A 115,343-nucleotide genomic window follows, 5' to 3' on the forward strand; every position below is an offset into this window, starting at 1 on the left:
TATATCGATGACGTCATCGAATTGTGCCGCAGCTACGGCGTGTTGGTCATTCTGGACGAAATTCAAACGGGTCTGGGCCGCACGGGCGACCTTTTTGCCTGCTCCAATGGCCGCGAAGTGCCTGATATGTTGCTCTTGGCCAAGGCGCTTGGCGGCGGCATGATGCCCATCGGGGCCTGCATTGTGCGCCCCGACGTGTGGGACGATCAATTTGGTCGCAACCACAGCTCTACATTCGCAAATAACAACCTTGCCGCCCGCGTGGCCAATGCGACGCTAGATATGCTGCTTGAAGATGATCAGGCGATGATCCGCAACGTGGCAGAAAACGGCGCGTATCTGCATGAACAGCTTGAGGCCTTGCAACAGCGTTACCCCGATGTGATCGCCGAAGTGCGCGGCCGCGGCTATATGGCCGGGCTGAGTTTTCATCCTTTTGATGAACGTGTGGATTCCGCGACAATGGCGTTCGCCAGCCTGAACGGTGGTGTGACGCCTTTGATCAGCTCGTATTTGTTCAACGTCGAAGGTTTACTGACCGCGCCTTTGTTCAATGAAACCCATGTAATGCGCCTGCAGCCGACACTGATCGCAGGGCGCGCCGAGCTGGATCGCGCGCTGGACGCCCTTGAAGAGGTTTGCGACATCATTGACCAGCGTGACTACTATACTTTGGTGCGCCACCTTGTGGCAAAACCACTGCCCGAAAAGCCCGCAGCCCCGCGCCCTGTACCCGGTGCAGATGCCGCAGGTGCTATCCCCAATGTGGACCAAACTGGTAAATTCGCTTTCGTTATCCACTACACCGAAGAAGAAGACATCTTTCGCTCCGATCCGTCCTTTAGCCAGTTTGACGATGCGGAACTGGCCAACTGGCGCGAGTGGGTCAAAGGCTTTGGTCCAGGGTTTGCCCGTAAACTCCCCAAAGTAACGTCAAAATCCGGTGCAACAGCCGAAGGCATGTTGATGTCCGTCCCCATGTTGCCCGCTGACATGCGCGGCGCTGGACGCCATGCCGCTGCTGGCATGATCAAAACAGCAGTCGATATGGCAGGCGATGCAGATGTGTCGCGTGTCGGGCTTGGTGCGTTCACGTCTATCGTGACCCGTGGCGGTGAAACCGCAACCGGACGCGGTGTGCCTATCACAAGCGGCAACACCCTGACGACCATCTCTGCTGTCAAAGGCATCAAAAACATGGCCGCCCGTGCGGACATGCCCCTGAAAGACGCGCATGTCGTTGTCGTTGGTGCATCCGGTGCCATTGGACGTCTTGCGTCCCTGATGCTGAGCCGCGAAGTCGGCCGCGTCAGCCTGGTCGGCAATGCGGCCAACCCGTTTACCCCCCGCCTTCTGGCGCGTGTCGCCAACGAAATGTGCGACACATTGCTTGATCCCGATATGACCTCGCGCCACACGCCTGGCGATTTCGCGACACGCATCCGTGATATGGCCACGTCCCTACAATTGGAACGGGGGTCCAAAGATATTGCCGAACACCTTGCCGCAGGATTCCACGGTACGGGCGATGTTCCTGTGCCTCTTGATTGGAAAACGTCGCTGGACACAGCCCTTGAAAACGCTGACATCGTGTTGGTTGCGACTAGTTCTGAAATGGCGCTGATTGATCCGCTTAAACTACGCCCCGGCACGCTGGTCTGTGATATTGCCCGCCCGCCAAATGTCGCTGACGCTGACATTCCCGGACAGTCCGTCATGGTCTTTGACGGTGGGTTGGTCCAGCCTCCCTTCAAGCTTGATCTTGGCGCGTTCCAGACATTGCCCGCAAACCTGTGCTGGGGATGCCTTGGTGAAACGATGCTTCTGGCGCTGGCGCAGGAAGACAAGGATTACAGCATTGGATCACGCCTGTCGCTGACGGACGCGGATCATCTTGAACGCCTGGCAGAAGAGCACGGGTTCGAGCCCGCAGCGCCGCAATGGTATGGCCGCCACGTCAGCGAGGCTGACATTGACAGCTTTGCCGCAGAAGTTGCCCATGCCCGTCAGATGCGACTGAACCTTGTGCAGTATGACGGTAACGCGCAGCGGCCTGCAGGGGAATAAGCCACAGCCACCCTGCCCTGCCCGTCCCGCGCGTGAGGTAGATCTAGAACATCAAAGACCCTCACCCCAAATGCAAAAAGAGCCGCAAGTTTCAACTTGCGGCTCTTTTCGTATCTGTGTGTCGTCAATTAGACGAAGCTTAAGCAGCTTTCTTGCGGCGGCGCATTGCGCCCAGACCACCAAGACCGGCCAGCAACAGCAAAGAAGACGCTGGCAGTGGAACGGACGTGATGCTCAAAGATGCGAGCGCACCATCGATGTCCTCTGAAAGGCCATCCGTGCTGACGATGAATTCAAGTGACGCAACATCTGCGAAGTTGAAGATGCCGTCACCGCCACCGTTATTGGTGAATTCGGTATAATACAGTTTAGGGCTGAAGGTGCCGCCAGCAACATTTTCCATGAAGGAAACCATAGTACCGTCGCTATCATAACCGTTGACCGTAATATCTACGTTGGCGTCGTTGTCAAAAGAAGCAACGTCAAAGAAGATGAATGCGTTGTCGCCACCAAAGCTCAGATCGCCGAGACCAGCGCCAGCGCCGTCATACGTCAAGGTACCAATACCAGTCGCACCAGTGTCATTTGAGAACTTCAGATCACCGCCGAACGTCTGGAATGACGTCGCATTTTGTGAGCCAGGAGCGATGTTGGTAACAGCCAACTCTCTATATCCACCGAGAACGGCAGCATCAGCCAATTGGCTAGAGTTGGATACGCCAGGGTCGCTCACGTACTGGTCAGTATTAAAATCATCGATCAAAATCGTTGCTGCGGAGGCCTGAACAGCCGAGAAGCCGAGAGCGGCTACGGCGGCAATGCCCATTGTAGTCGTACGCATAATTATTCCCCTTAAGAATTACAAATTTCGTCTATATTAGTTAAATTGTTAACACTTTGAGATTGTTGAGTCACGTAGAAACGTTAACTTTATTGTTTCTTTTTGGGGGACAATGACGGCAACGCGGCACATGTGCAGTTGGCATACTTCGCGGTATAAGAACACGGCTAAAACAGTTTTTAGTTGTTAAACATCAAGTGTTTAATTTTACTCGCATCCTAACTCACCCCACAAAACCACGACTCCGTCACATGCACCAGATTCCCGCGCTTTGAAACAATGACCTGCGTAATGCCTCCCGACACACTGAATCTTGAAGCATCACACACTTTTGTCGGGCAAGAATCACTTAATGCCTCGCGCTTGACATCTTAACGCCACAAAACTGCGTAAAGACTTCAGAACTGTGCCCGCTTGCGGCGCGCAATCGTTGCTATTTCGACCTGGGGGCATCATCCGTTCATCTCTGCGTGTACACAGGATGTTCAGCGTGCTGTTTTGTTGATTGTTTTTGCACTGGGTCTCTAAGTAATGATAACATTAAAGCAGTTTTTTAGAAATTTGAGAGAAATTTGATGGTACGATCTTCGATGTTAAAGCTCCTTTTGGTGTTCGGATTTGTCTTGGGGCTCGCAGCGTGTGACTCATCAGAGGAACGTGCAGAAGCATATTATCAAAGCGGTTTGGAACTGCTTGAAGACGGAGACACCGACCGCGCCATGGTCGAATTCCGAAATGTCTTGCAGTTGAACGCAGAACACCGCGACGCACGCGTCGCGATCGCAAAGATAGCACGCGACAATGGAAACGTACGCGTCGCCTACAATCAGTATTTACGCGTCGCTGAACAAAACGCCGACGACGTGGAAGCCCGCATCGCACTGACCGAAATAGCCATTGGAAATGGCGATTGGGAAGAAGCGCGCCGTCATGGAACACGGGCCGTTGAGCTCGCACCCGAAGAAGACGCCGTTAAAGTTCTGGCCCTCAACCTAGATTATGCCCAAGCTGTCGAAGACGAGAATAACCCCGCGCGGCGCGCTGCGGCGCAAGCCGCACGACTGCGTCTTGAAGGTGATCCTGAAAATAACTTTCTGCGTCAAATTTTGATCGACAACGCAATGCGGGACGGTGAATTGCAAACCGCCTTGGAAGAAGTGGCCGCTGCGCAAGCTATCGAACCCGGTAATCGCAGACTGTACGATATTCAGCTCGGCATTTTGGGGCAGCTAGAACGCCAAGACGATATCGAAATCCTGCTCCGTGATATGTTGGTGAAATTCCCCGAAGATGAAGATTTGCCCAGTGTCCTTTTGCGGTTTTACGTGGCGACGAACGATCCCGAAAATGCTGAGGCTTTCCTACGCGAAATCGCTGATAGTGCCGAGACACCTGAAGCCCGCACCGTGGCCCTGATGACGACTGTGCGTCTCTTGATTGAAGTCCAAGGCAATGACGCTGGTCTGGCCGAACTGGATCATCTGATCGCCACCGAAGAAGAGACGACGACATACCAAGCGCTGCGCGCAAGTATGTTGTTTGATGCCGGTCAACGCGACGAGGGCATCGCCGAAATCGAAGCCCTTATCGACGCGCAGGACGCATCAGAAGATCTGGGCGCGTTGCAGGTCGGCTTGGCGCAAATGTTGATCATCACCGGCGACAGCGTCGGCGCACGTGCACTCGTTGAAGAGATCCTGGAAAACGACCCCACACAGGTCAATGCACTTAAAATCAAAGCGGGTTGGCTGATCGAAAGCGATGAAATCGATGAGGCCGTTTCCATGCTGCGTTCCGTTTTAGCCCAAGACGGGGACGACGCGCAGGCGCTGACTCTGATGGCACGGGCTCATAACCGGAACGGAGACCAAAATCTTACCCGCGAATTTTTGGCCCTCGCAGTAGATGCATCCAATGCAGCGCCGACAGAAACCCTGCGCTACACCGCGCAGCTTATCGAAGAAGAACGTTACTTGCCCGCCGAAGAAGCACTGCTTTCATCCTTGCGACTTGCACCGAACAATCTTGAAGTGCTGCAAACACTGGGGCGTCTTTACATAACAACCGAAGATTGGGGGCGCGCCCAACAGGTCGAAGATACCCTGAACAGACTTGAGGATCCGATTGCGAGCCGGCTTGCGGTTGGCCTGCAGGCGGCACGACTGGCTGCACGGGATCAAATGGGAAATGCCGTCACACTTCTTGAATCATACGCGGCAGAAGCTGGCGAAAATGAAACCGCGGCACGGATCGCCGTCATTCAGGCGCGCTTGCTCAATGGCGACCAAGAACTTGCACTCGCCTCTGCACAAGAGATGGTTGACGCAGCACCCCAAGATTTAACACGGCAGTTTACACTGGCCGCGGTCCAGTCTGCACTTGGTCAGTACGAAGACGCGATCGCAACTTACCGTCTTATCGTCGACAAAGAACCTCGCGCCCAACAGGCTTGGGTCCGCATGGTACAGGCCATGTATGCGACAGGTGACGTCGAAGCGGCACAGGCTGCCGTGCAAGAAGGCTTGTCGGTTTTACCCGAAGGTCTTGACTTGTTGTGGGCGCAGGCCGGCTTCAACGAACAACGCGGCGATATCGATGCTGCCATCGAACTTTACGAACTCATCTATGAACGCGCGCCCAATCAATTGGTCGCGGCCAACAACCTGGCAAGCTTGCTCAGCACGTATCGGTTGGATGATGAAAGTCTGGAACGCGCCTTTACGATCAGCCGCCGCTTGCGCAACACGGACGTCCCACCGTTTCAGGACACCTATGGCTGGATCGCATATCGTCGGGGTGACCTGGACGAAGCGCTCGAATATCTTGAACCGGCCGCGGCCGGGTTACCCTCTGATCCGTTGGTACAATTTCACCTTGGAATGACCTATGTTGGACTGGCGCGCGACACGGATGCTTTGGTCGCCTTGCAACGCGCCCTCGACATCGCTGGCCCGGATGACACGCGGGAGCAATTTGCAACTGCACGCGCCGAAATCGCACGGATCGAGGCCGCCCCACAGGAAGAAACCGACGTCGAGCCCCAGCAATAAGACGACAACCGAGCGTTAGTATGCTCGGGGCCGCGGATCGACGATAAAGGCCATTACCCAACCAACGACAAACCCGCCAAGGTGGGTTTGCCAAGCCAGTTGTCCGTTCATCGCCCACCACAGGATGATGTTCAGCGCGATCAGTAATCCGACAGCGCGGGCAATTGGCCAAAGGCCTTCTTTGTATGTGTAGCGATCCAGATACGCCCAAGCGAGAAGTCCGCCCGCCAGCCCGAATAGCGCGCCAGAGGCCCCGACCATCGGTTGCACGCCAGAGGCCAAAAGCGCGTATCCAAGGCTGCCCCCGATCATGGATCCGCCATAGAGTAAAATGAACCCGATTACCCCGACCCGTTCAAGAATGGGACGCCCCAGCGACCACAGGGTGAACATGTTGACGATCAGGTGAAACGGACCTGCGTGTAAAAACCCGTATGTGATGAACATTGTAACGGGCTGACCCGAGAAATTCGGCGTCCAGTTTCCCAAAATCCCAGGCCAGAAACTGCCATAGGCATAGGTTGTTTGACGCAAACGGGAGGTGCCAAAAAGACCGTAGTCAGACAAAGATAAGATTGCCTCGATCGTGACGCAAATAACGGTAATTGCGATCAAAACCCAAGAAGCGCGGAGGTCTTTTCTGGTTAGGGGCGCCATCCGAAATTGGTTTCCAATCCAACAAAGAGCCGACTGTCTGTGTCACGGGCCTGCCCGTCTTCGTTTTCAACACTATAGGTGTAGCGCGAAGAAACCGACCAGTCCTGCGTCAGTTCATGTGAAATGCCCAGACTGATGTCAAAGCGTGATGTGTCGTCACTGTTTCCCTGATAATCGGTTGCCTGATAATCCAATCCGGTTTGAAACTCCGTCGTCGCTGTCAGCACATGGGTATAGTCTGCCCCGACCCGGGTGTTCAGTGCGTCTTCTCCCAGATCATTGCTTGTGATGTTTTGATTGAGGTAAACCGAATAGGAACTGCGACGCAGACTCTCACTGAAACTGACGGCATATAGCGGGTTCGTGTTGCCGTTGTCATCAACGGTCAGCCCCACACTGCCAGAAAATTCACCGCCTTTGCGGGTTTCGAATGTGTTGGCAACACTGACATCACTGCGACGCCCGGTTTCGGTTACTGTGGAATTCAGATTGAAACTCAACGCGCCGTTGGGGCGATCCTGACTGAGGTTGAATGCAAAGACAAAGCCGTCTTCTTGTTCTGTGGCACCGGTGGAGTCCGTCGATGTCACTGTATCAAATCCGACGGACACTGCCGCATTCAACGTTTCGGACACCGTCAGATCAACCCCTGCCTGCACGTCTGTACTGCGCACATCCAGCCCGTCACCGGTTCGGTTGGTGTCGCTGAAATTATATCCCAATGTCGCGGCAATCCGTGGCGTGATTTCAAACCGCAAATCAAGGCCAGCCCCGATCCGCTCAACGTCCACAAGATCGGTATCCGTCGTGCCGGAATAAGACGTCGTATTATAGCTGGTGCTGAACGCGCCGCCAAAAAGCTTTTCGCGGCCAAAGGTGTAGCCCAACGAAACGCCACTGCTCTCGCGCGTGCCCGTATCCAGAACCAAGACACTGGACAGCGGATCATCGGATTCGGTGAAGCTGTCGACATCCGACCGCGCGTATTTCGCAGAGATATCCAGCGCAGACTGCCTGTTTTCAATGCCGTAAGAAAGGCTAAGTGCGGGATCAACAATCTCGGCGTCAAAACCGCCACTAAGCTGTTCTTCTAAGCCCGTGCTGATTTCAAACTGAAGATCCTGAACCGGCGTTACATTCGAAAGCGTAAAGCCAAGGTTCGTTTGCCCGTAGGTGCCATCCTCACTTGAGCTGACAAGACCTTGCGAGAAGGACAGGTTCGCATTCAAGCCACCACTGTCTTGCGCAAATGCAGGGCCAGACAGTGCGGTCAAAACAACAGCGGCGGGCCCTGACCACAAACATTTTTTGCCCTTGCCTGTCATGATTTATTCAAACAACCGCCGTTCGGGGACAACGATGACATCGCCGTCCACCAAAACAACATTGTCGGTCATTCTGGCACCATCCAGAATTGCACCGTAGTTGATCGTAAACACATGTTGCTGTCCGGTCGTCGCGTCGGTGCGGCGCAGCTGCACCCGTTTTGAAGCAGCAAAGCGGGTCAAACCACCCGATTGTGCCATCGCTTGCAAGAACGTTGTACCGGGGGCGACAGCTTTGGCACCGGGGGTGCTGACTTCTCCCAGAAAATAAATATCGATCGTCGGCGGGGGCGCCGGCACAACAGGGGCACGCGGCACCACTGGGGCGGGCTGCACGGCCACAAACACAGTGGGCGGTGTCGCAAAATTAGAGGCAATTGCCGATCTGATCGAGGCCTGCACTTCACCGACTGTGCGTCCGGAAACGCGCAAGGTGCCCGCGAACGGGAAACTGATTCGCCCGTCACTGAGCACCACAACGGACCGGTTCAGCGTACCGTCCTCAAACACCTCAATCTGAAGAGTGTCTCCCGCGCGAATCTGGTAATTAGACTGGGCTGCGGCGAAGGTTGCCAACACACTCAATGTGAGGCTTACCAGCAGGGTTTTTAAAAATGGCATCATCAGCTTTTCCTCTGTTGTCATGGCTTGTCGTCGAAAAATCCTTTGACGTCACCGTACATTCGGCAATCTAGACATTTTTTTTGCCGTTGTAGCCCTAAGACAACGACAAAAGCCGTCTCCAACCCGATGAAAGGTCAAAAACGGCTTAAGTATAAATCACGGGCCTTTGAATTTTGAAACAGCTGCCTAGCAACCCGTTCCGCGCAGCATCACACCAACGGTACGCAATATCACATTGACGTCCGTACCCAGAGAGAGCTTGCGATTGTAAATTTCGTCAAACCGAACGCGGCCTGAAAATTCGCATGTGTTACGGTCAGAAATCTGCCACAGGCCGGTCATGCCGGGGCGCTGAAGATAATAGGCAGTGCCGGAGTACTGTTCGTTCTGGGACAGCATGATCGGGCGCGGCCCGACCAGTGACATTGAACCGGTCAACACGTTCAACAGCTGAGGCAGTTCATCAAGGGATGTCTTGCGCAGAAACGCGCCAACGGGCGTAATCCGTGGATCATTCATCAACTTTTGCTTGCTGTCCCATTCGGCGCGCGCATCTGGGTTGTTTGCAAGGTGGGTTTCCAAAAGCTGGTCCGCATTGGGCAGCATTGTTTGAACTTTCAACATGCGAAAGGTCTTGCCGTTAAGCCCCACACGTTTCTGCACATAAAAAGGCAGCTGTCCCGAGACAAGCACAGCCAAGGCCATTAGTGCGATGACAGGAATCGTGATCACTAAAGTGCTCAGGACCAACGTTAGATCGAAAATCCGCTTGCCGACTGTACGATACAGCGACGAGTGTTTTTGGGTGATGCTTGTAACAGCAGAAGTGTCTTCTCGAACGACTAAATCGGTAGAAAATACTGACATTTATAATAACACCGATCTAAGCGATCGACGCTCCCCTAATAAAATTTTCGCCTAAAAGTTCAGGCAAAATGATCTGAACTCGGCGTAACACACCTTTGATTTTGCAGAAAAACCATTGGCCTTGTTAGGGTATTGTTAACACACAGGAGCGTTAACCTCAAAGGAGGGAAAACCATAATATTTCCCCATTAACGGAAAATTCATAAAAATCGCTCGTTTTTGCAGCAGGTTACACCTTTAAGTTGCACTTTGTATCAAAGTAGCCCGCAACATTCGCCTAGATGGTGGATGTTTGTGCCAAAAATTGAAACAGTCATACGAAATTTGATCGAAACCTAATGGAAAAATCGCGAATCGGCCCTTAATCTCCGTTAAGGACGGGTTAAAGGAATATTGAAGCCGCCGTACCGCCAAAATAAAGCCCGTATTCTGTGCTTTATGTTATGATAATTAACGCCCTGTACGCATGTCGCGTGCACCAAAGGCTGTGAACTGGAACCACGAATGAGTGCTGATCTTTACTGCGAACACTTCGGCTTCTCCGAGAGGCCCTTTTCGTTGTCACCGGATCCGGATTTTCTGTTCTGGACCCGTGCACATATGCGCGCATTCTCCATTCTTGAATACGGAATCACGACCCGTGCACCGTTGACGGTCGTTACCGGCGAAGTCGGGACCGGAAAAACAACGCTTATTCAGCAAATCCTGCGCCAGATTGATCGTGATTTGCGTGTCGGATTGATTTCGAATGCACGCGGCAATCGTGACGACCTTCTGCGCTGGGTTTTGAATGCGCTTGATGTCAAACACCCCGCAGATGCCGATTACGTCAGCATGTTCCAAACCTTTCAGGACTTTGTCATCGACGCATACAGTGAAGGCCAACGCGTGGTGCTGATCATCGACGAGGCACAGAATCTTGGCGTGGATACCCTCGAAGAGTTGCGGATGCTGACCAATATCAACTCTGGCAAGGACGAGTTGTTGCAGCTGATCCTTGTTGGTCAGCCCGAACTGCGCCAGATGATTGCGCGCCCTGATTTACGCCAGTTTGCGCAGCGCGTTTCCGCGACCTATCACATTGAGCCTCTCGATCTGAAAACGACGCGGCAATATGTTGCGCACCGCCTACAAGCCGTTGGCGGTACAGGGCGGGAGATTTCACCTAGCGCCGTCACATTGATTGCATCACATTCACAAGGGATCCCGCGGGTTATAAACAAGATCTGCGACCTGGCCCTTGTTTATGCGGCCAGCGCTGAACGTAAACTCGTGAGCTTGGCTATTGTGAAAGAACTGATTGACGACGGGGTGATTATTCAAACTTTCACATCGCCCCTATTTCTGACAAACCGCGTGAATGTTTCCCAAAAGGCTGCTGAATGAATTTTGATCTGTATTTTTACTGGAAGCTGTTTTTGCGCCGGCTACCAGTCATGGCATTGCTGTTAACGGTTTGTGGGGCGCTCGGGGCATTTACGGCCATCCGGTTGCCTGCCACGTATTCAACCGCCGCGCGTCTTCTGGTGGAAGACCCCCAAATCCCCGACAGCATGGTAACGTCAACGGTCCGCACGAGCGCAGCGGAACAGCTTAATATCATTCAACAAAGGCTGACAACACGCGCGAATGTAATCGACATCGCCAACCAGTATAACGTCTTTGAAAACATCCGTGAGATTAGCCCGGATGATGTGGTCGCCCAAATGCGCGACGCCACGACCATTCGCCTGACCTCGGGGCGCAATCAGGCCCTCGTCATGACAATCAGCTTTCGGGGCCGTTCGGGCCAAGTGGTGTCCAATGTCGTGAACGAATACGTCTCCCTTGTACTAGAGGCCAATGTGGACTTCCGGGTCAGCCGCGCGGAAAGCACACTTGAATTTTTTGAACAAGAAGTTGACCGACTGAGCGAGCAGCTCGACGAGCAAAGCGTACGCATCACCATATTCAAAAGTGAAAACGCACACGCCCTGCCCGATAACCAGCCCTACAGATTGGCGCGCCAGTCCCTGCTGCAGGAAAGACTAGCTTTATTGGAACGCAACCTTGCCGCTGCGACCACTCAGCGGGCTGATCTTGAACAGATTTTCCAGGAAACCGGCAGCATCTCCCCCAACACCCGCGTGCAGCCGCGCACCGCCGAAGAACAACAGCTATTGGTCGCGCGCACTGACCTCGAACTTGCGTTGCTGACCTATTCTGCCGAAAACCCGCGCGTTATCCGTCTGCAATCTGTGGTCGACCGGTTAGAAGCGATTATCGCAAGTCAATCCGGAACGACCTCAGAGGATGATACCAATGAAGCCCCTTTGACCGCGGCGGAGGCAATGTTTCAGGCAACGATGACCCAAATAGACAGCTCCATGCGGGCCATGCAGACAGACATCGCCCAAGCATCCGAAGAGATCGAAACATTGCAGGTCGCGATTAGCGCCAGCTCGGGCAACGAAATCCAGCTGGGTGCATTGCAGCGTGACTATGACAATATTCAAACCCGTTATAACGCCGCTGTCGCCAACTTGAACGAAGCCCGCGTGAGCGAAAGAATTGAAACCACCGCCCAAGGACGCCGGATCACGGTGATCGAAGATGCCGTCGTTCCAAGCGCGCCCTCCGGTCCCAACAGGGCACGGATTGTGATTATGGGTGCCGGGCTCGGTCTTGGTCTAGCGGGAGGGTTTTTCGTACTGCTAGAAATTCTCAACCGGTCCATTCGCCGCCCTGCCGAATTGGTCGGCCGGTTCAACATTGTTCCGATCATGACCATTCCCTACCTGGAAAGCCGCGGACATCGTTTAAGGCGGCGGTTGGTGTTGATGATCACGACCCTGATTGTCATCATCGGTGCGCCCTTGGCGCTATGGTACATCGATACACATTATATGCCTTTGGACATCTTCGTCCAAAAAGTGCTGTCGCGCTTAGGACTGGGATAGGGAATCCGCACATGGAAAAACTTCAGACGGCGCTCGACAAAGCGCGAAAGGCCCGCGAGGGGCAGGATCCCGACACAGACTCCATCACTGCTTCAGTCAAAACGCCACAACGCACCACAGACGTTGATGACCTCTGGGCGGAACTGACTCCCTTTGATGTCTCCGCAGAGCAACTCGAAGGCCGCCGGGTTCATACGCAAGTGGCAGGCGCAAAGGCCACGTCTTACGATATTTTGCGCACAAAGGTCCTGTTGCAGATGCGCCAACAGGGATGGAAGCGGATTGCGATCACATCGCCAATGCCCTCGTCCGGGAAAACGACGACGGCCTGCAATCTGGCTTTGGGTTTGGGACGGCAAAGCGATTTGCGATCGATTGTTCTGGATCTTGATTTACGCGACCCGTCCATCTCGAAATTTTTTGATGTGACGCCACCCAGTGGCATCGATGACGTGCTGACCGGAAAAGTTGATTTCAAAGATCAGGCAATGCGGTTTGGCGATAACGTCGCTTTTTCGATGGCCACGATACCGGACGCCGATCCGACACGTCTGTTGCTAGCCGAAGAAACGGGCGAGGTTCTCGACAATATCGAAAATCGATACCAACCCGATATCATGATATTCGATCTGCCATCCATGCTGGTCAACGACGATACACGCGCCTTCCTCAAGAACGTCGATTGCGCGCTCATCGTCGTGCGCGCCAGTAAGACCCGCTATGGCCAGTTCGACGCCTGCGAAAAAGAGATTGCGCAACAAACAAATGTTCTGGGCACCGTTTTGAATGCCTATCGCTACGCCGAACCCGGCAAAATGGGCGAGTGACGGGCCACTGAAACCGACGCACTCATGACACTCGGACGGATTATCCGCCGCGGATTGGCGGGGCTCTTGGTCCTGATGATCCTCGCGGGTCTGCTGCGCGCTGTGGTCTGGGCGACGGGCACGTCACTGTCGGGCCCCGCCCTTTTGGACGGGCCGCATGTGACCGTGTGGGACCTACCCGATCCGGCCTTCGAGGATGCGTTTGGTGGGGTGTCGGGCCTCCTGATCGAAGGCGACATTCTGCTGGCCGCAAGCGATCGTGGCACGCTGTTTGACGCCCGTGTCCTGCGCGACCCCGACGGTTGGCTCACTGCCCCGACGCAGGCCCGCATGATCACTGTGCCGTTGTTGCGCAACTGGCCTGCGACCGAAGCCGAGACCGATCTTGAAGGGCTGACGCGACTGCAAGACGGCCGCCTGATATTGGCGTATGAACGCTTCGCGCGCATCGACACGCTGGACGGGCTGGACGCCACCCCGCGCCCGACCCATGTCTGGACCACGTTCCAACCGTATTTCGGCAACACAGCCTTCGAGGCCGTGGCCACCCTGCCCGATGGGCGCGTTCTGGCCATCCTCGAAGGGCCGTCCGGTGCGGCGTCAACACAGTCCTATCTGTGGAACGGCGAACGCGGCCCGCGCGATCAAGCTACCGGATGGTCCGCTGGCGCTGACATGCCGCTGTCGGACGGGTTTGTGATTGTCGGAGCCGATATGGGGGCCGATGGCTGTCTGTATCTGCTGGATCGCAAGTTCACTCTGGCAAGCGGGTTTTCACACCGCCTGCGCCGTGTAGCCAGCCTCGAAAACTCAGGCGAGACGATCTACACAAGCGCCCCAGCGGTTCTGGGCAACGCAGAGGGTTTGTCGATGGAGGCCGCGCCAAATGGCGATCTGATCGCGACACTGATAACAGACAACAACTTCCTGCCCCTCACGCCAACGCAACTGATCCAGTATCGCTTGACACCAAGTGCATCTTGTGACGGGGTGTTCTAGGCCTCAGATGCGCCGTCCTTATCCCTCGCCGATCAAACGTTTCAGGTATTGGCCATACGCGTTCTTGCCAAACAGATCGGCCCGGACACCCAGGTCAGCACCGTCAATCCAGCCCGCCGCATAGGCGATTTCATCGGGGCTTCCGGTTTGCAGGCCCTGACGCTCTTGCAGGGTACGTACGAAGTTCCCTGCATCCAGCAAACTGGCATGGGTCCCTGTGTCTAGCCATGCATACCCGCGGCCCATCTTTTCGACCCTCAAAGCATCATCGGCCAGATACATTTCAAGCAAGGTGGTGATTTCAAGTTCGCCGCGCGTTGAAGGTTCTACTGCGCGTGCGCGCTCAGGTGCCGTTTCATCCAGAAAGTAGAGCCCCGTGACGGCGTAGTCAGACGGTGGAATGGTCGGCTTTTCAATGATCGCTTTGACACGGTCCCCTTCAAAATCAACGACACCATACCGTTCCGGATCAGAGACACGATAGCCAAAGACCGTGCCGCCACTGGTCTGCGCATCTGCGCCAGCCAGCATCTCGGGTAGACCGTGACCGAAAAAGATGTTGTCCCCCAACACCATGGCAGACGGAGCCCCATCCAGAAAATCTTCTGCCAGAATATAGGCCTGTGCCAATCCTTCGGGCGCAGGTTGTTCAATGTAGGTTAGCGACAGCCCCCATTGTGACCCATCCCCGAGCGTGCGGCGGAACTGGTCTGCGTCTTGCGGGGTGGTGATCACGGCAATCTCGCGAAGCCCCGCCAGCATCAAAACCGACAACGGATAATAGATCATCGGTTTGTCATAGATCGGCAAAAGCTGCTTTGAGACACCGATCGTCACAGGATAAAGCCGCGTGCCCGATCCCCCTGCAAGAATAATACCTTTACGTGTCATACTTTTGTGGTCCTTTTCAGTACGGCTGGCGTTCTGTGATCAGTATGTCCTTTAACGCATTGCCATGAAAACGGAAGGGGCCCTCAAAACGTGAACGGATCAGATCATAGCCAGATTGCCGCTAATAACGGCCGTTGCAAAAATCAGCGCATTCGCGACGCTATGGGACAGGATCGCATCGGCGATATTACCGCGCCGTGCCGCGACCCACGAAAACAAAAGACCCGCGACAAAGGCCTCGGCCCAGCGGCCATGAAGGGCTGCGAATAAGGCCGCCGTCATGAGCGCCGCCCCGATACGCCAAGCCAGTCCGGTGCCCAAACGCAGCCGTGTTTCCAGATAGCCGCGAAAGAAGGCTTCTTCGATAATGGGGATCAGAACGATGGTTCCAAACCCGCGGGCGACAAACCACGCCACCAGCATCACACCGCTTAACGTGCCATAAGGTGGGGCCGTGTCGGTGGCCTCTACGGGGATCAAGACCCAGTAGGCCGCGATAAAGGCGCCAACCGCCAGCGCTACAGGGTCAATCCGCCACGCCAGCCCGCGAAAATACGGCCAGACCAGCGCCAGAACCCCACACATCAAAACCACCCGGATCGGATAGACCGCAGAAGGGATCTGGCTCAGGGTCGAGGCGACAAGCGCGCTCAACATAAATACCGCAAAGGGCAGGATCTGAGCGACAATCGGGTCTTGCAAGAACGGGAGGGGTGCCGCGCGGGTGGCATGCGATGTGACGTCGTGCGTTTTACGCAATGCCGGAACGGTCTGGGCCAAGGCGATCACCCCAAGGGCAACCAATGTAAACATCATCCAGCCCGCATGGCTGTGAAAGCCCCCGACAGCCAACTCGGGATTTCCTTCAAGGCCGATGAACAACAAGATGGTGATGCGCAGAATGTTAAAGGCGACCGAGGCTGCAATGCCTATCGGATACAGCAAAAAGGCACGCGGGAACCGCAGGTCTTTGCGAAACAGCCAAAGGTAGAGGCTGACAAAAAGCGTCACCAGTGCGATGCCTTCGATCCCCGAGCAGACGTTCGCTACTTTGATGAAAAAATCATCCGCACCGATCATCTTTTGCACTGGATCAGCATAAAGTTGATCGTACCCCATCAGCCGCATCAGCCATGCCACCGCCCCGAAAGTCTGGTCCGCGATCCATTCGATTGACCAGATCGGTTGCAACCCGACCGACAAAAAGGGGGCAGCAAGCGCACCCGCAACCGCCGGCAAAAGCGCCGACCATTCCGACGCCATGTAATCGCGCCAACGATCCAGAGGGGCAATAAACAGGGCAATACCCGCGAGCATAAGTGCCGCGCCGACGCCCCAAAGCATGAGGGATGGCACAATACCACCCCTGCCGGTTGCCCCGCTCAAAAGGACAAACGGGACCAGCGCCACAAGGACCCCTGCCCCGTTTATCGCAAGCGGCCAAAAGCGGCTCCCTGCATCTTGCGTGAGGGTTTTCAGGGGCGCAGGACGCAGCATGAACAAAAGGGCCGTCACCCCCAGAAGGCAATAGATCGCAACCAAAGACCGGCTGGCATTGCGGCACACGGGTTGCGGCCAGTTCGCAAGGCATTCGAAATCGATGCCATGTTTGAACAGGGTGCCAAGGGCGGTGAGCTCGACAAACAGCAGGACAATGGCCAGCACCAGAAACACACGGGCAGGTCTGGTGGCCTGATTTTGTGCGGTGCTCAGTGTCATTGGCGCGGCATGTCCCGTCGTTTGAGAGAAGTCTAAAGTGAAACAGGCCCGCCTTCCAAACCGGAAAACGGGCCTGCTTTGTTTGTGTAAAGGTTACGCAGCGCGGCGGCTACGCTCCCATACCAGCAAAACTACAGCGGCAACGGCTGCGATCGCAGCAGTGCCTTGCAGAGCACTGATTTCAGGTACGGATACAACACAGCCAGCAATCGGCTGGTTGAATGCGTCCAGGCAGTTGCCAGCAAATGCTGAACCAGCAGATGCAAACAGTGTCCCTGCACCTAGTAGGATCTTCTTCATATCGTTCTCCTTATAGAACAATTGTTAAGTCAGATTACCAATGAGAACCTGTAATACGGCACGGTTTTGGTTCTAACCGACGGGGGCTCCGCCTATGTCAGTCGCCCGAGCCCCGGGCGACCGGCATTTGTAAACTGCTTAGCAAATGCAGTCATAATCTTCAAAGTTGATGGCAACGATGAACGGTTGAACGTTCAAAGGATCTGCATCACCCGGATCGACAATCAACCCGACCGTACCACTGGCTGATGGTGTGAAGCTGTCGACACCCGCGTCAAATGCACCTGCAAGAGCGAGCGCACCGTCCAGAATTTCTTGGACACCAGAAAGGTCGGTGTCGTCGAAGGAATCGTAGCTAACCAACGAAGCGTCAAAGTTGTCAGCCAATTCCCATACAGCGAACTGAACTTCCCAACCCGAGGAGCCCGTGTCTTCGAAGTTCTGGTCAATAACCCAGTTGATCAAATCCAAGTTCTCGGAACCCGCCAAACCGTTCGCGTTGCTAACGGTCAGTGGATCGAAGGCATCCAAAGCTGCGACGCTTTGTGATCCAAAGAGATCACCGATGTTATCAGGCCCGCCATGCCCGACGGTGACTGCGGCAGCAGCAAAGTCGAGACAATAGGCTTCTTCGAACAGAACTCCATCAAGGCGAGCGTCGCCCGTATCGAGGAACCGCAAGTCATAGGCAAACTCGGGGAATGGGTCACCAGCATCACCCGCATATTCCAGTTCGTATGTGCCCGACGTCGGGAAGCTTGCAAAGAAGCTGTCCAGCGTATTCGCATCGCCACAGAACGTCACAGCGACATTTGCGTCCGCTGTATCTGTCCCGTCAGACACCGTATAGCTGATGTCCTCAAGCGCGCTTTCACCGATATCAAGGCCTGCGTAAGCAGCCTCTCCATCAAACACCAACTGACCACCCACGAGGGACACGAGTGTGCCTTCGCTGGTTTCAATCGCCGCGCCGCCTTCAACGATGGCTTGGCCGTCCACAGCAGTGATCGTCAAGGCATCACCGTCTGCGTCTGTATCGTTGGCCAGAACGTTAAGGGTCAGTTCCTCATCAGCGCAGATCATACCTGCGTCGTCGGCTGGCTCTGGAGTGTTATTGGCAACCACGACACCTGCATCAACAGTGAGGTTTTCTTCACCGATTGCGAGGCTATAGGTGCCCGTACGACCCGTAGTGGTATCGGCGTCGCTGTCGCCCGCATCAGCACCTACATCTTGGTCGGTGAACACGAAGGTATCTTCGATGTCGAAGCCGACGGAATAGTCGCCCGCGTCAAGGTTGTCGAAGAGGTAGAGGCCCCCACCAGCTGTTGACGTCGTCGCAATCGCGTTGCCGTCTTCGTCATATAGGGTCACGTCAACGTCGTCCAAACCGACTTCGCCTACGTCCTGCTGGCCGTTACCATTGGCATCGATCCAAACACGATCACCAAGGCTTGCCGTGCCGGGATCTTCGACGCCTGCATCGTTGTCTTCAGATGTTTCACCAATCGTCAGGGTGATGCCTGTGATGACACCAGTGTCGTCAACATCGCTGTCATTGGTGTCATCGCCGTTGCCGTTCGGATCGTCTTGCGCGACGAATTCCTTACCCGAGGCTTCGGTCGCGAACATAACACCGTAAGTACCCGCAAGAAGGCCAGCGAAGGTGTAGTTGCCAGTGCTGTCAGTCGTCGTGGTGATGACGTTGCCACCCGCATCCTGCGCAGGGTTACCGTCTGCATCCAGCAAGGTCACCAAAGCGCCGGCAATGCCGGGTTCGCCGTCATCGACATCATTGTCGTTCTCATCACAGAAGTAGCGACCAGAGAGTGCCGCTGTACCCGGATCTTCGACGCCTGCGTCGTTGTCCTCGGATCGCTCGCCAACACCGAGTGTGATTGTGCCGGTAGACCCGGTTGTCTCGTCCGCATCGCTGTCGATCGTGTCATCCCCACCGACGTTGCTGTCGACCAGAACTTTACCGTCAACGTCCGTCGGGAAGGTAACCGTATAATCACCAGCCTTCAGGCCTGTGAATTCATAGTTGCCATCCGCATCGGTGACCGTTGTGTCACCGTTGGACAAGGTAACTGTGACACCCGCAATGCCCATATCGCCTGCGTCATCAACAGAGTTGTCGTTGTTGTCCATGAACACACGACCCGCGAGGGATGCAGTGCCCGCATCTTCGACACCCGCGTCATTGTCAGGTGTGTCTGCGCCGGACACGACAACAATGCCTTCGATCGTGGACATGCCACCACCAACGTCTGTCGCGTCGCTGTCGATCGTGTCGTCAGCACCGACATTTGCATCCACAAGCGTCAGGCCAGACACGTCATCGGTGAACTTGACGCCGTATGTGCCGGGGGCAAGATCGCCGAAGGAATAGCTGCCGTCGGAAGACGTTGTCGTGGTGATCCCTGTCCCTGTGCCGTCTTCATTCAGCAGTTCAACAGTCACGCCCGCGACACCGGGTTCACCGTCGTCTACGTCGTTGTTGTTTTCATCGATGAAGTAACGACCGGAGAGCGACCCAAGGGGTGGCTCTTCGCCCGGCATAAAGCACAGATCATCCACAGCGCCTGATCCAACCAGATTGATAACCATGCTGTCCACGTCTTGCGCGTCCAGTTTGATCGTCTGAATGGAGTTGTCACCCGCTGCAGGGATATCAACTGTCTTGATCAGGTTGCCGTCTTCGTCGAACAGATCAATCGTGCCACCTGCTTCTTCGATATCCAGCAATTTGATGTCGTGAATGTCGGACGGATTGTCGAAGTCGAACGTGATGGACCCGCCGTGTGCGTTGTCATCCGGATCAGAACTGTCGTTGTCTTCGGAAATGATGATGATGTTGCCGAGGTTGGCAAAGCCAAGATCGTGATCGCCGCCGGTCGGGTTGGCGGAATCAAAGATCATCGCATCGTTTTCGCTGTTTGCATCATCGCCTGCGCGCTGTGCCACAACAGAGAAGCCGTCAAACTGCGTGCCAACAGTGGCGCCCGCTGCCGCACCGCTGAAGTCTTCCAGCTGGAAGCCGTCAGGGCATTTCTCGCCGTCTTTGCACAGTTCGATTTTGTCGATGCGCACGAATTCACCCGCATCACCGTCCGCATGAATGCTGACGACATCACCGGGATTGATCTGAATATTATCAAGCGTGAAGTCGGAGAAGCCGCCGTTGTTGCTGCCGCCCCCATTGTTGTCCTGGTCCAGTTCAATAACGCCGACAACAACACCGTTCACCTTTACGGTCAGTGTAGATTGGCCGTCGCTTTCGTCTTGTGCGCGGATGGTCAGGTCATACTCACCTTCCATACCGTTGAACGTGGTCCAGAGTTTGCCTTCGCCACCCGCACAGTTAAGTTTTACCAGCTTGTTCTCAGAGGCTTGGCTGCCGCAAACTGTTTGGAAACCCCATTCGTGCATGTCTTCGGCTTCGATAACGATGCAGGCCGGATCGGTTTCATCGACATCTTTGACTTTGACCCAAAGAGCCTTTGTATCGGTGCCGCCGTTGCCGTCAGACACTTCGATTGTGACGTCATAGATGTTGTTGCCGTTGCCGTCTGTCGGTGCCTCGTAGTCAGGGCCCGCGATGAAAGAAAGCTCACCAGTCTGCGCATCGATTTCGAACGCCGCCGCATCCGCGCCACCGATGATTTCATATGTCAGTGTGTCGCCATCCGCATCGGTCGCGTTGACGTCGATCACGAATGTTGTGTTTTCGTCGATGCAGATGATGCCGTCAGCGGGAACATCTGTGAAGGTGGGTGGTGTATTGGCGGGCGCATTGGATCCTGCACCAAGGCAGCTGTAATCAACCCAGCACCCTCTGACGTTACATGTTTGTGCGATGGTCAGCTCAACACCTGCGGGTGGAACGTTGCCATAAAATGTGAAGAAGTCATCGCCAAGGCCAGGTGCATTGTAGCCTTCGACCTCGATTTCGATCAGATAATAGGTCTGTCCGTCAGACCCGTGCAGCACATGATAGCTTTCGGCATACATCTGGGAGCCGACCCGCTGGCCGTCTACAGTGGCTTTCTGGCCGGAAGAGTCATTGGCGTTTTCATTATTTCGGCTATCGCCAGACAAGGAACTGTCGTTGTCCCATGTGGACATCGTGACAGATGCAGACCCGGGCATGGTAAATGAATCGCCACGTCCCAAAGAGTTTCCGTTACCGGATCCTGCACCCAGAAGGTCAGCTTCTGTAAATGCGGTCCATTCGTGCTTTGTATATGTAGATGTCATACCGTTCCCGTTCTTCATGCTATCGCCAATGGCAAAGATGCCACTTAAAATTGGTGAAATGCAGGATGACCCGGAATGGTGCGGTCGTTTGTTTCAGGGGGGGGGGGCAGCAATCGCGTATGCGTAATGGCCCTAAATAAGGCCCACACCCCCCCCTGAATTTTTTTGTCAGGCTGTTCTAAATAGAACCCGCCAGACTTTAACAAAGCTATACACGTTAAACCGAGGTCAATTCCTCACTCTTTACCCACTGAAGGACCTTAACACTATTTCGACAAACTTCGGCCATAATTTAATAAAAAGTTAAATTTCCCTAAGGTAAGAGGCAGTTTGAGGTCTGGCTGTTTCCGTATACTTATCAATAACTCACTTGATAAAACATTGTTTCCAAACACCTACGGGCAAGATGTCGTCGAGGGTCAAAATTTTCAATTCAAGAGTTATTTTTGATGCCGTCACTCAACCTTAAGCATCGAATCACATCTTTGACGCCGGCAAATACATTTGCGGTATGCAGATTGTAATTTTTTTCTGGCTGAATGTGCTTTTCTGCCGTGTTTCAATATACAAAAAACCGATGCAGCAGTAGCCGACCTAATGGCAAGATGTCAGTCTAGGTCCTGCAAAACACGGTCCAGTTCCGCCCGCCAGTCTGGTCGCGCTATCCCGAACACATGTTCCAATGACGTGCAATCAAGCCGTGAATTGGCGGGGCGCATTGCAGGTGTCGGATAGGCCGTTGTCGGGATATCATGAACGCTGACAGTTAGATCGCTGGCAGAAAAAATGGCGCGGGCAAAGTCAGCCCAGCTACAATCCGGCGCGCCAGATATGTGATAAATACCTGATTTTTCATTATTTTTTCTAAGCTCTTTTGCGACGGTTATACAGGCTTGCGCGATGGCGCCTGCAGGTGTGGGACCGCCTATTTGATCAGCAACAATACTGAGTTCGTCACGCTCTGCTCCCAGACGTCGCATGGTTTTTACAAAATTCGCCCCGTGGGCCGAAAACACCCAAGACGTGCGCAAAATCGCAAATAAACCCCCTGCCCCGCGCACGGCGTTCTCGCCCGCCAATTTGCTTGCGCCATAAACACTGGCCGGTCCGGTCGCATCATCTGGATGCCAAGGGGCTGTGCCCGATCCATCAAACACGTAATCCGTCGACAGATGCACAAACGGGATGCCCGCGGCGGCGGCGCTTTGCGCCATTTCACCCGGTGCTGTCGCGTTCAGCGCAAAGGCCGCGTCGCGATCGGTTTCAGCGGCATCAACGGCCGTATAGGCGGCGGCATTGATGATCCCATCAACAGACCCTTGGGACAGCGCGGTTTCAATCGCGGCACTCGCCTGTCCTGCTTTCAGCAGATCAACGCGGCTTCGGCCCAAAAGGACACAATCCGCACCCAAAATCGCGCCCAGTTCCTGCGCCACCTGCCCGTTTTCACCAAACACCAACCACGTCATTTTGACACCGCAGCATCTGTTTTGCCCAATCGCACACCGACACCCTGACGCGCCTGCAGGGGGCGCCACCAGTCTTCGTTTTCAAGATACCAATCCACCGTACGCGCCAACCCTTCACCAAGGGTAACAGCGGGCTTCCAGCCCAGTTCGGTATGGATGCGCGTCGCATCAATGGCATAGCGCGCATCATGGCCCGGTCGGTCGGTGACATGGGTGATAAGATCCGCGTGGGGCGCATGATCGGGGCGACGCTGATCCAGCAAAGCGCAAATACGATGCACCAGATCAAGGTTTGTCACTTCGTTCCAGCCGCCCACGTTGTAACTGCGCCCCACTTCGCCTTTGGTCAGAACCGTAAGCAGCGCATCAGCATGATCTTCAACGTACAGCCAATCGCGCACGTTTTGCCCTGCCCCGTAAATCGGGATCGGCTTGCCCGCCAGCGCGTTGAGGATAACAACGGGGATCAGTTTTTCCGGAAAATGGTAGGGGCCGTAGTTGTTGGAACAATTGCTGGTGACAACGGGCAACCCGTAGGTTTCACCCCAAGCGCGTACCAGATGATCTGAGGCTGCTTTTGAGGCGGAATAGGGACTGTTTGGCGCATAAGATGTGTCTTCCGTGAACAGCCCCTCAGCGCCCAATGTGCCAAACACTTCATCCGTCGAAATATGGTGAAACCGGAACGCTTCAGGTTTGCCCTGTGCAACCCAATAGGCACGCGCAGCTTCGAGCAGGGTGTAGGTTCCGGTGATATTGGTGTCGATGAATGTACCCGGACCGTCGATAGAACGATCCACATGGCTTTCGGCCGCCAAATGCATCACCGCGTCTGGCGCATGCTCCGCGAACGCTGTGTCCAAGGCGGCGCGGTCGCAGATGTCCGCCTGCACAAAAGCGTAGTGAGGACTGGTTGCAACGTCGGCCACATTTTCAAGGCAGGCCGCATAGGTCAGTGCGTCCAGATTGACGACATCATAGCCCTGCGACACCGCAAGACGCACAACGGCCGATCCAATAAAACCGGCCCCTCCTGTAATCAGAATTTTCATCCGTTTTGGCCTTTCAAATTACAAACGGGCTGTCGAAATCAGCCAACGTAGGCGCTACCTCGTCTTTGGCACTTAAAACCGGGGTGACGTCCATAGGCCAGTCAATACCGCAACTGTCCCAGCGCACGGCCCCGTCTGCATCCGCATTGTAAAAATCAGTGCACTTATACACGATCTCAGTATCATCGCTCAGGGTCATGAACCCGTGCAGAAAGCCGGCAGGAACCAACAGTTGGCGGCCATTCTCAAAGCTCAACTCCACCCCGACGTGATGCCCGTAGGTCGGGGATCCGACGCGAACATCAACCGCCACGTCAAACAGGGCCCCGCGCCCGCAGCGCACCAATTTTGCTTGGGCATGTGGCGGCGCCTGAAAATGCAACCCGCGCACGGTGCCTGCCGTGGCAGATAATGAATGGTTGTCCTGCACAAAATCGATGTCCAGCCCCGCTTCCGCCATGCGCGTGCGGTTCCAGCTCTCGCTGAAAAACCCGCGCGCGTCGCCATGACGCGCAGGGGTCAGGATAATCACCCCATCAAGGGCGGTCCGTTCCAAATCCATTTGCGAACTCCGTATTTAAAAGATGTGATCCTGCCATATGCGATTAGACGCAGATGACCCACCCCCCTCGCAAAAGTAGGTCACACGTCGAGGGGCGCACCGTCAGGATGCATAGCGATAGGTTTGCGCCAACATAAAGGTCGGCTGCGCTTTTTCAGGCGGGTCAGCCTTAGCGACACTTGGTGCCGCCTGTACGGCTGTTTCGCGCAGGTACACATCCATCGCGAATTCCAGCACAAGGGCAACATCCGTCAGCCCCAATCCTTCAGCCTCATCGCTTAGGGCCTGTAAGTCTTCAAACAACGCGTCTTTCAAATCCATATATCTGCTCAATCATACATTTCTTTTCTTTTTAGATTGGCCGACCTGTGGCTATACGGAAAGTCTTGATTGCTGCATTTCATCAAAAGGCCTCTGTGTGTGGGATGCTTGCACCGCAGGAACGGGAAAATATGCCACGTCTCTCTTGAGAGTCATAGATCACGGTCAACGGTTGCAAAAGCGTCTTCGAACACGTCCGACATAACGTGGGACATTCCATCCGCAAGATGATTGCCGTCCGAGAACATCGGCTGGTCCTGATAAAGCCCACGACAGATCCCGTCATCGCAAAATGGATCGATGATGGAAATCCGCACAGCCCCGTCGTCTTCGGCCGCATCAAAGATCGGGTAGAGACTTTCAAATTCGGCGCGGTGGTCTGCAAGGGACGTGTCCAAGGGGAGGTCGTAACCAAAGGCTCGGTTTTTTGCCAACCGTGTGGGGACATCGCCCGGGGCTGCGAAAAACGGGTCAACAATAACCACCCGTTTGCCCAAGCCAGTGAACAAGCGCACAGTTTCGCGCAATTCAATTGAAAACCCGTCCAGCAATTCATCTCCACTGGTCCAGCGCCCCTGACGACGGTGTCCCTGTGACAAGGGCTGCCGCCAGATTGATACCAAAACAACAGTCTCTATTACTGCGTTATTCTTTAAAAAAGTGGCGGCTGCATCGGATTGTGCAACACAACGAGCGCCCCCCATGTTCAATACCGGCAAGCACCCCGAAGCGAACGAAAAAGCCGCTGAGCGGTGTTCACGCGACAGCCATATATCGATGGAATGCGCAAATGCGTTTGCATGACTGTCCCCGAACACAAGCATGTCAGGCTCAGCTTCAGGTGCGCCCAACAGACAGACAGGCGCGCTGTTTTGCAGACTATTTTCGCAGTGTTTGAATTGCTGGGCAGTGTCTGTGGTGAAAGCAAGGGCTGCGATGCTGTCGGATGGAAAGCGCCGTGGCGCGCCATCCTGCCAGAACACCGTCATGCCGAGTATCACGAGGGCCGCGACACTGCCGCCAGCGGCTGCCAAAAGATATCGGGGGCGGACAAAGACCCGCCCCTTACGGATTGGCTGTTCTATTGCAGCATAGATGCCCCATGCCAGCAAGAAAGACAGCCCAAAGCCGCTCAACCGCCATATCAGCGTGAAGTCAGGGACATGTTGCTTAAACAGGATAAGAACCGGCCAGTGGACCAGATAAAGCGGGTATGAAATTTTCCCGATCCAGACCATCACGGGGATCGACAAAAATCGTGTGACGGGTGCTGTCGTATTCAATCCACCAATCAGTAAGAACGCCGCAGCCAAAGCCGGCAACAGGGAAAACCAACCAGGCACACCAACATAGGGAGCGTGTAAGTACAAACCTACACCCAAGACTATCAAACCCAGATATCCCGCAAACGTGGCGACCCACTGACGGGTCAGCGGATATTTCATCACCCCCAACGCCAATGCACCCCCCAAACCCAGCTCCCATGCTCGAGTCGGTAAAAGATAAAAAGAGGCTTCCGGTTTCCAGGACGTCCCAACCAAACCCAATAGAAAGGACAACACCGTTACAACAACCACGGCCCACAACAGCCAGCGATGATTGATCTTCCAGACCAACAGGCAAAACAAAGGAAAAATGAGGTAAAATTGCTCTTCGACCGCGAGGGACCACATATGGAGCAGCGGTACATCGCCGGTATGCAGCCCAAAGTAGTTCACACTGCGCCAGAAATAGAAATTTACGACGTAAAGCTGGGACAGCACCGTTTCCAAGGCCAACTCGCGAAACATATCGGGAAGCAACAGAAAATAACTGGCCGCAAGATACAGCAGCAATGTCGCCACCATGGCCGGATACAACCGTCGCACACGACGATACAGGAACGTCCCAAACCGGAACGTCCCCGCTTCCAGATCTTTGGCAATAATGGCCGTAATCAAAAAACCTGAGATGACAAAGAAGACATCAACACCGATAAAGCCCGCTTTTCCAACGGACAGAAGATCAAAATGAAAGACCGTAACGAGGAGAACAGCAATCGCACGTAAGCCATCGATATCACGCCGGTAAACCATTTTACGCTCCATTGGAAAACAACATTGGACCCAAAGGACCCCTTTGTCCGATTGGCCGCTCAAGACGATAAGCCCTTTAGTTCGTCGGAATGAACCGAGGGAGCGTGTCCTGCACAGATATCAGGACGTCGCGCAGGCGTGCTTCTGCAACCTCGTCGCCTTCTTCGCGATCAATGAGCGTAGTTAAACGCACTATCGCTCCGTCCGTGCGGCCGGTCGTGATCCCGTCCATCATCAGCCAGTATTTAGCCATGACATCTGATGCGATGCGGCGGTCGCGTTGCTGGAACCAGTAATACACCATCATGCGCGTTTCACCCTTCTGGATGATCGCGCGGTTGATGTTGAACTCCGTATCGGTTCCAACCACTTGGGTAATGTCGGTCCGCTCAAGCCACGCAATTTCCCAGCCCGCACCAGGCAGACAAATCTCGGGACTGTGCACACCGCCTTTGCTTTGATCATCATACCACGCCATGAACAATCCCACGGGGAGTGCCTCACCCGGTTTGGACAGGTTCACCTGATGGTAGTCGTCCGCACCAAGCGTCGAAACCACAGCGGGCTCTAGCGTTTCGCGCAGCCCGATCTGACGCCACTCCCCGATCTGACGGGGGAACTGTTCAAAACGATCCCGGACAAGGGTTCCACCACCCCGTTCAGGCATAAGCTGCACCGCCGTGACGGCCATCAGCATAACCACAGCCGTTGTGATCATTGCGACAGACGGGCGGACATACTGCACCCGCATGGCCTGTTGACCCAGACCGTCTGTGTCCAGATCTAATGCCTCTACCAAGGACATCCGCTTGGGCTGCAAAAACAACAACACCCATGCCAAGCCGAACAGAATAACGATACAGATCAGAAAGATGACCCAGCCTTCAAAGAAGTGCGAAAACCCGTCGAGCCATCCGACACCGTAATGTTGCACGATGATCCCGGCGACTGCGATCCGCACCGAGTTCATAAAGATTGCGATCGGGACAGCCGCCAGAAGCAGCGTCACCTTATGCCAGACAGGACCCCGATACAGCGTCGCGAAAATGTATGAAAAGCTCATGATCGGGAACATGTAGCGCAGACCAGAACAGGCCTCGGCGACATGAAGCTTGAGGATACCCAGATCAATAATGTTGCCATCCAGAAAGACCGGCACACTGGCCAGCTGCAAGAACCAGACACCCAATTCGGATGACACCATCTGCAAGGCTGTGGTGATCTTGTAATAGATCACGCCAGGCAGGGGCAGCATGTAAACCAAATGGACGACACCGGGCCAGAAATGTTTGCCGGTATCCCACCCCCAGCTCACCAATAACACACCACCAACCCATAGGATCAGCGCATAGGCTACGATATCGCCAATGTTCGCCAGTATCCCCAAGGCGCCCATCAGAATTGAAATCACCACCAAAATCACACCGGGCCAGCGATTGCGCGCCACGTCCGGATTGATCGGGTAATCCTTAAGCTGTTTGAGGAACAGAAACGCCGAAAGCACCGGGATCAGGGGGCCGTGGCTGTATTCGGGGAGTTGCCAAGCCTCCAAAAGCGCATCGATACCATTGGCAAAAAAGATGCCGGCCCCGATGACGGCCACCAGGAACCAGAACATTCCCCATGTGGCGATACTGGCAAATCCTCCAGCTAAAGCTGGTCGTTGAATAAATGACATTAATCTACCCTAGAAACAAAAGCATCAAATCCTCGCAAACCTATGACAGATTGGCGCGAATATTGCTATGCAACCATGCCCACCTGACAAAATTATGATGAAAGCTTGTCGCCTATCGGCACAATCAGCACCTGAGGCCGCTATCGTTTCCAGCCGCGGCTTTAATCTTTACACTGACCAGGTCGGACAAACCGTAAAGGTGCGCACGCGAAATTATCCAAAGGGGCGCTACACGGGCTCTCTAGCATCTTGGTCCGAATGTTCGGACCCGATGAAAGGCGGCGACGCTTGAGTAGAGATCAAACACGAGAACGACGACTACTTAATGAACGCCTTTAGGAACGCGCCTGTTGTTTCATAGTGGGACCGCAGAAGGTCTTCGGCGTGGTCGATGTCTCCGGCAATGACGGCGTCTAGGATGATGCGGTGTTCGTCCTCTACTTTGCGGCCCTTATAATCGATTGAGCGGCCAGCGATGAACCGGTAGCGGATGTTGAGGTCGTAGAGTTGATTACAGAACCGCAGCAACAGCGGTGAGTCACAATTGCCGATCAGGGCCATGTGGAAATTTTTGTGTTCACGTTCGAAATCGTCGGATTTGGATTGTTGCAGGCGCGACATGCGGTGATGGATGATGACAAGACTTTCGATCCAGTCGTCTGATTTGTTTTCCATGCTCTGGCGCAGCGCCATACCCTCAAGCGAGCATCGCAGGCGCAGGATTTCAGCAAAGTCTTCGCTGCTAGTGGCCGCCGCGCTAAAACCGCGCTGTTCATGGCGCACGACCAGTTGGTCGGACGTCAAAAGGCTGAGGGCCTCTCGAATAGGAGAGGCCCCCGTGCCAAGGATTTTACGAAGGTGATCGATCTTCAATTTCGTGCCCGGGGCCAGCTCACCGGTCAAGATCAGGTCACGCAGTTTGCTATGGGCAATCTGGGTGGCCGAACTTTGCGACGTCGCAGGGTCTGATAGGGCACTAATATTCATTTGAAGAGTCTAATCTCACTTCGCTCTGAAGGATGCAACGATATTGGCGAATTCTTCGTCTGTCAGAACGTCGCGCTTAGCAATGCCTGTGGACTTCACCTCGGCGAGGACGTCGCCGATCATATCGTCATCCATTTCGCCAAGGCCCATTTCACCCAGCTTGTAGATGATAGACGCTTTGCCGGACTTCTTGCCCAGCACGACTTCACCGATTTTACCCGTAAGGGCGGGGTGCGTTGCGAACATGACCAGTGGGTCGTTCATCACGTAGTTAATGCCGATACCGGATTCACGGATGAAGTTGCCGTGGCCCAGAACAGGTTTGTTGCGTGCAATCGGGATGTTGGATTTTTCAGCAATCATCGCCGCGAGCTCAGGAATTTTGTCGAGCTTGTACTGTGTGTCGTAGCCATACAGCAGGTGCAGGCCCATCATCAGTTCCTCAAGCGCAGCGTTACCTGTGCGTTCGCCCAGACCGTTTGCACAAGAGTGCACACAGACAGCGCCAGCCGTCACAGCGGCCAGTTCAGTCGCAACACCCATACCGAAATCGTTGTGCGTGTGGATTTCGATCGGCAGGCCAGTCATGTCGTCAACCCAGTTGACCATGTGCTTGATGGCTTCAGGCGTCGCACAGCCCATGGTGTCCACGATGCCGATGGAATCCGGCGGGGAGTTGTCCATGATGTATTTGCACAGGTTTTCCATGTCGGACTTGCGCGCGCGCGTCGTGTCATATGGGAAGAACAAGGCGTGCAGCCCGTTTTCGCGGGCGTAGTTGATAATAGGTGCTGTTTTCTTGGCAACGTCTTCCCATGTCCAACCAAACTGTGTGACCAATTTCGGGTAGCCGATTGGTACTTCGATCACGACGCCGTCTGCGCCGCATTCCAGCGCAAGGTCGATGTCTTTTTGCATCGCGCGCGCGAACGTAAAGATCTTGGACTTCAGGCCCAGTTTGGAAATCTCTTTGATGGCCTTTTGATCGTCCGGGGACACGGCTGGCATCCCTGCTTCGATCCGGTCCACGCCAAGTTCGTCCAGCTTGGTCGCGATTTCGATCTTGTCGTCGATGGAGAACACAACGCCTGGTGTCTGTTCACCGTCACGCAATGTCGCGTCGTGGATTTCTACTTTTGGTGGCAACTTCAGGCCTTCGCGAACGGAGGGTTCGAAGTTGTAGGGACTAACCCACCATTTGCCGTCTTCTTTATATGTCTCGCGCATATTCGTTTCCTTACGTGTCAGTTGTTAGGGGGTGTCAGATACAAGGACGAAATCGAAATCAACCTTGAAATATGGGATTGTGACGTTCCGCCCGACTTCCAGATCATCTGGGAGGGCATCAATGTCGGTGGTTTCTACGTAATCCATGATGAGGTCTTCGCGCACACCGAACACCGCGTCCGAATTCAGGTGCGGATCGCCGTTGGAAAAGACTTCTGTGACCAGTGATTTGTACCCGTCAACCTGAACGATGAAGTGCAAGTGGGACGGGCGCCACGGGGTGCGGCCCGTCGCGCGGAACAATTCGCCCACGGGGCCGTCATCAGGGACTTTGTAGGGTGCGGGTTTTACCGTCGTCATGGCATAGCGCCCGTCTGCGCCTGTCGTCATGGAGCAGCACAGGTTGAAATCATCCTGACCGCCGTCTTGCGAATAATAGAGACCGTTTTCAGCGGTCTGCCACAGTTCGATCACAGCGTTCTTGATGGGGTTCCCATCTACGTCTTTGACGAAGCCTTCGATCACGACCGTATTGCCGTCGTTGTCCTTTTTCAGGTCCCCACCCACAGGCAGCATTGGCGCGCCCACGGAGTGGAACGGCCCAAGCACGCTGGACGATGTACCCGCATGCTGGGACCCGATCATGTCGACCAAGGACGACAGCCCTGTCACGTCGGAAATCAGCACGAATTCGTTGCGTTCTTCGTCCGTGATATTGCCTGCATCGGTGGCGAATTTCAGGGCGCGGGCCCATTCGGCGTGGGTCAGCTGGGTTTCTTTAGCAAAGGCATGCAGGTGTTCAACCATGCTTTTGAGCACGAACATGGTGCGTGGGTCGGTGTCATCGCTGCAGTAATCCAGAAAGGCCTGCGTGATGGTGTCGATGGTCACATCTTTCATGTGTGGCTACTCCTGACGTTAAATAAGGGCGGTGGAAAGGATGGGAAACCGGATCAGAACGATAAGAACCAGCAGCATAAGGAACGCGAACGGAAGCGAGCCCAGGAAGACATCCTTTAGGGTGATGGAGGGATCATTCAGTGTGCTTTTGATAACGAAACACGAAATCCCCAGTGGCGGTGTCAGCAGGCCGATTTCAGCCCCGATGACGGTTACAATGCCGAACCACACAAGGCTAAGCCCCATGCTTTCGATCAAGGTGATGAACAGCGGCACGACGATCAGAATGATAGATGCCGTGTCCAGCAACGTGCCCAAGACCAGCATCAAGGCCACATAGATCAGCATGATATGGAAGAACGACAAATCCCAAGTTTGCAGCAGTGCATCCAGTTGGTTTGGAAGACCCGCGTAGCCGAGCATGCGGCTGTAGAACGATGCCATCGTGATCAGCAACAAGATCGCTGCCGTAATGTGGCCCGTTTCAACAAGCGTTTCCCAGAAGTCTGCCCAGCTCATGGAGCGGCGCACAAGGGCGACGATCAGCGCAAGCGACGCGCCAGCGGCGCCCGCTTCTACGGGTGTTAGCCAGCCTGTGTAGATGCCGCCCAAAACAAGGAAGATCAGCGACAGCACGGGCCATGATTTGCGGAACGTTTCGCTGCGCGCCATTGCGGGCAGGCCTTCGGCGCTGATGTTTTCGCCGATATAGGACGGCCATACCCGCGCCATCACGAAGATCGCGGCGATGTAAACGCCCGTCAGGATCAAGCCCGGGATGATGCCCGCAAGGAACATATCGCCCACGGATTGTTCGGCCACAAAGGAATAGATGATGAGCATCGCAGAGGGCGGGATAATCATACCCAGCACCGATGACCCTGCAACAACACCCACAGCAAAGCGTTTGTTGTAGTTGTAACGCAGCATTTCCGGCACGGAGATTTTGGTAAAGACACTCGCCGAGGCAATTGAGGACCCTGTGATCGCGGCAAACACCGCATTTGCCCCAACCGTCGCCATGCCGATCCCTGCCAGCACTTTGCGGCAGGCCGAATTTAGAACGTCGTAGATATCGCGCCCCAGCCCTGCCCTTGAGACAAGAAGCCCCATTAACGTGAACAGTGGAATAGTGGCGAAGTTATATTCGGTGACCCCATCGCCAACGGCGACTTTGAGGAAGTTAAAGGCAAGGATAGATTTGCCAGACATCAGCCAGATCGCCCCAAAGGACACGAGGCCCAAAGCGATCGGGATATAAAGCCCGAGGTAGACCAACACGACGATGGCCAGAACCGAGAGCATACCAATTGTAAGTGGATCCATGATTTAGACCTCGCCGCTTGTTTGGGCGGTGACGTGACGTGGGTCAGCGTCGCCTAGAACGGCTTTGAAAAAGAAGAGAATGCCTGCCCATGCGCAGCCAAAGGCGATCGCAAGGCGAACAGGCCACCAAGGCGCTGTCAGAATGCCGGGCGTGCCGAAGTAGTCACAGCGACCAAGGGCGGTTTTGAAATCGACCCAGAATTCCCCCGTCGGAGGGGTGCCAAATTCGGGCGGCGTGAAGAAGTGACAACTTTCAAAAGCATGTGTGAATTCCGGCCAGACGGTCCAGACGATCAGGCCCATAAAGATACAGGCGACCCCATCCAAGGCGCGCGCCAACGCGTTTCCGAACCGTGGTTTCACCACCCGCATCAACCCCAAGAACCCGTCAGAGCGGGTCAACCGCCCTGTGCGGACAACGTCAGGCAGTTGCAGGAATACGATCAACGCCAACGAGAAGATAACGATCTCGATCACGCCGCGCAGCGGTGCATTGAAGAAGTTGCGCGATATGACATCAACATTCATAATCGCGACCAACGCCAGCAGCACAAATGCGCCGCTGACGTTCGCGAGGATGGCGATCTTGACGACCACTTTCTCAATATTTCGCAAGATTGCGATCATCGTCAGACCCTCCCCTTTTGCTTAGTTAAGCTCTGCGGCCCAATCGCGCAGTGGCTCAGCGCCAGCTGCACGCAGCTTGTCCATGTAAGCGGCAAGCATCTCGGAACCAGGGGCACCCGTCGCATCAAGATCAGCAGCCCATTCGGCAGCGATGTTTGGCATGCCTTCGGCCCAAGCCTGACGCTGCTCTGCGCTCAGCTCGACGACTGTACCGCCTGCTTCGACATAGGCTTCAAGGGCAGCACCTGCGCGGTCCATTGCGATACCAGCGATATGATCGCGGTATTCGATGGCCACAGTTTGCAGCACCTCTTTGACCTCATCAGGCAGACCAGCCCAAACATCGGCGTTGACGGTCACGGTTTTGGAATTCACTGCACCGAAATCCGTTTGCAGCATGTAAGGCGCAACTTCGACAAAGTTGAAGGTTCCCGCAGCTTCCGGCCACGTCATCGCCGCTTCAACAACGCCGGTTTGCAGCATGTTGTAGAAGTTCGGCAGGCCGCCTTGAACGCCAGCAGCACCTTCGATGCCTTCGAGGTAGCGCAGGTTATAACCCGCACCCGCAACCTTCAGACCTTCGACGTCAGCCAAAGAGTTCAACGGAACGGAAGCAAAAAGCTGGTAAGTGTCCAGAACAACGCCCGTCGCGAGGTAAACCTGATTTTCCGCCGCAAGCTCTGCCTGCATCTGTGGGAATTCACGGGCGATTTCATCAACCGCTTGTGCCACGACGCGCGCATCAGAGGACACGAACGGAGTGACCGCAGAAATACCCTGAGATGGCAGCGCGGAGTTGTGGAAAATGGTCGTTACGATGCCGATATCGCCAAGACCCAGCTTGATGCCCTCCAACACCCCGCGTGGTTTCACGATCTGGCCGCCGTAGGCTTCCATCCATTCGATTTCGTAGTTGCCGCCTTCGGCCAGCAGTTCATTCACCCGTGGAATGAAAAAGCCGGAAAATTCAGCAACCCACATGGAACGATCAGGATAGCCATCGATGGCTGTCAGGTTGATCGTTTCCTGAGCCGAGGCGGCTCCTCCCATTGCGCCGGTCAAACCGACCGCAACGCCTGCCGCGAGGGCAACTCTTCTTGTAAAAGTCATAGTCTCTCTCCCTTAGTTTTAGTTAACCGGCTTTTTGCCAGTCCTCGTTAATCACCGTACCGGCGCTTCGATAAAGTTTCGAAAGCGCACAATATTTTGCAGTCTCCAAGGCCACTTGCGCCAGTTCCTCCTCCGACGCGGGGCCATCTGCGATGATGGTTAGTTCAATTTTCTCGAACGGGTTGTCGAGTTCTTCGATCAGCATAACGCCAAGCTTATTGAGCTGGCACTTCACCGTGACGTCGAGGTTCCCTATCTCGATGCCAAGTTTCGCCGCGCATTTTTGACCGATCGTATTTGTGCAACCTGCAAGAGCCGCCAGCGCGGTTTCTGTGGGCGAAAACCCCAGATTGGTGCCGTGGCGTTCCTTTGGTTCGTCAATCAGCATAGACACATCGCGGGTCGTCACCTTGGCCAGCGAATGCGACAGGCAATCGGCTTTGACAGTGGTGGTCACGGTGGTTTTCATCTTGATCGCCATGGTTGGTCTTTCCTTTAGATGATTTCGCAAACGTCATCGAAATCGAACCGCGGCAAGCGCTGGAACAGGGCCTGTTCGTCGGCGTAACCGATGTTGCACAAGAAGTTGGATTTCAACGATGTGCCCTTAAAGAACACGTCATCAACCATTGCATTGTCGAAGCCCGAAATCGCGCCCACATCCAGGCCAAGGGCCCGCGCGGCGATCATGAAATACGCGCCCTGCAATGTTGAATTGCGGAACGCTGTGTCTTCGCTGTGTTGCAACTTGCCTTCAAAGTGCGGGCGGCGGTCTTCGTGGGGGAACAGCTTGGGCAGCTGGGTCCAGAAATCCAAATCATAGGCGATGATCGCGGTCACAGGCGCGTTCACAACTTTCGGCACGTTGGCCGGTTTCAAAGCACTGGCGAGTTTATCTTTGCCTTCGGGCGTGCGCACAAACACAAAACGCGCCGGGCATGTGTTCATGCTGGTCGGGCCCATTTTTGTGATGTCGAATATCTTATGAAGAAGATCGTCGGAAACGGGTTTGTCGGTCCACGCATAGTGTGATCGTGCATCGGATAAGATCAAACCGATCTCATCTTCGTTCAGACTCGAGATCTTGCCACGCAATGCGCGAACGTCTTCCTGTGCGCCGCGGCGTAGGTCTTCGAGTGATGTAGCTTCTGACATGAGCCCTCCCAGATTCGTGTTTTGTCAAAAGTGTCGTGATTTTTGCCTCTTGTCCAATAAAATCGATTTTTTATTTGCTACGCCCCTTCGGACGGGTAAGGTCACATCAAAAGGGAGAGACAAAATGCCAGCATGGAATGACTACAAATCAGAAGCAAAATCACGCGGAGCGCTTGCGATGGAACTGTTTGTGGTTCGATCAAAACCAAATGGAAACATGGGGTTAGTGAAAGAAACATTGCCAGAGCACCTCGCCTATCAAAAGGAGATGGAATCGGCAGGATCGTTGTTTCTGGCAGGTCCTATTTCTGATGAGACCGGCGAGCTGATGGAAGCGGAAGGCATGATCATTTACCGCGCTGCGGACATCGATGCGGCCAAGGCGATTGCTGATGCTGACCCGATGCACTCCAAAGGTGCGCGCAGCTATGATATTCGTAAGTGGTTGGTAAATGAGGGTAATTTGAATTTCTCAGTCGCGCTGTCGTCACAATCTGTGCAGACAAAGTAAGCTTAGTAAGAAAATATTAGCGATATAATTGAAGTAATTGCAATAATATCGATTTTATGAAAACCATGGGTCAACAAGGGGACCGCCAATGCAACGGAATCGATTCTTGCCGGATATGTTGTCGACGTTGTTCGACCGTGGCCGCGCTGCACGCCATGACGATGACCCGCGCAGCATGAATGAACTGTGCTATGCACTATTGTCCAAAGAGGGCGACGTGTCCGGCCAGACCTTGGCTGAAGTGATCTTGACGCGCTACCGCCATTTTGAGGACGCGGATAAGCTGGCGTTTTTCAAGTTCTTGAACGAAGAACTTGATATTGATGCAGCCGCTTTGTCAGAGTTGGCAGCGAAATATGCCGAGAGCAAATCCAATGCTGACTTCGAACAGGTCGCCCAAGCCTCGGCGGCCAAGCGGCGCCAGTTGTTGCGCCGTTTGAACCAACCAACGGGGGCGACGGCTGATCTTGTTGCGATGCGCGTCGATCTTTTGCGGTTGATCAGAGATGTGCCAGAACTGAAACGCACGGACCTCGATTTCAATCTGTTGTTGCGCAGCTGGTTCAACCGCGGGTTCTTGGTGCTCAAACAGATCGATTGGGATTCACCGGCGCGGTTGCTGGATAAGATCGTAGCTTATGAAGCGGTGCATGAGATTGATGATCTCGACGATTTGCGCCGCCGCCTTAGCCCGCCGGATCGTCGTTGTTTTGCGTTCTTTCATCCTGCCATGCCTGATGAGCCACTGATCTTTGTAGAGGTTGCGCTGACCGCGACAATTCCCGGTTCCATCGATGCGCTGCTATCTGAGGATCGTGAGACAATTTTTGCAGAGGACGCAAAAGCGGCTGTGTTCTATTCGATTTCCAACTGCCAACAGGGCCTCAAGGGCATCAGCTTTGGCAATCTGTTGATCAAGCAAGTCGCCAAAGAACTGGCGCGTGAATTCCCGCAGTTGACCCATTTTGTGACGCTGTCCCCTATTCCGCGCCTGAACGCTTGGTTGGCGGAACAAACGGATGATCCGGTGGCAACCGCAGTTCTTGACGGCACCGCCGCCCCTGAAGACCTGCGCGCGATTGCGGCGCGGTATTTGATGACGGCCAAAGGCAAAAACGGGTTGCCCTTTGATCCTGTCACGCGGTTTCACCTTGGGAACGGTGCGGAGATTCATGATGTTCACGCCGAGGCTGACAGTTCGGAGAACGGGCAAAAACAGTCCAGCGGCGCAATGGTAAATTACCTGTATGACCTCAGCCGAGTTGAGAAGAACCATGGGAACTTTTCGCGTGACGGCGTTATCGTCGGATCGAAGGCGGTAACGGCACTTGCCAAGGCGACCCCGAAAGCAAAGCCGAAAGAAGTTTCGGCCTAAACACCAACCACGGGCCCACGCTGTGAGCCCTTGCCATTGAGATAGTTTCAAGTCTCAATGGCTTCACACTGCCGAACCTAAATACGGCAAACGACAAAACATCTGGGAGGATGACATGAAATTACTAAAGAAAACGGCCCTAGTGGGTCTGTTGCTTGCGTCCACGTCGGCCGCTGCACAAACGATTGAAGGTCCTGAAGTCAACTGGAGCTTCTCGATGTGGGGCAACCCGCGTGCCTTGTCTGCTGGTATGGAGGCTATCGCAGAAGAAGTGGCAACGCAGACTGGCGGCAATTTCAACATTGAGATCTTTTACGGTGGTCAGTTGTCCGGCAGCCGCGAAAACCTTGATGGTTTGCAGTTGAATGCGTTTGAAGGTGCAGCGATTTGTAACTTCTACCACCCCGGTAAAAACCCGGCTTGGATGGTGTTCTCGCTGCCGTTCCTGCCGCTTGGTGACCCTGCGGTTGACCAATATGTGCGTGCAAAGATGTTCGAACATCCTGCCATCGTCGCCGACATGGCCGCGTGGAATGCCATTCCTTACATGTCCGGCCTGTTGCCTCAGTACGAAGTTCTGGGCAGCGGCGATGCGCCAACAGAATTGTCTGACTGGGAAGGTCTGCGCGTTCGTGCGGGCGGTGGTCTTGGCGACGCAATGGAAGCACTGGGTGCAACCAAGCAGACATTGCCAGCGGGTGAAACATCCACAGCATTCCAGCGCGGCGCGCTTGATGCGGCGGCGTTCCCATACACATACGCACACGTGTCTTTCGGCATCGCGGATGAGGCCGATTGGTTCACATCCAACCTTGCACCAGGCACATCCGAGTGTGGCTGGGTTCTGAACAAGACGGCGTTTGAGGGCCTTCCTGAGCAGTATCAGACACTGTTGATGGACCTGCGCGGCATGGGCATGGACGTTGAACAGGCGGCTTACGCGGCACAGGACGAAGTGAACCTGCCAGTGTTCCACGACACAATGGAAGCCATCGTTTACTCCGACGAGCAGCTTGCCGAATTCCGCGAAGTCGCGGGTCAGCCGGTTTGGGATGCATGGATCGAAGCCAACGCCGAGAAGTTCGATTCTCAGGCGGTGTTCGATGCAGTCTGGGCATACGCTGAAGAAGCACAGGCCCAGTAACAAAGCCTGATTACCTACGGATCGGCCGCGCAAATCGTGCGGCCGATCCTGTACGAACAACCCCAAAAGGACATCCAATGTCATCGGAAAAAACTGCACAAGGTTCGGTTATTGGCCGGCTCAATCGTGGCCTGATCCCGATTGAAGATCTAGCCAATCTTTTAGCGGCGGTCGCGATTATGGCGCTGATGTTTCTGGGGGTGGCGCAGATCGTGCTGCGCACAGTCTTCAACAATCCAATCGATGGCTACATCGATCTGGTCGAACTTTCGATGGCGAGCATGGCCTTTCTTGGCGCCGCCTACACCCAACGAATGGGCAGTCATATCCGCATGGAACTGCTGATGTCGCGCCTGTCCGGTCGCAGCCTTTGGGCCGTCGAAGCATTCGGCGCGGCTGTTGCGATGTTTATCATCGGGGTGCTGGTTTATTACAGCTACGGGCACTTCCTGCGCGCTTATACCTTGGGCGATACGACGATTGATGCGGAATATCCTGTTTGGCCATCGAAACTGCTGGTCCCGATCGCGTTTTCGATTTGGTGGTGTCGTTTGGCGCTGCAATTCTTCGGCGCGCTGCGTTTGGTGGTCTTCCCGCAGGCCGAACCGGTGGGTGTGGTCGTGATGAAAGACGTCGCCGAACAAGCCCAAGATGAAATTCACGAAGTCATGGGTGACGACGTCGACTTTTCCGATCCGGAGGGCACAGCATGATCCTTGGTATTGGCATGTCCGACCCGTTCACAGTTGGCGTAATCACCATCTGTTTGCTTCTTTTCCTAATCTTTATGGGTGTGCGCGTTGTTTTTGCGGCGGCTATCGTTGGTCTTTTGGGTCTGATCGAGCTGCGCGGCTGGGGCCCTGCGGCGGGGATTATCGGAACGATCCCCCATTCTAAATCATCCACCTATGCGCTGTCGGTTTTGCCGATGTTCATCTTCATCGGATTTCTGGCATTTCATGCCGGCATGACCCAACAGCTGTTTGACGCTGCGCGCAAATGGCTGGGCTGGTTGCCCGGTGGTTTGGCGATTGCGACGGTTTTCGCGACCGCTGGTTTTGCTGCCGTGTCGGGTGCATCCACGGCCACCGCTGCCGTGTTCAGCCGTGTCGCTATCCCCGAGATGTTGAAATACGGCTATGACCGTCGCATGGCGGCCGGGGTCGTTGCATCGGCGGGGACGCTGGCGACGCTTATTCCACCCTCCGCGATCCTTGTGATCTATGCGATCATCGTGGAACAATCCGTGGGCAAACTGCTGCTGGCTGGGTTCATTCCGGGCATCTTCTCGGCATTTGTTTATGCGGCGATCATTGTGATCTGGGCCATGATGAAGCCAGAACAGGCACCGTCTGTGTCCGGTTTCACATGGGGTGAGCGGATGCGCACGATCCCCGGAATTTCACCGATCATCTTGGTGGTCATCATCATCATGACCTCGATCTACGGAGGTTGGGCCACCCCAACCGAAGCCGGTGCTTTGGGCGCTTTCGTCGTCTTCGTGTTGGCGCTGGTGCGGGGCACCCCTCTTAAGTCGATCAAAGACTCGCTGATGGAATCCGCCAAGCTGACGGTGATGATTTTCTCACTAATCTGGGGCGTGTTGATCTTTGTTCGTTTCCTTGGGTTCTCGGGTATTCCGGGCGCATTTACGGAATGGGTCGTGGGCCTAGATGTGGCGCCAATGACGATCATGATTTGTATCCTGTTGGCCTATGCGGTCTTGGGGATGTTCATGGACGCCATCGGGATGCTGCTGCTGACACTGCCAGTGGTTTATCCTGCCGTTATTGCGCTTGGCTTTGATCCGATCTGGTTCGGTATTATCGCGGTGAAGATGGCTGAGATTTGCCTGATCACTCCACCAATCGGGCTAAATTGTTTTGTGGTGAATGGCGTGCGCCCTGACATTCCGTTGGGCCAAGTGTTCCGCGGCGTGGCACTGTTCTTTATTGCTGACGTTGTCACCATTGCTGCGCTTTTGATGTTCCCCGAGATCGTCACCTGGTTGCCAAACTTTGATTTTGCCGCATGGTGGGATGGTCTCTGGGCGGCATCCGAAGCCGTTACAAACTAAGGAAACCTTATGCGTCTGCAAACGTCACTTCCGCTGGCTACGGCCAATGCCATTATTCAGCAGGCGATTGCCTTGGGGCGCAAAGCGTCGCTGCTGCCGCTGACGGTTGTTGTGCTGGACGCGGGCGGAAAAATGGTCGCGATGCAATGCGAAGACGGGTCCGGCCTGATCCGGTTCGAGGTTGCTTTTGGCAAAGCTTACGGCGCGCTTGGCATGGGGATTTCATCACGTCTTATTCGCGACCGTCTGTCGGAACGCCCAACGTTTCAGGCGGCTTTGGCGACGGCATCGGGGGGGCGGTTGATCCCCGTTCCTGGCGGTGTGTTGGTTGAAGATGGCGAAGGTATCACGTTGGGGGCCGTCGGTATTTCAGGCGATACGTCAGACAAAGACGAATACTGCGCGATTGAGGCGATCAAAGCCGCAGGGCTGGCCCCTGAACCCGCTGAGCCAAACCCCGACTGGCGCACATCGTCGTTGTCAGATCACTACCCAGCATCCACCTGAACGAGGTGATCGAAATGCCGATGGGTCATTTGCAATCTCGGCAAAGAAGCGTCGGCAGGATCGTGCAGTTGGAAGGTTGTCACCCCAACGAAATCGGCAGGAATTACCATGCAACGCACGAACCGTGTGATGCCGCTGGTTTGCAAGGCAACGGCACGAACCGGCGATCCAGCGGGTTCAAACCAGCTGTCGCCTGCGTGCATGACGGTGGTGTCGTGTTCCGCCTCGATGCGCAGATCACCGCTGACCAGATGCCGCCAACCTGCCCCCGCATGGGTGTGGCGATGGGCGATTGCGCCGACGGGAAAGGCGACTTCATCAACCCGCAATGCGTTGTCCCCTTCAGGCATTTCAACCGCAGAGCAGCCAAGCACACCTTGTCCCGACAACGCCACGTGCGTCAGCAAAAACCGCAGATCGCCGTCATAACCAAGGGTCGCGATACCAGCCGCCGCGTCCGCCTTGGTGTTTGTGCCGACGTTCCATTGCGCCGACAAAACGGCGTCGACGTCTTGCACAAACGACTGGTTTACCACGCTCATGAACATTGCGAATTTCCCTTAATGGTTTGGGGGAAGCCTACATGAGGATGGCCGCCCTCGCCATCACGCTGTTGGTTTTATCAGCGTTTGTTTTGGGCGCGCGTACCATCGGCGGGCCTGTTTTGGAATGGAGCGCGGGGGCCGCGTTTATCGCCTTGTGCCTGATCGGGCTGGCCAGCAGCACGATACGGGAATGGTTGTTATTGGCGGGGTCCATCGTGTTGGCCGTGTTGTTGTTGCGCACGCCCGAAGGGTGGGGCGTCTTGCGTGAATCGCTCGGGCTTGCCGCGTTTTTCGCGGCGTTCATTCTGTTGCTGACCGCGTTGAAAATAGCCGCCGAACGGTCAGGATCTGTGTTGACGGTGGGGCGCTACTTGATCCGCCAGCCGGCATCGGGGCGCTTCATTGCCACCGCGTCAGGCGGGCATATCTTGGGCGTGTTTTTGAATTTTGGCGCGATCAGTCTGATGGCCCCGTTGATCCAAAGTGCGGCCAAACGCGACGACGGCAGCACGGATTACGCCATGGAACGCCGACAGCTCTCGGCCCTTCTGCGCGGCTTTGCTTGGATTTTGTTGTGGGCGCCCACGACCCTGTCACAGGCGGTTTTGCTGACGTTGTTTACAGAGATCGACCTTGGCAAAATCGTGGTCTTGGGGATCTCAACATCGATCCTGTTGATGGGGATCGGCCTGCTGTTTGATCGTTTTGAGTGGCGCGAAACCACCCCCGCGCAAGACACGCCGCCGCCCTTCCCGCGCAGTGCTTTGTCGCGGCTTGTGTTGGTGTGCGTCGCCTTGATCGCCAGCACGGCCATATTGCAAAGCACCACGGGGTTCACGACCGCGCTATCGTTGATGTTTGTCGCCCCCGTCATCACGCTGGTTTGGTTCGCGGCGCAGCGCCCCGAGGGTAAAGGCATCGCGGCGCAACTGATACGGTTTTGGCCTGCGCTGTGTAGTGATGCGACGGGGCTGGCGCGGTCTGCAATTGCGTTGGGGTTGTCGGGATTCATCGGGCGGGTGCTGGCAGAAGTTCTGCCGATGGACCGTCTGACCGCACATCTTGATCTGGCACAGGTTCCGGGGTGGCTGTTTCTTGCGGCGCTGCCTGTGCTGATCACACTTGGTGGGCAAATCGCGCTGAGCCCGATCATCCTTGTCGTGTTTATCGGTCAGGTGGTGCAGTCCATCCCTGCCCTGCCCGCGGACCCGACCCATATCGTGTTCGCCCTGTCCGCAGGCTGGGCGATTTCGATGTTTGCGTCCCCGAATGCGACGGCGACACTGTTGATATCCGCTGCAACAAAAATTCCACCTACCACATTAACGTGGCGGTGGAATCTGAAATACGGCGTGTTGTGTTACGCGGTGTTGGTCGTGATTTTCGCAATGTTAGAGACTTAGCGCGCGGGAATACCCTTACCTTTGCCTTCTTCTGCGACCCCATCCACGAGAACAAACATGATGGTGCAGGGTTCAGTGCCACGGTTGGCCCATGCGTGATTGGTGCCGCGCTGAACGACAACATCGCCAGCTTTCAGCAATACGTCGTCCTTTTCTTCGTCCATGACCATCCAGATTTCGCCGTTCATGACGATGCCGTAATCCACGGAATCTGTGCGGTGCATCCACGGGTGACGACCGCCTTGCACGATGTTGGCCCCTGCCCCCATTTCCGCAAATGCTGCGGCGCCGTCTTCGCTGGACAGCTTGGCCATGACTTCTGGATCTTCGGGGAGGAATTCCACGCAGCGAAAGACGGTGCCGTGTTTTGGCGGGTGCAAAATAAAGTCGCCAGTGCAGGTTTCGGTCGGGCCGTCGTATTCGGCAGGCGTTTTATCCGTCAGCCAGAAATTTGTCAGCCGGACCCCAGGACGATTGGGGCGTTCCAGCATCTGGCTGGCAATCTGGTCGCTTTCGATAATGGCGACGCCGTTGGCGTCATGTCCGGTGACAACGCGGCGGTATTCTTTGTGTTTCATGATGCTTCCCCAGCGGTTGATTTAGGTCTTTGCGCGCGGTCCATGACCACAACGCCAATGAATAATGCAAGGCCGATGGCACCACTGATCCAACCTTGGAACAACAAGCACAGGCCCGCCGCTGCGGCCATGACGCGCAACAGCGGTGACAAGCGACCGCTCAGCGCGCCGATGATCGCCACTGCGATTGCAAAGGTGCCCAATGCTGCCGTTATCACTGCGACTGTATTGTCGATCAATGTTCCACCCATCAACAGGCCCGGTCCAAAGACAAAGGCGAAGGGCAGCACGAACGAGGTCGCAGCGTAGCTTGCGGCGGTCCAGCCGACCTTGTTGACGTCCGCGCCCGCAATCCCTGCGGCGACATAAGATGCCAGTGCCACGGGGGGCGTGATGGTTGAAATGCAGCCGTAATAGAAGACAAAGAAGTGCGCCGTGAGCGTTGGCACGCCCAGTTTAACAAGCGCCGGTGCAACAACAGTTGCCAAGATCAGATAGGCGGCGGTTGTTGGCAGGCCCATTCCCAAAATGATCGATGTGATCATAGTAAAGAACAGCGCCAAGAACAGATAACCGCCAGACGCCAGATCGATCAGCGTGGCGATTTTCGACCCCAAACCTGTGACGCCCAGAATGCCTGCGATGATCCCTGCCGCCGCGCAGGCCGCCGAAATCGTCACGACAGAACGTGCGCCTTCGGAGACGGAATTGACCAGTTTGCTAAAGAAAACCTTGTCGATTTTGCGGTTCCACACGATGTCCCCGAGGATCAAAACGACCATAGCCCAAAGCGATGCCATGAAGGGCGAATAACCCATCAACATCATGGTGATCAGCGTCCCAAACGCCGCGATAAACGGGCTGCCGTTGATCAAAACTTTGCTGAGGGGTTCGTCGCTAACTTCGGTTCCTGTGTTCGGCGCAATGTCGGATTTAACGGCCTGAAGGTGCACCACCATAAAGGCGGAGCCAAAGAACAACAGCGCGGGCACAATCGCCGCCGCCATTACAGAGGTATAAGGAACGCCGACGATTTCAGCCATAATAAAGGCCGCAGCCCCCATGACAGGCGGCATGATCTGCCCGCCGGTGGATGCGACGGCTTCGATTGATGCCGCCTGATGCGGCTCATAGCCTTCGCGTTTCATGATCGGGATTGTCACCGTACCTGTCACGGCCACGTTGCCCGCTGCCGACCCGCTGACCATGCCGATCAAGGTTGAAAACAGCACGGCTGATTTGGCAGAGGCCGCGCGCATGCCACGTGTGCAGCGCACGGAAAGTTCAAAGAAAAACTCGCCCGCGCCAAAGTTGGACAGCAATGCGCCAAAGATGGTGAAGACGATGATATAGGTCGCCGCCACGCCCACGGGGATGCCGTATATCCCTTGGGTGTCGGTGGTTAGCACCATGATAATGCGGTTCAGGTTTGATCCGCGTCCTTCCAAAACACCGGGCATATAGGGGGCAAGGAACGGATACATAAAGAAGACAAAGGTGATCAACGCAAGGATGAGACCAATGCCGCGACGGGCGGCCTCAAACACGACAGCGATGATAATGGCACCAGCGATCAGGTCTGCGTCGGTCGTGATGCCACCGCTAAAGGCAATGGCCTTCCAACGGGTCAACATCCAGATGCTCGCGCCGACAAGGGCCGCGATCAGCACCAATGACAGCACCGTGTTCAGTTTAGTGCCGGCAAGTTTTTCGCTGGCAGGTTTGATGACAAACAACAGCGACAACGCCAGCATCACATGGGTCACCCGCATCGGCATCGTCGAGATCGCGATAACGCCAGAAACCACCATCAGGTGGTAGGATCCCAGCGCAAGGCCGGCCAGAAAGATGGCGTTCTTCATGGAGAGAATGCCGGAGTTTTCGGATGTATTGGATGTCATGACTGACCCTCGCAGGAGAGGTCGAGGAGCATAAGCGCCCCTCGACCGTTCGCAATCTGACGCGGATTAATTTGCGTCGAAGTAAGCTTGAGCACCCGCGTGAAGCGGAATGGCCAAGTTAAGTGACATCGCAGGGTCGATCTGACGTGCGTTTGCGTTTTCGGCCTGCAGCTCTTCGAGGTTGTCAAAGATCGCTGCTGTAACTGCTTGAACGGTTGCCGCATCAAGGCTGTTTGGCGCAACCAACATGTTGTTCACACCGATCAGCATGCCTGCATCCGTGGTGTCATATACATCCGCTGGAACCTCTACAGCGACATAAGCACCGTTTGCCTCAATAGCTGTATCCAGCATCCCTTCGGAGAAGGAGATGAAGCGCAGATCGTTGCCAGCCGCAGCTTGCATCACCGCACCAGATGGGAAACCGGAAAGGGCCAAAGCCGCGTCAACTGTGCCGTCTGTCAGCTGGCTAAAGCCATCAGAATAGGACACGAAGCTTGGTGTGATGTCATCGACAGTCATGTCATGCAGTGGGAACAGGAAGTTCACAAAACCCAGTGTACCGCCGCCCGCTGGACCAACCGCAACGCGCTTGCCGCGCAGGTCGTCAAACGTTTGGATGTCGCTGTCAGCCAGCACAACCATGTGCAGGACAGAAGGGTGCAAGGCTGCAACCGCGCCAATATCAATCGCGCCGGCTGCGGAGTATGGGCCAACGCCCTTTGTTGCCAGCACAGCGAGGTTGTTGTTGGTGATCGCGATTTCGACTTCGCCAGTTGCGATCAGGTTCGGGTTCTGAACGGAGCCCCCTGTCACGATTGGAACCATCGTAATGTCATTGCCTGCGTATTCGTTAACCAGGTTCGAAATGCTTTGCCCCATTGGGTAAAAAGCACCGCCAAGCGATGCGGTGCCAATCCGCAGTTCTTCTGCCGCAGCAGTTGTTCCCAGAATGGCCACAGCAGCGGCCGACGCGATGTTTTTGAATGAAATGCTCATAGAATCCTCCCTGATTCGGATGTCATATTATCTACTTTATCAGTGATTGATACAAAAAATCGATATTATTGCGGTCAAAATTCCAGCTTATTTCATGGAAGGTGCCGTAACGGCAGGTTCTTCTAGCTGCGCGGTCACTGTCTTGCATGGGTGACACTGGCCGACTTGCCAATGGGATCGGCGTGAACTGTCTTGCACCTGCTGCCGTTTAGTAACAAAACGAGTGTATTAAATGCAGCGGAGAGTGAATTGGTATGAAGATTGCAGTCATTGGCACGGGCTATGTGGGCCTTGTTTCGGGCGTTTGTTTTTCCGATTTTGGGCATGACGTTGTCTGCGTCGATAAAGATGCGTCCAAGATCGAGCGGCTCGAGAACGGTGAAGTTCCGATTTATGAGCCCGGTCTGGATGAGCTCATGGCCAAAAACGTTGAAGCCGGCCGTCTGACCTTTACGACTGATTTGCCCACGGCGATTGAAGGAGCCGAAGCGGTCTTCATCGCCGTAGGCACGCCGACGCGGCGCGGGGACGGTCACGCGGACCTGACGTTCGTCATGGCTGTCGCCGAAGAAATCGCGCTTGCGGCGAAGGATTACAAAGTCATCGTCACGAAGTCGACCGTGCCAGTCGGGACCAACCGTCAGGTCAAACAGGTTATCCGAAAGGCTAACCCAGATCTTGATTTCGATGTGGCGTCTAACCCGGAATTCCTGCGTGAAGGCGCTGCCATTGACGACTTTATGCGCCCTGATCGCGTGGTTGTCGGTGTTCAGACGGAACGCGCAGGCGAAGTGATGGCTGACATTTACCGCCCCTTGTTCCTGCGGGATTTCCCGATTGTGACGACTGATCTGGAAAGTGCGGAAATGATCAAATACGCAGCCAATGCATTTTTGGCGACGAAGATCACGTTCATCAACGAGATCGCAGCACTGTGCGAACGCACGGGCGCGGATATCAAGCAGGTGTCCAAAGGCATGGGATTGGACGGGCGTATCGGCAATAAATTCCTGCACGCCGGCCCGGGTTATGGCGGCAGTTGTTTTCCGAAGGATACCAAGGCACTGGCCCGCATCGGCCAAGAACACGCTGTGCCAATGCAGATCACCGAGACCGTCATCAAGGTCAACGAAGAGGTTAAGCGCCGCATGGTGGATAAGCTTTTGGATCTGTGTGGTGGTTCGTTCAACGGCAAAACGATCGCCGTCCTTGGTGTGACTTTCAAACCGAACACCGATGACATGCGCGACGCCCCTGCCCTGACGATTGTCCCAGCGATGGTCGGCAGCGGTGCCAAAGTGCGTGTAACGGACCCGCAAGGGTTCCATGAAGGCGAGGCCCTGTTGCCTGGCGTCAAATGGATGGACGATGCCTATAAGGCGTCGCGTAACGCGGACCTTGTTGTGATCCTGACCGAATGGAACGAATTCCGCGGGCTGGACCTAAAGCGTATCGCCAAACACATGAATACGCCGCGCATGGCGGATTTGCGCAACGTCTATTCCGTAAAAGATGCCAAACGCGCTGGATTTGAATCCTACGTTTCAATCGGGCGAACGCCGTTCGAAGACGCTATGGCAGACGACGAATAAGCACAAAGGCTTAACGCATTAATTGCGCTAAGCCTTTGTTTTACAACGATAAAAAATTCTATTTTCTAAGCCTAGAACTTGGCCACAAGGTTCAGGTAGACGCCTTCGTCATCATACGTCAGGTCCGTCAGATCATCCGAGAACGTGCCGAAGTTGTAACCAACGCCAACCTTAAAGTTATTGCCGAAGTGGCGATAGATCGCGGCGAGCGCTGCGGTTTCGGACGTGTCGGCCTGAATGGTCTGGAAGTTGCGCAGTTCAAGCAGCATGTCCCAATTGTGGACCAGATGATAGCGCAGGCTAATAGCCGTCAGCATCGCATCGTTTTGAACAAACGGTGAGGATTCATCCGCTGAGGTTTCGGAAATCCGGTAGCCGAACTTACCGCCAAGGGTCCAGTTTTCGTTCAGGTCATAGCTGGCATCAACGCTGAACACGTGGCTGCGCTGGCGCGGGCCGTCTTCGTCGTCGTCATCAACCCGCTGGCCGTACATATCATGCAGGTAGCGGTAGCGAGCTAGAACATTCAGGCGGTCATGTTCTGTCGGGCGATAGGCGTAGCCGATGGATACTTCGCTGTATTCGCCATCAAGGAACGAGCTGTCGGTCGTTTGCGTATCCGCGGCATTCAGGTTGAACACCAGACGGGCATCCGGGCTGATGATGTAATCCGCACTTGCCACGACAATGATCGTTTCTGTGTCCAGCGCTTCGCCAGACCGCAACCCTTCTTCGACGCGGTATTCAAGGCGACCCGAAAGCGTCAGGTCTTCTGTTTCGCGGCGCAGGCCAAAGGACACTGCGGTGCGGTCAAAGTCATTGTCGAAATCATCATCAACGGACCCGACCTCAAACGCGATCGTCGAGGACCAGATATCGGATGGCGTATACGTCAGCCCATAGGCGGAGCTAAACGAACGGTAGCGGCCAAAGGAGTCATATGTGTTCTCGCCAAACATGATCACTTCGTCAGACACCTGACGTGTCCCACCCATAATCAGGCGACCACGATCACGACCCACAAGCGTTGTGCTGTTCAGCTCGCGGCCTGCGTCAAGTTCGTAGCCAAGGTAGGTGGTGTTACCGACGCCATCATCCCGTTCGGCGGTGACGCGTGCGCCCTGCCCTTCGGACCCGTCCGATAGTTCACCCGCAAGGGTCCAACCGTTTTCCATGGCGTAGACGGTACCAACGCCGTAGCGGTCAGCACGGTCCAAACCGTCAACTGCGATTGAGTTCTGGCCAAAGACGTAGACTTCGACGGATTCAGACAACGCATAATCAAGGCGCGCAGCGATGTCGGTTCGTGTGCCAATGTCGCTGGAGTTGTCCAAGTCGTTGTGTTCGATCCCAAGGCTCAAGATCGCGCGTTCGGACAGAACAACGGCAGCTTCTGCGCCGATCGTGCGGTCCACTTCGCCTACATCGTTTTCATAACTGTCTGCATAGACGGTGTAGCGGAACGTGTCACTTGGGGCGACGTCAGCGTAGAGCCCCCAGAGCGTCTCATCACCAGTTGTCGCGAGCACTTGATAATCAAGGTTCGAGAACCCTTCAGTGCGGTGTTCAAAATACGCCCCGATGGAGCCTTCTGTTTCTAGGCCGAGATCAGCAAGGCCTACGCGTGCGTCCAGTTTGATCGCTTCGCCTTCGCCAGTGGCAAGGTCCACCGTATCGACGACCAAGCCGCCGTCGCTGGAATACGTGCTTTCAAACCCGGTGCCCTCTGTGCGGGCAAATTCGGCGATGACATAGGTGTCGTCATTTAGACGCCACAAGGCATCAACACCCACTGCGGTGTGATCCACGTCGCCGCTTTCGTCGACCATCGCGTTGACACCAACGCGGAACTGATCGGACACCCAGACTTCACTGCGTCCGCCAAAGGCATAGCCGTCAAGATCTCCGGTGTCCGGTGTGTACTCATATTGCGCCACCAACACGAGGTCGGGGTCGCTGCCGCTGATAATCAGCCCACTGTCGAGCGTGCTGGCGAGCGGGCGCGCAAGGGTCACGATGCCCTGAATGTAGTTGATATCATAGTCGACGCCGTGCTGCAGTTCGACGGTATCAAGAATGCGGCCCGTATCTCCGTCACGGATTTGCGCGGTCAGGGTTGCGGTGCCGCTGAGGATATCTTGGCGTTCAAGGAAGTAGACAGAACCGCCCGTACCAAGAAACACGTCGCGCTGTGCCAGTTGGTCTGGTTGCGCCGCATAAAGCATCACGCGCGCGCGCGCTTCGCCTGCATCGGTGGTTTCCGCCGTGGCGTAGGCCCCTTGCAAACCGTAAAGGGAGCGGTCGTTTCTTACGAGAGTGTTGCCATCAAGGTCAGCCTCAAAATCACCAAACTGAACGAAGTTGCCTTCGCGTTCGACGCGAAGATAGATGCGGCCGGATGTGGGCGTGTTGTCAAAGGACGTGCTGTCATCGCCGTATGTCGGATACAGATCGTCGGGGTCCACCCGCAGGGCCAATTGGCGGGGGTCTTTTTCTTGTAGGCGGCTAAAGATCTCATCGAGATCTCCGTTGCCAGTGTCAACGCTCGCCGTGATTTCGACACCGTTTTCGGTGCGCCCATCAACATAACCAGCAAGGCGGCCCTCTTGGTAAGTTTCGGAAATGCCAGTCGCGCCATCAGTACGGCGACCAAGCGTCAGGTCAGCCACGGCCACATAGAACCATTCAGACGCCGGAATATCGACATCGCGAGTCAGGTCTACGTTTTGGCCTGCACCGTTCACCTGCACGTTCACTGGGTAGTCGCCTGCTGGCAAAATACGCTGCACCACAAAGCCGCCTGACGGATCAGGGCGGATGGTTTCGCCGAGCGCTGTGACAGTCGCCCCTGCCGGAACATCGCTGCCGGACACGGTGACGGCGCCGCCGTAAACCGGGATGCGGCGCATTGCTGTTTGATCGGTGCCTTCTTCCACACCGTCCGCTTCAGCGCGGGTGTCTTCGCGGCTAACAGGGATCGGGGCGGTGGCATCAAATCGACCACGGCTGTCATAGACGCGGTGGATCAGTGCGATGTTTTCGCCTTCTGGTACGGTGATAGACGTCTGGCCGTTTGGTGCAATCGGAACGATGCCAATCACACGTGGCCCGCCGCGCGCAGCAAGGTCAACAACACGGATTTCGCCGCGTTCGACATAGGCTGGATAGTTCAGTTCGGACTGAACTGTCAGGCTGTCGCCCGCGCGATAGATTCGCGGTCCACCCATGAGTTGTAGATCAAGGCGCGGCGTGCCGCCTAAGCCATCATAAACAACTTGCACATCCGCTTGCGCCAGTTGGATGTCAGTGCGGCGGATTTCATCGTGCACGCCATCATCGCCGATGATGGCGTCGCCATTGATCGAAATCACAAAGCCCGAAGGCGCAGCAACAGGTGCCGCACCGATGCTGGTGTTTTCCTGACGCGGCATCTCCACGACAATCGGAGGGCTATCACTATCGGCTTTCGCGACTTGTGCGGGCACGACAAGTGCAGTGGCCCCCAGAAGGGCTGCAAGTGCGGATTTTCGGTTCATCATCGTCATCACTCTTAACTCGTCTTTCTACTGCAACCGGTTGATCGTACGTTCGATGGGCAGGCGGCCAGCGCCGGTTCTGCGCCAACGATCACGGATCAGGGCTTCTAGTCGGTCCATACGATCGCGCGCCAATTGCTGGCTTTCAGTGGCGCGGTAATAGGTCAGTCGCAGGATGGAAGGGTCTTCTTGTAGCGCGGCAACCAACTGATCCACGCCTTGGATCAGGGCTGGCGTCAGGTCATCTGAATTCGGCACAAACGCGCTGTCCATCAGATCAATGTCAACCACGGTGGCAATGGTCGCACCAAAGTTCAGGCGCGCCATTGTGCCAGCTGTCACGCGGATCACACGAGGGTTCTCCGTGGTGAGCTGATAGCCACTTGGTAGGGACCGTGTGTCCAGCTTCAGCGTGAAATTGGACCCGATGTCACCTGGCAATTCAGCACACGGAACGCTGTAGCGGCCATATTCGTCTGTGGTGATGATCGTACCGTCCACCGTGGACAGACGCACGTTTGGCAAGCCCGGCTCGAAATCTGGTTCGATGATTTCAGGCGCGATCTGGAATTTACCATCGGCGTAGTAGGTCTGATCGGTGATGCCGTTGTTTTCGGCAACGCCGTCCTGATAGCCGTTCATGTTGCGGTCATCAAAGACCTTACCGATGATATCGGCGCAATCGAACACGGCTTCGACAGGCAAGCGCAGGGTCGCACTGGCGACGTTGGAGACGCGGTTGCCGCTTGCATCCAGAACATAGGCCTCGTTGACGATGTCACCCAAGCCGCCATCGGTCACGCGGGCCTGCACGGTGATCGTCACCGTTTCACCAGCATCAAGAGACACGTCTTCCCAAAGCAAAGTGCGCCCCGAAACTGTCGGTTGCGGCGTCGCGCTGCCGTTATAGGTCGCGCTGTTAGGCGTGTAGGCCAGTCCAGCAGGCATCGCATCTACAAACGTAAGGTTGCTTTCACCTGTGTCGAGGTTGTTGGTGAACGTCATGGTATAGGTCACCGTCTGTCCAACGGTGGCACGATCTGGTGTGACTGTTTTCACCGCGAGGATATCAGGGTCTGCGCCCGGAACGACAGGATCGCTTTGGGTGGTGACGGTTGTCCGGTCGGATGTGGCGTTAAAGGTGTTGATGCCAGCCTCAGGTTGGCCAGTGCTCACGTCATAAACAACCGTCAGTTCAATGACCCCTATCGAGCCGGGCGCAAGAGAAGCATCCGTGGACGCCATAATGATATCGCTGTCACCGTTGAAGGATGCATTTGCAGTTCCGCTGTCAAAGCCCGAAATCACGGGTGTTGCGACGCTCGACAATGTGGCTGGCGACGCAAAGACTGTAAGATCGTCTTCGAGGATCAAGCCTGTCTGCGTCACGTTGCCTGTGTTCTCCAGTGTCATGGTGAACGTAACTTCGTACAGATTTGGCGCGATGCGTGTTGGGGTTGTGGGCACTTTGGTTGCTACCATAGTTTCATCCGGTATGATCGTCGCATCCGTTGGCGTGCTGCCATCGCCACCTGTCGGCACATCGGACACATCCGATACAGTCGTTCCGTCAGGTGCGGTGCCCGTTGCGATCGCCGTATTAGAAACGCCACCGCTATCCACATCGTCCTGTGTCAGCGTGTAGGAAACGTCATAGGTGATGGCCCCGCCAACCGGCAGTGACGCTGGATCGCCAGACGCGACCGTAACAGTCACAGGCGTCAGAACGGTGCCGTCATTGTTGGTCATCGTGTCGACGATTTCGACGTTGCTGATTGTGGCTTCGCCTGTGTTGGTCACCGTGATTAGGAACAGCGCCTCTTCGCCGGCTGCCTCGCCAATTTCGACAAGTTCTTTGATCACGGTCAGTTCGGACACTGGGATAATCGTAAAGCGGGTATCATCGTCCGTCGTGTTGCCGTCCGTGTCATCTCCATTGTCGGATTGGTCCGTCACAACGGTGCCATCAGGTGCGGATCCGCCTGCCGTAGCCGTGTTGGCCAGACCGCCTGCATCGACGTCGTCTTGTGTGATTTCATAGGTAAAGGACCAGACCCACGTTTCACCGGGGTCAATGCCGGCCGCGTTACCAGACGTCAGGGTTGGCCCTGTCGTGGCACCATCTGCGCTACCACCATCCAGACGCGTGATCGTGTCGGTGATGGTTCGGTCAGTTAGTGTGACATTACCGATGTTGGTTGCAACGATTTCATAGGTGATGGTTTCACCCACCGCAGGAACACCAGAAACGATGGTTTTAACGGTGTTGATCGCTGGACCAGGAACAATCGCAATTTCGGTAGGGTCGTCTTCGGTGTTGCCATCGCTGTTATCACCATCGTCTGACGTGTCGGACGCAGGCGTGCCATCTGGCGATTGCGCTGTGGCAACGACAGAGTTGGACAAGCCACCTGCATTCAGATCGCCCTGCCCCAAGGTATACGTCGCGGTGTATACCCACGTTTCTGTCACATCTACGAGGCCATCGTTGTCGGTGTCACCGGATTGAAGCGCAAAGGGCGCATCAAGGTTGACCGACTGACCGTTGTTACGGGTCATGGTGTCGACGATCACGGGCGGGGTCAAAGACACGTTGCCGGTGTTGGTGATGTTCAAGGTATAGCTGACTTCGGACCCGACTGCAGTGCCGCCCAAGCTGGCGATTTTCACAACTTCTAGGGCAGGTTCTTGGGTCGGACCCATCGCGGTATTTGTGGCCGTAGCTGGCACAACGGTGCCAAACGGATCCGTAGCAGTGGCATTGGCCACGTTCACGATTTCGCCTGCATCAACGTCGTCCTGTGTCACCGTATAGGACAGAGTACAGCTGTTATCGTTCGCGCCAACGTTCAGGCGCGCGATGGTGCAACTGTAGGCCGGATCGGCGATGTCATCGGTGATGGTGACGTCAAACAATGTCACCGTGCCGTTGTTCGTGGCCGTAAAGGTGTACAAAACCGCGGACCCAACAGCACCGAACGGATCAGGATTAGCTGCCTTGGCGAGAGTAAAGGACGGCTCGGCATCGGGCATCTGCGTGATCAAGGTGTCACCGCCAGTGGCTTCGTCGCCCTGCGGGTCAATCGCCGAAACGCTGGCGGTATTCACCAATGTCTCGCTGTCGATATCGTCTTGGGTGACCTGATAGGTGTCCGAACAAACCAACTCGTCGCCCGCGTCCAATGTGTCCACTTCGCAGACCATATTCGGCAAGAGAGCATCAGTGCCGACGACATCGGTCAACGTCTGGTTACCCGTGTTCGTGATCCTTAACGTGTAGGTCAAGACCTGATCAATGGCGTTCACAGGCAAGGTTGCTACCGATTTTACCAGCGTGATCGCCGGGTCAGTATCTGCCGGTGTTGTCGTCGTGCCCGCGGGGGATTCCACAAGCGTCGGACCCACACCAAACGATGTCTGGGATGTCGCTTCGTTGAATACTTCACCTGCGTCCAGATCATCCTGCGTGACGGTATAGGTCCCTTGGCAGGTGGTAGATTCACCCGAGATCAGATCGGGGTTGGCAGGTGTCGAAGTAAAGCAGGTGATCGGGCTTTGGTCGATAATCGGATCAACGACAAAGATGTCATTGGCGAACGCCACATTGCCATCGTTCGTGACCGTGAATTCATAGGTCAGAATGTCGCCAACAGCGCTAAAGTCCGTCGCGCTTTCGTCGCCGTTCACAGCAAACAACGCCTTGAGAGTTTCCAAGGCAGGGACGCCGTCCACAGGGATGGTTTCGCTGGTCAACGGTGAGGTCGTTGTCCCATCACTCGCAGAGGCGTTGTTGGTCACAGAGCCAAGCGCAACATCATCCACAGTGACCGTATAGGTCGCGGTACAGACGTAGGTTCCATCCGGTGCAACACCCGCAGTCGGGAAGACCGGACAGGTTATATCGGCGGCGGCAATGCGATTATCGGTGATCGTAATCGGATCAACGATTGTCACGTTACCGGTGTTGGTTACGGTGTAGGTATAGCTGGCAATCGCGCCGACGATAAAGTCTTCAGGCTGGATCTCATCTGCGACTTTCAACAGGCTTAGTTCCGGTTCTTGCAAGGCTGGAACAGTTACTGTGTCTGGCGTTGTTTCGTCTGTTTCGTCGCTTGCGGCGGTCGCTGAGTTTGTGATTTCGCCAGTGTCGATGTCGTCTTGTGTGACGAAGTAGGAGCCTGTGCAGTTGAGTGTGTCGCCCGGTGCGAGTGGCATTGGGTCACAGGTGATGGTTTCGCCGGCGTCGGTGATCATCGCGTCGGTGATTGTGACGTCTTCGGTCAGCGTGATGTTGCCTTCGTTGGTGATCGCAAAGTTGAACACCAGTTCCTGATCGACGGCATTATAGGTCGGACCACCCGAGAGCAGGGTCTTGAGCATCGATATCTCTGGCGAAGCTGCAATCACCAGCTCGGTCGGGTCATCCCCGTCGCCCGTGCCGTTGTCGGTGACGTCGGTGGCAGGCGTACCATCGGGATCAGAGCCCGTGACGGTGGCCGTGTTTTCAATGCCGCCTGCGTCAATGTCGTCTTGTGTCAGAACATAAGTCGCAGTGTAGGTGGCGATTTCACCGACCAGCAGGTTGCCCGCAGACGACCCCATATCAGCGGAGAGGAACGACGGCCCTGTTGTCAGGGCCAACAGCGTGCCATCGGCACGTGTCAGCGTATCGCTGGCCACACCGACGCTGTTCAGCGTCACGTTACCTGTGTTTTCAACGGTGATCTCGAAGGTCACTGTTTCACCCACGGCGATGGTGGTCGATGTGATTGTTTTGATGCCTTCAACGGCGGGTTCAGGATCAATCGTGAAGGTGGTCGGTTTTCCGCCCGCCCCAGTTCCATCGTCAGAGGTGTCTTCGGTTGGCGTGCCGAACGGATCGGTTGCTTCGGCCAGAACGGAGTTGCTGAGCCCGCCTGCATCAATGTCGTCTTGCGTGATGGTGTGGCTGACCGTGTAGACCCAGATTTCACCCACATCGAGCATCCCGACGGTGCCGGTTGTCGCGGAATCGCCTGAAACATAGCTCGGCACAGGATTGGGAGTGATCAAGGTGGTGTCGGCACGGCTAAGGGTGTCTGTCAGCGTTGGTGCTGTCAGGGTAACATTGCCGTCATTCTCAATGGTGATCTCGAAGGTCACTGTGCTGACGTCCGGCACGATTGGATCCGGAGTGTCCGACAATGTCTTGAGCACCTCAAGGGATGGCTCGGCGTCCTCAATGGTGACGGTCTCTTCGGCCGTGACCGGATCAAGGGTGGTGCCTGTTGGAGGTGTCGGCGTGGCGGTGACCGTGTTGGTCAGATCCGCGCCCGCGTCGATATCTGCCTGCGTGACTTCATAGGTCGCCGTCAGTGTAACGATTTCATCTGGCGCTAGGGACGCGATGATACCGTTGTCCTCGATAGCCAAAGCGCTCGTGCCCGCCGCAGAGGTGTGATCATCAGCCAAAGTAACCGGTTCCAGCGTCACATTGCCCGTGTTGGTCACGGTGTAGGTGTAGGTTATGATATCGCCAAGTGCGACGTCTGTGGTGTCTGACGCTTCTTTGAGAACCGTCATCGCAGGGCTGCGTTCGGATGGCACGGTCACGCTGTCGGTGCCGCCAACTGTGCCACCATTATAGGTGTCGACAACTTCTACAGTCGCGATGTTGGTCACGCCGCCATTGTCGACGTCATCTTGGGTGGCGCTGTAGATTGCGGTGCAGGTGATGCTTTCGTTCGGAGCAAGGCCACCCGTTGGGATTGCGTCACAAGTAAAGTCCGCCGGATTAGGGATCTTGTCATCGCTCAGGTCTGGCTGATCGGTGATGGTGACGTTGCCGAGGTTGGCAATGACATAGGTGTAGGTGATCAGATCGCCTTCTTGCGTGATCTCGGTCAGGTCCGCGGATTTGGTGACGTTGAGTGTTGGCTCGAACAACGGGCCAAAGACGGTGATGTCATCACTTCCGGTGACGTCTTCGGCGTCCGGCGTGACAGGTGTGCCCACAGCGGTCGCAACGTTCGTCAGCTGACCCGCATCGATGTCTTCCTGCTGGATCTGGTAAATGAACTCACAGCTGGAATCGCTCTCACCCGGGGCCAGTGGCCCAGGAATGACGCAGGTTCCGGCAACACGGCTGTCAGTGACGCGAATGTTTTCAAGCGACACAAGACGATCGTTGGTCACTGTGATCGTAAACGAGATCGGCTGGTTCAAGTCGGTAAAGGCTGCCGCAGGCGTGCCCGCTGTCAGCTCCTTAAGAACCGTAATCTCGCCGCTGTCTGTGACCAGCGGGTGAATGTCTGTCACTGGTGTTGTAACGACTTCACCATCCGGAGACGAGCCTTCGGCGGTCGCGGTGTTGGTCAGAACCTGCGCGTCGACATCATCCTGAGTGACCGTATAGCTGCCCGTACAGATCACGGAGTCCCCTGCCCCGGCGATCCCAGCCTCGAGCGTGAACGGCGACGATGCCGCCACGCCATTGATGGTACAGGTCAGCGTTGGCAACATCGCGTCGGTGACAGTGATGCCAGACATCTGCTGGTTACCCGTGTTGGTGGTGGTGATCGTGTATTCCAGCACATCATCAACCGCCGCCGGATCGTTGCCGGTGGTCACATCTTTGGTCGTGGTCAGTGCTGGGGCTGCTACCCCGTCCACTGTCACGGTCTGCGCCGGAGACACAACATCGGTGCTACCATATAGTGTTTCTGCAACGGCGTTGTTGGTCACAAAGGCGGACGTCAGCCCCCCTGACCCGTCGCCTTGAACGGCATCCAGATCTTCTTGTGTGACTAAGTAAGTCGCCGTGCAGGTCGTTTCTTCGTCTGGGGACAAGCGACTGTCAGCGGTCGGCAGACAGCTAATGGCGGTGCCGGGGAATTTGTCATCGGTAATGGTGATCACGTTTTCAAACGCAGGGCGCAAGAACACGCCCGGGCTGGTTTCCACCCCGACGGACGTATTGGTCACCGTGTAAGTATAGACAATCGGATCACCCACGGCGTTGAACGTCGCAACATCGGCTTCTTTGATCATCGACATCGACGGGCTCGCATCACCCGGAACAGTTTCAGTTGCTGGCTCACTTTCGGTGCCGCCCGCATCTGTGGCCGTCGCGATATTGGTGACCGAGCCAAGCTCAACGTCATCCGTTGTGATCACGTAGGACGCGGTACACACCATCGGGGAATCGGTTGGCGCAAGATCCACCAAAGGACAGGCGATGGTGCCAATCAGGTTGTCCTCAATGGTGATCGGGCTGGTCAGTGTCGTGTTGCCCGTGTTGGTGATCGTGTAGCTATAAAGGGCCACATTACCAGAGGCGAAGGTGGTTGTGGGTGCGCTGCCCGGTGCTGGTTCTTGTAGGCCGGTCAGTACTTTTACCATTTCCATTTCTGGTGTCTGGATCGCAGTCACAGTGGCCGTCGCGGGAACCAGCGGATCGGTTGCCACGGGGTTACCGCCAAAGCTCGTTTCGGCGGTCGCTTCGTTGGTAAAGCTGCCCGCATCAATGTCGCCCTGATCAGGGGTCCATGTGGTTGTACAGGTCACTGCGTCGCCAGGCGCGATTGTAACGGGGCCTCCGGCTGGGCAGGTCAGCGTCGCAGGGATTGTCAGATCGGTGACTGTCACGGAGTCCGTCAGGGTGACATTACCGGTGTTGGTGACCGTAAACTCAAAGGTCACGCTGTCCGTGATCGCGCTATAGGTCGACGCTGTGCCCGCCAGAACCGCCTTGGCGATTTCGATTTCCGGAAGCTGGTTTGAAGTGACGGTTTCGGTGACCTCATCTGAATCTACAGCTGCAGTCCCTGCAGGATAAGTTGCAGATGGCACAACCGGCTGGCTGATGCTTGCGGTCGCGGCATTGGTCACAAAGCCTGCGTCCAGATCATCCTGCGTGACCGCATAAGTCGCTGTACACGTGATGTTGGCATCCGGTGCCAGCCCCGCCGCAGGCAAGGCCGGACAGGTCACAGTTGTCTTGTCATCCGCCACCGTGATCGGCGCGGTCAGCGTGATGTTGCCGTCGTTTGTCACGACATAATCATAGGTGACCTCATCGCCCACGGCGTCAAAGTTCGCACCGGACGTCGCCGTTTTGACCATCTCCAGAAGCGGCAGTTGATCCGGTCCCGCAAGGGTCACCTCGTCTTCTGCGACAACAGTGCCGTCAGTGACGGTGACTGCGTTGGTCAGAGATCCGGTGTCGATGTCGTCTTGCAATACGGTGTAGGTCGTGGACAGCGGCGATCCGTCGTCACATGTCGTCACAGATGTCAGTGGCGGAATATCAGCCAACAGACAGCTAAAGCCCGTCAGATCATCGGTCAGCGTAAAGCCCTTCAGCGTCACGTTACCATCGTTGGTCACCTCAAAGGTAAAGGTCTCGTCTGTTGGCAGATCGCCAAAGTCGCCGCTGCCATCGCTCTCAGTTTTGACAACGCTTAGCGCAGTGTTGATGTCTTCTAGGTCGACGACCTCGTCATCTGTAGCGGGGGCAACGGTTGTGCCTGTTGGCGGTGTTGCTGTGGCAGACACGGTATTGGTCACATCCGAGCCCGCATCGATATCGTCTTGCGTGATTGTATAGGTCGTCGTGACGGTTGTGGTCGCATCCGGCGCCAAAGTGGCGATCACATTGGACGGGCTAAACGCCAGCGATTGCGTGCCGCCAGAGGTGCTGGTGTGCGTGTCCGTCAGCGTAATATCCGTCAGCGTTACATTACCGGTGTTGGTCACCAAATGGCTGTAGGTGACGACGGTTCCCACCGCGACCTCTGTATCCGCACTCGCGGTTTTCTCAACGGTAAAGGATGGCGCGCGGGTCGGGCCATCAACGGTCACACCAGACGTTACAGTCGGCGCACCGGTGGCTGAGGCAGACGCCTCGTTCACGAATTCTCCGGCATCAATATCCGCTTGGGTGATGATGTGAGAGCCGACACAGCTGTCGTCCATCGCCAGCGGAGCCAGCGTGCCAATCGTACAGGTCAGACCCAAGGTGGCATCGGTAATCACGACGTCGTCCAGTGTCAGGTTGCCAATGTTACTGACTTCGATGCCGTAGAGGATTTCATCTCCAACGGCTGCAAATTCGCTTAGGCTGGCGGATTTGTTCACGGACAAAAGGCTGGTCGCCGCGAGAGGGTCAATCGTAATCGTCGCGCTGTCGGTAGCGGTTTCGGTCAGGCCGGTCGGGCTTGTGCCAAGGGCGCTGGCGGTGTTGTCGATTTGACCGTTGTCCAGATCGTCCTGCGTGACGAAATAGCTGGCGCTACAGGTGGTGTCATCTGTCAGCCCAGGGGCCAAGTCGTTGATCGTACAAGAAAAACCAGAGATCAATGGATCAGTCACCTCAACAGAGGTCAACGTCTGGGTGCCATCGTTGGTCACGGCAAACGTATAGACGATCTCTTCGTTCAGGGTATCGAACTGTGCACCGCTATCCGCCGCGAGAGCAGATTTAACCAATGTCAGTTCCGGCACAATGTTTGCCAGCACCGTGGCCGAGCTGCTTGGCGATGTGACGGTCAGTCCACCAGCCTCAAATGAGGCCGAAGCCGTGTTGTCCACCTGCCCTGCATCAATGTCGGCTTGGCTGACAGGCCCGTAGGTGCGCGTACAGCTAAAGCTGTCTGTAGGGAACAAGTTCAACGGCTGTTCGGTACATGTGAACGGCGCGCCGATTAGCGGGTCATCAATTGTGATCGGCTGGCTGTCGGCAATCACGGTCTCGCCCGAGTTGGTGACCGTAAAGGTGTAGGTAAGTGTGTCGCTCAGGTCATCGTAGTTGGCAGTGTCCGCGACTTTTTCCAATGTGATCCCTGGTGCGCCCGCTTGCGGGATCGCGACGCTGTCGGTGTTTGACGTGGTTGTGCCATCGCTGGCAGAGGCGACGTTTATCACTGTGCCAGCCGCAACATCCGCGCCCGTGATTGTATACGTCGCGCGGCATTCAATCGAATCCCCCGGCGCGATGTCGCCAGCAGGACAGGTGATCGGCGACCCGAACTTATCATCCGCAATCGTTACCGCATCCGTGACTGTCACGTTACCGTCGTTGGTAACAGTATAGACATAGTCGACTGTCGCACCGTCAAAGAAGTCAGCGGCAAGGACAGGATCAGGGTCCGACGCTTTCACCAAGCTAAGCTCGGACGTTTGCGTTGCAGGGACCGTCAATGACACTTCGGGCGATGTTACGGTATCGCCATTGGCCGCAACGGCTGTGGCGGTTGCAGTGTTGGTGACGCCGCCGTCATCAATATCGCTTTGCAGAACATCATAAGGATCAGCGACGGATGTACAGGTCACGCTGTCACCGGGGTCGAGAGTTACTGCCGGGCAGACAACGTCGACTTTGTCGTCGCTCACCGCGAAGGTGCTGATGCGCGTGTTACCGTCGTTCGTCAGTTCATACTCGTAAACGAGTTCGTCCGTGTCCGCTGTAATCGGGTTGGGACCACTGGCGAGCGTTTTGACAATGCTCAGACCGGTTTCAATTACAGCCGTGACTTCTGCATCGGCTGTGCCGACTTCGGTTACGCCACCAATGGTGATTTCCGCATCGACGGTGTTGGGCACCGTGCCGCTGTCCATGTCATCAAGTGTTATGGTGTAAGTGGCCGTACAGGTGACGGACGCATTGGGTGCAATCGCACCTGCAGGGCAGCTTTCATCGCTTGTCAGGGCGTCAACAATGGTCGGCGGAGCAGGCCACGTGACATTACCCGTGTTGGTGATCTCGATATCATAAGAGATGACGTCGCCTTCGGCCGCATAGGTTGTCGGCGTGGCAGTCTTGGTAACATCCATTGTTGGGGTTGCGACAGGTCCATCCAAAGACACAGTGTCGGACTCGCTGAGTGCGGTGTTGTCTGGGTCGGTCGCAGTTGCTGTCGCTGTGTTGTCCAGCGTCTGGCCGCTATTGATGAAATCGTCGATGTCATCTTGCGTGACCGTATAAGTGCCGGAACATGTCAGCTGGTTCGCCGCGCCGGGTGCTGCGGGCGGGACCGGCGGCAGCAACGTGGCCACACTACAAGACAGCGTTGGAATAAGAGGATCGGTCAGTTCTACATCGGTAAGTGTCGTGTTGCCTTCGTTGGTGATCGTAAAGTCATATGTAATGACCTCGCCCACAGTGCTGAACGTGGACGGCGTCGCGACCTTCTCAACAGTCATTACCGAGTTAAAGGCTGGACCTGTCAAAGTAACCGTATCTTCCAGCGCACCAAGTGAGCCGTATTCCGGATCACCAGTCGCTTGGGCGATGTTCGTCAGGGTTTGCGCGTCAACGTCTTCTTGCGTGACCGTATAGGTCGCGGAACAGTTTGCTGAGTTAGGAGCTGGTGCGCCCGATTCAACGCTTTCCAGCAATGTCGGGGTACAGGTCACGGCCCCGATCTTGTCATCAATCACCGCAATGTTGTCGATATTCACCGAACCAATGTTCGAAACGACGTAATTATAGGTGATGACCTCTCCGACTTGGGTAAACGTCGTCGCGCCGCCATCGACGGTCTTTACCAACTCATACCCAGGCGCGATCGTTTCGATCGCACCATTGGCAAGGTTATCACCGCGACGGAAATCCCAGTAGTTGTCATTCGGGTCGTCATCATAAACTTGCGATACAGTCTGTCCGGTGGACAGGATATTATCGAGAAGTGCTGAGTTGGTGGACGCAAACCAAGCGGTGTTAAACGTGTTGTTGCCGAAACCAGTTGTGGTGCCAAAGCTTGTGTTGCCATCAGTGCTGGTTATCTCGGTTGTGATGCCAGACCATGACCCAACATCATATCCGTTGATAAATAGGTTGATGTCGTCTTCATCAAAGCCGCCAACCTGGGTGTCGCCATCATACGCGGAAAAACGGACGTCCATCCGCGCGATGGACCCACCGAAATAATCAGAACAGGAAGAAAACCCGCAATCCAGCGAGATGGGATCGTTTACAGTAAACGGGTTACCTCGGAATGCTGCTGGGTCACCATTATTGTTAAACCCACGGAAAGCACCGTCTGGATCGCTGAACTGGTAGTAGATGTTACCGTTGGCACCGGTCAGAACGATGACCACACCACCCGCGGCAGGATACTCGGGCGGCAACGGAAGCGACGTCGGCGCGGGGACGTTTTCGGTATATGTGGTTGCGGATGCCGCAGCGGCAAGCAAAGTGGTCGCTAGGGTTGCTGCTATACGAAGAAAAGTCTTCATCTACTGATACGCCTAAGTTGGTGCTCTTATTTAACTATTAATGCAACTTTTTCACTGGGAATGTAAGTGCTGTAAGTCGCGCTTGGATCTAGGATTGATCGGTTAAGGGTCTTTTTGGTTTCCACCGTTTTGCACCCCAAAAACTTCGAAGCGGAGTGCGGAGACCAGTCGAGTGTCTGGATCGATCATCACGGACCAGCGCCGAGAGGTGCCCGGTTCTGGTCTTCGGTTTTTTTGGGTCGCGGTTGATGGTGTCATGCTTGGATGCAACTTTGTTATCTAATCAGGGGTCTCATTATTAGGCGTTCATGCCATGGGCTCACTAAACGGGTTCGCGCGCGTTCCGTATTGGGGAAATTTTGGAAGTATTCACCACAATCGGATCGCCACATTTTTGTAATCTGAGGGGCGCGAGGAATCAAAGCGTCAACCAGCGGTTAGATAGGCATTTTTTAGATTGATTCGCTCTTGTTGCGGATGCGCCACAAGACCTTCGATTTAATTGAGAGGTCGCTGATATATTGTGCGAGTTCTCGTGGGGAGTTGACGTAAACGTCGGCTTTGTTTCGATAAAACATTTTTTGGTCTTGAGTGGAGAAACGCTGGCAATGCCAAGAGTAAACGCCCTCCTTTCCGCGGTCCTTGCATTTTTGTCATTTCAGCTTGAGGGGCCCAAGGGAATTTGGCGTCTTGATGTGCCGTAATTGTCTGGAGGTGATGCGATGTGAGAGGCTGGGGCCAATCCGCAATGGCGTGGCGCTCGCTTTATTCGGCGCTGTTAACTTCAGGTGGTTCGCCCTACATCTAGGGAGGCAATGGCAAGCCCGCCTACCCTCTCCAGTCCTTGTGGCAGAGAATAACTTGTTCGCTGCGGCGGAGCCCTTTTTGCCCTTAAAGAGCGACCAAACCAAGTACCCCCCAGGAAAAGTATCGCACCCTCCTGTACGCAACATGCAATCCAGTCTCACTTGATTGACCTAAAACGACGAGGGGGGGCTACCCCCTGCCCTTTCAAGCCCGGTTCTGTCAGCGCGGAAGCGCCAACGCGAAAAGTCACTCACTACTGAGAATGGTTCGGGCCCTGCAACATTTGCCAAACCGGTGAGTTTTTCATGCTATTTCGACCGGCAAGCCAACCCAAATACCCCAACGATCCCACTCACCCCGCATGCACCGAAAGCGCGCTGCGAAGTTTACAGCTGTAAACTTCGGGCGTACTAGCAGATAGTCCGTAGTGTCTCATCTTGCGCATTATGCTGTGTTAGACACTAAATGTAAGAAAATCGTTGACTTAGTGAGGTGAATCGCACCTTTTATCCCCAAGTGGCGCGAAAAAAGCCACATTGAGCAAATTGGGGCAACCAGATGATTCCCACGACACCGAATGTAACAGACCGACCATCAGAGTTAGCAACGGATATCTCTGAGCGCTTAAACCGTGCGATCAGTGAGCATCTCCTCTCTGCTTTCGCCCCCGACAACACAAAGTCGTTGCGACCCTTCTCGGCCCCGGAGGCCGCCGAATTGCTCGGCGTATCTGGCCAATTCCTTCGCAAGGTTCACGGCGAAGGCACAATCCCAGAACCAACCGACGTTCGAGCCGGTCGCCGCTACTATAGCGCCCAAGAGCTATGGGACGCTCGCCAAATTCTTGAGAAAACGTCTCGAACAAAGGGCAGATACGTCCCTGGCCGCAAAGAAGGTGAACGACTGCAAGTTTGGCAGTTGATGAATTTCAAAGGCGGTAGCAGTAAGAGCACGTCGACAATTCACCTCGCCCATTACCTGGCCCTTCATGGCTACCGAGTGCTTGTGGTCGATTTAGATCCGCAAGGATCGCTGACGTCTATGTGCGGTATCAATCCAGAAATCGAATTCGATGGCCTCACCGTCTACGATGCGATCCGCTATGATGATCCGGTTCCGTTCTCCGATGTCGTCATGCCCACGTATTTCCCTGGGCTGTCACTCGCTCCCGCGCGGCTTTTGCTCTCCGAATTCGAGACTGAATCGGCGGTAAACTCTAATCCGGACCAGCCGTTCTTCCTGCGCATCCGCAATGCATTTGCGCAGGTTGAGGATCAATACGACATCGTCTTGATGGACAGTCCGCCACAGCTGGGCTTCCTGACGATCTCCGGCATGGCCGCAGCGACCTCCCTTATCGTCCCCCTCACGCCCTCAATGCTCGATGTGTCCTCAACGGCGCAATTTCTCGAACTTGCCGGTGCCTACATGGGCGTCATCGAGGATGCAGGTGCCGAGCTTCAATATGATCACTTCAAGTTCCTGATCACCCGCGACGAGCCAACTGATGTGCCGTCACAACAATTGACCTCGTTCATGCGTGCGCTCTTTATGGATCGCGTCATGGCAGCCACAGCTCTTAAGAGCACCGCGATTAGCGATGCCACGATGCTCAAGCAATCAATCTACGAAGTCGTCCGCTCCGAGATGACACGGTCGACCTATGACCGCGCCAAACAATCCATGGATGCTGTAGGCCGCGAAGTTGAAACAATGATTCACCAAGCATGGGGGCGTAGCTGATGGCACGTAAATCACTTCAGGATCTAAGTGGCATTGCAAAGACGATTGCAAATTCCAGCCCTCAACCCAAAGATCGAGCCACAAAAACCACAGCACCTGCCTTGGGCGCGCTGCAAGGGTCGCTGTCTGCCATTCGCGAAATAGACCCAGCCCTCATTGACGCCTGGGGACCGGAAGACCGCCTTGACGGGTTTACAGCTGTAAACACCGAAGATGATGGTGACGGCTTTGAAACCCTGAAATCCAGCATCAAAGACGGCGGCCAACAGGTTCCCATTTTGGTCCGCAGGGCAGGGACCGAGGGCCGGTTTGAAATCATCTATGGCCGCAGAAGACTGCGCGTCTGCCGCGAACTCGGACTAAAAGTTCGCGCCAACGTGCAAGACCTCGACGACGCCACAGCCCTTCTCGCCAAAGGCCTTGAGAATGCCGCACGTCGCAACTTGTCGTTTTACGAGAAGGCACGGTTTGCCGCCGTCATTCAAGCAGCAGGCCATAACACCAAGACCGTCCGGCAGGTCCTCAGCTTGTCTGCGTCTGGGCTATCCCACCTGACCAAGGTTACTGATAATATTCCCGACGATGTTGGAGATCAGATTGGAGCCGCTCCAAAGTCGGGACGGCCGAAGTGGACCGCCTTGGCCGAAGCCTTCGCATCCAAAAAGGTCAATGCATCATCATCCTTCGCAATCCTGTCAAAGTTGAGCGCCGAGCTGTCATCAGACGACCGCCTCGAGCAGCTTATCAGAGAGATTACGCGGCGTGGAGCGCGTCCAAGCGAGGGCAGGGAGACAACACCGGTCCCGGGCGTCACAATCAAATCGGGGCGCGGATCGATCGCGATGTCCATCAAGCGGGCAGGGGAGAACGCAGCATTTGCTGAATGGCTCGACCGTGAGCTCGAAGACATCATTAAGAAATCCTACCAGGAGTTTACAGCTGTAAACCCTGTGGATGACACCAGAGGCTAGAGCAACAAAGGAGGACGTAAGCAAAGAGAAACCCCCGAAACCGAAGCTTCGAGGGCTGAACGTATTTCTACGCTTCTCAGATTAGACACCTGAATCGTAGCAGTCACCGAATCGCTAAGCAATAAAAAACGCTCTTGGGCGAACGGGAATTCTTTGCCTGCAGGCAAATCATGAGAACAATTCAAGGAACGGCTCCTGCTGGAGCACGCTCGTCGCGCAAAGCGACGGGGCAGGGAGGTATTGCCCAAAACAAATGGCAACTCCTCAAGGTAATTGAAAACATCCGGGAGCCACTCGGCTTGAAAGGCACGTCCATCTCTCTCCTCAGAGCGATGATCTCCTTCCTGCGGGTGGATCAAGTCGATGCAACGCGCGACGACGGGCATATTTGCTTTGCTTCAAATGCCTCGCTGGCCAAGCGCGCTCATGTCAGTATTCAAACCGTTGAGCGCCACATTGCCAAATTGGTGTCCTTGGGCCTGCTGACGCGGAGATCGAGCGGTAATGGCAAACGCTGGGCCCGTCGAGACCGTCAGGGCAGCATTGTCCTTGCAACAGGCCTGTCACTTTTGCCACTCGCTGAACGTTACCCTGAGTTCGTGCGCATGGCGCAAGACCACCAAGACCTTAAAAACGAGCTGGGGCGTCTGAGGGACATGTGCTCAGCAGCCCTGAGCAACCTCAAAGCACGCCTCTTACCCGCAGAGTGGGACGAGGGCTTGCTCTCAAGAGCACGCAACCTGTTGAGACGTCAGCCAGACAAGCACGCTTTGAGCGTTCTTCTGGATGAAATCACTGTGGAAATCTCGAAGATAAGCTCTGCAGAACCAAATGATTTGAGGGCCACTGCCCCCGAAATTGAGGGGCATAAAGAGACTTCTAAGACTCAGTATGTTAAAGAAGAAACTTCTTTTCAAATTGAAGTAGACCAAGAGGAGATGGAGCGCGCCTACCCAAGGCTCTGCGCGGAACTCAGGTTTGCTAAGAACCAAGAAGATTGCCGTCGCTTAATGGATGATCTAGCCGGATATCTCAACCTCGGGAACACTTGGTTCTCGATAAAGGACCTTGGTCCAGCGCTCAGTTTCATGATCCTGGGGTATCTTTTGGAACGCACTGAGACGATCAGTAATCACCGTGGCTACGCGTTCAAATTGTCCCAGGACCTTGCGAATAAGAGCCTTGATTGGCGAACTCTTCTAAAGAAACCGAGGTCAAACTAAGAACGTTTTACGAGATCTTCTGCCCCTTGGCTTGCCTCGTTTTATTGCGTGCAGGTTGAACGGGGGTTTCAGGACTTGGAAGTCAGAAAAACATGACCTATTTTCTGACACAAGGAGAGTAAAGATGACTACGTCCAAGATTCTACAACGCATCAAAGGAAAGGGCAGGGGGGCTATTTTTGCACCATCCGATCTGCTGGACTTAGGGTCGCGCGCAAGCGTTGATCAGACTCTATCGCGTTTGGCGGGCCAGGGCGTGATCAGACGTTTAACGCGTGGCCTTTATGATTACCCAAAGATCAGCGCACGCTTTGGAGTGGTTCAACCATCCGTCGATGATGTTGCACGTGCGATCGCCCGCAAAGACCACTATGTGCTTCTCATGTCGCAGGCCGCTGCTGCAAATCTATTCGGTTTATCTACCCAAGTGCCTTCAAGGCCCACCTACATCACAGATGGCCCGACGCGGACCCGGACAGTGGGCCGGCAAGTGATCCAGTTTCGCAATGCCTCTCGCAAAACGTTGACTGGGGCAGGGCAGACGTCTGGAGCTGTGTTCCAAGCTTTGCGCTATGTTGGTAAGGACGGTGTGACTGATCGCGTGATCGATAAACTGGCAGGGGCGTTATCAGACAACGATCGTGATTTGCTTGTGAAGCAAAGTCGAGATGTTCCGGCATGGATGCAGCCGGTCGTTCAACAGATCGCTGCCCATGTCTGAACTGAACAGTTTTGCAAACGAGCAGCCAGTATCTCGCGCGGAGGCGTTTCAAGAAACAGTAGCGCGTTTAGGCATTCGTCCAAAGATGTTGCTTTGACGATGGCCCTTTGTGTGAAGCCTAGACGAAACATGCAGAACAGAGGGCACAGCTTTTCAAGCTTTGAACCTGATACCGGCTGATAGATTAACGCGACTTTCTGCAGTCTAAGGTGCAGGTGACTTTCCTGCCATAAGGACGAATCCTGACGGATGGACCGCAAAAGTATTGTTCATTTCTCTCCGCCTTCGGTAAAACTCTGCATTGCGGAGGCAGCGATTACCATGGTTCTGGCACATTGCTCTAAGCTGTCTCTAATTGATGACAGGTCATTGATCATTTCCAACACGGGGTCCTTGGTTCCACCGGAGCCGTGGGTGAGGAGCGCTTCGATCGAACTTAGCAACTTGCGAACGTCTTGGTGAAGCGTGGCATCGTTGGTCATGGGGTGAAATCCTCTGAGGTTGTGTTTGAATTTGGTTGGGGGGCGTGGTCGGTACCTGCGCTTGGGGTGGGTAAGCGTGACAGGGATGTCGCCAGATCGGTGAACAGGTTACGACTGTTGGCGAAACCGTTTTCACGACACCAATCGCCGAGGGCAGTGTTGCGTCGATAGGGCCAAGTCTTTGCCTTCAGAACGCCAACGACAGCCTCTGCAGTGTCTCGCACCATTTGGGCAATTGTCCGGCGTTCTGGTCGACCTTTTCGTAACCGTTTTATGACGTCTCCCGGGGCAGGGAGGTTCACTACCTCTGGCCCCAAAACTGTTCGGTTGTACTCAGCACATTTGGCCATGGCGCGGTACAGATTGTCCGGCGCGCGCACCAACACAGAATTGCGTAGGGCAATGGCGTCCGCAGACGGCTCGGCAGGATGTTCGGCACAAAGTGTTCCGCTCAAGATGAATGGATGTGTCTCTGGCGACTTGCGATCTCGGAAGACGATGCTGTCCGGACCGAGTAGGTCAACAACCCAATCGAGATCGTCTAGGATTGGCTGTAAGTGCGCCAACAGTTTGGAACGGCTTGGGGCCGCTGTCCGGGAATAGGCGCGAGTGGCGTACATGATTTTGACAGGGGCGGGTTCGTTCGGGAACCGCATGTTGATGTCCGGGAATGAAGCGACCAGATCCTGATCGGGGTCGCCCAGCCAACGCTCAAGTACGGCTGCGCGCTTCATAATCCAATCAGGGCCGGACACCCGTGTTGCACGTGAGGGGTCATACGGATCTGCCCATCCGAATATCTGGTTCAATGTGCCCTGATAGTAGTCCCAGACGTTGCGCTGTACGCCAGAGGGCGGGCAGGGGTTATGAGCGCGCGGAATGTAGCCGTCGCCTTTTCGCCTGATGACCGCACGCGGTGCCAGTACGTTGACCTCTAACCGGCCAGTATGGGTGTGCGTATTGGCGAAGAGGGGCGGGCGGCATTCGGGAACGATGCCGGCGAATGCGACATCTTCCCAGAGATCGAGTGCGACTGATATTTGCGCACGCAGCGTTTCATCCCCTGCGGCCCAGGCAACGAGGTCAATGTCATCCGGTGCGAAGGACAGAGTTGAACAGGCGTAACTGTGTTTGGTTTCGAGTGCGTCGATAAAAGCCCGAATGATGTTGGGATCACCGCGCAGTGTTTCGGGGGCAGGATCGCGGACAATCTGTGTTGTCCGGCGACCAAGCTGCGAAGTGAAGGTTGTTGAGGTTAGGTAGTTGACCACGTGATGGGACGGCCCTGAGGAATGGGGAGACCAACCGTTTCTCATGGACCAACTCCGCATTCAGGCTGGCTGTGCTCAATCGAAAGGCTAACGATTAACTGTAGGTGGCGCTCGATCCGATCAAGCTTGTCCAACGTGGTACCGCTCTCGAGGCGAACGCCCGACAGCGGTAGACAGTCGCAAATGTCGTGAAGCGTTAACAACACGGCTTTATGTGCCATGATGAGTTGAAGTTGATTTGGTCTGGCAGAACTTTCGTCCTTGTCAGCAAAAACGCAGTCTACCACATAGCGTGATTTTGAAACGTGAGCGTCGGCTGCAGCTATGCCAATGGACTTCCACTCGTTGTCGGTAAAACCGATCGGTCGGTTGCGGCGTGTCTGTGTAGTTCTAGGTTGCTTGCGCATATTTTCTCTCATTCTGACTCCGAAGAGGTATTCTTGGTTTCTAAGATAGGCTGATCGTTTAACCGTCAGACAATAAGACGTGGCCCATGCTGATCAGAGAAGAGGGATTGCGGAGATAGGTGTGGATTAACGGAAGGCGAAGCGCGCCTCAATCAGTCGCTAACTGATAGAAACACCTTATCCATAAGGGATTTAGACCGAGGGATAATGTTCACGATGAGTGAAGGTGCGTCCGTGAAAATGATTCAGACATTCTCGATTTGAGATCAGGGGAATCGCCTCGGGAAATAGTTTTACAAAGATTTTTTGCAATCGCCCGTGACTATGTGACTGCCACTCAGGAGCTGGCAGACTGCCCTGCTCTTCGGCGGCGACTTTCCATAACTGTTTAGCTATTCCGCACTACGAACTCGAACATGGTTTTAGAACCCCTGTTTATGTCCGGTCGCCAGGAGATGCATTGGACATGTTCTCGCTTAGAATATCAAGATGCGCGCTCGCTTGTTCGTGTGTCAGACAATGTCCGTAAATCAGGCGGGACCGTTCTGACCCATCTACACTGTCCGGAATCCTACGCATGTCCGCTAATTGATACCAGTGACCGGACGAACGCGCATGCTTGCCGGTATCCGGGAGTTGCCAGACCGGACTGGTCGTCAGCCACGTGTCACCAAGGCGGGGGTGACCGGACACTTGGCCAACCAATCGCAGTAGGCCGCGCTGGTCGACAGCGATCGTGTAGTCGGTGATGAGCGGGCCGGTAACGACGTTAGGCATTGGATCGTTCAGCCATGCCCGGACGCGTCGCAGGTTGTCCGGGTTCTCAAAAAGGGAAGGATCAAACACGTGCCACCTCGTTGGATGAGGTGCGCTTGTTATCCGGCCTAGGCGAGAGCAAGTCTCGCAACTGACTTGCATCGAGTTCCCGATGCTCGAGCAAAGCATTTGCAACGCGGAGCACTGTTGTCCGGTTTTCGCGCAGTGTCTGATTGGCCATTTTGGATGCAAGCTGCAACACTGCTTCGATGCGATCTTTGACATCATTTGGAACCATCATCCGATCAATCGTTTCGGACACTCCGTGATAGAGAGAGGGGCCGAGGCCACAGCTGAACTCGATCTCGAATGCAAGCTCGGTTGCAAGCGCAAGATCCGAATTTTTGTCTCCGCCTGCGCCGGATGAACAATCTCCGAGGATCATCTTTTCGGCGGCTCGTCCGGCGAGGAACATCGCTAACTCGCGCTCTGCCCGATCTCGCGTCAACGTGCTTTCTCGAGACGCTTCATAACCGCCGCCACATGCGGACAAGAACAGCCGCCTACCAGGTGCAAGTCCCAACGCATGTGCAGCAACAGCGTGTCCGGCTTCATGAATCGCTTTGCGGCGCATCAGTGTGTTGGACGGGGCGGGGGCATGGTGGTGGATGGCTGTCCGGACATGGCTGACGTTGATTGGTGAACGCGCCCGCCGTGCAGCGCCCTTGGCATCGCGCGCGATGGCTGCAACTTCGGCGCCGGATAGTCCGACAAGGTGCAACGGCAGGGAGCCGAGATCCATGTCTGGCGACCCCAGATGAGAATGCAAGATATCGGTGGCACCAACTTTGTCCGGCATTCCGATTGCGATTTTCTGATCAAACCTTCCGGCCCGGACAATTGCAGCATCAATGCTGTAAAGGTCGTTCGTTGCGGCGATCACAACGACGCCAGGCGCATTGTTAAGCCGGGTCAGCTGCTCGAGAAGGCCATTTACGACAGACCGCATGTATCCAGACGAGCGGCCCGCCATCATTGTCCGGTCTTGATAGCTGTCGAGCTCATCGATGAAGAAGACGGCAGGTGTGTTGTTGATTGCACGCTCGATTTTCGCGGACATTGCTTTCAAATAATCGCCAAGATGTCCGGCTTTCTGACAGTCGGCAAATGACGTCGAGATGAAAGTGGCGCATGCACTTCCGGCGAATGCTTCTGCCAGCATCGTCTTTCCGGTTCCGGGTGGCCCGTGGAACAGGATGCTAGAGGACACATCGGACCAATCAAGCGCGCCGGACCGCCATTCTGTGACGTCTTCTACAAGGAACTGAAGACCGGACACGACATCGGGTAAGCCGCGGACATCCCCCAGCGTGAAGCCGGAAGTCTCTGGGGTCTGGCGGGTGCATTGGGTAAGCCGATCCGCGACGCGCAGGCTGGTATCGGCGCTCAACGCATGAACGAGGGCGGGCCATGGCAGGCCCGCGAGCTGCCCGTCATCTGGAAGCCGTGCCCGCAGGTCGGTTTCGGCCAGTTGTCCGGTCGTGCTGTGCGTGATGCGTAAAAGCTTAATCAGAATGTCTTGGCTCAATGGAGGCCAGTCAACGTCAGTATGAAGCAACATAAGACCGCTTTCAGACAGGTCAGATTTAGCCGTAGCAAGCGCGAGAACTGATTGGTGTTCCGTGAGAGCCGCATCAAGCCGTACGCGGAACCTGTCATCAGCATCGGACTTATCCGAAATTGTATTCGGTTGGTGTAGAACCTGGTGGATACCAGTTTCGGGATGTTCGATCGCCATGAGATAAAATGGCAGGACGTGCTCCAACGTAGAGGCGACTTCTTGCCTGAGCGTGCTGTCAGTAATTTTGAGAAGAGTGACGCCGGTGGAGAGAGGGAGCTTGTCCGGTGGAGTATCGGCGAACGCGTGTACCAATGACACAGCGCACAAGAGATCGAACAGAACGGTGGGGTTGGTTGTCCGGGGGATCATTTCGCCAATTGATTGCGCCCATGGATCAAGCCCGGACGCGATTGAATTGCCGATGCCTTCTGCGGACATCGTGAGCGCCATGGGATCATCGCATTGTAGCGCTGCAAAAAACTGCGGCACCGGCTCATCGGTGGAAATGCGAATCCCGTCACTCTCCCTCGTCCGATGGCTGGCGAGGGAATCCTCATTCATCTTGTGGCAGCGCATGAGCGCTGTGCAAAGCAGTTGCGTGAGATGGTGTGTCCGGGCTTCAGTAGCGGGCTCGGCGCGGGTGATCTGGGAATGGGACATGGTGTGCCTCCGATAAATTGTGGTGAAGAGTTTGGCGTCAATCAGGTTTCGCTGCTGTCGGTGGGATGGCGATCTGCGATCTCGTTTAGCAACGCGTGAATGCGGGACAGAGCGTCTGGGCGGTAGATTTCACCCATTGTATTGATCGCGTCGCCGTAGTCGGATTTTGGAACGGCCCAGTTTGGGTTCTCTAAACTGAGAATTTTGTGTGCCGCCGTTTCTTCTTCGCGCGCTACAAACCCTGACGGCATCGGGATCACCCGAAGTACCTCAGTGTTCACATCAAGATCGATGCCGAGTTGATGGCGCAGTCGCTTGTGTGGTTTGCGGCTGTAGCCCAACTTGATGACCGGAAGGCCCGGCAGGTCGATCCGGAAGATGTAGATAAACGACGGCCGACCGGACGCGCCTTTTGTGCATTTTTGGCAGGCGATATCGCCCCACAGCATATTACCCACCGAGACGTCTTGAACGGTTCCGCAGGTGTGTTGATAGCGTCGATAGCCCGCTTTGTCTGAGACAGGACCCAAAAGGGTCCATCCGTACCTCTGTGCTTCCTTGGCGTAACGTTCCTCGCGGCACGTCTCACAGCCCGCGTTGTTGTCGCCACGCGCAGCTTTGTGCATGTTCACGCGCTGCCGGATGACAGTATGGCCGCACTTGAGGCGCCATTCTCGCAAGTGACGATGCCCGGCGGCTTTCGGGCTTACCAACTCGGCGCCGATCGCGACCGCTGCTGCTTCGTCTTTCTTGCGGATACAGCCTTCGCAGTCGATCTTACATTTCTTGACGACGTTGGATCGCCGCTGGATGGGTTGGCCGCAGGCGCGGCACCCCAGGATGATCATTTGAAGATCGGGCCCTCCACGGCCCAAAATAACGAATCCTTTTCGGTCGGCTGCGTCGTACTCATCGGGTGTAATGCGACCAAGAAATACGGGCGGATATTCACCGTCGATTTGGAACGGATAGTGGGCGGATGTGAATGGCATGTTTGATCCTCGCAAAAATAGGGGGCCCACGCGCTTGTGGAGCGTAGGAAAGATAGAAAAAGAGAGGGAGAGAAGGCGCACGCGCAGCCGCAACCGCGCCATGTCATGCGGGCACGGTTGTGGATACGGCTTAGATGAAGATCATCTAGTCTGTGACAGTGACGCGCTGCAGTTTCGACAGTTTCACATTCGCTTCATGCACGTGATAAATCAGCGCTGTGTCCATCATCTGATCCGCCAAGCCGTGGTCGGATTTGCGCAGGGTCTTGGATTTGTCGGCAAACGCTTTGAAGCACCGCTGATAGTCAAAATCTTCTGTAATGTGTTCCGGCAGCAAGCGTTGAAGATTCTGGGCCGTTACGCGCAGCAGTTTGCTTAAGTTTGGCATCATCAGCAAAGTATCCAACGCCGCTTCGCAATTCGACCAAGATTTTGCAGCGTGATCGCCAAGCTCCGTCCCGATGTCGGTGTGAATAGACGCGCCAGACAGGTACAGATTGCTCTCATGACGCATGGCGCGATTAAAGAGATCAAGCACTGCTTGAAAAGCAATGCGTTCCGGATTTAGGAAATAAAGTTTCCCAGCTGAATTGGCTGTGGTAGTCGAAGTCTTAGACATGTTGGTCTCCTGTTAGATCCATATGTTTAGCGTGGGCGACGGACTAGACCTCCGTCGTTCGCGTGATTTATAGATAATATATGCATGCAAATATTGCAAGGCCTTTCGATGAAAAAAGCTGGTCGACCGAAGAAAGAAACAGAGCAAGTCTGTGTGAGATGTGAGATGGACCTCATTAACGCGCTGGATAGTTTGCGTGATCAGGAAGAGGATCAACCGAACCGGCCCGAAATGGTTCGACGGATTATTGAACGTTACTTAGAAGATCAGAACGGCTGAGGTTGATTGACCAACGATGCGGGCTGATCGCCGGGGCAGGGACATCCTGGTTCTGACGCTCGTGTGCTCATGTTCAACTTGGTGAAGCTTATTGAGCATGACCGTGTACGGCGGTGACGAAATCCTTGGTCAGAAAGTGTAACAAGTGAGATGGTGACCCTCAATCTTACTAAGTCACTGAAAGTAAACGGTAAAGCCTAGTCTTGGGGCTCGACTAAACTCTCCCCAAAAATCGCCGTTACAAAATTTCAGAAGATAATTAATATATATCAATGACTTAACTTTTGTAACATGTAACGCTCAAACAAATGTCTTTGCGTGTGTGCGCGCGTGTGCGGGCGCGTGTGTATACACTTAGATATATATCGTTACATCGTTATAAATATATATAACATACTGATTTCATTGATAGAAAAGCGCAACAGAGAGCGTTACAGGCGAAAATTTCCGTTACAGTTTTGTTTTTACTCGGAAAACACGGTTTTTAGGGGGCAAAATTGAGCATGGCGTTACAAAACGGCGTATTCTGATAGGTAAATCATCTGGGGCCTCAGAGCTTTTCTTTGTGCGGCTCCCAGAAAGTGGTTCAAATGGGGCGTTACATTTGTTGTGTCCAGACAGTAAGGATCCGCTTTTCCGCAGTAACAACATCCCGGATCCTAGAAGTCTTCCCCCAGTGCTTTGCATATTGAATCGTTCTTCAGGTAATCCATAGGTTGAAAAATTATGTCGGCGTTTGGAAGTGTCCAAGCGGTGGCAGCTCACAAATTGTTGGAACAATGAGCTCAATCATGACCTTTGCCATCCCGGAATAGGCCTCCTGTGACAAGTTGATTGCGTCAGATGCTGAAGAAGTAATTTCGAACGATCGCAAACCAGAAGTATGTCGTTGACGAACGCTAATTGGGGGCAATGGCATGTTAGCCGAACCAAAACTCATGAAGCTGGGAAACGTGTATGCAAATCGATGAATGTCGAGGAACTGCGGCTATTGGAAGTAATCGTCGCCCCGATCCCCATAATTGGGGCGGTTTATGTCCGCAATTTCGTTGGGTTATAGAGAGGAGCAGACGACGTATGTAGACCTAATGTGCGCTAGTCCTCTTCCCAAAACGGCCGTTTTGGGAAGAATTTAACTTCCCGGATTTTATATTAAGACCTTTGTCAAAGCGCGCCGGATAATGTCATCGATTGGGCGATACAGTATGTAGCAGACAACCCCGCCGAGAATTGCAAAAACACTGGCTAGAAGCGGGTCAGGTGCCATCACAAATTCAAGAACCTGTCGGAACTGAAAATGCGAAAGGTAAATAATAAGGGATCCACCGGCTATCAATCTGACAAACGGAATCGCTAGACGGGGTAAGAATATATAGGGCACGAATATGAGAACAGGCACGGCCAGTATGAAGAAACTGACATCCGGCACGCCCATGCCGCTGAACAACCACGCACCAAGTGCAAACAGCAGCAAAGCAGTGCCACGACGCAGGGCGGTGTCAGCGTAATTGATCACGATCCCGCAGGCAAACATCCACCCCAGCAGATGTGGTAAACGGCGGTAAAGATGTTGGAAATCCACCAATTTCTCAGAGAGTGCGAGCGTACAAAGGAAACCCACGGCGAGTGCGGCAGAAACCTCGAACGGATACTTTTTGATATGCCTGCGTACCTTACCAAAGGCCAGGGGTATGGCCAACAGTATCATTGTCTGAATGTAGACCGCGACGAACCAAACTCCCCCCGGATAGTCTGGAGCGATCCAGTTGGTAATGAACAGATATCCAAAAACACCACCGTATCCCGTTAACAGCCAATTCAGGAACATGTAGGCCCATGTCAGAAACGATAGTCGCAGAAGAAGGATAAATATCGGCGCAACGTTATTAGACTGGATAACGGCAGGAATGGTTAAATTGGCAAAGTTCATCCCGGCGATTAAGAATAAGAGAAACGCACCCGTTCCCCCGTAGTTAAAAGCTTCGAAATGACCCAGAACAATAAGACAGATTGCAACAGCGCGCAGCGCGGTCTGCATGTCGACCCGCCCCAGAAGGCGTTTTGATGGAACAATCTCGTCCAACACTGAAATTGGTTGTTTTTCCCACTTCTCGGGCAGCCCGCCAAGCAGTCGTTCCAGATCCAAGGCAACGGACAAATAGCTTAAACTATCACCGCCAAGCATTTCAAAGCTCATATCTCCTGAGATTTCAGTGCGTGGAAAATGCGATTTGAAAACGCCAAGGACAGTTCCGACATCATCGGGTGCTGCTTTTAGGGCAGTTGCGCGTTGCGCAAGGTAGGTTTGTGTGATCGCTGCGCGTTGCACCTTGCCGCTTCCGGTGACGGGCAAGGCATCAACCATAAAAACCCTGAACCCGTCGCCGCCCGCGACACCATAATGCGCCATAATATCGCTCAACGAGTCCTCCAAGGCGGAAACCTCGGCTTGGATCGAATATTCGACGGTCAGCAGTGCTATTTGCCCGCGCAAGAGATCATCAGCAACGGCGATTGCGAAATGATCCTCTTTGCCCGGCACAGCCTTGCGCAGATGCTCTTCAAGCTGATCAGCGCTGACTTTGATGCCGGAAATGTTGATCTGGTCATCCAACCGACCCAAAAAGTAAAGGAAATCACCGCGAATTTCCCCGCGATCCTTTGTTTCAAGCCAGGTATCGGAGTGTGTGAGCGGAGCAATCAGACCTGCGGAGGTCAATTGACCCAACGCGACATGTGCGCCCCGCAAGCAAATAGCACCACTTTCACCGATGCGGACGTCAACTGGGCCATCAACCCGCCCAACCGAGCCCAAATCGTTTGCATCAGCCTGCGAAACGTTAAGGAACGTACTACGGGACGCTTCGGTCAGTCCGTAGTGCTGAAGTATCCGTGCGTTCGGGAACAAGTCCCGCATCGCGCGTTTCTCCTCTTCTGACATGAACTGGCTGCCAATTTCTATCCAGCGCACTTTATGAGCAACGTCAGCGAACAGAGTTTTGGATTTGATAAGAATACGACACAGACTTGGAACGACTGAAATGGCGTTGATTTCATTGCGCTTCAGCATTCCCTTGATCTCGGCGGGATCGAACTTTTCCGGAATGAAAAAGCGCCCACCTGCGGTTGCCACTGCACGCGCACGTCCAAGGCCAAATGAATATGTTACAGGAACACCGATGTATTCCCGGATATCAGACGTAACGCCCATGGCCTCGTTTAAACGTTTGACTACATCAGCAAGGTTGCCGTGACTGAGCACAATTGCTTTCGGACGACCCTGCGTGCCGGATGAGAACACGATCTGGGCAGGCGCAGACGACCAGTTTGGCCTTAGTTGCATATCGACCCAGCCCGACGTTTCTGTGGAATCCAGCTCGAATGTGTCAGCGCCTGTCAAACGGTCATCATTGGAAATATCAGGGCGAACTACTGCAAAAACGGTTGATTTTTCATAAAAATCAAATGCAGCGCGAACAAAATCTGGAGAACTTTCTGCGAAAATTTTTGTGATTTTTGCGTCGAACGATAACATATCATCTGCCATATAATTCACTCGGTTGTTCTATGAAGTGGTACTGCTTTTTAGGGTAGCTTTGCGGCACTGCTAAGATGCATCTGGTTTATGTTTATGTCGCTTTTCGTGTTTCAATTTGTTCGAAGTATGCCGCGTCTGGCGTGCGCTTGTCGAGGGCGTTCGCTGTTGTAGAACCCTATTCAGTCATCGATGATTCGCTTAGCGTCTAGCCCTGATCTGGCCTAGATTTGTAGGAAATGACATTGCGCACTGGAGCATCTATGCAAACATCGCGGATCGGGCAGGCCCCACAGGTTTTTGCAGAGCTGCGATACCGTAAAACCCGTGTATTTTCGTAGGCGCTGCGCAGTTTCAATTCGTGGCCTTCGAGGCAGGTGTAGCTGTCACTATCGGCGTCATACTGGAAGTAGCTGATGCAATTGAATCAGGGCTTTCAGCCCTGATCAAGAAAGGGTTTTTCACCAGTATGATCTTTCCAAAAATGGCCGTTTTTGGAAGGCTTGAAAATCACCTCGATTAACCCTGCCCACCCCCCCGTTCAGAACCCAACCAGTTGTTGAAGGTTTTTGGCTCTGTCTCAACAGCAGACATTCATGCATCACGCAGCATCGGTCGACATGGGCTCTTTGCTGCCGTTCGCTGCGCACCGCATGAATGGCCGCTTTGGTGATCTTGGAGCGCAAATCATGATATTTGCACCAACTCAGGAGGCTCATAGAAACAAGGTTCATAAATCAGGTGCGCAATGCTGCCGCGTGGCGTTGTTGCATGGACCGTCAGCCAGTCGGAACGCGGCCTTCCCGAGACGGACTTCAGGCGGTGCGTTCAAAACGAGGACGGCCAAGACCTGTCATCCGGTTGAGAACGCGGACACTAATCCTGGCTTCTGTTTTCTGATTTTTGAAGCTGCGCGCCTTTAGCTTGGGACCAATAACGGCTTTCCAGCGACCCATGAGAGTTTCACCTCGGCTGCGATGATTGTATCCTGAAGCCTTCGGCCAAACCAGTCGCCCGTGAGCTGCGATCTCATTGATATGGGTGTAGCGAACCGTTGGGTGTTGGGCGGCATGAGAGCTCAAGGCTGCGTTGACTGGTGGCGGTTTCGTGACCTCGATCGTTAGCCCAAACCGGGCGGTAAGCAGGTCAGATGTTGGTTGTCCATTGTAGGCGCCATCCGCCAGGAACAGATCAACTTGGCGGTCGATCTTATCCAACAGTTCTGGCAACGCGGTTGGGTCGCCAACATCATCCTTGGTCAGATCACCGCGCTGCCGTAACACTTCATTGTACGCAGACACTTTGGTCACCCGATGCTTTTGCTTCGGGATATTGTCACGTCGATTAGCGTTAAACTTGTGCGGCGTTTACAGCATCCTGAAAACAGACTGTTGTGATATCAGCGAGCGCGCGATCCGTGCAACAACGTCGGCTATATGAAAGACTGGAATGATGTGCATCGTGCGGCCGGGGCGCTGAGGCCGATGGTCGGGATTTCTGAGGATGCTTGGGACGTTGTCAACAAGGTCTTGGGTCCAGCCAGAGCGGCGTCGTCCATCGCGCTTATCCTTGATAAATCATCAGATGGAGAGGTAAAATCACTGGGCGGATACCTGCGCGGCCTGATTGAGAAGGCGCAAATCGGGGAACTACATCTGGATCGCAGCTTTTATGGCAGGCTCAATGGGGCAGGGGCGTCATGAGGAACGGATATGAGAGAAATGTCTCAACCTGTGCGCCGTTGGCGTATACGTCAGGGACTCATAAGGTCTAGCCACATTGCTGAATTGGGAACACGGGTGCCGCAGGCCAACTGGTCCAGCTCAGGTGCTGCTTGCGTTGATCTCAAGAAAGCCAACGGTGGTCCAAGACTTATTGAAACCGTAGGTATTCTAAAACCCCAAGGATTTTGATGCCCAAAACAGGACAACTGCTCTTTGGATCGATGGTCCGCCAGAGGTAAACGACAGTTTCGACGGGGGCGGATGTAGGTTTCAGTCTTGCGGTTCTTAGGTCACGTTCGGCACGATTGGTGCATAGGATTGACATCTATCGCTCAAAAAATTTATATTTCTGAGTTATAAAGAGGTTTTCTATCGCTCATGCAGTGGAATTGGCAATCATCCGAATGGCCGGAGTTCCGGTACGACAGCACAGCTTTGGCATTGGCGGAAGAGCGGTTTCTGCTGTCATCTGGTAGAATTCTTGGCGTTTTTGAACATGTCAAACCGGATGAGCGCGACCAGCTTCGTATTGATCTTTTAAGTGAAGAGGCGATGAAGACCAGCGCAATCGAGGGCGAGATGCTGGACCGGCAGAGCGTGCAGTCCTCGTTGCGGCGCCAACTCGGGCTTACCGTTGATAGCTATACCTCCTTGCCCAGAGAGCATGGGGTGGCTGAGATGATGGTGGATGTATATTCGACCTACGCAGCGCCCCTGACCCATGAGACGTTATTTCGCTGGCATGACATGTTGTTGTCCCACGATCGCCATCTGGAGGCGGTTGGTAGGTATCGCCAGCACAAGGATGCAATGCAGATTGTTTCTGGGCGCTTAGAACGACCAACAGTGCATTTTGAAGCGCCCCCGTCGGAGCAAGTTGCCCAGCAAATGGATGGCTACGTGGCTTGGTTCAACAGAACTGCTCCTGGTGGGGATGAACCGTTGCAACCATTGATCCGCGCGGGTCTTAGTCATCTTTATTTTGAAAGCATCCACCCTTTTGAGGATGGGAACGGCAGGCTGGGCAGGGCCGTCGCTGAGAAATCTTTGGCGCAGAACGTCGGCCAGCCAAGTCTGATCGCCCTCGCCTTTACAATAGAGCGGGAACGGTCGACCTATTATGATCAGTTAGAGCGCCACCAAAAGACCCTTGATGTGACACCTTGGCTTCAGTGGTTCGCAGAGATTGTTCTAAAGGCGCAGGATGTGACCCTTGAAAGGGTAGGATTCTTTATTTCCAAAGCGCATTTCTATGATCGGTATCGTGGCCGATTCAATGATCGGCAGGCCAAAGGCATCGCGCGCATGTTCAAAGAAGGGCCTGACGGCTTCAAAGGGGGGCTGAGTGCAGAGAACTACATTTCGATCACAAAGACCTCTCGTGCGACCGCGACGCGCGACCTGCAGGACCTTGTTGAAATGGGGGCTTTGGTGCGAACGGGTGAGCGTCGTTATACGCGCTATTGGCTTACGTCAGGCAACGATAGCAACTAACGAGACAACGACCCGCCGACGGTCGGTGTTCAGATGATTGCCAGCGGTCGCGTCCGTCTGCATGATCCGGATAAGGCGTTTTTGGTCTGGGTGGCAAAGTAGCAAGACCAAGGTTAAAGACAGGATTGAATGATGCACCGTAAGGCAGTTGGGCCGCATGATCTGAAGGAATTGGGCGCTTGGGTATGATGAACTGGATTGGGAACCGCACTGGCGACACGGGAGTTGTAGTGACAGTCCGTGATCAAGCGGCATTGCTGGAAGACCTGGGCCGACGTTTTTCAGATGGGTCGGGGTTTAGTGTGGCGACGCTCAATCTTGATCATGTGGTGAAGTTGCGGCGCGATGCTGATTTTCGCGCCGCCTACAGCGCCCACAGCCATATCACCGCAGATGGAAACCCGATCTGCTGGCTGTGCCATCTGGCTGGGCAAAAGGATGTGACCTTGGTGCCGGGCTCTGAGGTGATTGACCCTTTGGGTGCGCTTGCCGCGCAGCACGGCATTAAAGTCGGGCTGTTTGGTTCTCAGGAACCTTCATTGCAAGCCGCCGCCCAAGGGTTAAAACGCGCCCACCCACAGATCGATATTGCTATGATACGTGCGCCTGGTATGGGATTTGACCCCGAAGGCACGGAAGCAGACGCCGCAATCGCCGCGATCGCACAAAGTGGTGTGCGGCTTGTATTCATTGCCTTGGGGGCCCCGAAACAAGAGAAATTCGCCGCCTATGCGCAGGATGTCCTGCCACAGGTCGGGTTTGTGTCAATCGGTGCGGGGCTCGATTTCATATCTGGTCAACAGACCCGCGCGCCGTCTTGGGTGCGTGCGATCGCGGCAGAGTGGCTCTGGCGGATGCTGGGCAACCCGCGCCGTCTGGTTGGTCGTTACGCATCTTGCATCGCCATTTTGCCTAGCTTGACGTGGTCAGCCGTGCGTGCACGGATTCAACGATAAACTTTTGACTGCCTTGGCGCGTAAGACGTGGGCCGCGCCCGGGTCAGGTCATGCCACGGATGCCCGTTGCGGTCGTGCCTGTCTGCCAGACACGCTTAGCCCGCAGGGCAAAGGGTTGTCCGGGATGGATGCTGACATCGCCGATTGATCCGTCTGCGGCCGTGACCCGCACAATTCCCGGCGTGCGCACATTCAAAGCCAGTGTTGTATAGGGCAGATCGGTGGCATCATCGGGGGTCACTTCAAAAACACGAACCGCGGGGTCATTTTTGCTGCGTTCATGCTGGGACGAGAAAAGGTCGGACATTTTGGTGCTCCTGTAAGTAATCACACAGGGTATCGGGCACAAAGATTTCCAAGGCGTAATGGGGGAGTGCGCTGACGTCACCGTGTGCGCAACACCGCGCGTTGGGCGGGTTAGACCAACTTTCCCACCCAGGCTGTCACATCCTCGATCAGGGCGATAACAGACTGGTCTCGCGTGTCGTGATGTGCGCCAAACATCTGTTGGCGGCGGCCGGGTTGCCAGCTCAGCCGCACGACAATGCGGATTTCGGGCCCATTTTCTTCAAATTTAATGACCTCTAGATGCCCTGGTGTGCAGGGCAGGGGAAGATCACGCAGGGCGGCCTGCAGTCGGTCTTGTGCAGTGAGGGTGGCGCTGGTGCTTGCACGGGTCTGGGTCGCTAAAACCAATCCGCCTGATAAAGCCGGAACTGCGCCGATACTGCCCAGCACCGCGCGGCGCGACAAACGTGTCATGTCGTGGTTTTTCAAATGCGCCTCCTGTTTATAGAGCGAGCATCCGCTGAAATCAGAGAAAAATCAAAGGAAAAACAGGCGCGATAGCGCTTGGATCGGTGCATTTCATGCCGATTGTTTTATTTGGCGAAACGGTTTGTTCTAAAAAACGGCAAGGATTCACCTCTTGGTTGCCGTCCTTTCGTCACGATCTTCTGCGAGGCCTTCATCCGGAATTAACCATAATCTTCAGTTTACCGGCCATTTAGCGGCCAGGAGGAACAGATAAATGTTTGGAATGTGTAATGTCGATCTGCCGCAAGGGTGGATCGTATGATCTGGGCCATGCTGTTGTCCTTGTTCGGTGTGGTTGGTGCCAGTGGGGCATTTTCAAAATCGACGGCGCAAACCAGATCGGTCAAAGGCCGTGTGGTTGAGGATGATCCTGTCGAGGATCACACGGACCACACCGCTGACGATGACATGTCCGAGGACCACACGGACCACACAGTGGATGAAGACACGTCCGAAGATCACACGGATCACAGCACAGATGAAGACATGTCCGAAGATCACACGGACCACACCACAGATGAAGATACGTCCGAGGATCACGCGGATCACACCACAGATGAAGATACGTCCGAGGATCACGCTGATCACACCACAGATGAAGATACGTCCGAGGATCACGCGGACCACACCACAGATGAAGACACGTCCGAGGACCACGCGGATCACACCACAGATGAAGACATGTCCGAGGACCACGCGGACCACGGTGCAGATGACCATACCGCCACAATCACCCCTCCCGGAGAGGGGGCCAGTGTTGCCGAAATTGCAGCTTATGTGGATGCGGTTCGCGCCCAGCCTGAAGCCCACATGCACGATGACGACAGCGATAAAATGGCCGAACACATGGCCGCAATGGATCTGACCCCGCGCGACGAGGCGACCCATATTGCTGTAAGTGACGGTGATTGGTTTGACGCCAACACATGGCACAATGGCGAAGTGCCATCCGATGATGCCCGTGTTTTGATCCCCGAAGGACTTTCGGTGAATTACGATGACCTCGGCGAGGCGCGCCTTTTTACCGTGCGGGTTGATGGGGAACTGACGTTTGCCACGGACCAAGACAGTGAGATCACATTCGATACTTTGATCGTTAGCACGACGGGACGCCTTGAAATCGGAACCGAGGAAGCTCCGATAGAACAGGGATATTCGGTTGAACTGATTGTCGCAAACAATGGACCGATTGATGTCGAATGGGATCCGATGTTGCTGTCGCGTGGGATTGTGTCGCACGGCGATGCAAGCATCCATGGGGCGGTCAAGGATTCCCATGAAAAGGTCATCGATGATCCGATGGCCGGCGACAACACCCTGACGTTTGATGAAATTCCCGAAGGTTGGGAAATTGGCGATACGATCGTGATCGCCGGGACCAGCTACGAAGGGCACAAATGGGACAATGATATCAAGGCCGTACGCCACTACGAGTCCGAAGACGAAGTGCGCGTCATCACCGATATCGTCGACGGGACTGTTCATCTTGATACCGCGCTTGAATACGATCACGACGCGCCGCGCGACGATCTACAAACGTCGGTCGCCAATTATACGCGCAACGTAACCGTCGGCACCGAAGACCCTGATGATGCCGAAGTTCACGAGCGTGGCCATGTCATGTTCATGCACTCTGATGAGGTGGATGTCCGCTATGCCGCCTTTAACGACCTTGGGCGAACTGACAAATCCGAGGATTCTTTTCAGGTCGATGATTTCGACACGATTGAATCCGACAGCAACGTGCAAGGGCGTTATTCGCTGCATTTGCACCGCACCGGCGTGGATGATCTGGACAACCCGACCCAGCTGATCGGCAACGCGGTTTGGGGATCACCGGGGTGGGGATATGTGCATCACGATTCCAATGCGGTGCTGGAAAACAACGCCAGCTTTGACACCTTCGGCGCGGGGTTCGTGGCCGAAACCGGAAATGAAACCGGCGTGTGGAGCGACAACATCGCGATCTATGCCGAAGGCGAAAGCTGGCAAGCGGTTAAAAATATCACTGAACTCAGCGATGATGTGTTCGACACCGCTAAGGGCGGACACGGGTTCTGGTTTCAGGGCCGCTTGATTGAAACCACGGATAACGTTGCAGCAAGTGTGAACGTCGGGTTCGTTTATTTTCACCGCAACGGGGATGATCGCGAGATTGATTCCGATACATCGGCATTCGAATACCCAGATGTGTTTTTTGGCGATGAAACCACTCACAACGGCTCAGTGCCTATTTTGGACTTCTCGGGCAATGAAACCTTTGCCGCTCACGAAGGCCTGCATGTAGTCAAGGCTAATCCAAATCAGGGCCATGACGTTTGGAGTCATATTGATGATTTCACCGCGTGGAATGTGCAGAACGGGGTGTGGCTGGAGTATACGTCGCACTACATCTTGAGCGATTTGGATCTTGTTGCAAAAGAAGACACTGCGTTTAGCGCGTCCGGGAATGGTATTGGGTTTGGCAAGAACGTCAGCGAAATCGTTATCACGGACAGCGACATTTCAGGGTTTAACGTAGGCGCCAATTTGTACAAACAATTGATCAATATGAATGATGCGTTCGGTGTCGAAGATCAGGGTTACATAGTCATTGACACCGAGTTTACCGATATCAAGGATACTGATTTGCAAAACTATGATCCGTTAATTGATTGGGTTGGCACTACAGATGATCTTGACGCACAGTCGCCAAACTTGACGCTGAATCCTTTGAGTATTGTTAACGGCAAGGTCTCTATCAGTGGGGCCAAATCTGATGGCGTAGGGGAAACAGACTTTCCCGGTGGCACTGATGGAATTGTTATGGATCACTGGAATATCGTAAATACCCTAGAGGATAAAGGCTATTGGACCACATCTGAGGGGGATGCTTACTTTTTGACGGATGTCTATTTTACCGACCGTGCCACGGGGGATGTCTATTTTGAAACCCACTCCGTCTATATCGAGGACAACATTGCGAGCAAACTGGGCGAGCCATGGTGGGACTATAAAAACGCACAAGACAATGGTGTTCAGGACATCACCCAGACCGCAGATGGTCATTATGCTGGCGATATCGTTTTGGATAAAGCCGTTCTGGCAACATCGACCGTCTCCTCCCAAGATGCAGAGCACGATGAAATGACTGAAGCTCCGACAGAGGCCGAGATATTGTGGACCACATTGACAGAAGGGCAGCCTGTAATGGATGAGATGCTCCCTGCTGCAAGCGATCCGGACATGTCCCAAACCGCCAATGAGGAAGCTTTCTTATAACTGTCATCGTCTTTAAAAGGTTGACGAACGATCAGACAACAGGCCTTTTGAAGTGGGGGATGTTCCTCTATAATTTACACTGTCCGCCAACTATGTAGGCCTATGTTTTAAAACCGAGTTGAGGGTGTGCCAATGACAATCCGTTCACTGCAGTCGGCGACACCTGCCCATGTCCTTGTAGACCTGTCTGGCGGCTTTGCTGTTTCATGACGATTTGGATCGCTTTAAGTACGTGGCCTTTGGTAGCCTTAGTGTTCTTTCGCAAATGGTCGGTTCCGACGGCGGTAGCGGCAACGTTTATTGGCGGCTACTTGGTGTTGCCGGAACAGGGCGGCCTTAATTTGCCAGTCTTGCCCGCGCTCGGCAAAGGATCAATTCCGGCATTTTCCGCGCTATTGTTCGTTTGGTTGGCCAGTTCGCGACCATCAGCAACCAATACCATGATGCCTGGGTGGCTACCGAAAGATAAGATAAGTGTTATGTTGTTGGGACTTGCGGTGCTGGGACCCTTTGGGACTGCATTGACCAATGGCGACTCCGTCAACATAGGGTCCACGCGATTACCTAGCATGGGGGTTTACGATGGGTTTTCGTTGGCCCAGGCATCGCTTGTTGGCCTCATCCCTTTCATCATTGCGCGCAAAACAATGGCGTCACCGCAGGCACAACGTAGCCTATTGATCGTGCTGATTGTCGCGGCGTCTGCTTATACGCTGTTGGCTTTGTGGGAAGTGCGTATGTCGCCGCAACTGAACAGGACGGTCTACGGGTTTTTTCCCCATAGTTGGCAGCAACATGTTCGGAATGGCGGCTTTAGGCCGCTGGTGTTTTTGGGGCATGGCCTCAAGCTCGGAATATTCTTTGCAATTGCGGCGGTCGCTGCAGCAGGGATGTGGCGGTTCAGCTCGGGGCCAATGAAAAGTAGATTCTTGGCGGCCTGTGCGTTGCTGATGTTTACCATTTTGCTGAGTAAGGTGTTGGGAGCATTTGCGATCACGCTGCTTATGCTACCGCTGGTTCTCTTTATGCCGCGTCACGTTCAGGTGATCGCGCTGATGGGTGTTTCGATATCGGTGCTGAGTTTTCCGATCCTGCGCAACACCCAACTTGTACCGACAGACCGATTGGTTTCCATCGCCGAGAGCATCAGCCCGGAACGGGCGCAATCGTTGGAGTTTCGTTTTGATAACGAGGACATCTTGCTGGAGCGCGCTCGTGAGAAACTGATCTTTGGCTGGGGGGGGTATGGGCGCAACCGGGTGTTCGACGAAACGGGCGAAGATATCTCTGTCACAGACGGCCGTTGGGTGATCATGTTCGGGCAGGGCGGCTGGGTGCGCTACATCGGCGAGATGGGTCTGCTCTGTTGGAGTATTATTGCTATTTGCCTGCGGCGCGACAAAATCGATGGTATTACGATTGTGCTGATGTTTGCCCTTGCGGCAAACCTTATAGATCTGATCCCCAATTCAGGGTTGTTGCCTGTTACTTGGCTGCTGGCAGGGTCGTTGATCGGCCGTTTGGAATATTCCGGCAGTGCCGCGCAAGTTGCGCCAGACCCTCTTGACACGCGACCGACCGGACCGCGCTATACTCGTCAGAGCGACCTGATTACGCGGACAAGGCGGGGGGGGGAACAAACACCCAAACAGGGCGATAAACGGACTGGCGCGTCGGAGTTTATCGGCGGGGTTTATCGTAGACAAACAGTGGACGACCAATAACGGCCCCTTTCATAATCCTCATAAAAGACATGTATCCATGACAGCTAACCTTGCTATATCAATCATCAACTACCGTACGGCTGATATGACCATAGCCGCTGTGCAGTCTGTTCTTGATACGCTGTTGGCGCGTCCCGCCCGCATTGTGATCGTCGACAATGCCTCCGGCGATGGATCAGCTGATGCGATCGCCGACTGGATCACGCGTACGGCTGATCCTCGCGTCCAGCTTGTCAGATCCGCAACCAACAGCGGATTTGCGGGTGGACACAATCAGGGGATGGCCGCTGCACCGGATGCTGACTTTTACCTGATCCTGAATTCCGATGCTCTGTTGCGCGCTGACTTCTTTGACCCGCTTTTGGCTGCGGCTGAACAAAATCCTGATGTCGGGCTGATTGCACCGCAGCTGGAATGGGAAGACGGGACGCCGCAGATCAGTTGTTTCCGGTTTGCCAATATTGCCAGTGAATTGATGCGGGGGGCACAGACCGGCCCTGTTACATCTTTGTTGAAACGCTATGTACACGCGCTGGACCTACCGCCTGACCCGGACCAGATCGAGTGGTGTTCGTTTGCCTGCATTTTATTGCGCGGTGATATGGTTCGCCAAATCGGGCCGATGGATGAAGGATATTTCCTGTACTACGAGGATTCCGAATATGGTTTGCGCGCACGTCGAGCAGGCTGGGGCGTGCGCTATGTCCCGCAAGCTCGTGCCGTGCATTTTCGCGGCGGCAGCGGCCCGGTGAAATCGGCCCAAAGCACACATAAACGACTACCCCCTTACTTCTGGCGTTCACGGACACGGTTCTTGCGCCAGCATCACGGGCCGTTGGGTCCTCTTCTGGCCAATCTGGGATGGAATTTCGGGCGTGGCATTGCTTGGCTGCGGGTTTTGACCGGACGGGGTGTTCCGAAAACGGCGGACTGCGAATGGCGTGATATCTGGACGGGGTTTTTAACCCCACTCAAACCTGATGAGGCGCCACAATGACAGGACCGGACTATATCGTGATCGGGGCGATGAAATGCGGCACCTCGACGCTGGCCGCTCAACTGGGTGGGCAAAAAGGGGTGTTTATGACGACTCCCAAAGAGCCGAACTATTTCTCGGATGATGCGAATTATGCAAAAGGGGCAGATTGGTATCAGAGCCTGTTTGCACCTGCACAGTCCGGAGATCTGCTGGGTGAGGCCAGCACACATTACACCAAACGACCCGATTATCCGGACACGATTGCACGGATACAGGCACAGGTCGGCACGGATCTCCGGCTGGTCTACATGATACGCAATCCGATGCACCGCCTTGTGTCCCACTACATCCACAGCTGGAGCGAGGCGGAGACGTCCTTGCCTCTGGATGCTACATTGGCGCAGAATTCCCGTCTGGTGGATTACGGGCGCTATGGCTGGCAGATTGCACCATTTATAGAGGCTTTTGGCCGCAATAGTGTCTTATTGACCAGCCTTGAACGCCTGCGCCAAGACCAAGATGCAGAGCTTGCTCGCATCGCCTTGCATATCGGGCACAAAGGTCCTGTGGCATGGAACGATCCGTTGGGGGCACAGAACACTTCCGCCAAGCGCAGCCGCAAACTGCCAATGCATTCCTTGATCGTCGACCACCCTGTGTCCACAGCGCTGCGCCGCATGCTCGTGCCCAAGGCCTTGCGGACCTATGTGCGCGAAAGCCGTCAAGTGAAAAAGCGCCCTGAAATCCCGGACGCGGCCCGCGCTGATCTGGTCCGTCAATTCCTAGAGGATCGCGACGTTCTGGCAGAGTTCTTTCCGGGTGATCCGTCTTTGCACCTAGCCTATCCGTTTGCGCCATGACGCAGCACAGCGATATCGCCGTGGTCGCCATCGGCCGAAATGAAGGTGCGCGCCTGTTGGAATGCCTGACATCTCTCATGGGGCAGGCGGCACCGGTGGTCTATGTCGATTCAGGGTCCACTGACGGATCGGTCGCCGCGGCCCGCGCGCTTGGGGCCGATGTGGTAGAGCTGGATATGTCCCAGCCCTTTACGGCCGCGCGGGCGCGCAATGCTGGATACGAACGGGTGCGTGCACTGGCCCCAGATGGTCCGTACGTTCAGTTTCTGGATGGGGATTGCACCCTGGACGCGGACTGGCTGGCAACGGGAAAGGCGGCGCTACAGGCCGGCGAGACTGTCGCTGTCGTCTGCGGCCGCCGCCGCGAGAAATTCCCTGAAGCTACATTCTGGAACCGGTTGACGGATGACGAATGGGACGGCCCCGCCGGTGAAGTGCGCGCCTGTGGCGGGGACGCCTTGATGCGCCGACGTGCGGTGGATGCGGTGCAAGGCTACCGCGAAGACCTGATTGCCGGAGAAGAGCCCGAGATGTGTTTCCGGATGCGCGGGCAGGGTTGGACAATCCAGCGTCTGGATGCCGAAATGACCCGCCATGACGCGGCAATGACGCGTTTGTCGCAGTGGTGGCAGCGCTGTCGCCGTGCCGGACACACCTATGCCGAAGGGGCGGCCATTCATGGACGCAGCCCCGAGCGCTACAAGGTGACCGAGCTGCGACGCACGCTGTTTTGGGCGTTGGTCCTGCCTGCTTTGATCGTATTTGGGACGTGGTTGGTCAGTCCGTGGGCCCTGTTGGGGCTGCTGGCCTATCCAGCCCAAATCCTGCGCCTGACGCGCCAAGGCCGCCCCACAGCCTTTGCCACCTGTCTGGTCTTTGGCAAATTCCCGGAAGCCCAAGGCGTCATTGGCTATTGGGCCGGCCGCATTCTAGGGCGGCGCAAAACATTGATTGAATATAAGTGAGGTTGAGATGAATACTCCGAAACTGACGGTGATGCTGCCTGTATATGACGCAGAGCGGTATTTGCGCGAGGCAATGGACAGCATTCTTGCGCAGTCGTTCCGAGATTTTGAATTGATCGCAGTGGATGATGGATCCGGGGACAAATCGGCAGAGATACTGGATGGCTATGCCGCCAAAGACAGCCGTGTCCGTGTCATCCGGCAAACAAACGGAGGCGTCAGCGTCGGTTGCAACGCGGCCATCGATGCAGGTTCGGGTCAGTACCTTGCCCGCATGGATGCAGATGACATTGCCTGGCCAGACCGTTTCGAAAAACAGGTTTCCTATCTGGACACCCATCCCAAATGTGTCGGCTTGGGGACGTGCTTTCGTATTGTCGACCCTGAGGGGCGGCTGCTTCGGGTTGTGAGCGCCCCGCTGACCCACGAGGAAATTGATGCCCGCCACGCCAGCGGCAAGGGCCTTTTGTCGATTTGTAATCCTTCAGTGATGATGCGTATGGATGCTGTCAGGACCGTTGGCAAATACGATGTCGATTTTCGTTCGGCGCATGACATTGAAATTTTCTTGCGTTTGGCTGAGGTCGGGACCTTGGCCAATTTGCCGGACATCCTGTTCGATTACCGGATGCATATGTCGTCCATCGGCCATGCAGGACGTTCAAAACAGCTCAATTTTGCATGGCTTGCAGCAAAGATGGCGGCACAGCGGCGGGGGACTGCTTTTTCAGAACCCGAACCAGACGCACAAAGGTCGAGCGAACGAAAAGTTGATATCTACCGCAAATGGGGATGGTGGGCGCTTAAGAGTGGCGAAGTTGCCGTTGCGCGACATTATGCGGGGCGTGTGCTGCTGGAAGCCCCTACCGAAAAGGCGAACTGGCATTTTGCAATGATTGCCTTGCGTGGCGGCTAGGTTCGGATGCCGTGGGATGACGTCAACGCCTAAAGTCCCGTGAACGCCAAAGCCGCCGCAACAGGGACACGTATGGCGTCAAAGTTTATCCAGACGGCGAGGGTGCCGATGACGCAGGTGATAAGCCCAAACAACAAATCCTGACCTGGCATCCAACCTTTGTAAGGCCGAATAAACCAGATGGAGACAGGATAGAACAGGATGCCGGCGACGAAGGGTGTAAAGACTGCCCCCAAAATACCAAAATTGATGATACCCAAAACTAGGATCCCGGTCTGTAACATGGCCGAACAGACCATCATGACAGCGAACCGTTTGGAATCGCCACGCGCAAGAAGCATCGAGCCGTAGTTGCTGGTGACCAACTTGGGTAGATTGGCCACAGCCATCAAAACCAGAAGCGGTCCAGCCGAAGCATAGCGCGCGTCATAAAGAAATCGGATGATCAAATCGCCCGCCAAGGCAAGTATAACAGCAATCGCAAAAGTCGCTCCGACAACGCCAAGGCGCGCTTTGGCAAGGTTACGATAATTTTCGACGCTCTCTGCTGGTGGGCGGCGACTGTAGAGTGGAAACAGCACGGCATCCGAAAGCCGCTGTGCGATCATTCGCGGTACCGTCGCAAGAAAAAAGGCAATGTTGTAGTAAGCGAGTTCGGACAGCGTGATGAACTTCCCTAAAATAGCGCGATCCGCTTGAGAAATCATGAAACCTGCCAGTGTTGAAATGAAAATAAATTTTCCAAATTTGATCAGGCTTTTCGCTGCATCTGGATCAAATCTGAAGCGGTTGTTATGGCCGGGCATTAACAAATGCGAGGCAACCAGAGTTATCAGTGGTGCAACAAGACTGCCTATGGCTAAGGCCCATACACTTTGCCACCACCATGCCAGAAGCACTATAGCAAGCAGGCCCAAAAACCGCGTTGTCATAGAGATGACCGTCAGCCGTCCAAGTTTGATTTCACGGCTCGCCATGGCCATTTTGGTGGAATTAAACCCCTGGATGACTGCCACGAACCCTGCGACAGGCAGCAATTGGTAAAGGATTGGGGCGTCATAGAAAACGGACATGGGTTTGGCGAGCAGGCAGGTCGCCCCCCAAAGCACAAATCCCCGCCCGATCTGGAAGACCCAGGCTGTGTCCAGAAACAAAGGCTCAGCACCTTGTTTATTTTGCACGATCGACGCCCGCACACCCAGATCTGAGAACATATTCAGGCCGGTCAGGAACACCTGCACCAGGGCCATGATCCCGAAGGCTTCGGGAAACAGAAGCCGAGTCAGCACCAGATTGCCTGCAAGACGCAGCGCATTTTGCGAACCGAAATTCAGCCCGGTTAGAAGTGCACCGCGGATCGATCTGCCACGCAGTCCGTCTTCTTTTAAAGCGGTCAGGGTTTTCATTTAAAGACCGCTCTATTCATATTTAGCACAGAGGCGTTTGGCGGCATCAGGACGTACCGGCAATCTTCACAAGAGCCGCTTCAAATGCTTTCGCGGCATCATCCCAAGTGTAGCTTCGCGCCTGCTCATAAGCGGCGTCCGACATTGCCTGCCAGTCATCAGGGCTACGTTCCAGAACGTCTATCAGCCTTGCGCCAAGTGCTTCGGCATCTTCAACATCAACGATGTGTCCGTTTACACCTTCTGTCACAACTTCAACCGCCCCGCCGATGCGGGTACTCACAACCGGACACCGGCACCCCATGGCTTCCAGAGGGGGTAGGTGAAATCCTTCGGCACGACTGCCGCAGAGCCAAACGTCGCATTGCGCATAAAGCTCGGGGATCAGATCCTGACTTGGTTGTTTGTAATACTGTGTTACCGGCGGCAGCGGCAGATCAGGGGTCGGATCCTTGGCGCCAAAGGCCACGACCTTGAGGTCAGGAAAGGCTGCACGGGCGATTTCAATGGCCCTAAGACTGATATCCAACCCTTTGAACCGCACATTGGAATATAAAAGACCGACTGTTGGCTGTGCATTGCGGGCCCGAGGGGGGGCATTGAAATGGTCGGTATCGACACTGTTTTCAACTTTGACAACGTCGGTGTCGCCGTATTCATCCGCCATGGTGTCGACCAGCCAGTCGGCAATCGTAATTTTGTTCAGTGGCAGGTAATAGGTGCTACGCGTGATGTCCCACGGCAGGTGATCGTGGACCTCGTGGTGTTGCACGAAATAGACCTTTGCGCCTTTTTCAGGGGGCAGGGCGGCCACCTCAAAGGCGGTGCGCCACCATGTGGCGATCACGGCATCGGCGTCGGGCATATGGTCGGGATCAATAGGAAAACCTGCTGCCACTTCGACATGTCGGGCACCCATATCATCATAATAGGCCGTCCGGCCGGGAATGTCCCATTTGTCTTTGGTTCCGGTCAGTTTGTATTTTATCCGCCGCCGCAATGAAGGCTGGAACGGCAGGCGTGACACCACTGTTACATCATGTCCTCTTTCCAACAGCTTTTTGGCATAGATTGACACGACCCTGTTTCCGCCGTTGGGGCGCACAATCGGGTTGAGAAATGTGATCTTCATGTATTTTAACCGATCCTGTCGCAACAAAAGTATAAAAGATACCCGTATCAGACCTTACAGGGCATATGTCCAGCGTGCATGGCCTGCAGGGTCTAATATAACCTTGTCGCATCTGGTTTGAAAAGCTAGACATTCGAAATGGATAGGGCCCAATCTCGCAGTTACGTCATCATTTCGCCGTGCCGAAACGAGGCGGCATTCATGCGGCGAACATTAGACAGTGTCGTCGCCCAGACGTGCCCTCCGGCGCTTTGGGTGATCGTTGATGACGGTTCAACCGATGAGACCCCGCAGATTTTGGCCGATTACGCGGCCAAACACGACTGGATCAGGATCGTTCAAAAACCCGACAGGGGGCACCGCGCTGTCGGACCTGGTGTGGTCGATGCGTTTTACGTTGGATTGGATGCAGTGCCGAATCGCGAGAGCTTCACCTATCTGTGCAAGCTCGACCTCGATCTCGATTTGCCGCCGCGGTATTTCGAAGAATTGATAAGCCGCATGGAGGACGATCCGCGTATTGGGACCTGTTCGGGCAAACCTTACGTGATGCGCCACGGGCAGTTGGTGTCCGAACGACGGGGCGATGAAATGTCCGTCGGCATGACAAAATTTTACCGCCGACGCTGTTTTGACGCGATCGGTGGGTTTGTGCGCGATGTGATGTGGGATGCTATTGATTGCCACAAGGCGCGTCAGTTGGGGTGGCGTGCAGTGAGCTGGGACACCCCAGAATTGCGGTTCGAACATTTGCGCCCCATGGGGTCCAGTCAGGTTTCAATCTATGAGGGACGTCGCCGGCATGGATACGGGCAATACTTCATGGGCTCGGACCCGTTTTATTTTACTGCAACAGCTGCGTTTCGCGCATTGGAACCACCTTATGTTTTGGGTGGGCTGGCGATGATGCAGGGGTATTTCGGGGCGATGGTGCGGGGCAAGCCGCGACTGGATGATCCTGAACTCATCGCGTTTATTCGTGCCTATCAACGTCGCGCTCTAACACGTGGGCGTGCGGCGGCCATTGCAGACATTGACGCAAAACAGCGTGTGGCGTTTCCAAGCCCTGTCGGGGCGAGATCATGAGCAACGTCGCGATCTGCGCTCTGATGAAATACGAGGCGCCCTATATTGTGGAATGGGTGGCCTATTATGATCTGCTGGGGTTCAAGATGATCGTGGCCGACAATGGCGGCAATGACGACACCTCCCGCCTTCTGTCGGCATTGGATGCGGCTGGCATCATCGACCGCGTCGATTTTCGATGGTGTACACGCAAACCGCAAATCCCCGCGTACCGTGCGTTGGCTCGTGCGGCCAAACAGCTAGATTATGATGTCATCGGATTTTTGGACACCGATGAATTCTTCACCAGCGATTTTCCGATTACCCGCATCACGCCCGATATCGGGGCAAAGTACATCGCCGGTTTGTTTGAAAACCCCGACGTGAACCAGTTTACCTTTCACTGGACCTGTTATGGCAGTCAGACCGTCAGCACTGATAGCACGCGTCCGGTATTGGAACGATTTGAACATCATGCCGATGGGGATAACCCTTGGAACTTGTGGCCCAAAAGTTTTGTGCGCACCAATAAGTTGTTGCGCACCCGCGATCTGTTGGGCATCGGGCCGAACATAGATTCAGTGCATTTCTTTCCAGTTAAAAAGGGATGGTATATCGATGATTTGCCTGCAAAAACATACTGGAAAAAGCCTACAGTGCGCTACAAACGTGGCCGCGTGTTACACTATCAAAACAAAACCTGGGAAGAATTTCAGCGCAAGGTCGTGCGCGGCGACGCGACAACGGACCTCGCAGTAAACAAGAACAACCGCGATTATTTTGACAAGCATGACTACAACGCTGACCGTACCCGCATAGACCCAAGTGCTATCGCGACATTGGTTGCGCGTATGGCGGTGATCGAAGATAAAATTACCCCGCACATGGATGCAGGTGAAAGTGCGCGGTTCACAGCTGCTCAGTCGCGACGCATGGCGCGCGGCATATCAGGGCAGTATACGCGCAAGGCGATGATTGCCCTGCGCGGTTGGGTCAAGAAGTGAACAGCCCCTCGTACTAAAGACGGAAAACCAATAGGACCAACCATCGCCTTCACCAAAGGCTTGAACACATACCGAGCGGTTGCGCACCTGCGTGGCGCTAAGGCGTCATAGCGCCTTGTGAAATCGGGTTAGAGCGCGCGGTACCGTCGATAAATTTATTTGGCATGACAAACTGCCCGGCCGCACTCTGCCACGCTGCCGATTGGTTGTTTGCAGGCACGGCGAGGGGCACGGTTAGACCGTCCTGAGCAACACTAGTATCCATTGCGGGTAGCTTTGAATTTCGGTGCAGCTTCAATTTAGCGGTCAGGCTTGGTGACGTTCCATCAATGCCCCAAGTATAACCAGACGTATTGGTGATCACGACATTTGTGGCGTCTGCGAAACTCACAGTGAAATGGCCTAGATGTGCGCAAAAATAGCCAATGCCGCCAATTGCCAGTGTGTGCTGTGTGTCCGTACCAGCAAGCGATTGCCAATATGCCTGATCGGTATCCGTCTCACCGTTTACGTCAACTGTTTGATCACTCCCAGCCCCCGGTGCGGGGGTCAGTCTTTGGTGAATATCTGCATAAGGCACAGAGAGGGTTGCCCCGTTCGCGATTCCCGCTTCTGGCAGTGTGACAATAACAGGTTCAAACCCAGCGCGAACACCCTTGTACCGCAAAACCACATCAGGGACGTCACTCGTTAGGTCAAGAGGTGCGGAACCGACAACGGGAGTGCTAATATTGGGTTCGTGATACACGTTATTTTCCTCCACATAACTGGTGAACCCCGAAATAGAGAAGGGGGAATATGTCTTCGATCCCTTTTGCGTGTCGTTTCTCATAGCCGCGATAGTGTTGCTGTAACACGCAATTGGCGCGTCCTCATTGTCATCCTGTGAGTTGTTTGGATTAAACGAAAACATCTGATATTCGGAGCCACCACCCTGCCATGTTTGAACTGGTGGGATGTAACCATAATTTCCGCGAACTGTTGTTCCGCCTCTGTGGGAGGCAACAAAACTACCGTAAAATGTCGGACTAGCGACCAATAGGTTGCGCTGAACAATATGGTTCCCCGGCAAATCCTCTGTTTTAGAGACCGCCCCTTCAAGGCTGATCATCATATAACCACCCTCCATCACATTCCTGTCGATACAGGACCACTGGTCATGAAGAGCAGATGCCGCTGCACGTAAGCAATGCTGATCGGCTCCAGACCATCCAGTGCGTGAGAACAAGTCATTCATTGCAAAGTAATTGCCTGTAAGGTCGGCAACTCGGCAAGGCCCGTGCTGGTTCATCATAGCGACAGTTTTTTGACCGCCATTTAGAGCGTCTTCGTGTTGCACGATGCGGTTTCCTACAATGCCGCAGGTGTCACCATCGCCGAACACAAGCAGCATCCCGTATTCTTTCCAATCGGTAAAGGTGCAATCAGTGACCATGTATCTATTGGACGTGGTTCCTCGGATACCTTGGCCCAGCGTCATCCCTGTATACATGTTCGAAAAGTCTAGATCATGGAACAGGAACCTTGCGTTGAAATATTTATTTTGACGAATGAACACCAACTTATCGAGGCCCCAAAGACCTGTCTCTGATGTCGAGTCCCAATACGAACTAAGTTTTATGCCCGTAACAATGATAGTATTTGCAGTGGAAATATCATTGAACTCAATGCAGGCATCACCTGCAATAACACCGTCTTTGATAGTGGGCGGGCGCAAGAGCGGTTTCTCGGTAGAGGGGCCAAATCCGCTGATGTAGTTAGCCATCTTTTTCCACTCAAGGCGCAAGATCATATCGTCAAACACCTCGCCGCGCTTGAATAGGATACGGGTATTAGGGGTTGACCCCCGTGCAGAGACAGCAGACTTCAATGCAGCAAGTGTTGTCACATTAGTTGAGCCAGAGGGTGCACCTGTAAAGTCATTGACATAGGAAACACAGATCGTCGCAGTCGTGGGGTACTCAACATCAGGATCAGTGACAGTGATCGTTTCTGTGGCGGCAACTGCGGTGTTTCCGTCCTTGTCGATAACCACAAGGTCAATGATGTAATCACCCACTTCAGTAAGGCAGAACGCACTTTCTTGACAGTTAGCAACATTAGGATCGTTCCATTCAGAAGGCATGTTTTCAGGGGCGTTGAACGGCGCCAAAGGTTTGCCGCGGACCTCCCAATAGTAGAAATATTCATGGAACTCCCCCCGATAAACATTCCCTGTCAGGCTGAACGGGGCCAGACCCTGGATGTTGACCGCCTTTACCCAGACCTGCGCAGGCGCGACCAAAATATCCGGTACTGATAATTCAATCTCGACCGTGGCGGTCGCATTGACACCCCACGCCTGCACAGTACCGCTGCGTGTCTGGCCATTTTGGTTTACGCTCAACGCGACAGTTGACCCGCTAGAAAAGCCCCGAAAACTAAATCTTCGCATATGGTGCTCCTTAATTTCTAATGACGCTCACGTTCTTGAATGCTCCACACATACCGAACCGACCGAACGAAAAGTAGCCACCACGGCCTGCTGTGTCGTTTGTCGTCGCCGTTCCAATAACGCTATCGCCGTTCATCCTGTCAATCGTCACAGAGGCCGGTGTGACGGTTATTCTGTATGTGCCTTCTTCTCCGGTTGCAAAAGCTGCACCGTTGTAGGTGGCTTTTAAAGTATTGCCCGTATCAGAAGGGCGATAAATTTGCGCACGTCCGTCTTTCCTGAACAATACATTATAGGCGTTGTCGGACTGACCCGCTGCATCGGAATATGGCAGGTCTCCCAATGCATCATCATGCAAAGCAACAGCCATCCACTCTGATGTGTTGTTTGCCGTCTGATCGAACCGAACTGTAACGTTCAGAACGTAGTCGTCGTTCGCTTTATCCTCAGATGCCGTTGCCCAACCTTGCAAGACATAATCTTTCTGACCGTTTGCAGGGGCGGCCCAACCAAAATACCCGCCCGTCAAGATCGTGCCACGCCGTACCGCACTCCTATTGCCTATGCTTATACCGGCATCAAGGGGTTCTGAGTGATGCAACATTCCAGTCATCCACAGCCCGTTGTCCCAAGTGTCTTGGGTGACGGTGTTTGCCCCTTGCAAATAGGTAGCGTCGTCTGACCAGAAGCCGATGACATTGCTATTATAGGCAAGCAATTCGGCTGCGCGGTGGCGGCGGTTAACCGTCCAAAACATCACCTTGAAACCAGCGTTAGCCCAGTCGTCCGTCGTCGCCTGAGAATTGTCACTGCGCAGGCCAACCCATCCGACACCAGCAGACTGCGCAGCAGAAAGAAGGCCAGTCCCTGAACTGACGAGGATGAGGCTTTCGTAGCCTTTATCAATGGCCTTTCCTGTGCCCGTAAGATGGTTAAGATCGAAAGACCCAACAAGTGCGTTTTTGAAGCCAATTCCTGCAGAAACAAACTCAGAAACTAGGGTTATATCAGCGCCGTCGGCTTTGATTTGAGGTGTATAAATCGCCTCGTTGCCGAACGCAGAAATTAAGTCACCCTGAAGTATCGGGCTGGCGGCGCCTGAATTAAAGGTGTTTTCTGTCGTGTCGATAGTGAGGGCACGCCAACTTGCGGTGTCAAACGTAGATACGTCACCTGTCCCATCCGTCATCAAGGACACATCCGCGTCGTGTGTAACGGCCAGAGCACCGTCAGAAAGGCTGTAAACGTCACTGTCTACGCCCACAACGCCCGAGTCAAAAGCCGCCCGCGCGCCCTCCAAGGTGTATTCTTTATTCATCATCAGGTTGCCACGATGGGCACTGAACAAGGGATTAGCGTTCGTGTAGCTGTCGGCATTGACCGATCCGAGAATAAGCTGAGGCGCGCTCGTTGTTAGATTAGTGCCATTTGCGTCCGTTGCGGTTGATATCACGCTCAATGTTGTGCCGACATCTGCGTTCGTGACGGTATAGGTCTGCGCAACCTCACCGCTGATCGCCACCCCGTCGCGCATCCATTGATAGCTGATTGTCGGAACACCATTGTCAGGATCGTAAATCCACAACGCATCTGCTGTCAGAACCTCGCCTTGATCCGCCAGACCGCTGATAAGAGGGTCCAGTACGCTGATCGGGCCAGCCGCCAAATTGGTGAGGTCAACCTGATAGGTACCCGCAAATATATCCGGCGTTGTGATCGTGACTTCGAGCAATCCATCTTGTGCATTCCCCACAAGATAATTGCTGTCGTCGGGGCTGATCGAAATTTGCGGATCTACGATCGTCACTGTGACGGCGGCACTGGCTTGCGCCCCTTCGGGATCTGCGATGGTATATGAGATCGTATCGGCTGCATCGGATCCGGACGGTGGAGTATAGATGATCGTCCCGTTCGGTTCGACCACGGCCTGACCGTGCGTGGCCGCCGCGGCGATCAATGTCAGAACACCGCCTTCAGGATCGACATCGTTGGCCATGACATCCAGCGTCACGGAACCGTCCCAGCGATCCACCGATACCTCGTCGTTTACCGCGATCGGGGGCTGGTTGCCCACGGGAAGCTGCGCCTTGAGCAACAGATGCGCCCAACCGATTGTCAGCCCGTAAGGGTCGGTCAGCATCTGCATCAAACAGCCTCGCGTGCGATCAGGGCCGTACCATTGCCTTCCTTGCGGTAGCGCACCGTCACACCGGCTGAAAGATGCAGGGCGTGCATTTCATGCAGCCACAGACCATCTGTCAGGTCTGGGGTATCTGTGGTGGTGATGAACACGCTGCCGGCGCGGTTCTGCCAGACTTCCGCAGCCGTCAAGGTGACAGGGTTTGACCATATGGTCGCGGCATCAGTGATAAGGGTCATGATCAGGTTCCTTTATGAGTATCTGGTTGACCCAAATTCTCATCTTGAACCGTTTACGTTGCCTTAGGGGTGCGAACGTTGCGTCTCCAGCATTCCCTTTTGCGGCCGTTAGTCGCCCCCATATCCGTTCGGATTTGCCTTGTGCCAGGACCAAGCCGTCTGGATGGTTTTTTCAATGTCGCTGTACTGAGGTTCCCAACCCAATTGGGTCTTCAGCTTATCTGGCTTGGCCACCAGACGGGGCGGATCACCGGGGCGACGTTCGACAATTTCGCGCGCGATGGTTTGCCCTGTGACCTTTTCGCAGGCCTCGATGATCTGCATCACCGACTGGCCGTTGCCGGTGCCAATGTTGAACACCTCCCGTGTGGTGACGTCTGTGGCCATGATCGCCAGCAAATGCGCCGAGGCGAGGTCTTGCGTGTGCACATAATCCCGAATGCAGGTGCCGTCAGGTGTCGGGTAATCGTCCCCAAATACCATGATCTTGTCGCGCTGCCCAAGCGGCACTTCAAGCACAAGCGGGATAAGGTGGTTTTCGGGGCGGTGATCCTCACCGTGGCGGCCATCGGGATCAGCCCCACTGGCGTTGAAATACCGCAGCAGCGTGAAGCCCATACCGTATGCTTCGGCGAAATCCCGGATCATCCATTCCACGGCCAGTTTGGTGCGCGCATAGGGTGAAAACGGGTCCTGCGGCGTGGTTTCGGACATCGTTTCAGACTCTGTCATGCCGTATGTTGCACAGGTCGATGAAAACAACAGTCGTTTCACATCCGCCGCGCGCATCGCGTTCAGCAGGCTCAGCGTGCCGCCGACATTGTTGCGGTAATGATATTCGGGGTCTTCGACGCTTTCGCCTACATAAGTGGCGGCCGCAAAGTGCATCACCGCATCGGCGCCGAAGTCTTTGAGGGTCTTGGTCAACAGCGCGGTGTCAGCAATGTCACCCACCACAAGGGGGTGATCGTCTACAGCTTCGCGATGTCCCATAACCAGATTGTCATAGGCCATGACCTCATGGCCCTGCGCTGCCACATAACGCAAACAGGCGCTGCCGACATATCCGGCCCCGCCGGTGATCAAAATTTTCATGGGTCTCTCCGGTTCTCGGTTAAAACAGTCTCTGCACAGGCGCGCAGAGCGTCAATATTGGTGATTTCGGTGCGTGTCGATGTCCGCACAAGATTTGCCGTGACAGGACTCGGCGGATGCCCAAGGGCGGCGCATATCCGGTCAATTGTCTTTTGATGGTCCTGCATTTGTTTCAGGTCGTCCTCATACTGGATGCGCAAATGGGGCAGGCGGGACATTAACAGGTCTTCGTAGTCGAGCACGGCGCTGTGGTGACGCAGCTGGCGTGCAAAGATATCTTCATCCACATGGACCACGCGGGGCCCATTGGTGGCAGCATTATCCGATTTGCGCATGTGATAGCCGTGGCCGGCTTGTGCCACGGTCAGCGACAGGGCCTGATCAAACGTATCGCGGCGCACATGGATCAAGGTGTAGTCATCCGCGACAAGCCCCTCAAGGAACTGTGCCGGATCGCGTATCATTTGGACTTCGAACATCTGATAGCTGAGGACCTTGGACCCATAAATCGAAGCCTGTTTGATCCCCGCCAGCTGGTTGAGGAACCGATGCGGTGCGCATACGGCGTGATGCAGAACCTCACCGTCGCAGTGTAGGCCGACCACCTGATTAAGCAATTCACGCAGCAGTGACGTGCCTGAACGTGGCCGCGCCACAATCAGGAATTTGGCTGGCGTGTTGCGCACCAACAGCGACTTAAGGGCGACACGTGCTTCAAACGCGTACCCTCGCCAAGATGCGCGGTCCTTGTGCCAGCGTCCCAACACATAAGGGTCCCCAATAGGATCTGTCTTATGGACCGGATGATCCGCAAGGGCTGCACGCCAGTCTTGTGTGGAAACAGATGTCTGGGTCATCTATCCGACCCTGACAGGATTACCTGTGCTGCGGCAGAAAGGTCCGCGACATCGTGGTCAATCGCGCCCGCGTCGTGGTCATAGGCGGCCCCGTACCCCGTGCGCACCAGCACCGTGGCACAGCCCGCATTGCGCCCGGCCAACATGTCCGACACCGTGTCACCCACCATAAAGGACGCTGCCAGATCAATCTGCATATCCTGCGCTGCGGCCAAAAGCATGCCGGGGCCGGGTTTGCGCATGGGGTCCTCGATCACCGTGGAATCCTTGATGCTCGGGGCGAGGGGGCAAAAATAGATGCCATCCACATCCGCGCCAGACGGGGCGAGTTGACGGCGCATTTCGGCGTGAACCTCATCCAGTCCCGCTTCGGTTAACTTACCGCGTCCGATGACCGACTGGTTGGTGATGATCACCACCCGCCAACCGGCTGTGCGCAGATCGGCAATGGCGCGGCCCGCACCAGGGATCACTGCCACATCGGCGGGATCGTTCAGATGATGTACCAATTCGATGATCGTGCCGTCACGATCAAGAAACACCGCCCCCTTCATAAGGCCAGGCCTTTGATGTCGTGCTGGGCCTGCGTTAGACTTTCGGGCGTGCCGATGTCGCGGTGGTACCCTTGATGTTCAAACCCGCGCATCCGGCCTACAAATTTCGGGATCACGTCAAACCCGAAATCGAACGCATCCATATCCGCGATTTCACGCCATGCTGCACGGCTCAGCACATACAGCCCCGCATTCGCGAGGTCAGAGTCAGGCACATCCGGTTTCTCAACAAAATCCGTGATCCGTCCAGCACCGTCCAATGTCGCGATGCCACATTTTTTGGGGTAGGGCGTGCGAAACAGCGCCATGGTCACCGGATCATCGTGCTGTCGGTGAAACGTCAAAAAGGCGTTCAAATCAATGTCGCTCAGGTTGTCGGCGTAAATCACGACGACCTCGTCTGCATCGTCGGCAAAGTTACGGTTGGCATGCAGCGTTCCAGCAGACCCTTGCAGCTCAGGTTCAAAGGCCTCGTGTAAGGTCACGGGGCGGGTCGCGTTGATCTGTGTGATATAGGCCCGCACGGGTTCCGGCAGATGATGGGTGTTGATCAATGCGTCATGAACACCCGCGTGCTCCAGCGCATCGACCCAGTAATCCAGCATGGGGCGTCCGCCCACCTCAATAAGGCATTTTGGCACCGTGTCGGTCAGCGGGCGTAACCGAGTTCCCAAGCCCCCAGCCAACAAAAGCGCACGCGTGGTCATCCGGCATCCACCGTCCGCACAACACCAAGGGCGGCCATCATCTTGTCGGATTGCTCAAGGATATCTTCGGCGGGGGCGGCGTCTTCCATCCAATCGCGGTAGGCTGACACACTGTCGAATGTGCTGCGCCCCGGGGCCCAACCAAGGGCCTTTAACTTGGACACATCCGACAAAATATGGCGCGTATCACCAAACCTGTATTTGCCAGAGGCGTCGGGCACATAGTCATTTCGTCCAAACACCTGCGCCACGGTGCTTGCAAATTCGGCCACCGTTATCGCGCGGTCCCCGCCGACGTTAAACATCTCGTAATTGGCGCGGTCATCTTCCAGAACATGCAGATTGGCATCCACTACATCCAGATAATTGACAAAATCGCGTACCTGTTGGCCATCTTCGTACAACACCGGATCACGCCCCACATGAAACGACAGCGAGAAGATACGGCATGCCCCCGAATAGGCATTATACAGGCTTTGACGTGGGCCCTGAACGATGGAATAGCGCATCGCGACGGACGGGATGCCATACATTCTACCCAAGTTCAGGGCGACTTTTTCCTGTGCGATCTTGGAGGTGCCGTAGCAGTTTTGCGGGTTGGCCACGGTTTCATCCGTCGCCTGATACTGCAGTGGGCCTGCCTGTGAGCCGCTTGCCTGAATATCCCAGACCCCGCGGCGCAATTGATCGTCAGGGCGCAATCCGGGCAGCACACGGGTGCCGTTTGCATCAAGGTAAAGCCCTTCGCCCAACGCCGCCTGACTGGATGCAACAATAACCTTTTGAATGGGAAGTTTTTCGCGCAGGATCAATTCATAGATCAAAGCGGTCGACGTCACATTGGTCGAAAAGAAGCGTGAAAACTCGGGCAGATAATCCTGAAAGGCCGCCAGATGATACACAGCATCAACGCCGCGCAGGGCCGCAAGCAAGGCCGCCTCGTCGCGCACATCCCCGATCATCAATTCGATTTCAGGATCTAGATAAGCGGGTTTTGCACCCCCGCGATGCACAGGCTGTTGCAGAATATCCAGAACGCGCACGCTGTGGCCCTTCGCCAAAAGCGCATCCGCCGTATGGCTGCCGATAAACCCCGCACCCCCTGTAATCAGAACTTTCATAGCGTCTCCAGACTTGATGCATCCGCGTGGGTCTTAAAAGGCATAGCGATCCGAAATAAAGATCACGCGACTACCACGGCGGTCGATGTTAAAGGGCAATTCACGCGGGTGGCCACAAGCGGCCCGGATCGCATCATGGGTTTCGGGCGGCGCCATGACCAACAAGAACCCGCCACCGCCAGCCCCCAGCAATTTCCCCCCCATCGCGCCGTGCGCGCGTGCGGTTTCATACCACTCATCCACACCGGAATTGGTAATCCCAAACCCGAGTGAGCGTTTCAAAAGCCAGCCTTCGTGCAGAATGCGCCCGAAATCAGCAAGGTTTCCGGCCCCGCCCATCGTCATGCGCAATTCACCAGCCAGATCACGCATTTCGCGCAAAACATCCAACTTGTTGGCACTGCCCTCGGATTGTTTTTTCAAGATGACGTCGGCGTCCCGACTTTGATCTGTGTACAGCAACAAGGTGTGCTTTTCGATCTGGTCCAGAAAAGCGGGATCGCAGGGCACAGGTTCCACATCAACGCTGTGATCAGGGTTAAAGCGGATATAGTTTACGCCTCCGTAAGCGGCGGCATATTGATCCTGTCGGCCGATCGGCTTGCCCAGAATGTCGATTTCGATTTCACAGGCTTTTTCGGCCAGCATCCCGGGTGACGTTACTTGCCCCTTGTAGGCATAAAGCGCATTCAGCAATCCCACAGCCAGCGATGATGATGACCCCATTCCAGTGCCTGCGGGCACATCGCCCACGGTGGTAATTTCGAGGTATTCGCCAAGACCCGTCATCCGCAACGCCTCGCGCGCGATTGTGTGTTCTAGATTGTCGATTCCATCGGCAATCTCAACACGGGTATAGGCCATGCGGGTGGTCTTATCGAACCGCGGCGACACGGTGACATACATGTGCTGGGCCACGCCCATGGACAACACGGCGCCGTATTCATGTTCGTAAAATGCGGGGAGATCCGTTCCACCGCCGGCAAAACTGACTCTGTAAGGCGTTTGGGTAATAATCAACGGGACGTCTCCAATGCGGTACGATACTTGTCCAAAAGCGGTTCAAGGCAGGTGTTGATATCAAACGTCTCTCTGACGTGCACATGACCGCTTTGGGCCAATTTTTGGGCAAGAGGCTCATCACCGTCCAACCGCTGGATTGCATCGGCGAGCGCTGCTGCATCACCCGGGGGCACCAAAAGGCCGGTCGTGCCATCAATCACGAGATCGGGATTGCCCACCAGATCGGTCGTGATCACCGGTAGGCCGCACGCCATTGCCTCCATGCTCAACTGGGGCAACCCGTCCACATCATTGTCCTCAGCCCAGACACAGGGCAGGCAAAACAAATCACCGCCATACATAAAATCGGGGATATCTTCCTGCTTGAGTGCGGTGCCCGTCATCTCGATATGATCCGATAGGCCCGCATTAGCAATTTTGGCCCGCAGGTCGGCTTCCAACGGTCCACTGCCACCAATCGTGCAGTGAAACGCGACGCCGCGCTTGGCCAAAAGACCACAAGCCTCGATAAGGTCGGCAAAGCCTTTCTTGTCGACCAATCGGCCGGCGGATCGGATTTGTAGTGGCGCACCCTTTGGGCGCACGCGCCGACGCGGCGTAAAGTGGCTGGTATCAATACCGCAATACACCACGTGCAACTTTGCCGGATCAGCCCCGTGATCCAGATAGAATTGACGGTGAAATTCGGAAATACAAATGATGAAATCGGCGCGCGCGATCTTGTCACGCAAAGCACATCGTTCGCGAAACAAATCGGCAGCATGGCCGGTAAAACTGAACGATGTGTCGGTTAACCATGCACCATACATCGCCACCGTGCCCGCGGAATGGATCCATTGCGAGTGGATATGACTGACGTCTTCGTGGCGCAGATGGGCCGCCCAATGACAGGCCACCACAAAATGCCAAAGCCCCACAGCTCGAATGCGCAGACTCTCTCGCTCCCCGCTCAGGGCGTTCCACAGGGCCGTAAAAAACCGCATCTTAAACCGGAACGGCGCCGCAAGAACGTTGAACGCTGTGGCAAGACGCGGCAGCGGGTAGATGAAATGCGTTTCCCGTCCCATTTGGGCGATGTCATCGGAGGAGAAGTAATTCTGATCGGAGCGGCCAAGCGCATGCAACTTGCACGGAATGCCGTCCCTGAGAACGATCCGAAGTTCGTTACCGACCCAGGCGTCGGCGATCCCTCTAATAGTCATGTAATGAATCATAATGGTGCGGATCGCCCGAGATTTGTTACCCCATTTCTCTAAACCAGGGGCCGGAGCAAGGCAAGCAAAGGGCGCGTTTAAGGGGTAATGTGGCCTTTTTACACACGGGGCTCCGCCGATGCGCTCTTGCCCATGCCGTAACGTCTGTGATTTATTAAGGATGGTCGTATTTTGGACCGATGTTGTTCGCGAGATTCTGTTTTGACGCTCTTCGTTTCACTTTGCAGACCGGCCCTATTTTCCGGCATCCACCGCAAGGCCGCAGGATGAGCGGCTTTTGCTGGGCTATCCTTGGAACAGGTGCCGTGTCGCGCAAGTTTGCATTGGGGTTGTCGGCCCTCAAGGGTAAGGCGGTTGTCGGCCCCGTGGCCTCACGCAATTCCGAAAACGCCACCGCGTTCTGTCGCACGCTGGACCTTGGCGCACCCATGGCCAGCTATGAGGATGCGGTGCGTGCGCCGGGCGTCGATGCAGTTTACATCGCGACACCGCCCGCCCAGCACGAAGAGCACGCGCTGCTGGCTCTTGCTGCCGGAAAGCCCGTGCTGATCGAGAAGCCGCTGTCGATGGATGCTGCGGGGGCAGGGCGCATTGCTGCTGCGGCCGATGCCGCGGGCCTGTTCGCGATGGAAGCCATGTGGACCCGTTTCCAGCCGCTGATGATCAAAATTTCAGATCAAATTCAGAACGGCTTGATCGGCACGCCCCGCGGGTTCCACGGAAAATTCCTTAGTCCCAATATTGTGGACCCCGCCACATCGCTGTTTTCGCAGGCCGGCGGCGGGGCGTTGCTGCACCGGGGGGTCTATCCACTGTCACTGGCACGCTGGTTTTTGGGGCCTGTCACGGACGTTGTGGCACGCGCGCGGATTGGTGACAGCGGTGTGGACGAAGACATCACCGTTCTGTTGACCCACAAATCCGGTGCGATTTCGGACATCCGCGCTAGTCTGCGTGCGGGGGATTCGAATGCCTGTACCTTGTGGGGCGACAGGGCGCGCATCGAGATAGCTGGTCCGGTCTGGCGCCCCACGCAGGCCCGACTGTTCCAGACCCCACCACAACTCGTGACCACCCCCACACCGCGCCGGTTTGAGGCGTTTCGCGAAAGCCGTGCAGGCCAGACCATCGCCACCCTGCGCGGCAAGCTTCGCGGAGGAGCGCGCAGCACACAAACCCTGAGCGCACCTTTCTTGGGCAACGGTTATGCCCATGAGGCGGACCACCTGATGCAGGCCGTCGCCGCAGGGCAAACACTGTCGGACGTCATGCCGCTGTCCCAATCTGTAGAGGTGCTCGAAATCGTGGACACCGCCCTGCGCCAGATTGGACGCACGCCATGAAAATCGGATTTATCGGTTGCGGTTATGTCTTTGATCACTACATGACCACGCTGGCGCGCCACCCCAGTCTAAAGATTGCCGGGGTGTGCGATATTGATGCCGCGCGCGCCACTCGTGTTGGTGATTTTTATAACCTCAAGGTCTATGACAGCGCGCAGACGTTGCTTGCGGATGCGACGATCGACACGGTCGTCAACCTGACGTCGATCCCATCCCACTACAGCGTCAGCCGCGCCATTCTTGAGGCAGGCAAACACCTGTACTCCGAAAAGCCGCTGACTATGACAATGGAAGAGGCCCACGCCCTTGCCGACCTTGCCAAAGCGCGCAACCTGCGGCTATCCGCAGCCCCGTCCAATGCGCTATCAGCCACGGTGCAAACGCTATGGAGCTTGGTCGATCAAGGGGCGGTAGGCGACGTACGCATGGTCTATGCCGAGTTTGACGACAATCCTGTCTATCTGTTGTCGCCCGAAAAATGGGTTTCTCGTTCGGGTGCGCCTTGGCCTTATCTGCACGAATACGAAATGGGCTGCACTTGGGAACATGCGGGCTATCATCTGGGCTGGATGTGCATGCTGTTCGGACCAGTGCGCCATGTCACGGCGTTTTCACGCAAGACCCTGCCAGACAAAACAGATCAACCGCTGGAGCCTGCGGGCACGCCCGATTTCTCGGTCGCGACGCTCGATTTTGAAAATGGTGTGGTTGCGCGGCTGACCTGTTCGATTGCCGCACCGGTTGATCACCGGATGCGCATCATCGGTAATCGCGGCGAAGTATCGGCCGATACCTATCGTCATTACGAGGCCCCCGTGCGGCTGGATCCGTTCGTGCCATTCTCGCTCAAGGCGCGCAATGCGGCGTCGATCCGGCGCCACTCGGTGCTCGGTGCGCTGTTCGGTGTGGGCGGCCGGCGTGTCCCGCTTTTGCGCACGCCGCCACCCGGCGACACATTGCTGCGTGACGAGATTGCAGGCCAGGGACCAAAGGCCTGGCTGAAACGTTTGCGTAGGCGCGAATTCGGGCAGCAGGACAAATGCCTCGGGTTGGCGGAATTGGCCGATGCGATCAATACGAATCGGGCGCATTTCCCCAGTCCCGCTTTCACGCTGCACATCACCGAACTGACGCTGGCGATCCAAGGCGCGGGACCGGACGGGGCATGCCAGCGGCTGACGACACGATTTGACCCGATGCAGCAATCCCCGCAGCTGCGCGCCGCCGCCCCCGATTACATTAAATGGACGCGCCTTGGGCCTGTGCCGCGGTTTTTGTCAAAAATTCTGTCTCGCGCAGGGGCCCGGCGCGCGTAATGTCTTCATTTTGACATAAGGATGGGTATCCTAAACACGCAGGCCCATAACGACACATGATCCGCGTGGCACAGTATATAAAGGCATAACAATGACATCTAATGATTTTCAAAAATTTACGACATCCTATTACAAAAAATTCGCCGATACGCTTTTGTCGTTCGACAAGGGACCACTGGCCGATGTGCTGGCCGTCTTTGACGCCGTTGTGGCACGCGGCGGCACCGTCTGGATGGCCGGAAACGGCGGATCTGCCGCGATTGCGGACCACTCAGTCTGTGATTGCAGCAAGGGCACCCATGTGCCCGGAACCCAACCGTTTCGCACCATGTCTCTGGCGTCCAATGTGTCGATCCTGTCGGCTCTAGCCAACGACGTCTCTTATGACGATGTCTTCTCTGAACAACTGAAATACTATCTGACCGACAAAGACGCCCTGTTGGTTGTCAGCTCGTCCGGCAATTCGACAAATGTGGTTAAGGCTTGCGAATATGCCAAAGCCCAAGGCGTACCGACGATTGCTTTCGTGGGGTTCAGCGGCGGCAAGCTGGCCGACATCGCCGATACTGTCATCCATATCGAGATCGACAATTATGGTATCGTCGAAGACACCCATCAGAGTCTAATCCATATGCTGACCCAGTATATGCGTGCTCGGAACGAAGCGGCGGTTTCGTCCTAAAATATGGCCCAGAACACTTGGTATTCAGCCCCCAATCTGCACCGTACTGACGCTATACCTGACGGAAAAATCGGGGTGGGCGTCATTGCACCCAACTATGGGCTTGAGCATGTGTCCTACTTGATGGACGTGCCGCGTTACGCCCACACAGTGGTCCGCCGTGTTCCGCTTCAACGGCTTGAACGTAAGCGGTCCGGTAATTTCTGGGGCAATACCCCGATTGTGGTCCGGCCGCACGTCCCGCTACTGCATACGTTCAACATGCTGCCAATGAACGGCCCGCCATTTGTCGTCACGCTTGAGGCGCGCTTGCCGTTCTATCTGGGTCCGCACCGCGACTGGCAGCACAAGATTGGCCATGCGATCCTTGGCTCGGACCGGTGCCGTAAGATTCTTGCGTTCAGTGACACCGCCGCCATGCTGGCACGGCGCAAGTTCACCGCATTGAACCGCCCAGACATCGTCAATAAGATCATCACCTTTCGCGGTGCAGTTCTACCGTCCGACACCGAACAACCGCGCTCAGACCCGAAACCGGACGCCCCGCTGCGCCTGATTTTCGTGGGTGCCAACGGGTTGCGAAAAGGCATCATTCCGCTTTTGGACGCGATCAAACAGGTGCGCGGCGAGGGGGCTGATATCACGCTGACGGTCGTCTCATCACTGCCGCAACGCGACTATATCAATCCGCAGGATACCACCTCCGCCGACATCGTGCGCCAGCGTTTGATCGACACGGATTGGGTCGACTATCACGCCAGTATGCCCAATCCGGACGTGCGCGCGGCTATGCGTGACCATGATCTGCTGGCATTCCCGACGATTGACGAAACCCTCGGTTGGGTGACCATTGAGGCCGCGATGGAAGGTATCGCCACACTGGCCTCCAACGCCTTTGCGCTACCTGAATTGGTCGAAGACGGTGTCACAGGTCGGATCGTGCCGATCCCGCTCAACGAAAATTGCAAATGGACAGGTTTTGACGCACCGGACCGCAGCGCGGCCTTGATGGACACCTACGTCATGCTGCGCAACGGGTTGGTGGACGCCTTGCGCGACGCTGCATCCGACCCCGCAAAAGTTCATCGCTGGGGTCAGGCCGCCCGGACGCGGCTGATGGCGATGTATGCCCCAGACGCCGCAGCCCTGCGACTGCAGCAGATTTACGACGAGGCACTTGATGTGTCAGATTAATTAGTTAGCACGATTTAACATAACATACCTTATAAGAAAATTGCATGTGCCCAGGGCACATTCTAAACTGGGAAGTGGCTTTTCCACTAAAGTTAGATAAATTAGTTCTAAGAGGAAAATCAATGCGGATCATATTGCACCTTGGAACCTACAAGACCGGAACCTCAACCTTCCAAAACTTCCTATTTGAAAACCGTGATTTCCTACTGGACCAAGGGATATTACATCCGCGTACGGGCATTACGAATACACAAAATCTAGGCCATCGTCACGCGCCTTTGGTTCTAAATTACCTATCAGGCAAAAGTGACGCCTGCCCTGCTGCCCTTCTGCATGAATTGGAAACGTCAACCGCACACACCGCCATCATTTCGTCAGAGGCGTGGTCAAATCCGCTGCACTTTTCGCACCTTACACGGTTTGTGACGAGTTTAGAAGAAAATGGCTATACTGACATTACCGGCGTTCTCGCGCTGCGAAATATCGTTAATTATCAAGTCAGCCATTACCGCGAATTTATCGTAAATCAAAAAAACAGTCATAATTATTGGCGGTATGTCACTAGAGATATTGGAACATTCAACTATCTTTTTTTGGCACGAACATATAGATCTATTTTTGGGGATAACTTTTTAGCGCTGCCCTTTGATGGTAGCGCCGATATTACCATAGACCTTTTCCAAAAAATGGGCTTTGGGCATCTTTATAATGAAATGAAACGCGCAGAGCGCGCCAACGTAAAATCTGTGGGCCCTCTTGAAGTTGAGGCTATGCGCTGCGCCAACTTACTAAGCGT

Annotated in this window: 87 protein-coding genes (1 of these 87 running past the window's edge); 35 read left to right on the forward strand and 52 right to left on the reverse strand. The window is 54.9% G+C overall.

Going from position 1 to position 115,343, the window contains the following annotated elements; translation table 11 throughout:
* Nucleotides 1–2,067: aminotransferase class III-fold pyridoxal phosphate-dependent enzyme (locus KO486_RS12280; protein WP_216037579.1), on the forward strand; the 2,067-nt coding region annotated here is incomplete at its 5' end.
* Between the two features lie 139 nt (nt 2,068–2,206).
* Here KO486_RS12280 and KO486_RS16480 read toward each other — a convergent pair.
* Nucleotides 2,207–2,908: a VPLPA-CTERM sorting domain-containing protein gene (locus KO486_RS16480; RefSeq protein ID WP_252734746.1), complete on the reverse strand. Its 702-nt coding sequence runs from the start codon at nt 2,906–2,908 to the stop codon at nt 2,207–2,209.
* A 590-nt stretch (nt 2,909–3,498) separates the two neighbouring features.
* On the opposite strand from KO486_RS16480, the gene KO486_RS12290 reads away from it, so the two are divergent.
* Nucleotides 3,499–5,958, forward strand: coding sequence for a tetratricopeptide repeat protein (locus KO486_RS12290; RefSeq protein WP_252734748.1), 2,460 nt, complete (start codon nt 3,499–3,501; stop codon nt 5,956–5,958).
* 15 nt (nt 5,959–5,973) lie between these two features.
* On the opposite strand, the gene KO486_RS12295 is transcribed toward KO486_RS12290, so the two are convergent.
* The 4 genes from KO486_RS12295 to KO486_RS12310 all read right to left on the reverse strand — a co-directional run bounded on the left by KO486_RS12295 (nt 5,974) and on the right by KO486_RS12310 (nt 9,431).
* Entirely contained in the window at nt 5,974–6,615 is a 642-nt protein-coding gene (locus KO486_RS12295; RefSeq protein ID WP_216037581.1) for a rhomboid family intramembrane serine protease, read from the reverse strand.
* A complete protein-coding gene (locus tag KO486_RS12300) occupies nt 6,603–7,940 on the reverse strand; it encodes a hypothetical protein (RefSeq protein WP_216037582.1) in 1,338 nt (445 codons plus the stop codon). Before KO486_RS12300 ends, KO486_RS12295 begins: the two co-directional genes overlap by 13 nt.
* Before the next feature lie 3 nt (nt 7,941–7,943).
* Complete coding sequence (locus KO486_RS12305) at nt 7,944–8,564, reverse strand: polysaccharide biosynthesis/export family protein (RefSeq protein ID WP_252734750.1); 621 nt, start codon at nt 8,562–8,564, stop codon at nt 7,944–7,946.
* Between the two features lie 186 nt (nt 8,565–8,750).
* Entirely contained in the window at nt 8,751–9,431 is a 681-nt protein-coding gene (locus KO486_RS12310) for a sugar transferase (protein ID WP_216037583.1), read from the reverse strand.
* 504 nt (nt 9,432–9,935) lie between these two features.
* Between KO486_RS12310 and KO486_RS12315 the strand changes: the two genes are divergently transcribed.
* From KO486_RS12315 to KO486_RS12330, 4 genes are read left to right on the forward strand one after another with little or no spacing between them, the layout of a single operon-like run.
* Nucleotides 9,936–10,817, forward strand: a complete 882-nt coding sequence (locus KO486_RS12315; protein ID WP_216037584.1) for an AAA family ATPase — start codon at nt 9,936–9,938, stop codon at nt 10,815–10,817.
* Nucleotides 10,814–12,370, forward strand: coding sequence for a chain length-determining protein (locus KO486_RS12320; protein WP_216037585.1), 1,557 nt, complete (start codon nt 10,814–10,816; stop codon nt 12,368–12,370). Before KO486_RS12315 ends, KO486_RS12320 begins: the two co-directional genes overlap by 4 nt.
* 11 nt (nt 12,371–12,381) lie before the next feature.
* Nucleotides 12,382–13,197 carry a CpsD/CapB family tyrosine-protein kinase gene (locus KO486_RS12325; RefSeq protein ID WP_216037586.1) on the forward strand — a complete coding sequence of 272 codons (816 nt, stop codon included), beginning with the start codon at nt 12,382–12,384 and terminating at the stop codon, nt 13,195–13,197.
* Nucleotides 13,198–13,221: 24 nt separating this feature from the next.
* On the forward strand, nt 13,222–14,196 hold the full coding sequence (locus KO486_RS12330; RefSeq protein WP_216037587.1) for an esterase-like activity of phytase family protein: 975 nt from the start codon (nt 13,222–13,224) through the stop codon (nt 14,194–14,196).
* Between the two features lie 18 nt (nt 14,197–14,214).
* On the opposite strand, the gene rfbA is transcribed toward KO486_RS12330, so the two are convergent.
* The 18 genes from rfbA to KO486_RS12420 all read right to left on the reverse strand — a co-directional run bounded on the left by rfbA (nt 14,215) and on the right by KO486_RS12420 (nt 35,855).
* The gene (rfbA, locus tag KO486_RS12335) at nt 14,215–15,087 is read right to left on the reverse strand and encodes a glucose-1-phosphate thymidylyltransferase RfbA (protein WP_216037588.1); all 873 of its coding nucleotides are present in this window, start codon (nt 15,085–15,087) and stop codon (nt 14,215–14,217) included.
* Nucleotides 15,088–15,186: 99 nt separating this feature from the next.
* Nucleotides 15,187–16,806, reverse strand: a complete 1,620-nt coding sequence (gene xrtE / locus KO486_RS12340) for an exosortase E/protease, VPEID-CTERM system (RefSeq protein ID WP_216037589.1) — start codon at nt 16,804–16,806, stop codon at nt 15,187–15,189.
* Nucleotides 16,807–16,899: 93 nt separating this feature from the next.
* Entirely contained in the window at nt 16,900–17,106 is a 207-nt protein-coding gene (locus tag KO486_RS12345) for a hypothetical protein (RefSeq protein WP_216037590.1), read from the reverse strand.
* A 138-nt stretch (nt 17,107–17,244) separates the two neighbouring features.
* Complete coding sequence (locus KO486_RS12350) at nt 17,245–21,366, reverse strand: SdrD B-like domain-containing protein (RefSeq protein WP_252734752.1); 4,122 nt, start codon at nt 21,364–21,366, stop codon at nt 17,245–17,247.
* A gap of 608 nt (nt 21,367–21,974) precedes the next feature.
* Entirely contained in the window at nt 21,975–22,835 is an 861-nt protein-coding gene (rfbD, locus tag KO486_RS12355) for a dTDP-4-dehydrorhamnose reductase (protein WP_216037592.1), read from the reverse strand.
* Entirely contained in the window at nt 22,832–23,887 is a 1,056-nt protein-coding gene (gene rfbB, locus KO486_RS12360; RefSeq protein ID WP_216037593.1) for a dTDP-glucose 4,6-dehydratase, read from the reverse strand. The genes rfbD and rfbB overlap by 4 nt, the downstream gene beginning before the upstream one ends.
* Before the next feature lie 13 nt (nt 23,888–23,900).
* The gene (gene rfbC / locus KO486_RS12365; RefSeq protein WP_216037594.1) at nt 23,901–24,449 is read right to left on the reverse strand and encodes a dTDP-4-dehydrorhamnose 3,5-epimerase; all 549 of its coding nucleotides are present in this window, start codon (nt 24,447–24,449) and stop codon (nt 23,901–23,903) included.
* A 102-nt stretch (nt 24,450–24,551) separates the two neighbouring features.
* Nucleotides 24,552–24,770, reverse strand: a complete 219-nt coding sequence (locus KO486_RS12370) for a hypothetical protein (protein ID WP_216037595.1) — start codon at nt 24,768–24,770, stop codon at nt 24,552–24,554.
* Between the two features lie 152 nt (nt 24,771–24,922).
* A complete protein-coding gene (locus tag KO486_RS12375; RefSeq protein WP_216037596.1) occupies nt 24,923–26,845 on the reverse strand; it encodes an acyltransferase family protein in 1,923 nt (640 codons plus the stop codon).
* Between the two features lie 76 nt (nt 26,846–26,921).
* Nucleotides 26,922–28,463 (reverse strand): VPLPA-CTERM-specific exosortase XrtD, encoded by a 1,542-nt coding sequence (gene xrtD / locus KO486_RS12380; protein ID WP_252734754.1) that lies wholly within the window; start codon nt 28,461–28,463, stop codon nt 26,922–26,924.
* 378 nt (nt 28,464–28,841) lie between these two features.
* Nucleotides 28,842–29,510 (reverse strand): GntR family transcriptional regulator, encoded by a 669-nt coding sequence (locus tag KO486_RS12385; protein WP_216037598.1) that lies wholly within the window; start codon nt 29,508–29,510, stop codon nt 28,842–28,844.
* Nucleotides 29,511–29,525: 15 nt separating this feature from the next.
* Nucleotides 29,526–30,737, reverse strand: a complete 1,212-nt coding sequence (locus KO486_RS12390) for a 2-isopropylmalate synthase (protein WP_216037599.1) — start codon at nt 30,735–30,737, stop codon at nt 29,526–29,528.
* Nucleotides 30,738–30,761: 24 nt separating this feature from the next.
* Nucleotides 30,762–31,637 (reverse strand): dioxygenase, encoded by an 876-nt coding sequence (locus KO486_RS12395; protein ID WP_216037600.1) that lies wholly within the window; start codon nt 31,635–31,637, stop codon nt 30,762–30,764.
* A gap of 18 nt (nt 31,638–31,655) precedes the next feature.
* On the reverse strand, nt 31,656–32,963 hold the full coding sequence (locus KO486_RS12400) for a TRAP transporter large permease subunit (protein ID WP_216037601.1): 1,308 nt from the start codon (nt 32,961–32,963) through the stop codon (nt 31,656–31,658).
* A 3-nt stretch (nt 32,964–32,966) separates the two neighbouring features.
* Entirely contained in the window at nt 32,967–33,590 is a 624-nt protein-coding gene (locus tag KO486_RS12405) for a TRAP transporter small permease (RefSeq protein ID WP_216037602.1), read from the reverse strand.
* 21 nt (nt 33,591–33,611) lie between these two features.
* Nucleotides 33,612–34,700, reverse strand: a complete 1,089-nt coding sequence (locus tag KO486_RS12410) for a C4-dicarboxylate TRAP transporter substrate-binding protein (RefSeq protein WP_252734756.1) — start codon at nt 34,698–34,700, stop codon at nt 33,612–33,614.
* Between the two features lie 22 nt (nt 34,701–34,722).
* Nucleotides 34,723–35,181 (reverse strand): OsmC family protein, encoded by a 459-nt coding sequence (locus KO486_RS12415; RefSeq protein ID WP_216037603.1) that lies wholly within the window; start codon nt 35,179–35,181, stop codon nt 34,723–34,725.
* Between the two features lie 14 nt (nt 35,182–35,195).
* Entirely contained in the window at nt 35,196–35,855 is a 660-nt protein-coding gene (locus KO486_RS12420) for a malonic semialdehyde reductase (RefSeq protein WP_216037604.1), read from the reverse strand.
* 124 nt (nt 35,856–35,979) lie between these two features.
* Here KO486_RS12420 and KO486_RS12425 point away from each other — a divergent pair, with 124 nt between their 5' ends.
* From KO486_RS12425 to KO486_RS12450, 6 genes are all read left to right on the forward strand, one after another.
* Nucleotides 35,980–36,366 carry a YciI family protein gene (locus tag KO486_RS12425; RefSeq protein ID WP_216037605.1) on the forward strand — a complete coding sequence of 129 codons (387 nt, stop codon included), beginning with the start codon at nt 35,980–35,982 and terminating at the stop codon, nt 36,364–36,366.
* Between the two features lie 88 nt (nt 36,367–36,454).
* Nucleotides 36,455–37,741 (forward strand): malonyl-CoA decarboxylase family protein, encoded by a 1,287-nt coding sequence (locus KO486_RS12430; RefSeq protein WP_216037606.1) that lies wholly within the window; start codon nt 36,455–36,457, stop codon nt 37,739–37,741.
* Nucleotides 37,742–37,856: 115 nt separating this feature from the next.
* On the forward strand, nt 37,857–38,885 hold the full coding sequence (locus KO486_RS12435; RefSeq protein WP_216037607.1) for a C4-dicarboxylate ABC transporter substrate-binding protein: 1,029 nt from the start codon (nt 37,857–37,859) through the stop codon (nt 38,883–38,885).
* Nucleotides 38,886–38,962: 77 nt separating this feature from the next.
* Nucleotides 38,963–39,598: a TRAP transporter small permease gene (locus tag KO486_RS12440; RefSeq protein WP_216037608.1), complete on the forward strand. Its 636-nt coding sequence runs from the start codon at nt 38,963–38,965 to the stop codon at nt 39,596–39,598.
* Entirely contained in the window at nt 39,595–40,962 is a 1,368-nt protein-coding gene (locus tag KO486_RS12445) for a TRAP transporter large permease (RefSeq protein WP_216037609.1), read from the forward strand. The genes KO486_RS12440 and KO486_RS12445 overlap by 4 nt, the downstream gene beginning before the upstream one ends.
* 9 nt (nt 40,963–40,971) lie before the next feature.
* Entirely contained in the window at nt 40,972–41,469 is a 498-nt protein-coding gene (locus tag KO486_RS12450; protein ID WP_216037610.1) for a heme-binding protein, read from the forward strand.
* On the opposite strand, the gene KO486_RS12455 is transcribed toward KO486_RS12450, so the two are convergent.
* The gene (locus KO486_RS12455; RefSeq protein WP_216037611.1) at nt 41,451–42,011 is read right to left on the reverse strand and encodes a cupin domain-containing protein; all 561 of its coding nucleotides are present in this window, start codon (nt 42,009–42,011) and stop codon (nt 41,451–41,453) included. The genes KO486_RS12450 and KO486_RS12455 overlap by 19 nt on opposite strands.
* A 5-nt stretch (nt 42,012–42,016) precedes the next feature.
* Between KO486_RS12455 and KO486_RS12460 the strand changes: the two genes are divergently transcribed.
* Complete coding sequence (locus tag KO486_RS12460) at nt 42,017–43,417, forward strand: hypothetical protein (protein WP_216037612.1); 1,401 nt, start codon at nt 42,017–42,019, stop codon at nt 43,415–43,417.
* Here the strand turns inward: KO486_RS12460 and KO486_RS12465 are convergent.
* The 3 genes from KO486_RS12465 to KO486_RS12475 all read right to left on the reverse strand — a co-directional run bounded on the left by KO486_RS12465 (nt 43,414) and on the right by KO486_RS12475 (nt 46,895).
* Nucleotides 43,414–43,995 carry a cupin domain-containing protein gene (locus KO486_RS12465; RefSeq protein WP_216037613.1) on the reverse strand — a complete coding sequence of 194 codons (582 nt, stop codon included), beginning with the start codon at nt 43,993–43,995 and terminating at the stop codon, nt 43,414–43,416. The genes KO486_RS12460 and KO486_RS12465 overlap by 4 nt on opposite strands.
* Nucleotides 43,992–45,896, reverse strand: coding sequence for a TRAP transporter fused permease subunit (locus tag KO486_RS12470; RefSeq protein ID WP_252734758.1), 1,905 nt, complete (start codon nt 45,894–45,896; stop codon nt 43,992–43,994). The genes KO486_RS12465 and KO486_RS12470 overlap by 4 nt, the downstream gene beginning before the upstream one ends.
* 66 nt (nt 45,897–45,962) lie before the next feature.
* The gene (locus tag KO486_RS12475) at nt 45,963–46,895 is read right to left on the reverse strand and encodes a TAXI family TRAP transporter solute-binding subunit (protein WP_216037614.1); all 933 of its coding nucleotides are present in this window, start codon (nt 46,893–46,895) and stop codon (nt 45,963–45,965) included.
* 254 nt (nt 46,896–47,149) lie between these two features.
* Here KO486_RS12475 and KO486_RS12480 point away from each other — a divergent pair, with 254 nt between their 5' ends.
* The gene (locus tag KO486_RS12480) at nt 47,150–48,487 is read left to right on the forward strand and encodes a UDP-glucose/GDP-mannose dehydrogenase family protein (RefSeq protein WP_216037615.1); all 1,338 of its coding nucleotides are present in this window, start codon (nt 47,150–47,152) and stop codon (nt 48,485–48,487) included.
* 71 nt (nt 48,488–48,558) lie between these two features.
* On the opposite strand, the gene KO486_RS12485 is transcribed toward KO486_RS12480, so the two are convergent.
* Together KO486_RS12485 and KO486_RS12490 are read right to left on the reverse strand one after the other, a co-directional pair.
* The gene (locus tag KO486_RS12485) at nt 48,559–52,032 is read right to left on the reverse strand and encodes a hypothetical protein (RefSeq protein ID WP_216037616.1); all 3,474 of its coding nucleotides are present in this window, start codon (nt 52,030–52,032) and stop codon (nt 48,559–48,561) included.
* Nucleotides 52,033–52,050: 18 nt separating this feature from the next.
* Nucleotides 52,051–64,239, reverse strand: a complete 12,189-nt coding sequence (locus KO486_RS12490) for a DUF11 domain-containing protein (protein WP_216037617.1) — start codon at nt 64,237–64,239, stop codon at nt 52,051–52,053.
* Between the two features lie 1,365 nt (nt 64,240–65,604).
* Between KO486_RS12490 and repA the strand changes: the two genes are divergently transcribed.
* The 4 genes from repA (at nt 65,605) to KO486_RS12510 (ending at nt 69,704) form a co-directional block, all read left to right on the forward strand.
* Entirely contained in the window at nt 65,605–66,789 is a 1,185-nt protein-coding gene (gene repA, locus KO486_RS12495; RefSeq protein WP_216037618.1) for a plasmid partitioning protein RepA, read from the forward strand.
* Nucleotides 66,789–67,760 (forward strand): plasmid partitioning protein RepB, encoded by a 972-nt coding sequence (repB, locus tag KO486_RS12500; protein ID WP_216037619.1) that lies wholly within the window; start codon nt 66,789–66,791, stop codon nt 67,758–67,760. The genes repA and repB overlap by 1 nt, the downstream gene beginning before the upstream one ends.
* 170 nt (nt 67,761–67,930) lie before the next feature.
* On the forward strand, nt 67,931–68,983 hold the full coding sequence (locus KO486_RS12505) for a helix-turn-helix domain-containing protein (RefSeq protein WP_216037620.1): 1,053 nt from the start codon (nt 67,931–67,933) through the stop codon (nt 68,981–68,983).
* Between the two features lie 124 nt (nt 68,984–69,107).
* Nucleotides 69,108–69,704 (forward strand): DUF6088 family protein, encoded by a 597-nt coding sequence (locus KO486_RS12510; protein ID WP_216037621.1) that lies wholly within the window; start codon nt 69,108–69,110, stop codon nt 69,702–69,704.
* A 269-nt stretch (nt 69,705–69,973) separates the two neighbouring features.
* Here the strand turns inward: KO486_RS12510 and KO486_RS12515 are convergent, their stop codons facing one another.
* The 7 genes from KO486_RS12515 to KO486_RS12545 all read right to left on the reverse strand — a co-directional run bounded on the left by KO486_RS12515 (nt 69,974) and on the right by KO486_RS12545 (nt 76,512).
* Entirely contained in the window at nt 69,974–70,186 is a 213-nt protein-coding gene (locus KO486_RS12515) for a hypothetical protein (protein ID WP_216037622.1), read from the reverse strand.
* Nucleotides 70,183–71,502 (reverse strand): hypothetical protein, encoded by a 1,320-nt coding sequence (locus tag KO486_RS12520; RefSeq protein WP_216037623.1) that lies wholly within the window; start codon nt 71,500–71,502, stop codon nt 70,183–70,185. The genes KO486_RS12515 and KO486_RS12520 overlap by 4 nt, the downstream gene beginning before the upstream one ends.
* Entirely contained in the window at nt 71,499–71,678 is a 180-nt protein-coding gene (locus KO486_RS12525; protein ID WP_216037624.1) for a hypothetical protein, read from the reverse strand. Before KO486_RS12525 ends, KO486_RS12520 begins: the two co-directional genes overlap by 4 nt.
* 621 nt (nt 71,679–72,299) lie before the next feature.
* Nucleotides 72,300–72,641, reverse strand: coding sequence for a hypothetical protein (locus KO486_RS12530; protein ID WP_216037625.1), 342 nt, complete (start codon nt 72,639–72,641; stop codon nt 72,300–72,302).
* 61 nt (nt 72,642–72,702) lie between these two features.
* Entirely contained in the window at nt 72,703–74,901 is a 2,199-nt protein-coding gene (locus KO486_RS12535) for an AAA family ATPase (RefSeq protein WP_216037626.1), read from the reverse strand.
* A 41-nt stretch (nt 74,902–74,942) separates the two neighbouring features.
* Nucleotides 74,943–75,893, reverse strand: a complete 951-nt coding sequence (locus KO486_RS12540) for a hypothetical protein (RefSeq protein ID WP_216037627.1) — start codon at nt 75,891–75,893, stop codon at nt 74,943–74,945.
* Between the two features lie 145 nt (nt 75,894–76,038).
* Complete coding sequence (locus KO486_RS12545) at nt 76,039–76,512, reverse strand: hypothetical protein (protein ID WP_216037628.1); 474 nt, start codon at nt 76,510–76,512, stop codon at nt 76,039–76,041.
* 165 nt (nt 76,513–76,677) lie between these two features.
* Between KO486_RS12545 and KO486_RS12550 the strand changes: the two genes are divergently transcribed.
* Nucleotides 76,678–76,791: a hypothetical protein gene (locus KO486_RS12550; RefSeq protein ID WP_216037629.1), complete on the forward strand. Its 114-nt coding sequence runs from the start codon at nt 76,678–76,680 to the stop codon at nt 76,789–76,791.
* A gap of 1,147 nt (nt 76,792–77,938) precedes the next feature.
* On the opposite strand, the gene KO486_RS12555 is transcribed toward KO486_RS12550, so the two are convergent.
* Both KO486_RS12555 and KO486_RS12560 read right to left on the reverse strand, forming a co-directional pair.
* Nucleotides 77,939–80,338, reverse strand: coding sequence for an AMP-binding protein (locus tag KO486_RS12555; RefSeq protein WP_216037630.1), 2,400 nt, complete (start codon nt 80,336–80,338; stop codon nt 77,939–77,941).
* 803 nt (nt 80,339–81,141) lie between these two features.
* A complete protein-coding gene (locus tag KO486_RS12560; RefSeq protein WP_252734760.1) occupies nt 81,142–81,636 on the reverse strand; it encodes a hypothetical protein in 495 nt (164 codons plus the stop codon).
* A 126-nt stretch (nt 81,637–81,762) separates the two neighbouring features.
* Between KO486_RS12560 and repC the strand changes: the two genes are divergently transcribed.
* The 3 genes from repC (at nt 81,763) to KO486_RS12575 (ending at nt 84,500) form a co-directional block, all read left to right on the forward strand.
* Entirely contained in the window at nt 81,763–82,029 is a 267-nt protein-coding gene (repC, locus tag KO486_RS12565) for a replication initiation protein RepC (RefSeq protein WP_216037631.1), read from the forward strand.
* Nucleotides 82,030–82,428: 399 nt separating this feature from the next.
* Nucleotides 82,429–83,544 carry a Fic family protein gene (locus KO486_RS12570; RefSeq protein WP_216037632.1) on the forward strand — a complete coding sequence of 372 codons (1,116 nt, stop codon included), beginning with the start codon at nt 82,429–82,431 and terminating at the stop codon, nt 83,542–83,544.
* A 185-nt stretch (nt 83,545–83,729) separates the two neighbouring features.
* Nucleotides 83,730–84,500 carry a WecB/TagA/CpsF family glycosyltransferase gene (locus KO486_RS12575; protein WP_252734763.1) on the forward strand — a complete coding sequence of 257 codons (771 nt, stop codon included), beginning with the start codon at nt 83,730–83,732 and terminating at the stop codon, nt 84,498–84,500.
* A 43-nt stretch (nt 84,501–84,543) separates the two neighbouring features.
* Here KO486_RS12575 and KO486_RS12580 read toward each other — a convergent pair whose 3' ends face one another.
* Together KO486_RS12580 and KO486_RS12585 are read right to left on the reverse strand one after the other, a co-directional pair.
* On the reverse strand, nt 84,544–84,807 hold the full coding sequence (locus tag KO486_RS12580; RefSeq protein WP_216037633.1) for a hypothetical protein: 264 nt from the start codon (nt 84,805–84,807) through the stop codon (nt 84,544–84,546).
* Between the two features lie 110 nt (nt 84,808–84,917).
* Nucleotides 84,918–85,262 carry a hypothetical protein gene (locus tag KO486_RS12585; protein WP_216037634.1) on the reverse strand — a complete coding sequence of 115 codons (345 nt, stop codon included), beginning with the start codon at nt 85,260–85,262 and terminating at the stop codon, nt 84,918–84,920.
* 312 nt (nt 85,263–85,574) lie between these two features.
* On the opposite strand from KO486_RS12585, the gene KO486_RS12590 reads away from it, so the two are divergent.
* From KO486_RS12590 to KO486_RS12615, 6 genes are all read left to right on the forward strand, one after another.
* Nucleotides 85,575–88,577, forward strand: a complete 3,003-nt coding sequence (locus KO486_RS12590) for a G8 domain-containing protein (protein WP_216037635.1) — start codon at nt 85,575–85,577, stop codon at nt 88,575–88,577.
* A gap of 206 nt (nt 88,578–88,783) precedes the next feature.
* Complete coding sequence (locus KO486_RS12595; RefSeq protein WP_216037636.1) at nt 88,784–90,301, forward strand: hypothetical protein; 1,518 nt, start codon at nt 88,784–88,786, stop codon at nt 90,299–90,301.
* Nucleotides 90,302–90,338: 37 nt separating this feature from the next.
* The gene (locus KO486_RS12600; protein ID WP_216037637.1) at nt 90,339–91,298 is read left to right on the forward strand and encodes a glycosyltransferase family 2 protein; all 960 of its coding nucleotides are present in this window, start codon (nt 90,339–90,341) and stop codon (nt 91,296–91,298) included.
* The gene (locus KO486_RS12605; protein ID WP_216037638.1) at nt 91,295–92,140 is read left to right on the forward strand and encodes a sulfotransferase domain-containing protein; all 846 of its coding nucleotides are present in this window, start codon (nt 91,295–91,297) and stop codon (nt 92,138–92,140) included. The genes KO486_RS12600 and KO486_RS12605 overlap by 4 nt, the downstream gene beginning before the upstream one ends.
* On the forward strand, nt 92,137–93,105 hold the full coding sequence (locus KO486_RS12610) for a glycosyltransferase (protein WP_216037639.1): 969 nt from the start codon (nt 92,137–92,139) through the stop codon (nt 93,103–93,105). The genes KO486_RS12605 and KO486_RS12610 overlap by 4 nt, the downstream gene beginning before the upstream one ends.
* A 7-nt stretch (nt 93,106–93,112) precedes the next feature.
* On the forward strand, nt 93,113–94,021 hold the full coding sequence (locus KO486_RS12615; RefSeq protein ID WP_216037640.1) for a glycosyltransferase family A protein: 909 nt from the start codon (nt 93,113–93,115) through the stop codon (nt 94,019–94,021).
* A 29-nt stretch (nt 94,022–94,050) separates the two neighbouring features.
* Here the strand turns inward: KO486_RS12615 and KO486_RS12620 are convergent, their stop codons facing one another.
* Nucleotides 94,051–95,427: an oligosaccharide flippase family protein gene (locus tag KO486_RS12620; RefSeq protein WP_216037641.1), complete on the reverse strand. Its 1,377-nt coding sequence runs from the start codon at nt 95,425–95,427 to the stop codon at nt 94,051–94,053.
* A 46-nt stretch (nt 95,428–95,473) separates the two neighbouring features.
* Nucleotides 95,474–96,559 (reverse strand): glycosyltransferase family 4 protein, encoded by a 1,086-nt coding sequence (locus tag KO486_RS12625; protein WP_216037642.1) that lies wholly within the window; start codon nt 96,557–96,559, stop codon nt 95,474–95,476.
* A gap of 138 nt (nt 96,560–96,697) precedes the next feature.
* On the opposite strand from KO486_RS12625, the gene KO486_RS12630 reads away from it, so the two are divergent.
* Together KO486_RS12630 and KO486_RS12635 are read left to right on the forward strand one after the other, a co-directional pair.
* Entirely contained in the window at nt 96,698–97,645 is a 948-nt protein-coding gene (locus KO486_RS12630) for a glycosyltransferase family A protein (protein ID WP_216037643.1), read from the forward strand.
* Entirely contained in the window at nt 97,642–98,628 is a 987-nt protein-coding gene (locus tag KO486_RS12635; protein WP_216037644.1) for a glycosyltransferase family 2 protein, read from the forward strand. Before KO486_RS12630 ends, KO486_RS12635 begins: the two co-directional genes overlap by 4 nt.
* 97 nt (nt 98,629–98,725) lie before the next feature.
* On the opposite strand, the gene KO486_RS12640 is transcribed toward KO486_RS12635, so the two are convergent.
* From KO486_RS12640 to KO486_RS12685, 10 genes are all read right to left on the reverse strand, one after another.
* Nucleotides 98,726–101,014 carry a hypothetical protein gene (locus KO486_RS12640; protein WP_216037645.1) on the reverse strand — a complete coding sequence of 763 codons (2,289 nt, stop codon included), beginning with the start codon at nt 101,012–101,014 and terminating at the stop codon, nt 98,726–98,728.
* 58 nt (nt 101,015–101,072) lie between these two features.
* Entirely contained in the window at nt 101,073–103,208 is a 2,136-nt protein-coding gene (locus KO486_RS12645) for an Ig-like domain-containing protein (protein ID WP_216037646.1), read from the reverse strand.
* Nucleotides 103,208–103,441: a hypothetical protein gene (locus KO486_RS12650; protein ID WP_216037647.1), complete on the reverse strand. Its 234-nt coding sequence runs from the start codon at nt 103,439–103,441 to the stop codon at nt 103,208–103,210. Before KO486_RS12650 ends, KO486_RS12645 begins: the two co-directional genes overlap by 1 nt.
* Before the next feature lie 108 nt (nt 103,442–103,549).
* Nucleotides 103,550–104,536, reverse strand: a complete 987-nt coding sequence (gene galE, locus KO486_RS12655) for a UDP-glucose 4-epimerase GalE (protein WP_216037648.1) — start codon at nt 104,534–104,536, stop codon at nt 103,550–103,552.
* The gene (locus KO486_RS12660; protein ID WP_216037649.1) at nt 104,533–105,393 is read right to left on the reverse strand and encodes a sulfotransferase domain-containing protein; all 861 of its coding nucleotides are present in this window, start codon (nt 105,391–105,393) and stop codon (nt 104,533–104,535) included. Before KO486_RS12660 ends, galE begins: the two co-directional genes overlap by 4 nt.
* A complete protein-coding gene (locus tag KO486_RS12665; protein ID WP_216037650.1) occupies nt 105,390–105,947 on the reverse strand; it encodes an HAD family hydrolase in 558 nt (185 codons plus the stop codon). The genes KO486_RS12660 and KO486_RS12665 overlap by 4 nt, the downstream gene beginning before the upstream one ends.
* On the reverse strand, nt 105,944–106,654 hold the full coding sequence (locus tag KO486_RS12670; protein WP_216037651.1) for a nucleotidyltransferase family protein: 711 nt from the start codon (nt 106,652–106,654) through the stop codon (nt 105,944–105,946). Before KO486_RS12670 ends, KO486_RS12665 begins: the two co-directional genes overlap by 4 nt.
* The gene (locus KO486_RS12675; RefSeq protein WP_216037652.1) at nt 106,651–107,775 is read right to left on the reverse strand and encodes an NAD-dependent epimerase/dehydratase family protein; all 1,125 of its coding nucleotides are present in this window, start codon (nt 107,773–107,775) and stop codon (nt 106,651–106,653) included. Before KO486_RS12675 ends, KO486_RS12670 begins: the two co-directional genes overlap by 4 nt.
* 33 nt (nt 107,776–107,808) lie before the next feature.
* Nucleotides 107,809–108,795 (reverse strand): GHMP kinase, encoded by a 987-nt coding sequence (locus KO486_RS12680; RefSeq protein WP_216037653.1) that lies wholly within the window; start codon nt 108,793–108,795, stop codon nt 107,809–107,811.
* On the reverse strand, nt 108,792–110,000 hold the full coding sequence (locus KO486_RS12685; protein WP_252734766.1) for a glycosyltransferase family 4 protein: 1,209 nt from the start codon (nt 109,998–110,000) through the stop codon (nt 108,792–108,794). Before KO486_RS12685 ends, KO486_RS12680 begins: the two co-directional genes overlap by 4 nt.
* A gap of 278 nt (nt 110,001–110,278) precedes the next feature.
* Between KO486_RS12685 and KO486_RS12690 the strand changes: the two genes are divergently transcribed.
* From KO486_RS12690 to KO486_RS12710, 5 genes are all read left to right on the forward strand, one after another.
* Nucleotides 110,279–111,355, forward strand: coding sequence for a Gfo/Idh/MocA family oxidoreductase (locus KO486_RS12690; RefSeq protein ID WP_216037655.1), 1,077 nt, complete (start codon nt 110,279–110,281; stop codon nt 111,353–111,355).
* Nucleotides 111,352–112,671: a Gfo/Idh/MocA family oxidoreductase gene (locus tag KO486_RS12695; RefSeq protein WP_216037656.1), complete on the forward strand. Its 1,320-nt coding sequence runs from the start codon at nt 111,352–111,354 to the stop codon at nt 112,669–112,671. The genes KO486_RS12690 and KO486_RS12695 overlap by 4 nt, the downstream gene beginning before the upstream one ends.
* Nucleotides 112,672–112,762: 91 nt before the next feature.
* Entirely contained in the window at nt 112,763–113,353 is a 591-nt protein-coding gene (locus tag KO486_RS12700; RefSeq protein WP_216037657.1) for an SIS domain-containing protein, read from the forward strand.
* Nucleotides 113,354–113,356: 3 nt separating this feature from the next.
* Complete coding sequence (locus KO486_RS12705; protein ID WP_216037658.1) at nt 113,357–114,547, forward strand: glycosyltransferase family 4 protein; 1,191 nt, start codon at nt 113,357–113,359, stop codon at nt 114,545–114,547.
* Nucleotides 114,548–114,669: 122 nt separating this feature from the next.
* A protein-coding gene (locus KO486_RS12710; RefSeq protein WP_216037659.1) for a hypothetical protein crosses the window boundary here: on the forward strand, nt 114,670–115,343 show its 5' portion. Its footprint extends 304 nt past the window's final position; 674 of the gene's 978 nt are visible here — the first part of the coding sequence; its start codon is at nt 114,670–114,672; its stop codon lies beyond the right edge, outside the window.

The sequence above is a fragment of the Octadecabacter sp. B2R22 genome, assembly GCF_018861045.1.
Lineage (GTDB): Bacteria > Pseudomonadota > Alphaproteobacteria > Rhodobacterales > Rhodobacteraceae > Octadecabacter.

Coding starts and splice junctions, on each gene's coding strand:
- KO486_RS12540 (WP_216037627.1), bottom strand. CDS start 75,893: ATGCCATTCACATCCGCCCACTATCCGTTCCAAATCGACGGTGAATAT.
- KO486_RS12645 (WP_216037646.1), bottom strand. CDS start 103,208: ATGCAGATGCTGACCGACCCTTACGGGCTGACAATCGGTTGGGCGCAT.
- KO486_RS12615 (WP_216037640.1), top strand. CDS start 93,113: ATGAATACTCCGAAACTGACGGTGATGCTGCCTGTATATGACGCAGAG.
- KO486_RS12475 (WP_216037614.1), bottom strand. CDS start 46,895: ATGAGCATTTCATTCAAAAACATCGCGTCGGCCGCTGCTGTGGCCATT.
- KO486_RS12430 (WP_216037606.1), top strand. CDS start 36,455: ATGCAACGGAATCGATTCTTGCCGGATATGTTGTCGACGTTGTTCGAC.
- KO486_RS12290 (WP_252734748.1), top strand. CDS start 3,499: ATGTTAAAGCTCCTTTTGGTGTTCGGATTTGTCTTGGGGCTCGCAGCG.
- KO486_RS12630 (WP_216037643.1), top strand. CDS start 96,698: ATGGATAGGGCCCAATCTCGCAGTTACGTCATCATTTCGCCGTGCCGA.
- KO486_RS12590 (WP_216037635.1), top strand. CDS start 85,575: ATGATCTGGGCCATGCTGTTGTCCTTGTTCGGTGTGGTTGGTGCCAGT.
- rfbC (WP_216037594.1), bottom strand. CDS start 24,449: ATGGATTTGGAACGGACCGCCCTTGATGGGGTGATTATCCTGACCCCT.
- KO486_RS12535 (WP_216037626.1), bottom strand. CDS start 74,901: ATGTCCCATTCCCAGATCACCCGCGCCGAGCCCGCTACTGAAGCCCGG.
- KO486_RS12700 (WP_216037657.1), top strand. CDS start 112,763: ATGACATCTAATGATTTTCAAAAATTTACGACATCCTATTACAAAAAA.
- KO486_RS12525 (WP_216037624.1), bottom strand. CDS start 71,678: ATGGCACATAAAGCCGTGTTGTTAACGCTTCACGACATTTGCGACTGT.
- KO486_RS12670 (WP_216037651.1), bottom strand. CDS start 106,654: ATGACCACGCGTGCGCTTTTGTTGGCTGGGGGCTTGGGAACTCGGTTA.
- KO486_RS12705 (WP_216037658.1), top strand. CDS start 113,357: ATGGCCCAGAACACTTGGTATTCAGCCCCCAATCTGCACCGTACTGAC.
- KO486_RS12395 (WP_216037600.1), bottom strand. CDS start 31,637: ATGAAAGATGTGACCATCGACACCATCACGCAGGCCTTTCTGGATTAC.
- rfbA (WP_216037588.1), bottom strand. CDS start 15,087: ATGACACGTAAAGGTATTATTCTTGCAGGGGGATCGGGCACGCGGCTT.
- KO486_RS12505 (WP_216037620.1), top strand. CDS start 67,931: ATGAGAACAATTCAAGGAACGGCTCCTGCTGGAGCACGCTCGTCGCGC.
- KO486_RS12295 (WP_216037581.1), bottom strand. CDS start 6,615: ATGGCGCCCCTAACCAGAAAAGACCTCCGCGCTTCTTGGGTTTTGATC.
- KO486_RS12480 (WP_216037615.1), top strand. CDS start 47,150: ATGAAGATTGCAGTCATTGGCACGGGCTATGTGGGCCTTGTTTCGGGC.
- KO486_RS12320 (WP_216037585.1), top strand. CDS start 10,814: ATGAATTTTGATCTGTATTTTTACTGGAAGCTGTTTTTGCGCCGGCTA.
- KO486_RS12315 (WP_216037584.1), top strand. CDS start 9,936: ATGAGTGCTGATCTTTACTGCGAACACTTCGGCTTCTCCGAGAGGCCC.
- KO486_RS12425 (WP_216037605.1), top strand. CDS start 35,980: ATGCCAGCATGGAATGACTACAAATCAGAAGCAAAATCACGCGGAGCG.
- KO486_RS12450 (WP_216037610.1), top strand. CDS start 40,972: ATGCGTCTGCAAACGTCACTTCCGCTGGCTACGGCCAATGCCATTATT.
- KO486_RS12610 (WP_216037639.1), top strand. CDS start 92,137: ATGACGCAGCACAGCGATATCGCCGTGGTCGCCATCGGCCGAAATGAA.
- KO486_RS12635 (WP_216037644.1), top strand. CDS start 97,642: ATGAGCAACGTCGCGATCTGCGCTCTGATGAAATACGAGGCGCCCTAT.
- KO486_RS12400 (WP_216037601.1), bottom strand. CDS start 32,963: ATGGATCCACTTACAATTGGTATGCTCTCGGTTCTGGCCATCGTCGTG.
- KO486_RS12550 (WP_216037629.1), top strand. CDS start 76,678: ATGGACCTCATTAACGCGCTGGATAGTTTGCGTGATCAGGAAGAGGAT.
- KO486_RS12385 (WP_216037598.1), bottom strand. CDS start 29,510: ATGAATATTAGTGCCCTATCAGACCCTGCGACGTCGCAAAGTTCGGCC.
- KO486_RS12625 (WP_216037642.1), bottom strand. CDS start 96,559: ATGAAGATCACATTTCTCAACCCGATTGTGCGCCCCAACGGCGGAAAC.
- KO486_RS12650 (WP_216037647.1), bottom strand. CDS start 103,441: ATGACCCTTATCACTGATGCCGCGACCATATGGTCAAACCCTGTCACC.
- xrtE (WP_216037589.1), bottom strand. CDS start 16,806: ATGACACTGAGCACCGCACAAAATCAGGCCACCAGACCTGCCCGTGTG.
- KO486_RS12555 (WP_216037630.1), bottom strand. CDS start 80,338: ATGGCAGATGATATGTTATCGTTCGACGCAAAAATCACAAAAATTTTC.
- KO486_RS12660 (WP_216037649.1), bottom strand. CDS start 105,393: ATGACCCAGACATCTGTTTCCACACAAGACTGGCGTGCAGCCCTTGCG.
- KO486_RS12575 (WP_252734763.1), top strand. CDS start 83,730: ATGATGAACTGGATTGGGAACCGCACTGGCGACACGGGAGTTGTAGTG.
- KO486_RS12455 (WP_216037611.1), bottom strand. CDS start 42,011: ATGAGCGTGGTAAACCAGTCGTTTGTGCAAGACGTCGACGCCGTTTTG.
- KO486_RS12595 (WP_216037636.1), top strand. CDS start 88,784: ATGACGATTTGGATCGCTTTAAGTACGTGGCCTTTGGTAGCCTTAGTG.
- KO486_RS12530 (WP_216037625.1), bottom strand. CDS start 72,641: ATGCCTAACGTCGTTACCGGCCCGCTCATCACCGACTACACGATCGCT.
- KO486_RS12415 (WP_216037603.1), bottom strand. CDS start 35,181: ATGGCGATCAAGATGAAAACCACCGTGACCACCACTGTCAAAGCCGAT.
- KO486_RS12375 (WP_216037596.1), bottom strand. CDS start 26,845: ATGGTTTACCGGCGTGATATCGATGGCTTACGTGCGATTGCTGTTCTC.
- KO486_RS12665 (WP_216037650.1), bottom strand. CDS start 105,947: ATGAAGGGGGCGGTGTTTCTTGATCGTGACGGCACGATCATCGAATTG.
- KO486_RS12440 (WP_216037608.1), top strand. CDS start 38,963: ATGTCATCGGAAAAAACTGCACAAGGTTCGGTTATTGGCCGGCTCAAT.
- KO486_RS12570 (WP_216037632.1), top strand. CDS start 82,429: ATGCAGTGGAATTGGCAATCATCCGAATGGCCGGAGTTCCGGTACGAC.
- KO486_RS12690 (WP_216037655.1), top strand. CDS start 110,279: ATGAGCGGCTTTTGCTGGGCTATCCTTGGAACAGGTGCCGTGTCGCGC.
- KO486_RS12485 (WP_216037616.1), bottom strand. CDS start 52,032: ATGACGATGATGAACCGAAAATCCGCACTTGCAGCCCTTCTGGGGGCC.
- KO486_RS12585 (WP_216037634.1), bottom strand. CDS start 85,262: ATGACACGTTTGTCGCGCCGCGCGGTGCTGGGCAGTATCGGCGCAGTT.
- KO486_RS12470 (WP_252734758.1), bottom strand. CDS start 45,896: ATGACATCCAATACATCCGAAAACTCCGGCATTCTCTCCATGAAGAAC.
- KO486_RS12600 (WP_216037637.1), top strand. CDS start 90,339: ATGACAGCTAACCTTGCTATATCAATCATCAACTACCGTACGGCTGAT.
- KO486_RS12405 (WP_216037602.1), bottom strand. CDS start 33,590: ATGATCGCAATCTTGCGAAATATTGAGAAAGTGGTCGTCAAGATCGCC.
- KO486_RS12695 (WP_216037656.1), top strand. CDS start 111,352: ATGAAAATCGGATTTATCGGTTGCGGTTATGTCTTTGATCACTACATG.
- KO486_RS12330 (WP_216037587.1), top strand. CDS start 13,222: ATGACACTCGGACGGATTATCCGCCGCGGATTGGCGGGGCTCTTGGTC.
- KO486_RS12390 (WP_216037599.1), bottom strand. CDS start 30,737: ATGCGCGAGACATATAAAGAAGACGGCAAATGGTGGGTTAGTCCCTAC.
- KO486_RS12580 (WP_216037633.1), bottom strand. CDS start 84,807: ATGTCCGACCTTTTCTCGTCCCAGCATGAACGCAGCAAAAATGACCCC.
- KO486_RS12345 (WP_216037590.1), bottom strand. CDS start 17,106: ATGAAGAAGATCCTACTAGGTGCAGGGACACTGTTTGCATCTGCTGGT.
- repB (WP_216037619.1), top strand. CDS start 66,789: ATGGCACGTAAATCACTTCAGGATCTAAGTGGCATTGCAAAGACGATT.
- KO486_RS12605 (WP_216037638.1), top strand. CDS start 91,295: ATGACAGGACCGGACTATATCGTGATCGGGGCGATGAAATGCGGCACC.
- KO486_RS12305 (WP_252734750.1), bottom strand. CDS start 8,564: ATGATGCCATTTTTAAAAACCCTGCTGGTAAGCCTCACATTGAGTGTG.
- KO486_RS12410 (WP_252734756.1), bottom strand. CDS start 34,700: ATGACTTTTACAAGAAGAGTTGCCCTCGCGGCAGGCGTTGCGGTCGGT.
- KO486_RS12515 (WP_216037622.1), bottom strand. CDS start 70,186: ATGACCAACGATGCCACGCTTCACCAAGACGTTCGCAAGTTGCTAAGT.
- rfbB (WP_216037593.1), bottom strand. CDS start 23,887: ATGAAAATTCTGATTACAGGAGGGGCCGGTTTTATTGGATCGGCCGTT.
- KO486_RS12325 (WP_216037586.1), top strand. CDS start 12,382: ATGGAAAAACTTCAGACGGCGCTCGACAAAGCGCGAAAGGCCCGCGAG.
- KO486_RS12420 (WP_216037604.1), bottom strand. CDS start 35,855: ATGTCAGAAGCTACATCACTCGAAGACCTACGCCGCGGCGCACAGGAA.
- KO486_RS12510 (WP_216037621.1), top strand. CDS start 69,108: ATGACTACGTCCAAGATTCTACAACGCATCAAAGGAAAGGGCAGGGGG.
- repA (WP_216037618.1), top strand. CDS start 65,605: ATGATTCCCACGACACCGAATGTAACAGACCGACCATCAGAGTTAGCA.
- KO486_RS12545 (WP_216037628.1), bottom strand. CDS start 76,512: ATGTCTAAGACTTCGACTACCACAGCCAATTCAGCTGGGAAACTTTAT.
- KO486_RS12435 (WP_216037607.1), top strand. CDS start 37,857: ATGAAATTACTAAAGAAAACGGCCCTAGTGGGTCTGTTGCTTGCGTCC.
- KO486_RS12520 (WP_216037623.1), bottom strand. CDS start 71,502: ATGAGAAACGGTTGGTCTCCCCATTCCTCAGGGCCGTCCCATCACGTG.
- KO486_RS12620 (WP_216037641.1), bottom strand. CDS start 95,427: ATGAAAACCCTGACCGCTTTAAAAGAAGACGGACTGCGTGGCAGATCG.
- KO486_RS12465 (WP_216037613.1), bottom strand. CDS start 43,995: ATGAAACACAAAGAATACCGCCGCGTTGTCACCGGACATGACGCCAAC.
- rfbD (WP_216037592.1), bottom strand. CDS start 22,835: ATGACGTGGTTGGTGTTTGGTGAAAACGGGCAGGTGGCGCAGGAACTG.
- KO486_RS12310 (WP_216037583.1), bottom strand. CDS start 9,431: ATGTCAGTATTTTCTACCGATTTAGTCGTTCGAGAAGACACTTCTGCT.
- KO486_RS12300 (WP_216037582.1), bottom strand. CDS start 7,940: ATGACAGGCAAGGGCAAAAAATGTTTGTGGTCAGGGCCCGCCGCTGTT.
- KO486_RS12490 (WP_216037617.1), bottom strand. CDS start 64,239: ATGAAGACTTTTCTTCGTATAGCAGCAACCCTAGCGACCACTTTGCTT.
- galE (WP_216037648.1), bottom strand. CDS start 104,536: ATGAAAATTTTGATCACCGGCGGGGCCGGATATGTCGGCAGCGCCTGT.
- repC (WP_216037631.1), top strand. CDS start 81,763: ATGAAAGACTGGAATGATGTGCATCGTGCGGCCGGGGCGCTGAGGCCG.
- KO486_RS12445 (WP_216037609.1), top strand. CDS start 39,595: ATGATCCTTGGTATTGGCATGTCCGACCCGTTCACAGTTGGCGTAATC.
- KO486_RS16480 (WP_252734746.1), bottom strand. CDS start 2,908: ATGCGTACGACTACAATGGGCATTGCCGCCGTAGCCGCTCTCGGCTTC.
- KO486_RS12685 (WP_252734766.1), bottom strand. CDS start 110,000: ATGACTATTAGAGGGATCGCCGACGCCTGGGTCGGTAACGAACTTCGG.
- KO486_RS12350 (WP_252734752.1), bottom strand. CDS start 21,366: ATGACATCTACATATACAAAGCACGAATGGACCGCATTTACAGAAGCT.
- KO486_RS12370 (WP_216037595.1), bottom strand. CDS start 24,770: ATGGATTTGAAAGACGCGTTGTTTGAAGACTTACAGGCCCTAAGCGAT.
- xrtD (WP_252734754.1), bottom strand. CDS start 28,463: ATGTTCTGGTTCCTGGTGGCCGTCATCGGGGCCGGCATCTTTTTTGCC.
- KO486_RS12675 (WP_216037652.1), bottom strand. CDS start 107,775: ATGAAAGTTCTGATTACAGGGGGTGCGGGGTTTATCGGCAGCCATACG.